This is a genomic window from Desulforhabdus amnigena (genome assembly GCF_027925305.1).
GTDB classification, from domain to species: domain Bacteria; phylum Desulfobacterota; class Syntrophobacteria; order Syntrophobacterales; family Syntrophobacteraceae; genus Desulforhabdus; species Desulforhabdus amnigena.
In genome coordinates this window covers 1,486,099-1,601,441 of the sequence record NZ_BSDR01000001.1, presented here as the reverse complement: position 1 = coordinate 1,601,441, position 115,343 = coordinate 1,486,099, and the positions used below count along the sequence as shown (strand labels likewise).

General features: G+C 52.7%; 105 protein-coding genes, 2 tRNA genes and 1 pseudogene (2 of these 108 only partly in view). 63 read left to right on the top strand and 45 right to left on the bottom strand.

Annotation, left to right across the window (positions count from 1 at the left end):
- A protein-coding gene (bioA, locus tag QMG16_RS06900) for an adenosylmethionine--8-amino-7-oxononanoate transaminase (protein WP_281793239.1) crosses the window boundary here: on the bottom strand, positions 1-1,248 show its 5' portion. Its footprint begins 102 nt before the window's first position; the window shows 1,248 of its 1,350 coding nt (coding positions 1-1,248); its start codon is at positions 1,246-1,248; the stop codon falls past the left edge of the window.
- Positions 1,249-1,420: 172 nt separating this feature from the next.
- Between bioA and bioD the strand changes: the two genes are divergently transcribed.
- Positions 1,421-2,122, top strand: a complete 702-nt coding sequence (gene bioD, locus QMG16_RS06895; RefSeq protein WP_281793238.1) for a dethiobiotin synthase — start codon at positions 1,421-1,423, stop codon at positions 2,120-2,122.
- Between the two features lie 89 nt (positions 2,123-2,211).
- On the top strand, positions 2,212-3,180 hold the full coding sequence (gene bioB / locus QMG16_RS06890; protein ID WP_281793237.1) for a biotin synthase BioB: 969 nt from the start codon (positions 2,212-2,214) through the stop codon (positions 3,178-3,180).
- A gap of 44 nt (positions 3,181-3,224) precedes the next feature.
- Here bioB and QMG16_RS06885 read toward each other — a convergent pair whose 3' ends face one another.
- Positions 3,225-4,127 carry a CBS domain-containing protein gene (locus QMG16_RS06885; protein WP_281793236.1) on the bottom strand — a complete coding sequence of 301 codons (903 nt, stop codon included), beginning with the start codon at positions 4,125-4,127 and terminating at the stop codon, positions 3,225-3,227.
- 25 nt (positions 4,128-4,152) lie between these two features.
- Entirely contained in the window at positions 4,153-4,623 is a 471-nt protein-coding gene (locus tag QMG16_RS06880; RefSeq protein ID WP_281793235.1) for a CBS domain-containing protein, read from the bottom strand.
- 241 nt (positions 4,624-4,864) lie between these two features.
- On the opposite strand from QMG16_RS06880, the gene QMG16_RS06875 reads away from it, so the two are divergent.
- The 3 genes from QMG16_RS06875 to tnpA all read left to right on the top strand — a co-directional run bounded on the left by QMG16_RS06875 (position 4,865) and on the right by tnpA (position 7,166).
- Complete coding sequence (locus QMG16_RS06875; RefSeq protein WP_281793234.1) at positions 4,865-6,073, top strand: YcaO-like family protein; 1,209 nt, start codon at positions 4,865-4,867, stop codon at positions 6,071-6,073.
- A gap of 7 nt (positions 6,074-6,080) precedes the next feature.
- Positions 6,081-6,431: a hypothetical protein gene (locus QMG16_RS06870; RefSeq protein ID WP_281793233.1), complete on the top strand. Its 351-nt coding sequence runs from the start codon at positions 6,081-6,083 to the stop codon at positions 6,429-6,431.
- 303 nt (positions 6,432-6,734) lie between these two features.
- Positions 6,735-7,166: an IS200/IS605 family transposase gene (gene tnpA, locus QMG16_RS06865; RefSeq protein WP_281791647.1), complete on the top strand. Its 432-nt coding sequence runs from the start codon at positions 6,735-6,737 to the stop codon at positions 7,164-7,166.
- A gap of 461 nt (positions 7,167-7,627) precedes the next feature.
- On the opposite strand, the gene QMG16_RS06860 is transcribed toward tnpA, so the two are convergent.
- The 7 genes from QMG16_RS06860 to QMG16_RS06830 all read right to left on the bottom strand — a co-directional run bounded on the left by QMG16_RS06860 (position 7,628) and on the right by QMG16_RS06830 (position 13,203).
- Positions 7,628-8,527, bottom strand: coding sequence for a CoA-transferase subunit beta (locus QMG16_RS06860; protein WP_281793232.1), 900 nt, complete (start codon positions 8,525-8,527; stop codon positions 7,628-7,630).
- Between the two features lie 17 nt (positions 8,528-8,544).
- Positions 8,545-9,600: a CoA transferase subunit A gene (locus tag QMG16_RS06855; RefSeq protein WP_281793231.1), complete on the bottom strand. Its 1,056-nt coding sequence runs from the start codon at positions 9,598-9,600 to the stop codon at positions 8,545-8,547.
- 166 nt (positions 9,601-9,766) lie between these two features.
- Positions 9,767-10,012 carry a hypothetical protein gene (locus tag QMG16_RS06850; protein ID WP_281793230.1) on the bottom strand — a complete coding sequence of 82 codons (246 nt, stop codon included), beginning with the start codon at positions 10,010-10,012 and terminating at the stop codon, positions 9,767-9,769.
- A gap of 591 nt (positions 10,013-10,603) precedes the next feature.
- Positions 10,604-11,140 (bottom strand): hypothetical protein, encoded by a 537-nt coding sequence (locus tag QMG16_RS06845; protein ID WP_281793229.1) that lies wholly within the window; start codon positions 11,138-11,140, stop codon positions 10,604-10,606.
- A complete protein-coding gene (locus QMG16_RS06840; protein ID WP_281793228.1) occupies positions 11,137-11,421 on the bottom strand; it encodes a DUF211 domain-containing protein in 285 nt (94 codons plus the stop codon). The genes QMG16_RS06845 and QMG16_RS06840 overlap by 4 nt, the downstream gene beginning before the upstream one ends.
- Before the next feature lie 334 nt (positions 11,422-11,755).
- Complete coding sequence (locus tag QMG16_RS06835) at positions 11,756-12,643, bottom strand: DUF3786 domain-containing protein (protein WP_281793227.1); 888 nt, start codon at positions 12,641-12,643, stop codon at positions 11,756-11,758.
- 83 nt (positions 12,644-12,726) lie between these two features.
- Positions 12,727-13,203, bottom strand: a complete 477-nt coding sequence (locus tag QMG16_RS06830) for a DnaJ domain-containing protein (RefSeq protein ID WP_281793226.1) — start codon at positions 13,201-13,203, stop codon at positions 12,727-12,729.
- A gap of 596 nt (positions 13,204-13,799) precedes the next feature.
- Here QMG16_RS06830 and galE point away from each other — a divergent pair.
- Positions 13,800-14,756 (top strand): UDP-glucose 4-epimerase GalE, encoded by a 957-nt coding sequence (gene galE / locus QMG16_RS06825; RefSeq protein ID WP_281793225.1) that lies wholly within the window; start codon positions 13,800-13,802, stop codon positions 14,754-14,756.
- 63 nt (positions 14,757-14,819) lie between these two features.
- On the opposite strand, the gene QMG16_RS06820 is transcribed toward galE, so the two are convergent.
- Positions 14,820-15,641, bottom strand: a complete 822-nt coding sequence (locus QMG16_RS06820) for a metallophosphoesterase family protein (protein WP_281793224.1) — start codon at positions 15,639-15,641, stop codon at positions 14,820-14,822.
- Positions 15,642-15,746: 105 nt separating this feature from the next.
- Positions 15,747-16,406 carry an isoprenoid biosynthesis glyoxalase ElbB gene (gene elbB / locus QMG16_RS06815; protein WP_281793223.1) on the bottom strand — a complete coding sequence of 220 codons (660 nt, stop codon included), beginning with the start codon at positions 16,404-16,406 and terminating at the stop codon, positions 15,747-15,749.
- A 496-nt stretch (positions 16,407-16,902) separates the two neighbouring features.
- Between elbB and hypA the strand changes: the two genes are divergently transcribed.
- The 6 genes from hypA to QMG16_RS06785 all read left to right on the top strand — a co-directional run bounded on the left by hypA (position 16,903) and on the right by QMG16_RS06785 (position 23,946).
- Positions 16,903-17,304 carry a hydrogenase maturation nickel metallochaperone HypA gene (gene hypA / locus QMG16_RS06810; protein ID WP_281793222.1) on the top strand — a complete coding sequence of 134 codons (402 nt, stop codon included), beginning with the start codon at positions 16,903-16,905 and terminating at the stop codon, positions 17,302-17,304.
- Complete coding sequence (gene hypB, locus QMG16_RS06805; RefSeq protein WP_281793221.1) at positions 17,255-17,929, top strand: hydrogenase nickel incorporation protein HypB; 675 nt, start codon at positions 17,255-17,257, stop codon at positions 17,927-17,929. Before hypA ends, hypB begins: the two co-directional genes overlap by 50 nt.
- Before the next feature lie 95 nt (positions 17,930-18,024).
- On the top strand, positions 18,025-20,304 hold the full coding sequence (gene hypF / locus QMG16_RS06800) for a carbamoyltransferase HypF (protein ID WP_281793220.1): 2,280 nt from the start codon (positions 18,025-18,027) through the stop codon (positions 20,302-20,304).
- 333 nt (positions 20,305-20,637) lie between these two features.
- Positions 20,638-21,726 (top strand): hydrogenase formation protein HypD, encoded by a 1,089-nt coding sequence (gene hypD / locus QMG16_RS06795; RefSeq protein ID WP_281793219.1) that lies wholly within the window; start codon positions 20,638-20,640, stop codon positions 21,724-21,726.
- Between the two features lie 61 nt (positions 21,727-21,787).
- The gene (gene hypE / locus QMG16_RS06790; protein WP_281793218.1) at positions 21,788-22,798 is read left to right on the top strand and encodes a hydrogenase expression/formation protein HypE; all 1,011 of its coding nucleotides are present in this window, start codon (positions 21,788-21,790) and stop codon (positions 22,796-22,798) included.
- 11 nt (positions 22,799-22,809) lie between these two features.
- Entirely contained in the window at positions 22,810-23,946 is a 1,137-nt protein-coding gene (locus QMG16_RS06785; protein WP_281793217.1) for a radical SAM protein, read from the top strand.
- Here QMG16_RS06785 and QMG16_RS06780 read toward each other — a convergent pair.
- The 3 genes from QMG16_RS06780 to QMG16_RS06770 all read right to left on the bottom strand — a co-directional run bounded on the left by QMG16_RS06780 (position 23,936) and on the right by QMG16_RS06770 (position 28,057).
- Positions 23,936-25,201 (bottom strand): AmpG family muropeptide MFS transporter, encoded by a 1,266-nt coding sequence (locus QMG16_RS06780; protein ID WP_281793216.1) that lies wholly within the window; start codon positions 25,199-25,201, stop codon positions 23,936-23,938. The genes QMG16_RS06785 and QMG16_RS06780 overlap by 11 nt on opposite strands.
- Positions 25,202-25,277: 76 nt before the next feature.
- Positions 25,278-27,629, bottom strand: a complete 2,352-nt coding sequence (locus QMG16_RS06775; RefSeq protein WP_281793215.1) for a TonB family protein — start codon at positions 27,627-27,629, stop codon at positions 25,278-25,280.
- A gap of 182 nt (positions 27,630-27,811) precedes the next feature.
- On the bottom strand, positions 27,812-28,057 hold the full coding sequence (locus tag QMG16_RS06770; RefSeq protein ID WP_281793214.1) for a hypothetical protein: 246 nt from the start codon (positions 28,055-28,057) through the stop codon (positions 27,812-27,814).
- A gap of 204 nt (positions 28,058-28,261) precedes the next feature.
- Here QMG16_RS06770 and QMG16_RS06765 point away from each other — a divergent pair, with 204 nt between their 5' ends.
- A complete protein-coding gene (locus QMG16_RS06765; protein WP_281793213.1) occupies positions 28,262-28,939 on the top strand; it encodes a thermonuclease family protein in 678 nt (225 codons plus the stop codon).
- Between the two features lie 132 nt (positions 28,940-29,071).
- Here QMG16_RS06765 and QMG16_RS06760 read toward each other — a convergent pair whose 3' ends face one another.
- A complete protein-coding gene (locus QMG16_RS06760; RefSeq protein WP_281793212.1) occupies positions 29,072-29,251 on the bottom strand; it encodes a hypothetical protein in 180 nt (59 codons plus the stop codon).
- Positions 29,252-29,480: 229 nt separating this feature from the next.
- On the opposite strand from QMG16_RS06760, the gene QMG16_RS06755 reads away from it, so the two are divergent.
- The 7 genes from QMG16_RS06755 to pcm all read left to right on the top strand — a co-directional run bounded on the left by QMG16_RS06755 (position 29,481) and on the right by pcm (position 34,784).
- On the top strand, positions 29,481-30,410 hold the full coding sequence (locus QMG16_RS06755; RefSeq protein ID WP_281793211.1) for a metallophosphoesterase family protein: 930 nt from the start codon (positions 29,481-29,483) through the stop codon (positions 30,408-30,410).
- Positions 30,411-30,825: 415 nt separating this feature from the next.
- Positions 30,826-31,158, top strand: a complete 333-nt coding sequence (locus tag QMG16_RS06750; protein WP_281793210.1) for an antibiotic biosynthesis monooxygenase — start codon at positions 30,826-30,828, stop codon at positions 31,156-31,158.
- A gap of 91 nt (positions 31,159-31,249) precedes the next feature.
- Positions 31,250-31,651, top strand: coding sequence for a CBS domain-containing protein (locus QMG16_RS06745; RefSeq protein WP_281793209.1), 402 nt, complete (start codon positions 31,250-31,252; stop codon positions 31,649-31,651).
- Positions 31,652-31,721: 70 nt separating this feature from the next.
- Positions 31,722-32,081, top strand: coding sequence for a hypothetical protein (locus QMG16_RS06740; protein WP_281793208.1), 360 nt, complete (start codon positions 31,722-31,724; stop codon positions 32,079-32,081).
- Between the two features lie 229 nt (positions 32,082-32,310).
- Positions 32,311-33,408 carry a radical SAM protein gene (locus tag QMG16_RS06735; protein ID WP_281793207.1) on the top strand — a complete coding sequence of 366 codons (1,098 nt, stop codon included), beginning with the start codon at positions 32,311-32,313 and terminating at the stop codon, positions 33,406-33,408.
- 16 nt (positions 33,409-33,424) lie between these two features.
- A complete protein-coding gene (locus tag QMG16_RS06730; protein WP_281793206.1) occupies positions 33,425-33,952 on the top strand; it encodes an archaemetzincin family Zn-dependent metalloprotease in 528 nt (175 codons plus the stop codon).
- A 124-nt stretch (positions 33,953-34,076) separates the two neighbouring features.
- Positions 34,077-34,784: a protein-L-isoaspartate O-methyltransferase gene (gene pcm, locus QMG16_RS06725; protein WP_281793205.1), complete on the top strand. Its 708-nt coding sequence runs from the start codon at positions 34,077-34,079 to the stop codon at positions 34,782-34,784.
- A gap of 31 nt (positions 34,785-34,815) precedes the next feature.
- Here pcm and QMG16_RS06720 read toward each other — a convergent pair whose 3' ends face one another.
- The 5 genes from QMG16_RS06720 to QMG16_RS06700 all read right to left on the bottom strand — a co-directional run bounded on the left by QMG16_RS06720 (position 34,816) and on the right by QMG16_RS06700 (position 40,022).
- Positions 34,816-35,619 (bottom strand): bifunctional DNA primase/polymerase, encoded by an 804-nt coding sequence (locus QMG16_RS06720; RefSeq protein ID WP_281793204.1) that lies wholly within the window; start codon positions 35,617-35,619, stop codon positions 34,816-34,818.
- A gap of 69 nt (positions 35,620-35,688) precedes the next feature.
- Positions 35,689-36,288 (bottom strand): HhH-GDP family DNA glycosylase, encoded by a 600-nt coding sequence (locus tag QMG16_RS06715; RefSeq protein WP_281793203.1) that lies wholly within the window; start codon positions 36,286-36,288, stop codon positions 35,689-35,691.
- A gap of 230 nt (positions 36,289-36,518) precedes the next feature.
- A complete protein-coding gene (locus QMG16_RS06710; protein ID WP_281793202.1) occupies positions 36,519-37,868 on the bottom strand; it encodes a hypothetical protein in 1,350 nt (449 codons plus the stop codon).
- A 647-nt stretch (positions 37,869-38,515) separates the two neighbouring features.
- Positions 38,516-38,959 carry a hypothetical protein gene (locus QMG16_RS06705; protein WP_281793200.1) on the bottom strand — a complete coding sequence of 148 codons (444 nt, stop codon included), beginning with the start codon at positions 38,957-38,959 and terminating at the stop codon, positions 38,516-38,518.
- 901 nt (positions 38,960-39,860) lie between these two features.
- A complete protein-coding gene (locus QMG16_RS06700) occupies positions 39,861-40,022 on the bottom strand; it encodes a hypothetical protein (protein ID WP_281793198.1) in 162 nt (53 codons plus the stop codon).
- Positions 40,023-40,094: 72 nt separating this feature from the next.
- Between QMG16_RS06700 and QMG16_RS06695 the strand changes: the two genes are divergently transcribed.
- From QMG16_RS06695 to QMG16_RS06675, 5 genes and pseudogenes are all read left to right on the top strand, one after another.
- Positions 40,095-40,820, top strand: a complete 726-nt coding sequence (locus QMG16_RS06695) for a DUF72 domain-containing protein (protein ID WP_281793196.1) — start codon at positions 40,095-40,097, stop codon at positions 40,818-40,820.
- Positions 40,821-40,859: 39 nt separating this feature from the next.
- Positions 40,860-41,477 (top strand): annotated as a pseudogene (locus QMG16_RS06690) (class I SAM-dependent methyltransferase).
- Between the two features lie 430 nt (positions 41,478-41,907).
- Positions 41,908-42,669, top strand: a complete 762-nt coding sequence (locus tag QMG16_RS06685) for a tRNA(His) guanylyltransferase Thg1 family protein (RefSeq protein ID WP_281793194.1) — start codon at positions 41,908-41,910, stop codon at positions 42,667-42,669.
- Positions 42,670-43,034: 365 nt separating this feature from the next.
- Positions 43,035-43,946 carry a Clp1/GlmU family protein gene (locus QMG16_RS06680; RefSeq protein WP_281793192.1) on the top strand — a complete coding sequence of 304 codons (912 nt, stop codon included), beginning with the start codon at positions 43,035-43,037 and terminating at the stop codon, positions 43,944-43,946.
- Entirely contained in the window at positions 43,943-44,488 is a 546-nt protein-coding gene (locus QMG16_RS06675) for a nucleoside-triphosphatase (RefSeq protein WP_281793190.1), read from the top strand. The genes QMG16_RS06680 and QMG16_RS06675 overlap by 4 nt, the downstream gene beginning before the upstream one ends.
- A gap of 93 nt (positions 44,489-44,581) precedes the next feature.
- Here the strand turns inward: QMG16_RS06675 and QMG16_RS06670 are convergent, their stop codons facing one another.
- Both QMG16_RS06670 and QMG16_RS06665 read right to left on the bottom strand, forming a co-directional pair.
- Entirely contained in the window at positions 44,582-45,739 is a 1,158-nt protein-coding gene (locus QMG16_RS06670) for a CapA family protein (protein ID WP_281793189.1), read from the bottom strand.
- A gap of 58 nt (positions 45,740-45,797) precedes the next feature.
- Entirely contained in the window at positions 45,798-46,796 is a 999-nt protein-coding gene (locus QMG16_RS06665; RefSeq protein ID WP_373878720.1) for a zinc-dependent alcohol dehydrogenase family protein, read from the bottom strand.
- A gap of 892 nt (positions 46,797-47,688) precedes the next feature.
- Here QMG16_RS06665 and QMG16_RS06660 point away from each other — a divergent pair.
- Positions 47,689-49,338, top strand: coding sequence for a cytochrome-c peroxidase (locus QMG16_RS06660; protein ID WP_281793188.1), 1,650 nt, complete (start codon positions 47,689-47,691; stop codon positions 49,336-49,338).
- A 266-nt stretch (positions 49,339-49,604) separates the two neighbouring features.
- Here the strand turns inward: QMG16_RS06660 and QMG16_RS06655 are convergent, their stop codons facing one another.
- Positions 49,605-52,352 (bottom strand): cation-transporting P-type ATPase, encoded by a 2,748-nt coding sequence (locus QMG16_RS06655; protein WP_281793186.1) that lies wholly within the window; start codon positions 52,350-52,352, stop codon positions 49,605-49,607.
- A 737-nt stretch (positions 52,353-53,089) separates the two neighbouring features.
- On the opposite strand from QMG16_RS06655, the gene QMG16_RS06650 reads away from it, so the two are divergent.
- Positions 53,090-54,484: an OprO/OprP family phosphate-selective porin gene (locus QMG16_RS06650; protein WP_281793184.1), complete on the top strand. Its 1,395-nt coding sequence runs from the start codon at positions 53,090-53,092 to the stop codon at positions 54,482-54,484.
- Positions 54,485-54,536: 52 nt separating this feature from the next.
- Here the strand turns inward: QMG16_RS06650 and QMG16_RS06645 are convergent, their stop codons facing one another.
- The 3 genes from QMG16_RS06645 to QMG16_RS06635 are packed head-to-tail and all read right to left on the bottom strand — an operon-like array spanning position 54,537 to position 58,140.
- On the bottom strand, positions 54,537-55,658 hold the full coding sequence (locus tag QMG16_RS06645) for a glycosyltransferase family 4 protein (RefSeq protein ID WP_281793182.1): 1,122 nt from the start codon (positions 55,656-55,658) through the stop codon (positions 54,537-54,539).
- Entirely contained in the window at positions 55,655-56,899 is a 1,245-nt protein-coding gene (locus tag QMG16_RS06640) for a glycosyltransferase family 4 protein (RefSeq protein ID WP_281793180.1), read from the bottom strand. The genes QMG16_RS06645 and QMG16_RS06640 overlap by 4 nt, the downstream gene beginning before the upstream one ends.
- Complete coding sequence (locus tag QMG16_RS06635; protein WP_281793178.1) at positions 56,896-58,140, bottom strand: glycosyltransferase family protein; 1,245 nt, start codon at positions 58,138-58,140, stop codon at positions 56,896-56,898. The genes QMG16_RS06640 and QMG16_RS06635 overlap by 4 nt, the downstream gene beginning before the upstream one ends.
- 232 nt (positions 58,141-58,372) lie before the next feature.
- Between QMG16_RS06635 and QMG16_RS06630 the strand changes: the two genes are divergently transcribed.
- From QMG16_RS06630 to QMG16_RS06570, 13 genes are all read left to right on the top strand, one after another.
- Complete coding sequence (locus tag QMG16_RS06630) at positions 58,373-58,627, top strand: hypothetical protein (protein ID WP_281793176.1); 255 nt, start codon at positions 58,373-58,375, stop codon at positions 58,625-58,627.
- Between the two features lie 111 nt (positions 58,628-58,738).
- Positions 58,739-59,125: a Rid family detoxifying hydrolase gene (locus tag QMG16_RS06625; protein ID WP_281793174.1), complete on the top strand. Its 387-nt coding sequence runs from the start codon at positions 58,739-58,741 to the stop codon at positions 59,123-59,125.
- A 390-nt stretch (positions 59,126-59,515) separates the two neighbouring features.
- A complete protein-coding gene (locus tag QMG16_RS06620; protein WP_373878719.1) occupies positions 59,516-60,232 on the top strand; it encodes an ABC transporter substrate-binding protein in 717 nt (238 codons plus the stop codon).
- A 140-nt stretch (positions 60,233-60,372) separates the two neighbouring features.
- On the top strand, positions 60,373-61,041 hold the full coding sequence (locus QMG16_RS06615; protein WP_281793170.1) for an amino acid ABC transporter permease: 669 nt from the start codon (positions 60,373-60,375) through the stop codon (positions 61,039-61,041).
- Positions 61,042-61,182: 141 nt separating this feature from the next.
- Entirely contained in the window at positions 61,183-61,944 is a 762-nt protein-coding gene (locus tag QMG16_RS06610) for an amino acid ABC transporter ATP-binding protein (protein WP_281793168.1), read from the top strand.
- A gap of 6 nt (positions 61,945-61,950) precedes the next feature.
- Positions 61,951-62,625, top strand: coding sequence for an amino acid ABC transporter permease (locus tag QMG16_RS06605; protein WP_281793167.1), 675 nt, complete (start codon positions 61,951-61,953; stop codon positions 62,623-62,625).
- 59 nt (positions 62,626-62,684) lie between these two features.
- A complete protein-coding gene (locus QMG16_RS06600; RefSeq protein WP_373878718.1) occupies positions 62,685-64,022 on the top strand; it encodes an FAD-binding oxidoreductase in 1,338 nt (445 codons plus the stop codon).
- A gap of 703 nt (positions 64,023-64,725) precedes the next feature.
- Positions 64,726-65,040: a YbjQ family protein gene (locus QMG16_RS19545; RefSeq protein WP_373878717.1), complete on the top strand. Its 315-nt coding sequence runs from the start codon at positions 64,726-64,728 to the stop codon at positions 65,038-65,040.
- 13 nt (positions 65,041-65,053) lie between these two features.
- The gene (locus QMG16_RS06590) at positions 65,054-65,497 is read left to right on the top strand and encodes a YbjQ family protein (protein ID WP_281793161.1); all 444 of its coding nucleotides are present in this window, start codon (positions 65,054-65,056) and stop codon (positions 65,495-65,497) included.
- A 375-nt stretch (positions 65,498-65,872) separates the two neighbouring features.
- Positions 65,873-67,102, top strand: a complete 1,230-nt coding sequence (locus QMG16_RS06585; protein ID WP_281793159.1) for a pyridoxal phosphate-dependent aminotransferase — start codon at positions 65,873-65,875, stop codon at positions 67,100-67,102.
- A 92-nt stretch (positions 67,103-67,194) separates the two neighbouring features.
- Entirely contained in the window at positions 67,195-68,061 is an 867-nt protein-coding gene (gene prmA / locus QMG16_RS06580; RefSeq protein WP_281793158.1) for a 50S ribosomal protein L11 methyltransferase, read from the top strand.
- 21 nt (positions 68,062-68,082) lie between these two features.
- Positions 68,083-69,321: an isocitrate dehydrogenase (NADP(+)) gene (gene icd / locus QMG16_RS06575; protein WP_281793156.1), complete on the top strand. Its 1,239-nt coding sequence runs from the start codon at positions 68,083-68,085 to the stop codon at positions 69,319-69,321.
- Between the two features lie 72 nt (positions 69,322-69,393).
- Positions 69,394-70,242, top strand: a complete 849-nt coding sequence (locus QMG16_RS06570) for a ComF family protein (RefSeq protein WP_281793155.1) — start codon at positions 69,394-69,396, stop codon at positions 70,240-70,242.
- On the opposite strand, the gene cysQ is transcribed toward QMG16_RS06570, so the two are convergent.
- Positions 70,203-71,021 carry a 3'(2'),5'-bisphosphate nucleotidase CysQ gene (gene cysQ, locus QMG16_RS06565; protein ID WP_281793154.1) on the bottom strand — a complete coding sequence of 273 codons (819 nt, stop codon included), beginning with the start codon at positions 71,019-71,021 and terminating at the stop codon, positions 70,203-70,205. The genes QMG16_RS06570 and cysQ overlap by 40 nt on opposite strands.
- Before the next feature lie 465 nt (positions 71,022-71,486).
- Here cysQ and yajC point away from each other — a divergent pair, with 465 nt between their 5' ends.
- The 3 genes from yajC (at position 71,487) to secF (ending at position 74,746) form a co-directional block, all read left to right on the top strand.
- Entirely contained in the window at positions 71,487-71,828 is a 342-nt protein-coding gene (gene yajC / locus QMG16_RS06560) for a preprotein translocase subunit YajC (protein WP_281793153.1), read from the top strand.
- Positions 71,829-72,056: 228 nt separating this feature from the next.
- Positions 72,057-73,655: a protein translocase subunit SecD gene (secD, locus tag QMG16_RS06555; protein ID WP_281793151.1), complete on the top strand. Its 1,599-nt coding sequence runs from the start codon at positions 72,057-72,059 to the stop codon at positions 73,653-73,655.
- Between the two features lie 26 nt (positions 73,656-73,681).
- Positions 73,682-74,746, top strand: coding sequence for a protein translocase subunit SecF (gene secF / locus QMG16_RS06550; protein ID WP_281793149.1), 1,065 nt, complete (start codon positions 73,682-73,684; stop codon positions 74,744-74,746).
- A 1-nt stretch (position 74,747) separates the two neighbouring features.
- On the opposite strand, the gene QMG16_RS06545 is transcribed toward secF, so the two are convergent.
- From QMG16_RS06545 to QMG16_RS06485, 14 genes are all read right to left on the bottom strand, one after another.
- Complete coding sequence (locus QMG16_RS06545) at positions 74,748-75,686, bottom strand: universal stress protein (RefSeq protein ID WP_281793147.1); 939 nt, start codon at positions 75,684-75,686, stop codon at positions 74,748-74,750.
- Between the two features lie 134 nt (positions 75,687-75,820).
- Entirely contained in the window at positions 75,821-76,603 is a 783-nt protein-coding gene (locus QMG16_RS06540) for an MBL fold metallo-hydrolase (RefSeq protein ID WP_281793145.1), read from the bottom strand.
- Between the two features lie 8 nt (positions 76,604-76,611).
- Positions 76,612-77,877 (bottom strand): M16 family metallopeptidase, encoded by a 1,266-nt coding sequence (locus QMG16_RS06535; RefSeq protein ID WP_281793144.1) that lies wholly within the window; start codon positions 77,875-77,877, stop codon positions 76,612-76,614.
- 409 nt (positions 77,878-78,286) lie between these two features.
- Positions 78,287-80,386 (bottom strand): polyribonucleotide nucleotidyltransferase, encoded by a 2,100-nt coding sequence (gene pnp, locus QMG16_RS06530; RefSeq protein ID WP_281793142.1) that lies wholly within the window; start codon positions 80,384-80,386, stop codon positions 78,287-78,289.
- A 72-nt stretch (positions 80,387-80,458) separates the two neighbouring features.
- Positions 80,459-80,722 carry a 30S ribosomal protein S15 gene (gene rpsO / locus QMG16_RS06525; RefSeq protein ID WP_373878716.1) on the bottom strand — a complete coding sequence of 88 codons (264 nt, stop codon included), beginning with the start codon at positions 80,720-80,722 and terminating at the stop codon, positions 80,459-80,461.
- Between the two features lie 123 nt (positions 80,723-80,845).
- Positions 80,846-81,829, bottom strand: coding sequence for a tRNA pseudouridine(55) synthase TruB (gene truB / locus QMG16_RS06520; RefSeq protein ID WP_281793140.1), 984 nt, complete (start codon positions 81,827-81,829; stop codon positions 80,846-80,848).
- 82 nt (positions 81,830-81,911) lie between these two features.
- Positions 81,912-82,916 (bottom strand): DHH family phosphoesterase, encoded by a 1,005-nt coding sequence (locus QMG16_RS06515; protein WP_281793139.1) that lies wholly within the window; start codon positions 82,914-82,916, stop codon positions 81,912-81,914.
- On the bottom strand, positions 82,909-83,262 hold the full coding sequence (rbfA, locus tag QMG16_RS06510) for a 30S ribosome-binding factor RbfA (protein WP_281793137.1): 354 nt from the start codon (positions 83,260-83,262) through the stop codon (positions 82,909-82,911). The genes QMG16_RS06515 and rbfA overlap by 8 nt, the downstream gene beginning before the upstream one ends.
- 90 nt (positions 83,263-83,352) lie before the next feature.
- Positions 83,353-83,646 carry a DUF503 domain-containing protein gene (locus tag QMG16_RS06505; RefSeq protein WP_281793135.1) on the bottom strand — a complete coding sequence of 98 codons (294 nt, stop codon included), beginning with the start codon at positions 83,644-83,646 and terminating at the stop codon, positions 83,353-83,355.
- A gap of 180 nt (positions 83,647-83,826) precedes the next feature.
- The gene (gene infB, locus QMG16_RS06500) at positions 83,827-86,778 is read right to left on the bottom strand and encodes a translation initiation factor IF-2 (protein WP_281797047.1); all 2,952 of its coding nucleotides are present in this window, start codon (positions 86,776-86,778) and stop codon (positions 83,827-83,829) included.
- Between the two features lie 297 nt (positions 86,779-87,075).
- Positions 87,076-87,333 (bottom strand): YlxR family protein, encoded by a 258-nt coding sequence (locus tag QMG16_RS19540; RefSeq protein WP_373878661.1) that lies wholly within the window; start codon positions 87,331-87,333, stop codon positions 87,076-87,078.
- Complete coding sequence (gene nusA / locus QMG16_RS06495) at positions 87,330-88,715, bottom strand: transcription termination factor NusA (protein ID WP_281793133.1); 1,386 nt, start codon at positions 88,713-88,715, stop codon at positions 87,330-87,332. Before nusA ends, QMG16_RS19540 begins: the two co-directional genes overlap by 4 nt.
- 67 nt (positions 88,716-88,782) lie before the next feature.
- Entirely contained in the window at positions 88,783-89,280 is a 498-nt protein-coding gene (gene rimP / locus QMG16_RS06490; protein ID WP_281793131.1) for a ribosome maturation factor RimP, read from the bottom strand.
- Between the two features lie 246 nt (positions 89,281-89,526).
- A tRNA-Gly gene (locus QMG16_RS06485) sits at positions 89,527-89,602 on the bottom strand.
- Positions 89,603-89,944: 342 nt separating this feature from the next.
- Here QMG16_RS06485 and dnaE point away from each other — a divergent pair.
- From dnaE to QMG16_RS06465, 4 genes are all read left to right on the top strand, one after another.
- Positions 89,945-93,439, top strand: coding sequence for a DNA polymerase III subunit alpha (gene dnaE, locus QMG16_RS06480; RefSeq protein ID WP_281793129.1), 3,495 nt, complete (start codon positions 89,945-89,947; stop codon positions 93,437-93,439).
- An 80-nt stretch (positions 93,440-93,519) separates the two neighbouring features.
- Positions 93,520-93,861 carry an Mth938-like domain-containing protein gene (locus QMG16_RS06475; RefSeq protein ID WP_281793127.1) on the top strand — a complete coding sequence of 114 codons (342 nt, stop codon included), beginning with the start codon at positions 93,520-93,522 and terminating at the stop codon, positions 93,859-93,861.
- A 229-nt stretch (positions 93,862-94,090) separates the two neighbouring features.
- Complete coding sequence (locus tag QMG16_RS06470; protein ID WP_281793126.1) at positions 94,091-94,576, top strand: DNA polymerase III subunit chi; 486 nt, start codon at positions 94,091-94,093, stop codon at positions 94,574-94,576.
- A 332-nt stretch (positions 94,577-94,908) separates the two neighbouring features.
- Positions 94,909-96,462 (top strand): acyl-CoA carboxylase subunit beta, encoded by a 1,554-nt coding sequence (locus QMG16_RS06465; RefSeq protein WP_281793124.1) that lies wholly within the window; start codon positions 94,909-94,911, stop codon positions 96,460-96,462.
- 249 nt (positions 96,463-96,711) lie between these two features.
- On the opposite strand, the gene QMG16_RS06460 is transcribed toward QMG16_RS06465, so the two are convergent.
- The 3 genes from QMG16_RS06460 to selB all read right to left on the bottom strand — a co-directional run bounded on the left by QMG16_RS06460 (position 96,712) and on the right by selB (position 99,580).
- The gene (locus QMG16_RS06460) at positions 96,712-97,203 is read right to left on the bottom strand and encodes a DUF1285 domain-containing protein (protein ID WP_281793123.1); all 492 of its coding nucleotides are present in this window, start codon (positions 97,201-97,203) and stop codon (positions 96,712-96,714) included.
- 103 nt (positions 97,204-97,306) lie between these two features.
- Positions 97,307-97,597: a Dabb family protein gene (locus tag QMG16_RS06455; protein ID WP_281793121.1), complete on the bottom strand. Its 291-nt coding sequence runs from the start codon at positions 97,595-97,597 to the stop codon at positions 97,307-97,309.
- Positions 97,598-97,645: 48 nt separating this feature from the next.
- Complete coding sequence (gene selB, locus QMG16_RS06450) at positions 97,646-99,580, bottom strand: selenocysteine-specific translation elongation factor (RefSeq protein ID WP_281793119.1); 1,935 nt, start codon at positions 99,578-99,580, stop codon at positions 97,646-97,648.
- A 237-nt stretch (positions 99,581-99,817) separates the two neighbouring features.
- On the opposite strand from selB, the gene QMG16_RS06445 reads away from it, so the two are divergent.
- From QMG16_RS06445 to QMG16_RS06370, 16 genes are all read left to right on the top strand, one after another.
- Entirely contained in the window at positions 99,818-101,002 is a 1,185-nt protein-coding gene (locus tag QMG16_RS06445) for an aminotransferase class I/II-fold pyridoxal phosphate-dependent enzyme (protein WP_281793118.1), read from the top strand.
- Positions 101,003-101,065: 63 nt separating this feature from the next.
- Positions 101,066-102,388: a homoserine dehydrogenase gene (locus QMG16_RS06440; RefSeq protein ID WP_281793117.1), complete on the top strand. Its 1,323-nt coding sequence runs from the start codon at positions 101,066-101,068 to the stop codon at positions 102,386-102,388.
- Between the two features lie 174 nt (positions 102,389-102,562).
- A complete protein-coding gene (locus QMG16_RS06435; RefSeq protein WP_281793116.1) occupies positions 102,563-103,795 on the top strand; it encodes a cofactor-independent phosphoglycerate mutase in 1,233 nt (410 codons plus the stop codon).
- Positions 103,796-103,867: 72 nt separating this feature from the next.
- On the top strand, positions 103,868-104,257 hold the full coding sequence (locus QMG16_RS06430; protein WP_281793115.1) for an acyl-CoA thioesterase: 390 nt from the start codon (positions 103,868-103,870) through the stop codon (positions 104,255-104,257).
- Positions 104,258-104,552: 295 nt separating this feature from the next.
- Positions 104,553-105,314: a 1-(5-phosphoribosyl)-5-[(5-phosphoribosylamino)methylideneamino]imidazole-4-carboxamide isomerase gene (gene hisA, locus QMG16_RS06425; protein WP_373878715.1), complete on the top strand. Its 762-nt coding sequence runs from the start codon at positions 104,553-104,555 to the stop codon at positions 105,312-105,314.
- A 9-nt stretch (positions 105,315-105,323) separates the two neighbouring features.
- On the top strand, positions 105,324-105,770 hold the full coding sequence (locus tag QMG16_RS06420; protein WP_281793111.1) for a GatB/YqeY domain-containing protein: 447 nt from the start codon (positions 105,324-105,326) through the stop codon (positions 105,768-105,770).
- Between the two features lie 328 nt (positions 105,771-106,098).
- A complete protein-coding gene (gene dnaG / locus QMG16_RS06415; RefSeq protein ID WP_309298877.1) occupies positions 106,099-107,898 on the top strand; it encodes a DNA primase in 1,800 nt (599 codons plus the stop codon).
- 36 nt (positions 107,899-107,934) lie between these two features.
- Positions 107,935-109,734, top strand: a complete 1,800-nt coding sequence (gene rpoD, locus QMG16_RS06410; protein WP_309298876.1) for an RNA polymerase sigma factor RpoD — start codon at positions 107,935-107,937, stop codon at positions 109,732-109,734.
- Between the two features lie 95 nt (positions 109,735-109,829).
- Positions 109,830-110,150 (top strand): phage integrase N-terminal SAM-like domain-containing protein, encoded by a 321-nt coding sequence (locus QMG16_RS06405; protein ID WP_373878660.1) that lies wholly within the window; start codon positions 109,830-109,832, stop codon positions 110,148-110,150.
- Between the two features lie 44 nt (positions 110,151-110,194).
- Entirely contained in the window at positions 110,195-110,500 is a 306-nt protein-coding gene (locus QMG16_RS06400) for a tyrosine-type recombinase/integrase (protein ID WP_281793108.1), read from the top strand.
- A 105-nt stretch (positions 110,501-110,605) separates the two neighbouring features.
- Positions 110,606-110,678 (top strand) — tRNA-Ile (locus QMG16_RS06395).
- A 211-nt stretch (positions 110,679-110,889) separates the two neighbouring features.
- Positions 110,890-111,705: a Nif3-like dinuclear metal center hexameric protein gene (locus QMG16_RS06390; protein WP_281793107.1), complete on the top strand. Its 816-nt coding sequence runs from the start codon at positions 110,890-110,892 to the stop codon at positions 111,703-111,705.
- A 76-nt stretch (positions 111,706-111,781) separates the two neighbouring features.
- Positions 111,782-112,528 carry a zinc ribbon domain-containing protein gene (locus QMG16_RS06385; RefSeq protein WP_281793105.1) on the top strand — a complete coding sequence of 249 codons (747 nt, stop codon included), beginning with the start codon at positions 111,782-111,784 and terminating at the stop codon, positions 112,526-112,528.
- A gap of 187 nt (positions 112,529-112,715) precedes the next feature.
- Positions 112,716-113,669, top strand: coding sequence for a ribose-phosphate diphosphokinase (locus tag QMG16_RS06380; protein WP_281793103.1), 954 nt, complete (start codon positions 112,716-112,718; stop codon positions 113,667-113,669).
- A gap of 21 nt (positions 113,670-113,690) precedes the next feature.
- A complete protein-coding gene (locus tag QMG16_RS06375) occupies positions 113,691-115,028 on the top strand; it encodes a uracil-xanthine permease family protein (RefSeq protein WP_281793101.1) in 1,338 nt (445 codons plus the stop codon).
- Between the two features lie 135 nt (positions 115,029-115,163).
- Positions 115,164-115,343: the start of an NUDIX domain-containing protein gene (locus QMG16_RS06370; RefSeq protein ID WP_281793099.1), read on the top strand. It continues 273 nt past the right edge of the window; only the first 180 of its 453 coding nucleotides appear in the window; it begins with the start codon at positions 115,164-115,166; its stop codon lies off the right edge, out of view.

Genomic DNA, 115,343 nt, shown 5'->3' with positions numbered 1-115,343 from the left:
TCCCAGTGGGCGCAGCAAAGCCCCTGCTTTCAGGGCCTCCTGGAAGACCCGATACCCTGTGCGTTCTTCCCAGGGAAAGCCTTCTCTGGTTTCCCTGTCCTTGACCAGTTCCACGGCTGCGATCATCCCCAGTTGCCGGAATTCCCCCACGCAGGGGAGGGCTTCGAACCGTTCCTTGAAGGAGGCCAGTTGGTCGATTTTGGGCTGCACCTCTTCGAGGATCTTTTCTTCCTCGAAAATGGTCAACACTTCCACGGCAACGGCGCAGGCGAGGGGATTGCCGGTGTAGCTGTGGGAATGGAGAAAGGCTTTGAGACTTGTGTATTCATCGTAAAAAGCGCGGTAAATCTCGTCATGAGTAACGACCACGGCAAGAGGGAGATAGCCTCCCGTGATGCCCTTGGAAAGGCACATGATGTCCGGGGCTACCCGGGCATGGTCGTTGGCGAACATCTTCCCCGTGCGTCCGAATCCAACAGCGATTTCGTCCGCTATGTAATGGATTTTATACGTGTCGCAAAGGGAGCGGAGCTTTTGCAGGTAGCGGGGGGAATAGATGCGCATGCCGGCGGCTCCTTGCACCAGCGGTTCCAGAATGATCCCCGCAATGGATTCGTGATGTTCCCGCACAATGGCTTCCACGTGAGCGAAACATTCGGCCTGGCAGGTATCCCGGTGTTTCCCTTCGGCACAGCGGTAGCAATCGGGCCCCTGGACCTGAAATCCTTGAAGAAGAATGGGCTGATAGATCTGCCGGTAAAGGTCGCAGCCTCCGACGCTCAGTGCCCCGATGGTTTCGCCGTGATACGCCCCTGTGAGGGAAAGGAATTTCGTCTTTCCTGGATGGCCGCACTGCTGCCAGTATTGGAAAGACATTTTCAGAGCCGCTTCCACGGCCGAAGATCCGTTGTCCGTGAAAAACACCTTGGAGAGATTGCCCGGCGTGACGGCCGCGAGTTTGGCCGAAAGCATGACGGCCGGTTCATTCGTGAAGTTTGCAAAAATATGGTGAGCAATCTTTCGGCTCTGTTCGATGAGCGCGGTGTTCAGGCGGGGATGATTGTGCCCCAGGAGATTCACCCACCAGGAGGAAACGCCGTCGATATAACATTTGCCGTTCTTATCCTGGAGGTAGACTCCGTCGCCCCGTTCAATGGGAATGGGGGGAAGTTCCTCGTGATCTTTCATTTGAGTGCACGGATGCCACACATGGTCGGCGTCCAGCTGGAGAAGCCGTTCGACATTCATTCTGTAACCCCTTTCGGATTGGGGGATACCATGAGTTTCTGGACTTCGTCAACCCAATTGTGCTCAACTGGTTAACCAACGCTTGACACGTGAGTGGGAATCTGAGTAAAGAGCCTTTCGAAAGTTGTTGTTTCGAGCACAAGGATTGATACCTGACAACGGGAGCGGGAAGATGGGGCAACAAAAGGGGCTTTTCGTTACGGGAACCGATACGGGGGTGGGGAAAACCTTTGTGACCTGCCTTTTGGCGTCTCATCTGAAGGATTACATGAAAGTCGGGGTGATGAAGCCGGCGGAAAGCGACTGCGAGGAGGTCGAAGGGCAATGGCTGCCGAAGGATGCACTCCGGCTGAAAGTTGCGGCCGGTTCGCATATGCCTCTGGATACGATTTGCCCCTATGCTCTTCCCCGGCCGCTGGCTCCGGCCGAGGCGGCACGGGAGGCGGGCATCACCATCGATCTTGAACACATCAAGGAAAAGTACCGGAATATCGCCGAGGCCTCGGATGTGGTGCTCGTGGAAGGGGCGGGGGGATTGCTGGTGCCCCTCTCCCATTCCTGTCTCTACGCGGATCTCGTCCGGGATCTAAAGCTTCCCCTTCTCATCGTCGCACGGGCAGGCCTTGGGACCGTGAACCATTCTCTTCTCACCGTGGAGTCGGCTCTTTCCAGAGGGATTCGCGTCATTGGGGTGCTCCTCAATGAAAATGAATCCTGCGAGCATGATGCCAGTTACTGGAGCAATCCCAGGGTATTGCAGGATTTGGCCTCCGTTCCCGTCCTGGGGCCGCTCCCCCATATGGAGTGTGACCCGGGGGCGAAGAATGCAGTCCAGGAAGTCTTGCGCGAGATTGAAAGGTTGGCGTTTTCATGACCTGGCTTTCCTTGTCATATAAACCACGGAGGCACAGAGGGCACGGAGAAAGACCTTCAAAATCGAGTTATTCTCGGGGAGAAATATAAATGAAAGAAATCCATCTGAAGGATATGCGGCACGCGGCGGAAGAAGGAAGGGCTGTTTCCCGGGATACCGCTTTGGAGATTTTGAAAAGTGATGCCGGAGAAATTCCCGAAATTCTCGCATGCGCCACTCAGCTTCGAAAGCGATATTTCGGAAACCGTATTCATTTGTGTTCCATCATGAATGCCAAGAGCGGCGGCTGTTCAGAAGACTGCGCCTTTTGTGCTCAATCGGCTCACCACAGGACTCAGGCGAAAGTCTTTCCCCTGGCAAGCACAGAGGAACTGGTGAGCACCTACCAGGCTGCATCCAAACTTCCCATCGACCATTTTGGAGTGGTTGCCAGCGGGAAGGCTCTGAAAGATGCGGAGGTTCTCCAGATCTGCGAGGCTCCCAAAAGCCATACGAATCCTCGCGTCTCCTGGTGCGCCTCCCTGGGATGCCTGGACAAGGAACGGCTCCGAATTCTCAAGAATGCCGGATTCAAACGTTTTCACCACAACCTGGAGACATCGGAAAGCTTTTTCCCGAGCATCTGCTCCACGCACAGTTATTCCATGCGGGTGGAAACGGTTCGGACAGCGAAGGAAGTGGGCATGGAAGTCTGCTGCGGCGGCATCCTGGGGCTGGGTGAAACCCTGGATCAGCGGGTGGAGTTTGCATCCTTTCTGGCCGGGGAAGAAGTGGATTCCATTCCTCTCAATTTCCTGATCCCCATTCCGGGTACAAAGCTCGAAGAGCAGACTGTCATGAAACCCATGGACATGCTTCGAAGCATCGCCATGTTTCGCATGATGAACCCCAAAGCGGAAGTCAAGGTCTGTGCGGGGCGGGTGCATTTGAGGGACCTGCAGTCCATGGTTTTCTACGCCGGGGCTACGGGAATCATGGCTGGACCGCTCCTGACGGTCGCGGGACGTGATCGGGATCAGGACCGTCAGATGTTGGAAGACCTTGAACTGCTGGTTTGAGAGACTTCATGGATAAATTTCTGTCGATCGACCTACGGGAGGAGTCAGGATTCGGTATCGATCAGGATGCGGCTGCTCATGCAGGCGCGGCAGGATCCTGAACGGATTCTCGCAGCGTCTGTAAGGGAGATGACTCCCACGATGTTTTCCGGATGGTTCCTGTGGACAAACAAACGGTAGATGTCTGAAAAGATCATCTTTTGAATGGCCAGGACCAATGGATCGTCATGATCGCAGGTCATGACGGGCGAGCGCATGATGGTTCGTGCTTCCGCACTGGTGGGGATCGCATGCTTGTAGGCCATGATGAGATCGGTCTTGGAAAGCACTCCCACCGGAAGGTCGTTTCCCCCCTTGATGAGGACGGCTCCAAGCCGATGCGCCGACAAGCTCTCCATCACTTCCAGCAGGGTTTCGTTCTCCCTCTGCGCATGCACCGACGGAGTCATGACTTCAGAGACCCTGAAGCGGTCTGCAAAGCTCAGGTCCGAATCGGGGCCTCGGGATCGGATGATGCTTCTCTCGCATTGGTGACAATACCTGTAGAGCAAGCCCACAATGTCCGGGTACGCGAGCACGCCGACCGCCTGGTCGGATTCGTCTCCCAGAACGAACAGCCGGTGGATTCTATTGGTTCGCATGGATTCGAGGGCGGATTCCAGAGAATCGTCCACGCGGCAGAAGAGGGGAGGACCTATCATGATGGCTTCCACGGGAGTTTCAATGGGAAGTTCCGCATAATAGGCTCCCATGAGATCCGTCTTGGAAACGACTCCTAAGGGTTCGAGATTTTCCGATGTCACGAGAATGGCGTTGACTTTATATTTGATAGTGAATCGGGCGGCGCGTTCCAAAGGGGCGCCACGAGGCACGTGAACGGCAAGCTTGCGCATGGCCTCCCGGACTTTCAAATGACTTAAAACATTCTTGCGATCAGTGGCTTGCATGGGAAACACTCAAACTGTCTCGTGTTCAACGCTTCATCTGCTTCATGAGATGATGAAAAACGGTTGAAATATAAACAATTCCTACGACCTTTCCGTTATCGATGACGGGGAGACGGCGGATATGTTTTTTGATCATGATATCCACGATGAGCATGAGGTGTGTGTCGGGTTCTATGGTGACCACTTCGGTGGTCATGATGTCCCCGACGAGGATCGGTTTGGCCCGTTCACAGGCTTCTCTTATGAATCCGCTGACGTCGATGTCTTTCATTTCCCCCCAGATGTGAATATGCTTGGGGCGCATGAGAAGAAGAATATCGTACATGGAAAGCATGCCTACCAATCGCCCTGCTTCGTCGGTTACCATCATCCCGAATACCCGCTGCCCTCGCTCCTCACTCGCTTTCTCAAAAATATCTATTGCTTCTGCAATAGGGGTCTGCGGCTGTAGCGTTCGATACCGGGTATCCATAACATCTCGTGCTGTCAGACTCATACTGTCTCCTCAGGGGGGTGTTGTGCATGCCGCAAAAAAGAAGTTCGAAGGTCTTTGGTGAGTAATATCTCTTCTCTCTTCTTCTATTGTTCGTTATCCTATGCTGCAATGGTTTGGTCAACGAGCTTTTTCGGCCGGAGAAAAAAGAAAGCGAACTTGAACCGCAGAGCAAGCGCACGCTTTTTCAAGCATTGCAATCGAATCAAAACATTGGATTAACAAAAAATCAAGGAGACTCAATGTGCCGGCTCTAACCCTTCACAAATGCCCTAAAGTCTATGTCCTGGAAACGCACCGCTCCAGGACGCCGGATTCAACCCTTCGATTCATAGATAGAATGAAAGAGATTCTAGGGATGAGTTCTTTTCAGGAGTCAACCAATTTGGATCGCATCGGAATTCCGGTTTTCACCTGTGAGCGGTTGAGGCCCGACAATTCCAGGACCAGTCATACCGGTAAAGGAGTTTCAAAAACGCAGGCACAGGTATCCTTGCTGATGGAATCGATTGAAAGATATTCTTCCGAATTCAGAAGTGAGTACCTGGAAAGACTCGTACAAGGACCCTACCAAAACCTGCGATCCAAATACAATGTACTGGATCCTGGCGAACTCATATTACCCCGGTTCACGAACTTCAGTGCGAACAAGGACTTATACTGGGTCTGGGGATACGATATCGTGAATGAAGAAGACATCCTGGTGCCGGCCTGTTCGGTGTATCATCCATTTCATATAGAAACTGAAAACTTAATCGACACGCATACCAACGGACTTGCCTCGGGCAATACCATGGAAGAGGCAATTTTTCACGGGCTTACCGAAATAATAGAAAGAGATGCCTGGAGTATAGCCAAATTCAACCACGAAATGGACAACGCCCTTGTAGTGGATGATCACCCCGGTCATCAATTTATCATTGATTTAATAGAGAAATTTGAAAAGGCCGAGATTCAGGTGACGGCCAAAGACATCACATCCGATATCGGAGTTCCTGTTATTGCTGCCTTCTCTGAAGACCTGGTTCACTCAAACATGATACCAATCGACGGTTTCGGCGCTCATTTGGACCCCCGGGTTGCCATGGCCCGCGCCTTGCTGGAAATGACGACAACCCGGGCTCTTTTCATTCAGAAATACGGGATCAAGGGATTACAGGAGACCGCTTCCCACTATTACCGGGAGTCATATGATGCCGATCCTCGTTTCTATGCTCACGAGAAAAAATATCTTGGCGAAATAAAATCGGAATACAGCGAAGACGTCCTTCAGGATATACAGATCATATTGAGGAAACTGAGAGAAAGAGGATTGAACAAGGTGATCGTTGTCGATCTGACCAGGTCGGACGTAGGAATTCCGACAGTCAGGGTCATTGTTCCAGGAATGGAAGTTTACTGTTTTGACAGGAAAAGAAAAGGCGAAAGACTCTACAACTCACAGGGAAAATAGGGAGAGTATGCTTTCTGAACAAGAAATAAGAGATAGAGCCCATTACTGTTACTGCGTTTTTCTACAGCTCAGCTGGCTTTATAGCAATGATCTGATTGAGCCTTCCCAATACCTGGAATACTTGAAAAAATCCTCCTTGGATTTAATAAGCGATCAGTTCATCACGATGACCATAGAAGAGGCGTTGATGCTGCGACAACCCAATGACGGCCTTACCTCTCTCATACACCTGTACGAAGGTTTTGTGCATGCCCTCTGCGAAGTCCTCGAGACAGACTTGGAAGAAATAAAAAAGGGAATATCTCGCGACTTCCTGCAAAAACTGGCCTCCGAGGTGGATGTGGACATCAGGCTTTAATCAAAAAACTGCTTTTAAGCACCTGATCACATATTTTTTGATATTTTCATACCGTCATACCGGCGTAAGCCGGTATCCAGAGAATTTGCCGTGGGGCTGGATTCCGGCTAAAAGCATGCCGGAATGACATAATCAATAAGGCTCGAGAATGTTAAATAACTTCTGATCAGGTGTTTAATTTTAATTAATTTTGGGTAAACCCCCGGCTCTGCCGGGCGACTCCCAGAGTTTGACATTTCCGGGAGTATACGAAAGCTTCCCTCCTGTGAACCGCTCAAAGTTTACAGAAAGGAAAGCTTTCGTATGGACGAATACCAAAGCCTAAGCCACACGGCGTGGGACTGCAAGTACCATGTGGTATGGATTCCCAAATACCGAAGGAAGACCCTCTATGAAGAGCTCCGAAAGCATTTGGGGCAGATATTCAGAGAGCTTGCGATGCAGCGTGAGAGCAAGATAGTGGAAGGTCATCTGCTGGTGGACCATGTCCACATGCTCATCAGCATTCCACCCAAGTACAGCGTTGCCCAAGTGGTGGGTTTCATCAAGGGCAAAAGTGCCATCCACATTGCAAGGAGCTTCCTTGGTCAGAGGAAGAATTTCACTGGCCACAATTTCTGGGCGCGCGGATACTTCGTGTCCACGGTGGGTAAAGATGAGAAGATGATCCGCGAATATATCAAAAAGCAGGAAACCGAGGATCGCAGACTCGATCAACTGCATAAGTTCAAGTAGCCGCCACCTTTAGGTGGCCAATGGTTTACAACCGCTTTGAGCGGTCCATATTTTCAAGCCTCCGGCTTTGCCGGAGGTATTTGACTTATTGTAAATAATTAGTTTTTCTCTCCGGCTCTTGCCGCATCTTATTATAGGAAGGGCTTAACTTGACATTGTCAGATTTCATCTGAACCACGGAGACACGGAGATTTCATTTGAAGGTCTTTCTCCGTGCCCTCCGTGTCTCCGTGGTTAATGTGACAATGTCGCATTAAGAGCCTATCCAAAAACCTACCTCGGCAGCGGACACCCCCCTTTAATTCCCCCCCCTCAAGGGGGGACCAAGGGGGGTGTCGCAAAGTCCACAGGTGGTTTCTGGATAGGTTCTAAGAGCAGTTTCTCGCCGGTTCGAGGCGAAGCAGCCGTTTTCTGCCCGTCCCAACGAGGGATCATGCACCGGAAATCTTTTTAATTCTTCATCACTCGCCGATAATCGATTTGATCTTCGCTGGGTATTCCATTTTCTGTGGCAAGAAAATCAATTCGGGATCAACGAATTCCCTGACGACAAAAAGTTCCCTGTAGGTCGGATGGGGAGTTTCCCCTTTCAATCTTGATATGTTCAGTTCGAAGCCGCAGTTTTCTTGAACCTGGGCCACGGTAACACCTGGGTGCACGGTTTCCAGATAGATGATACCCTCTTCATCAAACCTGTAAACTCCCATGTTCGTGACAACTGCCGTCGGGCCTGTTTCAGCGAAAGGAGTCCCTTTCCATACCTCTCTTTTGGGTTTCCATTCCTTGGTCTTGAAATCCCAGCACCACCAGCCGGGAGTCGTGGTGTAATCATTTCTCTCGAGGAATCTTCTTTTTTCCTGAAGAATGATAAAGACAGTCCTGTGCGCCATGGTGCCAATATCCGAATTCCCGCCGGAACCGGTGAAGCGATGGGTTGGGGCGAAGTAATCCCCAATGGAGGTAACATTGACTCCGCCGTACTTATCGATTGCCGCGCCGCCCAGAAACCCGAGGGTCACATAACCCCGTTGGAGGTAATATCCAAAGGTATCCACCAGGCCCCCCAAAGTGGAGCTCATGTTCGCAGCCCTCTGGTCGCACACGGACATGGGAACATGCATGGTTTTGCCGTCACATATTCCTGATTCGTAGATCAGAAGAGCCTGGGGGGCATTCAGGAGATTTGCGGCCATCATACCCACCATGGGGAGCCCCGTTCCAGCAAAAACGATATCATCGTTCCTGACTTCGTGAGCAACGGCGATAGCCATCAGTTCAGGCAAGATAAACTCGTTGGGCTTGGCGGGTTCATCGGGAATCTTGTCGATCATTTGTATCAATTCTTCCATTGATTTTGCCATAACGTTCTCCCCCTTATTTAGTAGCCACTTCTTTCAACGGACAAGGGCATCTTCATCCTGGGTGCAGGCTTTTTGCCCCTCATTATCCTGGTGCTGTAGCCGGTGACACTGTCTGCTCTAAGATCCAGGAGCTTTTTGGCGCCGAGTTTGGTCATAAAGTCTTCCCAAGATTTCGGTTCATAGACCCACTCGTCAAGCCATTTTTTGAGATCGTCCGGATTCCTGGATGCAGCATCCATGGTTCGCATAAAGGGTGCATCATAGTCATAATAAAAGGGGACGGAGCTCGGATAGGCGCCCCAGGGCTGTTCCACGATACAATCGACCGTAAAGTAGGGAATCTGGTTGGATTCCGGATGAACTCTCAACTCTGCCTCCGGTACGATTTCTTCACAAATAAGGACAACCTTGTCGCAGGCAAATGCGATTTCCTTATCGATCGTACCCACTCCCCGCCATCTCGCCGTTCCCTTGTCGCCTGCCTGGGAAACATGGATGATAGCAAGCTCTGGTCTCGCTGCTGGAAGAAGCACCACGTCTCCATCGCCGTAAAAGGGATCTTCCATCTGGATAAACTTTTTCTTGGGAATCCTGGGATTACTGTCGTTTCTGAGACCAGCCCTCCCCAAGGCATCGTATTCAGGGTTATAAAGATCGGATCCCAATGGAGCATGATAGGGAATGAAAGGGGCACCGACTGCACCCGCCAGAAATCTCATGGCCATAGCTCCGTGGGCGTAGTCTTCCAGGATCATTTTCCCTGCTTTGTAATTCCGATCAAGGTTAACATCGATCTTTCCAGCCATTTCTCCCCAGCCCATCCAGTCGGTCTCATAAATCTTTATGGCATTGACGGCATTGAGGAGCCAGGTGCAGATACTGCCATGTCTGTCCAACACGTGGATATCCTTGATGCCCTGCCTCACGGTCTCCCAGGCGAAGGCCACAGGATTCCTGTTGAAACCCGTGAATCCACTGAAGGCACATACAATACCATCGTGCATATATTTCTTGACCGCTTCTTCGAGGGTCAAGAATTCGGCTTTTTTGGTTTTTTGAAGACTTCGCGCCATCTTTACCTCCCTGGCTTAGGGTTTTCGTTTGCTTTCCATTTCGACTGCATCGATAAAAGAAAAACTCACTTCGCTGGATCCAATGTACCTGAGCATGTCACCCCCTTCCTGATTTATCAAGAAGACCTCTTGACGGGCGGTTGATCCCGCAATGGTCGGTCTCATCTCAAGACGCTGCAGGCGGATATTCGAGATTTGATATTACTTCACATGATTTTTGACAAGAGAAAACATATTTTGAATGTTGTAAAAATGCAAGTGGAAAAATAGTGGGGGTCAGCCCTTGACATGGGACAAAATTGCCGAAAGGATCACTGCCGATTCCCCGGAGAAGAGCGGAATTTCTGAAGAGTTGTACGATTTCTTCTTTGTTGAGTGCAACGCCATCCAGCGACTTACTGACGATTTCCACTCCCAGTTGCTTGTTCCTTTATTTTTCCCTGTACTCTAGTCAGAGCCGGAAAGCTGAACGATGGCTTTTCGAATTCTCATGCCTTCCTCCCGCCGGCATGTCATGAATATCCGGAAATGTTTACCCTCAGCCATGAAAACCGTAGGTCGGGTTTTCAAACCTGGTAGCCAACATCGGGAAAGGGATCCCGACCAGCACAGGGCACATTTTCACGGTAACTGTTATGTGAGTGAGAGGAGAGCTCAGTTTGAATCAACATGATGAGGGATACGCAGATGATGGAAATTTCGCTGGATATGTTGAGGGATAATGAGCCCTGAAAAGTGGCGCGCGATTTCTTCCTTTTTAGCACCGTACGCTTCCGTGTCAATGCGAATTTGTCTTTTTCGCAGAATCGGAATTGGAACTTTTTAGACCATAATACCAGGAATATCCAATCGATTGAAAACACGCCTAATCCGGCAAATATCAACAGAACCTGGCAGCGGCGGCTGTCTCCTCAGACAGCGAACTCCCAAAACCAAAGTAATGGCCTCCGTCTGCCGCAGCGCCAAGTTCGTCCCTCAAGTGGTCCAAGCAGGCAGGCCCGGCTCATACGATTCTCAGGTAGAAACCGACGCCTGTCAATGCTATCCCGCCTACGAACAAGCCGACTGCCCAGAAAAGTGGCCGACCATGAACCGTGTGGCCCAGGAAGGCCCCGAGCATGCCCAAGGCCACGAGCGCGACGATTATCGTGAGCATCGGCATCAATACGCCAACCAGCAAGGGGAGCAAGGCACCAGCGAAACTACACAGGCTTGTCACCAATGCCTGGCATACCGCCTCGGTCAAGATGGCCCGCCCGAGATGCGTTGTCGCCATGCGGCCGCTCTCTGTCAAATTGAGCTGCCGCTCGGCTTCGACGAGTTCGGCGCGGAGCACTGAGTAGTGAGCGACGAAAAAGATGAAGGCACCCGAGATGGCGGCAGCAACTGCCACACGCAACGCCAAACTTGCTGTGACACCCGCCTCCGGTCCGAGTAACTTTCCCGCGACGAGAGTCAAGGCCGTGAGTACCCCGTCGCAGATCCCTGCGACCATGTCCAGACGGTTCTTTGGATTTAGCAATGAACGAAGGATTTTCATCTAGCCCTGATGATGCGCTCTATGATTCGCTGGCCGCAGACGAGCTGGTCAATGCTGTGAACCACGGCTCCCGTCGACTCGATCGCTTTCGCGATCAGGTCATAGTTCAGGTCTTGGCCCTCGATGATCACATCCATGCCGATCGTTTCCACATCGATTTCCGTCACAGTGATGTTTACGGCCTCTACCCCAGGACAGGCGCTGATGGCCTGGGCAATATCGATAATAGGAGGCCGAGCCATCGCCTTGTCGACATCGAGAACGAGGCGCCGAATGTTCATACGATCCCTCCATCAAACCAAACATGAATTGGACACCAAATATTAAATCAAAAAATTCCGACACATATACTAAATCAAATGTCTAATCCGAGCGCTGAATTTTTGAAAGCTTAAACTTGCAATGGATTCTGAATCCGATTCAGGATTATGCACCTTTTATTTTTCCCTTTTGGAAAGAGATGAGGCACAGGAAGTGGTTTGACATTGAGCAGATGCAAAAATGATTTATGACTTCTCTGCAAGACGATAGACCATCAATCATCTGAAAAGGTCTCAATGGCGAAACCCGGACTTCTGCCGGAATATACCCGCGAAATGATACACAGGGGTTATTTCATGAAGGGGTTCCTTCAGAGAGTTGTTTTCCGGCGGTGCGCAGGCTCCTGCAGACTACATTCACCAATGCCCACAGGGTGTCCAGGGTTTTGAGATGGAGAAGGATGTTTTCATCGAAACGGACGTTCATGGCCGCCTCAAATTCATCATCGCCCTTCCAGAACACAAAGAGCAGCGGCACGCGCGGATAGATTTGCAAGCTGTAGGCCGCATCTCCCATGTCCACCCGGGTTCCCCCGAGGACTTGCGAGGCGGCGTCAAAGAGGTGGGGGTGAGGGTCGAAGAGCTTGAGAAGGGGAGAGAAGGGGAAAACGTGAGGACCCCGAAAGAAAAAGGCTCCTCCGGGGAGGTCTTTTTCACTGATCCAGTTTCCTGATGGTTCTCGGGGTTGAGCTTCCAGGAGATAATACAGGGTGGCGAGGTAAAATTCGAAGTCGAGTCTCACATATGGATTTTCTTCAATGGGTTCAATGGCTTCCTGATGGGGAAAGCAATGGAATCGAGTGTTCAGGAAAGGGAATTCATAGGCTTCGAGTGCGCCATTGTAGCGCACATTTGCGCTGTGGCAGACGGTTTGAGGATCGGCTGCGCGCAGTCTTTCCCAGAGGTGGGGATCGATCTCCGACGGGGCAACGTAGGGGCTTTCCGGCTGCACGGTTTTCAGAAGGGGTTCGATAACCTGGCGGGCCTGGCTGGTCAGGGCTTCTGGGACCATGATTTTCCCCCATCCTCTCTGGGAAACAAAGAGGCCATCATAGGGCGTCTCTTCAAAGGTTCGCAGCAGGGTGGGAATTCCTTCCTGCTCGAGCGCATCCAAAAGGAGGTCCGCTTCAAAACGGTTGGCGATGGTGTGGACGGATACAAATTGTGGGGATTCTTCTGTCATAATGTTTCATACCCCTTTGTCTGGAGTTTCCGGAGAAGGGTGCTGTATTTTTTTCTCTCTGCACTGAAACGCTGTTTCGAGTCTCAGCCCTTACGGCGCAGCAGTTCTTCATACGCCTGCTGGATTTCCTGGAATTTTTCCTTGGCCAACGCCTGAAATTCTTCTCCCAGATGAGCTACCTTATCGGGGTGGTAGCGGTTTGCCTGCTGGCGGTAGGCGCGCTTGATTTCCTCTATCGTGGCAGTGGGAGGGATTTCCAGAATACTGTAAGGGTCTTTCTTCCGTGTGGTTTGCCCCTGGGATGTACCCTGATATGTGGAGGATTGACGGTATTGCTGGTACTGCCGGTTGGAAGAGTTTTGTCCGCTGGATTGGGAACCGGGGTCGGCACCGGAACTTCCCGGAGCATATCTCCTATTTTTTCTAATAAAATTCCAATAGATAAAAAATAGCACCAGCAGGTCGTCGATGCGTCCCAGAAGGGGTATGAAATCCGGGATCAGGTCGAAAGGGGAGAGAAAGTAAAGGATCCCAAAAAGAATGAGGAACAATTGGAGCATATTCATAGTCGCCTTTGCATGTCGGTTGTTTCCCGGCAATGTTTGAACCGGAAAAGGTTCCCGGATAGGTCCTTGAGGCGTAGAGCCCACAGGGTGAGACTATCTCATCGAGGGCTATCGGGCAAATAACAAAAGTTTAGGGCATGAAAAATCCTTCTCAGCCTCCTGTAGGGCAATATTATCGCACGGTGCTTTAAAGACAAGCCCCAGGGGGAAAGAACGGGGATGTGACCTCCCCCGTGCGCATCGAAAGGGAGTCTCGATGTTCTCGCGCCCAAATTCCGATGCCCTTCCCGAACGAAATAACACTTGCTCCAGGCAGTATGAAAATGTGTTAGAATCCCTTCTCTTTTTGTCGCATAATGCATGCTGTTTGGAGTTGCGATGTCATGAAAAGAGGTTCCGTGCCGGGAGCGGGGAATCAAAGGCTGAAGATGCAGTGGAACACAGCTGTCATGCGCTTATACATAGGTTGATATTGTCGGATTTCATTTGAACTACGGAGACACGGAAAACACAGAGATTTCATTTGAAGGTTTTTCTCTGTGTCTCCGTGGCTAATGTGGCAATATCGCAATAGGAACGAGGAGAAATGAATGAATATTTTAGTCACCGGAGGAGCGGGCTACATCGGTTCTCATACGTCCAAGCTGCTGAAAAAGGCCGGCCATACACCAATCGTTTTCGACAATCTCTCTAACGGTTGGGCTGAATGGGTCAAATTCGGTCCTTTCGTTTTTGGAGACATTAGAAACGAGGAGGCGCTCTACCAGGCCCTGAAGGGATTCAATGTCGATGCGGTCATCCATTTTGCGGCCAACGCCTACGTGGAGGAATCCACACGCCTTCCCGAGATGTATTTCGACAATAACGTGGGAGGCACGGTGGCCCTGCTCAAAGCCATGAAGCGGGCGGGCACGAAACGGCTGGTCTTTTCCAGTTCCTGCGCCACTTACGGCAATGCCAGAACACCTACCATTCGTGAAGACCATCCTCAGGAACCGACCAATCCCTACGGTCTTTCCAAGCTCATGTGCGAGCAGGTCATCAAGACGGTCGCTCCGGTGGTGGGAATCCGCTTTGCGGCCCTGCGTTACTTCAACGTCGTGGGAAACGATCCCGAAGGCGAAATCTACGAAAGGCACGAACCGGAGACCCACGTGTTGCCGAACCTCATGAAGGCGGCGCTGACGGGAGCGCCCTTCTATCTTTTCGGGACGGACCATCCCACAGCCGATGGGACCGCCGTTCGCGATTATGTGTATGTGATGGACCTCGGCGCCGCTCACATCAAGGCTTTGGATGTTCTGGAATCCCGGGAACGGCTCATTTCCAACGTGGGGCGGGGGAAGGGAACCTCTGTGCGCGAACTGGTGAGAGCGGTGGAGGAGGCGCTTCAAGTTAAAGTGAATGTGACGGAAAAACCCATCCGCCCCGGCGATCCTCCCGAATTAGTGGCAGACAATGAATACCTCAAGACCTGGTTCCCTCACGATTTCAAGAGTACCGGCGATGTGGTTCGCGATCTCGCCCAAACCATGAAGAATCGCTGAAAATCTCGGAGACGGAGCGGGGAGTCGGGATAAATTTGGTTTGGAAACGGACATCATTGCAGTTCACAGCTCCCGGTTCAATAAATCCATAAAGCGGCGGATTGTGGGCAGATTGCCGCAGAAATGATGTGATGCCAGTTCTTCGTAAAGCCTGGCCTGCGGATAGGGAATGCGATAAAGAGTGACCGTTTTCCGGTCGGTATCGTAGAGGACCGTATTGGCCAGGGGAATGCCGTCTCTGTAGGGGCCTCCCACACTTCCCGCTTTGATCCAGTACCTGGAACGAGGGTTCAGATGGATTGTGAGGGGGCCATCTGCCGGGGGCAGGTGGACATGCACGTCTTCGAACCTTAGATGGGCGGTGGTTTCAGGAAGCTCGTATACGGCTGGAATATGGTCGTGGCCGCTGAAGATGAGGCGAAAGGGGAACGCCTTCCATGTGCCGAGACATTCCCTGAGGGCCGCTTCATCCAAATAGTGGAAATGTTCAATGGATGGTTTGCCGCCGTGGGCGGGCAGATGGAATGGGCTGTGATGAATGACGGTGAAATCGTCCCGTTCAAGGATCAGGGGGAAACCTGCCAGGTAATCGATGGCGCCGGGGATTGTGGAAAGCAGCCCCGAGTTGTAAGCAGTCGCCTGCATACGGTCCAGTTGATGGGGGAAATCCGTAAACCGCCCTGCCACAAGCAGATCATGATTTCCGGCGACGGTTGGAAAGTCGAGGGATCTCATGCGGGTCAGGGTGCGGTCTCCAAATGGGAGCCATCCCACCAAGTCTCCCAGGCAATAGACCGCATCGACCTGGAGAGTGTCCAGATGCTTCAGACATGCCTCCAGGGCATAATTGTTTCCGTGAATGTCTCCCAAAAAATAGATACGCATCGATGCTCCGCAAATGCTTTCATGAATTGAATTCTTGAAAGCACTCTTTTGGCCCCCGATCCTCTCCCGAAAAGATAGAGGGCAATGAAAAGATGCTTGCCGGTGCTAACCCGCCAGTTCCACCACTTTGGCCACCAGTTTCTCGATTCCCCGGGCCACGTCTTTGATTCCCGGACCGAGCATGTAGGCGGGAGTTGTCACGATTTTGTTATTCTTATCCACGTGGATCATGTCCACGGTGCAAGTATGGTGACGCCCCCCCATGGCTTCGATGCCCTGGGCGGTTCCCACATCGTTCCCGATGGTCACTTCGGGTTTTTTGTCCGAAAGCGCCTTCGTCAGAGTGGCCGGAGCGATGCAAATGGCTCCGATGGGCTTTTTCGCGGCAACCATCTCCTCGAGCAATCGTTTCACTTCAGGATTCACCGTGGCATCGGGGCCCTTGAATGCAAAATCGCTCAAGTTCTTGGCGGCCCCGAATCCCCCGGGAAGAATGAGTCCATCGATGTCTGATGCCTTCACGTCTTTGATGTCCTTGATGTCCCCGCGGGCAATGCGGGCGGATTCCACGAGGACGTTTCTCTTTTCATTGGTTTCCTGCTGCGTCAAGTGGTTGATCACGTGATATTGCTCTATATTGGGGGCCATGCAGACGGCTTTTGCACCCGCCCGGCCAAGAGCGAGCAGGGTCAGAACGGCCTCATGGATTTCCGATCCATCAAAAACACCGCATCCCGACAGAATCACTCCTATTCTTTTTGCCATCGGTTCCTCCTTATTTGGGATTATGCAAATTTCTTCCAGGTTTCACACACATTTTTATAAAATCACAGAGGGCTTCCATAATCAACGGAACAATTGATACGACAATGAGACTTCTATCGTAGAGGAGAAAAGAAGACTTTGCCAGCTCTACGATGGAGCCATGCTGCTCTTACATTCTCACTGTAGTATTGATTGAAAACCTTACTATAAAAAAGTACATAGCACCTCTTCATCGACCGCCGAACGGGATGTATGAGGAACAAATACAGCCGCACATCTTGACCCATTCATTGGCTCATGTTAATTCCCAACGTCTCGTTTGAATTTCGGGCTTCGGTCTCTTTTGGGATCGAGAACGGAGATGTTAAATAAGGCCCGGGGAGCGGAAACGGCAATCCCTTTTTTACGGGTAGGATAAATCCTTCGCTCCGAAATGATAACCCTTCCCGGGTTTTTGCACCCGATGATACCCATTTCAATGAATGAGGAGAAAGCTGTGCACGAGCTGTCGATCGCACAGAGTCTCTTGGAAATCGTGCAGGAAGAGGGGCAAAAGCATTCCCTGGAGTGCGTGAAGGTGATCAGGATCCAGGTGGGAGCTCTGGCTGCTGTTGTCCCTGAATCCCTGACATTTTGTTTCGAGTTGGTGAGCAAAGATACCCTGGCGGCAGGGGCTTCACTGGAAATCGAGACGGTTCCGGTGATTGCGAGATGTTCCAGATGCGATATTCTTTTTGAAGTGGAAAACCAGATGTTCTTGTGCCCTCAATGTGGTGATCCCACCCTGGAATTGGTGAGCGGGAGGGATCTTTCCATTGTCAGCATAGAGGGGGAAACGGGGGAGGATAATGGCGCAGATCAATGTTCCCGTAGTTCGCAACATACTCCAGGCCAATGAACGGCTGGCGGCCGCAAACCGCAAGCGTTTCGACGATGCGGGCATATACGTGATCAACCTCATGAGTTCGCCGGGGGCGGGTAAGACGTCCCTCCTTGAAAAGACCATCGACGGTCTGGCGGGGCGGCTGAAGATGGCGGTGATCGAAGGGGACCTTCAGTCTTCCTACGATGCCGAACGCATTCAGCAAAAAGGGGTCCAGGCCGTTCAGATCAATACCGAGGGTGGATGCCACCTGGATGGCAACATGATTCAGATCGCACTGGAATCCATCGATCTCAAAGACCTGGATCTTCTCATCATCGAAAATGTGGGGAACCTGGTCTGTCCGGCCGAGTTCAACCTGGGGGAACACGATAAGGTCATGATCCTGAGCGTAACCGAAGGGGATGACAAACCCCTGAAGTATCCCCTGATGTTCCAGCTGAGTTCAGTCCTTCTCATCAATAAAATCGATCTGCTTCCCTATATCGATTGCGATGTCAAAAAAATTCACGAACGGACCCGCCAGCTCAACGGAAATCAGCAGGTTTTTGAAGTATCCTGCCGTACGGGCGAAGGCCTGACCCCCTGGCTTTCCTGGCTGGAAGGTAAAGTGCGGGAACAGAAAAAGGGGCGGTTTTAGGATGAAACCCCCTTTGAAGGGGGATTGTGGGGATGTCGGAAATGCCGATATTGTGAGAGACATCCAAAATGAGAATGGCTGAGGAAAATCGGCGGGTGTTTGTTCGGGTTCGTGGCATTGTCCAGGGGGTTGGATTCCGCCCCTTCATCTATCAACTGGCCCACCGGTACCAGCTCGGGGGCTGGGTTCGAAACGACTCCAATGGAGTTGAAATCGATGCTGCGGGCCATGCCGAACAAATCGATCGTTTCCTGCGGGATATCTCTGCCAAAGCCCCCCCTCTCGCCCGCATCGATGAAATGGACGTTCTCGATAGGAAATTTTCCCCGGTAGAGTGCTTCACCATTGTCAAAAGCGACGGGGAACAGTCGAGATCCACCCTCATTGCACCCGATGTCTGTACGTGTGACGACTGCTTCCGGGAATTGAACGACCCTTTGAACCGCCGTTACCGTTATCCTTTCATCAACTGCACCCATTGCGGTCCCCGCTATACCATCATAAAAGACATTCCTTACGATCGTGACAAAACCACCATGGGTTCCTTCGCCATGTGCCCCGCCTGTCGGAAGGAATATGAAGATCCCATGGACCGCCGGTTTCATGCTCAACCCAATGCGTGCTGGGAATGCGGCCCGCGGGTCTGGCTGGAAACTCCCGCCGGGCGGAAGGTGGCCGAAGGGGACGATGCCGTTCTTCGGTCGGTTCGGCATCTGGAAACGGGTTCCATCTTGGCCGTCAAGGGGCTGGGAGGATTTCACCTGGCGGTCCATGCAGGCGATGAAGGGGCGGTGAATCGCCTGCGCAGTCGAAAGGTCAGGGAGGAAAAACCCTTTGCCGTCATGTTTTGTAGTGTGGATGCGGTCAAAGAGGTCTGTCTGGTGAATGCGGAAGAGGAAGTGCTCCTGACGGGCTTGCAGCGTCCCATCGTACTTCTGAAAATTCGTGCCGACAAAGCCGGTTCGGTCATCGCTCCCAGCGTTGCGCCCCACAACCGTTTTCTGGGGGCCTTTCTCCCTTATACACCGCTCCATTTTCTGCTTTTCGAGGGTTGCTCCTACGATGCTCTCGTCATGACCAGCGGCAATCGAAGTGATGAGCCCATAGTCATGACCAATGAGGACGCCCGCGAGCGGCTGAAGGACATCGCCGATTATTTTCTCTTTCACGACCGTGACATCCACATGCGGTGCGATGATTCCGTGACGCGGGTGCTTCACGGCAAGCCCCGTCCCATGCGCAGGGCGCGCGGCTATGTCCCCCTGCCGGTTTTTTTGCGTGAACCGGTGCCGCCGGTTCTGGGCGTAGGGGCGGAACTGAAAAACACCATCTGCCTCACACGGGGCCGGGAAGCGTTTCTCAGCCAGCATATCGGGGACCTCGAGAACCTGGAAACCCTCAATTCGTTTGAACACGTCATCTCTCACCTGGAGCGCATCCTGGAAATTCAGCCGGAATGCGTTGTCCACGATCTTCATCCGGATTACCTCAGTACGCAGTGGGCTCTGGGACAAAAGGGCCTTCAACGTCTTGCCGTGCAGCATCATCATGCGCATATCGCCTCCGTTGCGGCGGAACAAAAGCTGACAGGCCCTCTGCTCGGGTTGGCTCTCGATGGGACCGGCTTCGGAACCGACGGTACCCTATGGGGAGGCGAAATCCTTCGGGTGGATGGACACCGGTTTGAACGCCTGGGGCATTTGCGCCATGTTCCTCTTCCGGGAGGAAGCAAGGCCATCAAGGAACCATGGCGCATGGCTCTGGCTTATTTGTGGAGCATAGACCCCCGGAATTGCGAAGAGACTTTCGCGCATGTCGTGGAGCGATGGTCCGTGCAAAACCGAAGGATTCTGGTGCAGATGTTGGAACGGCGGGTCAACTCCCCCCTCACGTCTTCCTGCGGCAGATTGTTCGACGCCGTTTCCGCTCTCATTGGCCTGAGAGATTCCGTCACTTACGAAGGGCAGGCGGCCATTGAACTAGAACAGGTGATGGAAGCCGACGATGGGAGTTACGAGGGGATTGTGACGAGAGAGCAAGAGACATTGATTTTGGATCCTTATCCGATGGTGGCGGAGGTGGCTGGCGAAGTAAAACGCAAACAAGGAGTCGGCATCATTTCCGCGCGATTCCACAATGGCCTCGTGAATCTGCTGAGCGAAGGAATTCGGCGTGCGAGGGAAGATACGGGTTTGAATCGTGTCGCCATGAGCGGCGGCGTCTTCCAGAATGCCTATCTCTTCGATAAACTGCATTCAGAGCTTATGCAGCAGGGTTTTCAGGTGTACAGCCACATGGAAGTGCCGACAAATGACGCCTGTATTGCTCTCGGCCAGGCGTATATTGGAGCGGATTGGCTCATGCTTCGCAGCTGATGGCTCGTAGCTCATGGCTCATGGTTCATGGTTCATGGTTCATGGCTCATGGGGCATGGCTCATGGGGCATGGGGCATGGGGCATGGGGCATGGGGCATGGGGCATGGTTGGGGCGAAGTGCTGGATTCAGAGACTTCAGCGTACTTATGCCCTTCGGGCCATGAACTATGGACCATCAACTATGGACCATCAACTATGGACCATCAACTATGGACCATCAACTATGAGCCATCAACTATGAGCCATCAACTATGAGCCATGAACTATGAGCCATGAACGGCGAAGCATGAGCCATCAGCTGCGAAGCATGAGCCACATAAGGAGGTGTTGTCTTGAAGTATCTGGATGAATACAGGGACCCTCAGCTGGCTAAAAGCTTATTGAACGGATTGCAGCGCAGAGGTCGTGACGGGCGAACCATGAAATTCATGGAGATTTGCGGAACTCACACGGTGTCCATTTTCCGGTTGGGGCTGAGGCAGCTGCTCCCGGCGAACATTCAGTTGATCAGCGGTCCGGGGTGTCCCGTTTGCGTCACGGCAAACGAGGATATCGACCGGGCCGTCTGGTTGGCTCAACAGCCGGGGGTCATCATAGCGACCTTCGGTGACCTTCTACGTGTTCCCGGGTCCTCGTCTTCCCTTCATGTGGAACGCAGCAGGGGGGCCGATGTGCGTATGGTCTACGCCTCGTTTGATGCCCTTCAAATCGCGCGGGAAAATCCCGGTCGTCAGGTCGTATTTCTGGGCATCGGGTTTGAAACGACAGCCCCCACCGTGGCTGCGGCGGTACGCCGGGCGGCTTCTGAAGGACTTCGGAATTTCTCGGTTTTTTCCGCACACAAGCTGCTCCCACCAGCCATGCGGGCTCTTTTGGAAGCGAAAGATCAGCAACTGGACGGCTTTCTCTGCCCCGGCCATGTGAGCACCGTCATCGGCGCCGCAGCCTACGAAGAAGTGGTGACCCGCTACCATGTCCCCTGTGTGGTCACAGGTTTTGAAGCGCTCGATCTGCTGCAGGGCATCACCATGCTTGCGGACCAGGTGGAAAAGGGGGAAGCCCATGTGATGAACCCGTATCGGCGAGCTGTCAGCTGGGAGGGAAATCTTGCGGCCAGACGTCTCCTGGATGAAATCTTTGAACCGGTCGATTCCACATGGCGCGGCCTGGGGGAAATTCCCCGGAGTGGTCTGAAAATACGTTGCCGATGGAAGGACTACGATGCGGTGAACCGATTTTTCATGCCAAGGATAGAAGTGAAGGAACATCCGGGATGCCGCTGCGGAGACGTTCTGAGGGGGATGATGACTCCCCTTCAATGCGGCCTTTTCCGTAAAGTGTGTACTCCTCAAAATCCCAAGGGGCCGTGCATGGTTTCCAGTGAAGGGACTTGCGGGGCGTATTATCGCTATGAACATTGATGTTCTGACGGATGGTTTGCATGCGCCGATTTTTTCTTCGGCGCAGTGAGGAAGAAAGAGAATGGAATCCATGACCGTGCAGTTGGATCAGGGAAGTGGAGGAAGGGCGACCCATGAGCTGGTCCAAGACCTTTTTATCCAATCCTTTCGGAATGAATATCTGCTTGAAATGAACGACAGCGCTCTGGTGAATGTGGGGAACGGGCAGATTGCCATGACCACCGATTCGTATGTGGTGGACCCCGTGATTTTTCCGGGGGGCAATATCGGAAGCCTTGCAGTGCATGGGACCGTGAACGATCTGGCCATGCGCGGGGCGAGACCCCTCTATATGACGGCCGGTTTTATCCTGGAGGAAGGGCTTTCTCTGGAAACACTGGGGGAAATCGTGTCGTCCATGGCGGCTGCCGCCCGTGAAGCCAATGTTTTCATTGTGGCTGGAGACACGAAGGTGGTCCCTCGGGGCAAAGCGGACAAAATCTTTATCAATACCTCGGGAGTGGGTGTTGTTCCTCCTGGAGTCCGGGTGGGCGGGCAGTATGCCGAACCCGGAGATGCCGTTTTGATCAACGGCACCATTGGGGACCATGGCATGGCTGTGCTCTGTAAACGGGAAGGCCTGGCATTTGAAAATGAAATCAGGAGCGATTCGGCTTCCCTGAACGGTCTGGTGGAAAAAATGCTCGAGGTCTGTCCGCAGATCCATGTGCTGCGTGATCCGACTCGAGGAGGAGTGGCGACCACGTTGAACGAGATCGCTGAGCAGTCTCATGTGGGCATTCGTCTGGAAGAGGAAGCCCTGCCGGTGCGTGAGGATGTGGCCGGAGCCTGTGAAATCCTGGGGTTGGACCCATTGTATGTGGCCAACGAGGGAAAGGTGCTTGTTTTCGTGCCCGCCCGATGCATGAAAAGTGTGCTTCGAGTCATGCGGGATCATCCTCTGGGCAGAAACGCCTGCAAGATAGGGGAAACGGTTTCAAACGACGCCGGGCGTGTGTTCCTGAGAACGCGCATCGGGGGCCATCGCCTTTTGGACATGCTGCGCGGGGAACAGCTCCCCAGGATTTGTTGAGGTAAGAATCCATGCTCATCAAGGGATGCGGTAGGTCCAGGAATAGAACATTTGTTTGCCTCATTTGCGGAGCACGGCTTTCCGGGATCGGGCACAGCCTTGAGGTCTGTCCCGATTGTATAAAGAACCGGTGGGAAGAGAGCCGTGAGCGGATCGCCGCCATCCATTCACGCTCGAGGCAGGTATTCGACCTTCCCAGGAACCCGCCACGAAATCTCCGGGGGATATCCTGCCGCCTCTGTCCGCACGAGTGCCTCATGGGGGAGAAGGATTCGGGGTACTGCGGCATTCGTACGGGGGATAAAAACAGCCTGCGCCTGGACGGACGTTCCAGGGCGCGTGTCTCCTGCTACTACGATCCTCTTCCCACCAACTGTGTGGCCGACTGGGTGTGCCCTGGGGGAACAGGAGCCGGCTACCCAGTGTATGCCAATGATTGTGGAACGGAGGTTGGATTCTATAATCTGGCCGTGTTTTTTGAAGGGTGTAACTTCAACTGCCTCTACTGCCAGAACTGGTCTTTCAAGAGAAGCGGCCTCTCAAAGGGAACCTGGCGTTCCGTCGATTCCCTGGTCGATGAAGTCAACGATGAAACCAGTTGCGTCTGCTTCTTCGGTGGAGACCCCACACCTCAGCTTCCCTATGCGCTGCGTGTTTCGGAGGAGATGCGGCGAAGGCATCCGGATCGGATTCTGCGCATCTGTTGGGAAACCAATCTGAGCATGAACCCTGCCTGGCTCAAACCCATGGCGCGTCTTTCCCTGGAATCCGGAGGGTGTGTGAAAGCGGATTTAAAAGCGTGGGACCCTCATATCCACGAGGCCCTGTGCGGATGCGACAACCGGCAGGTGCTGGAAAATTTTGCTTGCCTGGCCGAGTGGGTTCCTTTGCGGCCGGAACCGCCGCTTTTGGTGGCGAGCACGCTCCTGGTGCCGGGTTATGTGGGAGAAGAAGAGGTCTACAAAATCGCTTCTTTCATCGCGAGTCTCAATCCGGATATTCCCTATGCCTTGCTTGCTTTTACCCCTCAGTTTTGCTTGGAAGATTTTCCCACGACTTCGCGGGATCAGGCCGCAGCCTGCCTGAAGGTGGCCAAAGAAGCCGGTTTGCGGCGGGTGCGGCTGGGAAATCGTCATTTCATTCACTGATCACCAGTTCCACCTCTTTTGCTCCATAGCCTCTTCCCTCTCCTCCATTCCACGGAGCGAAGCGGGGAAGAAGCAGAATACCGGGAAGCGCTCCCAACACACTCACGGAATAGAACATGGCCCACCCCAGGGAATTCACCATGAATCCCGTGGGGACTCCAGCCAAAACGCGGGTGACAGCCATAAAGCTGGTGAGGAGGGCATACTGCGTGGCAGTGAACCGCTTGTCGCAAAGGCTCATCATGAAAGCCACGAATGCCGCCGTGCCCATGCCGCCGCAAATGTTCTCAAGGCCGATCGCGGTTACCATCACGGCATAGCTTTTTCCCACCAAGGCCAGTCCCGTGAAGGCCAGGTTCGAAAAAGCCTGGAGAAAGGCAAAAAGCCAGAGGGATCGGTTGATTCCCATCTTTGCAATGATGCTTCCACCCGCAAGCGTTCCGAGGATCGTGCTGATCAACCCGAAGGCTTTGTTTACCGTGCCCACATCCGTTCGAGTGAATCCGAGATCCAGGAGGAACGGGGTGGTCATGGCTCCCGCAACGGCGTCTCCCAGTTTATAGAGCATGATGAAGCAGAGCATTTCCACGGCGCCGGAGCGGCGAAAATAGGAAGCCAGCGGCCCCCACACGGCTTCTTTGATGGTTTTGGGTGGTACGACCCTTTCGGCGGGTTCCGGAGCCGCCAGGGTAAAGGCGACGTTCAGGAGCATGAGGACAGCCATGAGACCATACACCGCCCGCCAGGGAAGATGATCGGAAAGGATCATGGCGACGGCTCCCGAGACGATGAGGGCGATGCGGTATCCGACAACCGTTGTCGCGGCCCCTGCGCCCAATTCACGTTCCTGGAGGACATCTGCACGGTACGCATCCACGACGATGTCCTGGCTCGAGCTGAAAAAGGCGATCATGACAGCCAGAAAAGCCACAAGCCAGGGCATGGAAGCCGGCGAAGCAAGGCTGAGGGCAAGGATAGCCAGGGCAAGGAGGACTTGTGTGATAACGATCCAGCCCCGGCGACGGCCGAGGAAAGGGGGAGTGAAGCGGTCCATGACGGGTGCCCAGAGGACCTTCAAGGTATACGGCAACCCCACCAGGGAAAAAATGCCGATGAGGGCAAGGTCCACTTTTTCGGTCGCCATCCAGGCCTGTAGCGTGGATGCCGTGAGGGCGAGTGGGAGTCCAGAAGAGAAGCCGAGGCCCAGCAGGCTGAGCACTCGCCGATTGCCGTATACCTTGAGCCAGTTTTGCATTTGAAAAATCTTCCTGTCAGTTTGGAAAAAAAGGTGCGGTGTTTTTGTTCATGCCAGACTCCAGACGGTCATAGTCTTATCGGACACCGAAGGTGAACGGATAAATGATTTCCACTTTGCTTACTGAAGAGGGAGCAGGGAATCGCCACTGCCTCAGCAGGTTCTCGATGCAGGTCTGAAACTCCCTCGAAACCCATCCGCTGGAAACGATCCGGACCTTTCTCACCCTTCCCCTGGAATCCACCACGAATTTCAGGGTCATTTTTCCTTGAAGTCCAGGCTGTTTTGCCAACGCACTCCTGTAACAACCCTCCATCTCAGGGAGATGTTTCTCGATCACCTTTTCAACGGATTCTTTGGACAATCCCTTCGTTGCGGTCATCTCTTCGCTGTGGGCTTGAACGTAAATGCGGGCTTCCCCGGTTTTCTCGCCACTTTTATCCACATCCGATGTGGGAGGGGGAAGCGGACGGATGGGATATTGCTCACGAAGGGCCATGCTTCTCGGGGCGCCGCCTGGACCCTCATTGCCGACCGCGTAGTCCGAAACTCCTTCGGGCAGGGGGAGCGGTTGCTGGACGGTCGTCACTTCGCCGTCTTTACGGCGAACCAGGGTGTCCACTGCGACAAAGGAAGTGTAGGGGGTGAGCAGGTGATATTTCAGACCCAGTTCTTTGACTTCCGCTATACGGTCATCGTCCGGCTGAAGGTGATTGTAGTCCGATAGCGTGGCGATCCGCTCTCTGGCCCAGAGGTAACGCAGTGGTGCATTGACTTCCAAGGGATTGACCGCACCGACATCCACTTTCTGCCGAAATTCCTCCCGGCCCGCCCTGCCTTCCAGAACAACCTCTCCGCGGGGCAGACCCCGCCATTTGCCGAAAACCGTCACCGGGCGCTCAGCGAGCACATCGGGGATGTTCGAAGGTTCTGTGTCATACACATTGAAGCCGCCGAAATCCAGACGAATTCCCGTCAGCAACGGCGATTCGATATACTTGCGGAATTTTTCGGCCTGGCTGGAGGCCTCATCCGGCCTGGTCACGATGAAGGGTTCTCCCATCCCTGCCCGAGCCATCCCTTCAATGATGAAACGGTTGACACTGGAACCGATTCCAAAGGCGAACAGATTGGCTTTTCCCAGGTTGTTTCGAATCAAATCGAAGCTTTGTGTTTCAACGTTTACGTATCCATCCGTGACGACGACGACGGAACGCGCGGAGCCTTCCGCTTTGGGCAGGGCCAGAGCGCGCTGAAGGGCGGGAAGAAGTTCGGTTCCACCCCCGCCCCGTTCTTCGTCGAGGATACGGATGGCGCGCTCGATGTTTTCAGGAGTCGCAGGCAGTGACCCATCCGCCATGACCCTGGAACCGCCGGAGAAGAGCAGCACATTGAACCTGTCTGTGGGGCGGAGGTGTCCGAGAAGGTCCTTCATGAGCTTTTTGGAGATGTCCAGGGGGAACCCATGCATGGAGCCCGATACATCGACGATGAAAATGAACTCGCGGGGTGGGATCTCTTCGGTCTTGATGCGTTGGGGCGGCTGCAGCATGAGCAGGAAAAAATTCTCCGTTTCGCCCTTGTAGAGAAGAAGACCCGAAGCAATCTTTTCCCCGGCCAGCTTGTACTTCAAAATGAAATCCCGGTTCCCGGAAGATGACATGTTTTCAGCCAGTTTGACGGTGGCCAGAGCCGGGCCGTCAAACTGGGTCGTGACCTTGTGGGAAGGGCAGGTGACATCCTGGAGGGGCATTCCTGTGGAGAGGTTCACCTGGATGTCGAAAGAATAGGTGGGCGGTTCTCCCTGGTGGAGATAGGGGGTTTTTACCCACTTTTCCGAGGATGGGGCTGTGGCTTCCGGCTGATTGGCATAGCGGGGACCGACCACGGTGGGATAGATGAATTCATAGACTCCATCAGTGGGATTGAGGAATTCGGTGTAGCTCATTTCCACCTTGATGACATCTCCGGGCAAAATATTGGCGACATTCATCTGGAAGACGTTGGGCCGCTGCTCCTCCAGAAGCGAGGCGCTCTTGCCCGCCTGTTTGGCTTCCTCATACTCCCGGCGCGCCGCTTCACGCTCTCTGATTTGTGCCGTGATGGTACGCTCCCCGAGGGTCATTTTCATGCCGTAGACGGCAGCCTTCGTGGAAGCCGGAAAAACGTACAGGGCTTCGAGAGCCTTTTTCCCTTCGTTCTTATAAACCTGAGTCACTTTGACGTCGGCGATGACACCGGCGATGTCCACCTGAACGGATGTGGATTGAAGGGGCAGCTGGTCCGCTGTGGGATCTTCGCTTTTGACGAAAAAATAGGGTGAGAGGGTTTTATCTGCGGGGTTTTGCGCTTCACCCGCATCGGCGTTTGTCGGAAATGCCAGGAATCCAAGGACAATCAGCGCAAATTTCATGCAAATTCGTTTCATCGGTTTTTCCTTCCAATGGATGTTCTGCACCGGATGTATCCCCCTCATGACCATGCGCCATGGAGCCTTGAAAGAGCGTTCAAAGAGGGGCAGTCGTCCTGCCGGTTTTCAGGAGATCTTTGCAATAAACCTTCCAGGCAGCAGAGCCATTGCTTTCCGAAAGTCATGCGAGAGAAACGCTTTCAGCTGAAACTCACCAGTTTACTGATCACCGCCGGACGATCCAGGTCGAAAACCATGGGTTCGATCCTTTGCAGTTCATCGATGTTCCAGCGGTCGTCGCTTTTCAGCATTTCCAGCGCTTCCTCCTTGGACGTGGCCAGAATGACCACTTCCGCCTGCATGTAATTGTCCTTGAAGATGTGAGGTTCATCGAACATCGACCAACTGGAGAACTTCTTGCTGTGCCGCCAAACATAGATTTTCATTTCTCTGCCAACCTTTTCAGAATGTGAGCTCTTCGGGCAATTATCAGAAAAATATCCTATTGTCATAAAAACCCCTGCTTTCCGTTTTCCGAAGCGAGGCTTAAAATAGACGCTATCCGTATTTTCTAACCTTTGAGAGGATTCTTGTCATTCTCAAACTGCGGTGGAACGTTTTCGCCGGCGAACAAAAGGATAGTTGAAGATATGAAGATTCAAACAAGGATAGGTCTCCTGATTTTCCTTCTTTTTCTTATCCCTTCTCTTTGCCGGGGCTGGGGAGAAAAGGGCAGAGTCGAAGTGAAGGATGGCGATTCTTTCATACTGCATTATCAATTCGGGGAAATAGGGGTCAGACTTTATGGCATCGATGCTCCCGAATGGAAGCAGGATTTTCATGACGAGGCGAAAGAGTTTACTACGAGTTTCCTGTCGGGAAAGGAATTGAAAATCGAGCCCGTGGATAGGGATCAATATGGGCGCACCGTGGGGATGGTGTCGGTAGGGGGACGGCTCCTCAACGAAGAACTGGTCAAAGCGGGTCTTGCGTGGGTTTATCCTCAGTATTGCAGGAAGCCCTTTTGCGAAAAGTGGTTCGATCTTCAGGAAGAAGCCAGGCGCAACAAACGGGGGCTTTGGGCATCAAAGAATCCCATTCCTCCCTGGGAATACAGGCATGAGGAAAAACCGGCTGCGTCCAATCCTGAATCCGATCATAAGAGTTTATTGGGGGCGTTTGCGCCTTACCATGGAAACACCTCGACTCGTATTTTCCATAAGCGGGGCTGCCCACACTACAATTGCAAGCAATGCACCGCTCGGTTCTGGAGCCGCAATGCGGCCTTGCGGGAAGGTTACAGCCCCTGTAAGATTTGCAAGCCGTAGATTGCATAGGTTCTGAAGCTGGTGCGTTTTCTTGCCTCCAGACGGAACGCGAAGGGAATAAAACGAGAGAACACCTGAAAAGGATCTTCCAGGTGTTCTTGAAGGCGTCTTATATTGTATGGAATTCTGTCGTTATTGCTCAAAGTCGATGATCATGTCGGCTTCATTGCCGCAAACGCTACAGGTTCTGGTTTCTTTTTGTTTCTTTTTGATTTTGCCTTCTTCTTCCACTTCTATCAACTGGCAGGTTATCGTCATTTCAGCTTCGTTGCCGCATTTCGTACAGGTACATACCTCTTTTTTTTCCGCCATCTTGCTTTCTCCTCTCGACTTAGAATTCAGCTCTCCAAAGGACATTGCGACGATATTTATTTCAAAGGTAATATAATAATAATCATTCAAACCCAAATGTGAACTTCAAAATGCAATGAATCCAAGAATCCACCAATGGATCGGATGGGAACCGATGTTTTCGCAGAGTTTGGAGAAAAAGAGATTTTATGATTTTTGCTGGTATGTTCGATGTGAAAGAAAGGAATCAATGATGAGAAGAAGTCTTTCGATTGTCTTGGCACTTTTGTTTTTCTCTGTTCCGGCTTTTGCCGAGAAATGGAGTTTTGCCGTCGTTGCCGATAACCGATCGGCTTTCGCCTCTTATCGCAATGTGTTGGAGGAAATTCAAAACATGACGGTCAATCCGGATCATGCGTTTTCTCCCATAGACTTTGTGCTCGCTGTCGGCGATCTGAGTCCCGTCGCCAAGAATGATGAGATCTACCGGCAGGTCTTCAAAGAAAAAGCCCCCCCATTCTTTCCCGTTCGAGGAAACCACGAAAATGCCGATGATGTGGAGTATTTGCTGAAAAAAATGATTCCGGCCCTCGGCAAAAGTGTCAAAATGTATGATTCCAAAAGCATCAATTATTACGCGGATTGGAAAAATGTGCGGTTGATCGTGCTGGACCAGTATTCCCGCTTTGCCCGATCTTTCAATAATATCGAAATGATTCGCTGGGTCGAAGATTCCATCGCATCCGCTCAAAATGCCGAACACATCTTTGTGACCTATCACGAACCCTATATTCCCGACGATCCCGAAACAGACCCCTTCTGGAGCATGCTGCTCAAGCATAGAGACAAGGTCAAAGCGGTCTTTGTCGGGCATACCCATGTGTACCACTGGCGGCGCATTCCCAATGATCTGGGAGGGATTTATCTGATCAATGCGGGCAATGCGGGAAGGGTGTCGCACAGCGATCACCGTCAGACCATCGTGGAAGTATCGGTCGACGGCAAAAATCTGACTTTTCGCGCAGTACAGGCCCCCAATGGAACCAGCGATTTCAAACTGCGGGATGAGTGGCGAATTTCCCAGGCGGTAAGCGGCTGCACCCGTCGACCTGCCCTGGGAGTAGAAAACCTGGGGCTTGTCAAGAATCAACTTCCCGGACTTGCCCCTCTTTTATCCTGAACTATCTGCAGGTTGAGCCGCATCACAAAAATCTTGCAATGACTGTTTGTCTGTGGCCTTCCCAATTGACAATACCCATTGACCACATTAACTGATGAGATAGATACTTGAGTAGAAACTCTACGATATTTCAGACCGCATGCAAGACATGGGAAACGGAAATGTTAAGAAATCACTACTCATTTGTTTATCTTTTCATGAGATTTCCCTTGACGATCACACTCCCTTTGAATTTCTGCAATGAGCGACTCGATTCCATTCTTCAAACGGATTGGCAGGGTTTTTTTATGTAGCCCTTTGCTTTTATTGGAGATCGTTGCTTCACCGAAGCTCTTTCCGTTTTGGCAGGGAAAAAGATTTGGGTCGGTGGGATAATACAAGGAGGAGTTAACAATTCTATGAAAAGGAGGACGTCATGAATGTCCACGTACTGATCGAGAGGAAATTCAAAGGATCTCCCTATCCAGAACATTTGCAGGCGATTCTCAACTTCAGAATCAAGGCTATGCAGCAGAGGGGGTATGTACGGGGAGAAACTTTCGTCAACAAGGAAGATCCTCGTGAGGTAGTGGTGCTTTCGGTTTGGTCTTCTGTAAAAGATTGGGAAAAATGGGCAAATAGCGAGGAGCGGCGCAAGCTGGAAGATGAAATGGCATCCTACCTGGAGGGGGCTCCCAAAATCAAAGTCCTCGTGGCGGGAGCAGATTATATGAAAGAAGCTTACTCCGCGGCTGCGGGTGGAGAGTAGCTTTACGAAAATATATCACATCTTGCAGACCAGAAAAGATACCAGGGGAAGTGCCGTCATCATTGCACCCATTAAAAAAGGAGGGACAGTCATGAAAGACTTGAAGGTATCCGATGTCATGGTAAGACCGGTAATATCCGCCAGAAAAAATGCCTCGGCTCGGGATATTGCCATGCAGCTCCTTACGGGCCTTTACAGTGGCATGCCCGTGACTGACGATGAAGGAAAAGTGATAGGGTTGATTACAGAGCTCGATCTGTTGGAGGCTGTCTTAGAGGATAAGGAGCTTGCGAAAACTACGGCGGAGGACATCATGAGCCGAGACCCTCTCACAGTCGATGCCGATACCCCTATCACAGAAGCCATTAAGATTTTGAAGGAAAAGAATGTCATCCGTCTCCCTGTTACCAGAAATGACAAGCTGGTGGGAGTTGTGGCCCGGTGCGATATCCTGAAGGGTCTCCTGGAACCCGAGTTCGTGGCCTACATGTAAAGTGGAACCCGCGTTCGCGGTTCACATGCTGGAAGCGGTCAGAGGAAAAAACCGCAGGAGGTTTCTTAAGATGGCAGAAGTTATTGAAAAAACAGGTTTTCAGCGCTTAGAGGATTTTATTCTCGTTTCCAAGGAAGGCAAAAAAGTTCAGGCTGACATCGAATTACGCAAGGTGACTGTCAAGCAGAAGGTACATCCGGAAACGACGGAAGATACCAGCACTGAAATCGATGCATACATGTTGATAGGTGATTATGTCTTCAGGGTCGGGGAAGACGTGTACAAAGTTTCAAAACCCTATTTGCTCGGCTTCCTGGGAGAACCTCTGGATACAATCAAATTGGAGAAAAACATTGCCAATGAAAGGTTGAAGCTGGATTACGGTCGATTGAGAGAAGCGAAAATCGAAATCGAGGAAAAGTATTTTTAGGGATTTTTAAAGTCCGGCCGGTGATCATTCAATCATTCTCTGCGCCAGCCTGAGAATCAGGGGTTCGTCGCGGATTATGCTCTGAACGGATGAAACTGAAACCCTGGGAGCACGGCCATCTTGGCCGCTTTCTGTGGGCGGGACATCCGGGTTCCCAGGAATCCTTGAAACGATTAAAAACGGCAAGTGCCCGCAATGCGGCACGGCGATCCCCGGGAGGTTTTGAAACGTGGGGTGGTGCGAGATCTGTGAAAAGAGTTCAAAGGAGATCGCGAGGGAGCTCGGTGTCTGCCGAAGCTGTATTCTGGACAAACCCGACAAGGCCCTTGCGCTGGCCCTAAAGATCCACCGCAGAAGCAGGGCTTCCTTCGGCCTTCCGGAAACCGAGCCCAGAGCGCCGGAGGGGATTCCCTGCCGACTCTGCGTGCACGAATGCCGTATCCCCGAGGGTGGGGTGGGCTATTGTGGACTGCGCAGAAACGAAAAAGGGAAAATCAAGGACGTCACCGCCGAGCGAGGAAAGCTCTCCTGGTATCACGACCCTTTGCCGACCAATTGCGTGGGGGACTGGGTCTGTCCCGGCGGTACCGGGGCCGGCTATCCCAGGTATGCCCACCGTCAGGGACCGGAACGCGGCTACAAAAACCTGGCGGTCTTTTTTCACGCCTGCTCCTTCAACTGCCTCTTTTGTCAGAACTGGTCCTTCATGGAACTGACCACAAGACCCCAAACCCGAACCGTTGAAGAACTGGCCGCCGCGGTCGATGACTGCACGTCATGCATCTGCTTTTTCGGCGGCGACCCGACGCCACAAGCCCCTTTTTCCCTCAATGCCGCCAGGCTCGCGCGGGAAAAGGCCAAAGGAAAAATTCTGCGCATCTGCTGGGAAACCAACGGTTCCATGCATCCGGCCGTTCTCGACAAGATGGTGGAGGTGGCGCTCGAATCAGGCGGCAACATCAAGTTCGACCTCAAGGCCTGGGATGAGAACCTGCACATCGCTCTGACCGGAGTGAGCAACCGAAGGACCCTGGAAAATTTCGCCCGTGCGGGCAAGCTGGTTCGGGAGCGGCCGGAGCCACCCCTGTTGATCGCAAACACGCTGCTTGTCCCAGGCTACATCGACGCGGAGGAAGTGCGTCTCCTGGCGCGCTGCATCGCCTCGATCGACAGAAACATCCCTTACAGCCTGCTGGCCTTTCACCCCCAATTCCACATGGCTGACCTGCCCGTGACCTCACGGGAACTGGCCGAAAGATGCCTGGATGCAGCCCGGGAGGAGGGACTGAGCAGAGTGCGCCTGGGAAATGTCCACCTTCTGGTCTAGGTCGATTTTCGCAACCATGCAAGGAACCATTTGGCTCTATTTCACGGCGGATGTTGAACACCCGGTCGTCGAGTTGCTGGAGAGCCGGCTTGCCGGGTTTTTCCCCTGCACCGTTCGACTGGGAGAACAGATCGGTCTTCCAAAGAACGCATTCGTCCCTTCCCGCGGCCAGTACCGCGCTTCCCTGGTTCTGCAGCGACTGCGCGAACTGGGGCCCTCAGGGGATTTTCGCCTGGCAATCATCGGTGCCGACCTGTTCGAAGCAGGGCTCAACTTCGTTTTCGGCCAGGCCGATGTTCTGCACCGCTGTGCCGTTATTTCCCTGAAACGGCTGCATATGGAATACCCCGGGCGCCCCTTAACCCGGGGTGTCTTTTGCCACCGGGTGCTGACCGAGGCGGTGCATGAAATCGGCCACCTGGCAGGTCTGGGGCATTGTCCCGATCCAACCTGCGTGATGCATTTCTCCAACAGCCTGATCGATACGGACCGCAAGGGACCTGGCTTTTGCAAAAATTGCAGGAGCTTGTTTTATAAACCTTAAGGTCGGTTGCTGCGGGTTTACCGGGAGGCGGGGGGATGCGCTGAGATTCATCGCCTGCCTGCACCGTGAGGGGAAGTTCTTCTGAGGACTTGAACAACAACCAACCATCGCAAAGGGAAAATATATGCCGGGCTGGATCATTCCTCCGCCCAAAGAGCCGGTTAAAAGCAGGGAAGAATTCCGCAGGGAAAGGGAGCAGAAAGTGGTCTGGCTCACCCGGAAAGGCTATTTGCGCTCAGAGCGCATCAAAGCAGCGATGCTGAAGGTTCCCAGGGAAGACTTCATTCCCTTTTTCTATAAAGACTACGCCTATGAGGAAGTCCCTCTCCCACTGCCCGGGGAAGAGGCCACCATTTCCTGCCCACACAGTTATCCCCTTTTTTATGAACCCCTGGGACTCGACAGAGGACACAGGTTTCTCGAAGTCGGGCTTGGGTCGGGCTACGGTACGGCTCTGGCCCGGGAAATCGTCGGGGAGAAGGGCCTGGTCGTTTCCATTGAGATCGATTCATTAACCCTGGCCTTTGCAGAAAATAATCTAAAGAATACGGGCTACAGTGACATTGTCCTGGTACACGGGGACGGCGGGCTTGGGTACCAGGAAAAAGCCCCCTATGACCGCATTTGCATGACGGCGGCCTGCCTCGAAATTCCTCCTCCCTTGCTGGACCAGCTCAAAATGGGAGGAAGGCTCATCGCGCCGGTTAAGGAGGGAGGTGTTCAGAACCTGGTACTTGTGAAGAAAGAACCCGGGGGGACAGCCAGAGAAGTGATTTGCCAGGTTTTGTATGTTTCCCTGCGCGGAAAGTACGCTCAAGCTTCGTTACGCTGATTTTGAAAACCATGATTGCACCCCGACTCCGTCACATCTTTTCATTCACCGGCATCGTCTCTTCGCCATGCCTTTCGTGCAGGTGCGTGATACTCTCGACGGTGCGCACCACCTCACCATCGGAGAGCGGCGGGCGACACCGTATCCGGTTCCAGCACAACAACAACTCCTGTACCACGTGAGGGTCCACACCATGCCAGAGCAGGTGGCCCGCCAGTGAGGCGATAGTATTGTTGCGTTCCCCCTCCGGCACACCTTCCCTGAGCAGATTGCGCCAATATTCCAGGGGGTGGCCGCGCCGTTCGTATTCACCGGCCGCCTCCTGCAAAAGCCAGCCAGGCATCGGCGCCAATGCATGCTGATGGGGGGCATGCCCTTTCCGCCAGCTGTAGACCCTACCGGAGGGGTGCAGCGAAGGGGGGGCCACCACGCAGCCGCCGTCGCCGCGCAGATCGATCCCAGTCGCCAAACCCACTCTGTTGCGCACCATGCCGCCGGGATGGGCGAAATAGATGTGGCGACCGCCACCGCCGGTGATTGCTTCCACGCTTTGCGGCAAAGGGCCATGATGCCGGATCAGCTCGGCCAGGCCGGCGTCTCCGCCGTGTTTGGGATCGATATCGAGTACGACCAGACCCGAGATTGCACCGGTCACGATCCCCACATTGCTCGCCGGCCAGCGTGAAAACCACTCGTTCACCTCTTCTTTGGTGGCATGGCGATGCTGATATTCCTGCCAGCGGATAGCAGGACGCTTGTCATGAGATCTGATGGGGATGACCGACCAGTGCCGTTTCAGGTATTCAAGCGCGGCCTCTTCAATCGATGATGGCATGATCGAGTGCTCCTATACTCCGGTTGATGGTTCCAAAAAATATGGAGATCATCTTTTCATCATCCCGGATCATCCCTGCCGTTCTTTTCTACGATGTCGTATCAGCCCGGCTTCGATACGGCAGAAGGTGAGCGTCTTGGGGCTGTAGCGATCCAGGTCGATGCCAAGCGCAGCGGCCAGTTCACGCACGATGGGGAGCGGAGCCGGGTTGGCCTTGTGCCAGAACGGTCTCAGTTCGCGCAGAAAGATATTTACCGTCACAGGGCCGACGCCATAAAAATCGAGCAATTGCTCTTCAAGATCGCCGGCATCGGCCGCCGCCTCATGCAGTCGTTTCAGGCTGCCGTTGTATTCACACAGCAGTTTTTCGCAGTCGCGCAGAATCTGAGTCGATTTCCGTTCATCGTAACGCACGTAGCCGCCTTCGCGCATGATAGGATAGACAAGATAATCCCAACCAGCCTTCAGGATCTTCTCCGGCGTGAGCAGATCGTGTCTGGCAAAGGCCTGGTAGGTATGTTTGGCAATGGTCTCCGAGATGCGGCCGCCAAAGAGCAGGCTGGCGAGAAACCACTTGAAATACTCCTTGTCATCATTTTCTGAAAGCACGATACCCAGCTCTTCGGAATAGAGCGGGCTCAGCTTGAGTTTCGCAAGGTCATTTTCCATAGCATATTCCGGTGATATCTCGACAGCGGTTATAGATGCATGTTACTGCCGTCTCAAATGGTGTGAGAAACTTCAGCCATGAGATGAATTCCCGGTACTCTGAACCTGGTCGGACGGGCATGGGATTCTTCAGACGCGGTGGAGCAGGAGTCAAAAAGCCGGCCTTTCAGCCCCGGAATGTCGATTCTGTACGAATTCGTAATGCTCCGAGCTGAACTCGAACTCAGTAGTTACAAATCTTCATATGAAATCCCGTTTTTCAGACAGGAAATGATCGTGTTGGTTCGTCTCTCGATTTCGGGAATAATCTTTATGAGGGCCTTCAGACAAGTGAAAATCTTTTGGGTGTGCTGTTTATGAGGGATATTGAGCGCAGGATGCTGGAGTAGTTCTAGAATTTCATCCAGTAGAGAGAGATTTTCTGCACAAAATCGCGTATAGGCAAGTTCAGGCCATTTGATTCTCAGATCTTCAGGAAGATGATTCATCTTTCGGACAAGATCTTTATCTGTTCCAATCCAAAAGGCCTTTCTCAGACGCTCCAAAAGCTGCTGGATCTCTTCCTTATCCGCGTCCCATGCCTGGCTCTCCAATAATAAACGATCCCACTTCGGCTTTATCTTCTCATTGAGCCATTGCTCTGCCTGACGAGGTATGAGGGAAATGTCGCTCAATTCTTTCTCCTCCGTCAGCAACTCATTAGCCAAACGTATCAATTCTTTTGATCCGTTCATCCTGGGAATTCGCAAACGAATCAAATGATTCAGTCGTTCAAGAATCACCCGTTTGTCTTCCAGTTCCGGGAAAACCTTTCTCAGCTCAATTTCCCACTGTTCCCTGAGAAAGCTAATTTCCGCATTAATGGCCCCAAATGCGAAGCTCAGCTTCATCAGGGTATTGCGCAATTCATGTGCCAGGATATTGCAGCTTTGAAGCCTTTGGCGGGCCAGTTCCTTTTGACCTTTCAATAGGCTTTCCCGCAATTGGAGCGATAGCATTTGCGTACCTAGAGTTCGAGAAAGCTTTTTAATGATTTTAGTAGAACGATCACCTCGCGTAATGGTGAGGGGGAGGAAATGGATTTTGATAACTGCTACAACGACGTAATCGGTATCTTGCCAAATAGGATTCCCTTGCCAATCCAGAGGATAATCCAGCATATGGAGCCGATTTCCATAAAGATCCTTTTTACTGACCAGGACAGGTTCCATATGATAGGTATCTTCCAATTCTCCAGAGACCTGTTTTCGAACACTTCGGCTGTTTTCACTCGGGTTGTCCGCAGTCCAACTTTTTTGCTTTTCTACGCACCACCCCATCGCCTCCAAAGGACGACCAGGCTTGTCCCGGTATTCTTCCCAACTCTTACCGGGATCATTGTAATCGGAAACTCCGGGCAAGCCCCACTTAATTTGCCCTCTTCTTTCTTCACGAATCCCTGATGCGATCCGCACTGCCTGGAGTTCCGGCATGGGACCAATGTGATAGATGGTTCCTTTTGTAGCGTGTTCCAAACATAGAAGTATGGTTTCGATTGTATTTTTACACGTATTCTCAAGAAGATCAGAGCTAATGATCATATCTCACCCCTATGAAGAGTGTAAAATATTTTATTTGGGCATTTCAAACCTAAAGACTCGGGAGATCTATCTTCATAAAAATAGCGTGTCAGGAGATATTATTTCCATAAATAAAAGTAAGTTACGTATTTTGATGGTATCTTTCAACCCTTTTGCGCTGCTGCCGGTACAATAGCAAAAGGAGAATAAGTCGGGCAGTACTTATTTCACATGACTTCAGAAGGTACACCCAACTCAAATCTGACAATCCGTAATTCAGGTTGAAATATTGGTACACCGCGGCAGAAGTCGTCATCCTGTCTGGAAGATTTTGAAGTCCCCCTTTGAAGGGGGATTCAGGGGGATGTGTACTTGCCGGCACCCCCATCGAGGGGGAATTGAATCGTTCAATGAGGTGAGAACTTTCGCCACCGTGTAACGTCGCTTGGGCTAAAATTTACATACAGCCCCAATTCCACAACCGATCATTTCCAACAGGGTATTATCCTCCGTTTTCTCATGACCCATCAGATAGATTTTTCCAAAATTTCCGCATTGTTTGGGACATCCTTCATCGGCGATGGAATTTAGAGCCGAAATCATGGATTCACAATAGACGGACCACTTCCAACCACAAACGTCACATTTGAAATGAAGCAAGTATTTCATCAGTTCATCTTTCCTATTTCCGGGATAGCGGGATAAATTTCCAGTCTCCAGTGATTAAAGCAACTGAGGTGGCATATTACCTTAGCCGTTACAAACTTACCCTTGCACGGGATCCATATTTCTGTACTGGCACACGGATGACCGCATTTCCTGCAGAACCACTGGTAACCCGCAGCATATTTTTGGTGCCGCTCGTCGATCGCGAGGCGAAATTTTTCAAAAAGAGATTGCCGATTGTCGTTGTAATAGCTGTTCTTATAATGTTCGTGCGCGTGCAAATGCCCCGAACTGTCCTCAGTATGCTCGGAACAATCCCCTCCGGAACACCCTTTAGAAGAACAATCTTCTGAATCACGGGCGAAACCATCGAGAATATAACTCTCCACAATTAGGTTTTCTGTCTGGATCCATGAGTAAGATCCACATCTTTCGTTTTCGTTCATTTCAAAGATTCCTTTCAGTTTATCTATGTCCAAACATCAATGGCATTTTCCCATGCATCTCTCACGGTTTTTAGACGTCAAGCGAGTTGCCGGAAACAGATAGCAAATATGGAAATATGTGGAGGTTTATGAACTTGGTGAAAACGAGCGCTGGCTTGATTTACAATGAGCTAAACGTCTAAAGACATGTCTTGCTCGTCAAGTCTGGAAACAAAGTGACAGAATGAAAGATAGGGCAGGTAAGCGGTGGGGGAAGAACTTAACCCCCATGACCCGGTGGGTCACAACAAAAAATGAAAAATGGGCAAAGGGATGCAAGGCAATAAGGAGGAAAGCGGGAAACGCTCTTGAAAAGCGATGTCAGCATGAGCTATGAACCATGAGCCTTTTTTTCATATAAACTACTGCACATTGAGGCACGAAGATCCATGAGCCTTTTTCATATAAATTGTCATTCCGGGGCGGCACTCTCAAACGATGAAAACGGCACATCGGTGAACGATTTTGCCGATTCACCTATTTTCTAACTAATGCCGGATTGCGATTTTACCGTGCTGCTACTTTTTACTACTCCGTCAATGTCTTGGGAATTCGGATGATTCATAGATCCATCCATATTACCCTTTAGGTTTGTTCCAATTTTACCAGGAAAATTCCTTCGTACATTCCGACACCACCTCTGATGAATAATCGCTAGAAGTATTGGATTATTATATAACTTTCAAACTATAAAAAGTAAACAGGTGATAAGAAATCGTTTTCTGAGAGTTTTCGGATAGTACCTGCTGTCAGTAATGATGATCAGGAGTGAAGATTTGGAAGTTTTTCTTATTCTTCCCATGGGTTATGCCGGACCGATAGAGGACCCTTGCCGGTATCCTGGATAGAGGTGATTTAATGTCTAGAGAAAGCGTTTCGCATGATATATTGTGTTAGAGCCTGCTTGCCCGTCCAGGTCGTCTCTGGCGATGCGGTTGCAGGCATGGGTACTGAACCCGTCGTGTCGCCGGTTCATCAGCTTTTCTATGAGCTCTGCGCCTATTTTCTTTTCGCGTTTCAGCATGGCCAGGGCCTTGTGAAGCGGAAGATCTCTTCAAGGGACCCGGCTTTTGCAAAAATTGCAGGAGCTTGCTTTATGAACCTTAAGGTCGGTTGCTGTGGGTTTGCCGGAAGGCGGGCACTCTATTTCAAGCACTTCCCGACGGTGGAGATCCAGAAGACCTTTTATCAGCCGCCCCGTATAGAGACCGCCCTGCGCTGGCGGCGGGAGGCTCCGCCAGGTTTTTGTTTCACCCTCAAGGCCTGGCAGCTCATCACCCACCAGCCCTCCAGCCCCACCTACCGACGCCTTGCCCATCCCGTTTCGCCGGAGGTTTCGAAGCGCTTGGGAGGCTTCCGTCCTTCGCGGGAGGTTCAGGATGCCTGGCGGGTCACCAGGGAGATTGCCGAGGTCTTGCAGGCCTCTGTGGTAGTCTTTCAGTGCCCGGCCGGTTTCACTCCAACGGAGGAAAATATCCGCAATTTTTCGGCGTTTTTCTCTTCCCTGGTGCGAGGGGCTTTCCGAATCGCCTGGGAGCCCCGGGGCCCCTGGCCGCCTGAGCTGGTCCAGGAGCTTTGCGGCAGTCTCGATCTCATTCACTGTGTCGACCCTTTCAAGGACAAGTGCCTGAGTGAAGGAGCTGTTTACTATCGTCTGCACGGTATCGGTGGTTATCGCTACCGCTACGGCGACATGGACCTTCAAAGGCTTCTCTCCCTGTGCGAAGGAAGGGAAGGGTACGTCATGTTCAACAATATGACGATGAAAGAGGATGCGCTGAGATTCATCGCCTGTTTGCACCGTGAGGGGGAGTCCTTCTGAGGATTTGGACAACAATCGACCATCGCAAAGGGAAAATATATGCCGGGCTGGATCATTCCTCCGCCCAAAGAGCCGGTTAAAAGCAGGGAAGAATTTCGCAGGGAAAAGGAGCAGAAAGTGGTCTGGCTCACCCGGAAAGGCTATTTGTGCTCAGAGCGCATCAAAGCAGCGATGCTGAAGGTTCCCAGGGAAGAGTTTATTCCCTTTTTCTATAAGGACTACGCCTATGAGGAAGTCCCTCTCCCACTGCCCGGGGAAGAGGCCACCATTTCCTGCCCACACAGTTATCCCCTTTTTTATGAACCCCTGGGACTCGACAGAGGACACAGGTTTCTCGAAGTCGGGCTCGGGTCGGGCTAGGGTACGGCTCTGGCCCGGGAAATCGTCGGGGAGAAGGGCCTGGTCGTTTCCATTGAGATCGATCCATTAACCCTGGCCTTTGCAGAAAATAATCTAAAGAATACGGGCTACAGTGACATTGTCCTGGTACACGGGGACGGCGGGCTTGGGTACCAGGAAAAAGCCCCCTATGACCGCATTTGCATGACGGCGGCCTGCCTCGAAATTCCTCCTCCCTTGCTGGACCAGCTCAAAATGGGAGGAAGGCTCATCGCGCCGGTCACAAGGAGGGGGGTGTTCAGAACCTGGTACTTGTGAAGAAAGAACCCGGGGGGACAGCCAGAGAAGTGATTTGCCAGGTTTTGTATGTTTCCCTGCGCGGAAAGTACGCTCAAGCTTCGTTACGCCGATTTTGAAAACCATGATTGCACCCCGGGCAGTCTCACCGATGACCCGGCGATCTCCACCAAACGGCGCCGGGCGCCGTTTGGCCAGTTTCCCCTGGAGAAAAGAGTGCGGCTGATAGGGGGTGCGGGTAAGCGGCTTGGTTTTCATGATCGCAATTACGCACCCGTTTACCCGTGCGTTTCTGTAAGAGTGGCATCCTGCCGCGACAAGGTGTACGGTTGCCGTTTCTGTCACGGCCGGAAGCCGTTCCTGCAAGGAAATGGCCGCATACTTACAATTTTCGGTACTTGGCCCGGATCTCGCGTCGAGATAATAACCGAGATGATAAAGGAGACTGCTGATGGAACTGAAGGATCTCGAAAAGCGGATGCGCTCTCTGGAATATTTCAGTTCTTTGCGCATGCTGCCGGCCTGTTGGCCGATCATTCGCCTGGACGGGCGGGGCTTTTCCCGTAAGACCTCGGACCGTTTCAGCAAACCTTTTGATCCGCAGTTTCGAGACCTCATGGTTTCAGCTGCCAGCGCCCTTTTGACAGAGTTGCAGGGTGTTTATGCATACACCATGAGTGACGAGATTTCCCTGCTCCTTCCCAGGGATTGGGTCCTCTTTGACCGCCGGCTGGAAAAGGTTGTGTCCGTTTCTGCAGGGATTGTCAGCGCGGCATTTAGCCTTGCCCTGGGTGAGGCGGCCCATTTCGACAGCCGTATCTGGATGGGGCCGGATGCCATGCTGGTGCTCGATTATTTTCGTTGGCGTCAGGCCGAGGCGGCAAACAATGCTCTACACAGCTGGTGCTATTGGACTTTACGCAAGATGGGCAAAAGCGTTGCAGAAGCAACGCAGTTGCTGAAAAGCGAGTCGGCCTCTTATCAGAACGAATTTCTTTTTCGGCATGGAATCAACTTCAACAATTTACCACGCTGGCAGCGGCGTGGTGTAGGGCTTTACTGGGAGTGTTTTAAGAAGGAGGGAACCGACCCGAGAACGGGGAAAACCACACTGGCCACCAGACGTCGAATCAAAATAGACCGGGAACTCCCCATGAAAGACGAATACGGTCAGATGCTGTTCGAGATTATGGCGGCTTATTCAGATGTCTGAGTTAAGAGCCTATCCAAAAACCTACCTCGGCAGCGGACCCCCCCCTTTAATTCCCCCCTCAAGGGGGGACCAAGGGGGTGCCGCAAAGTCCACATGTAGTTTCTGGATAGGTTCTAAGCACCCGATCACGAGTTCTTTAACATTTTGCATATGGGCACTTCCGTCATTCCCGCAATCTTTAAGCGGGAATCCAGAAATGAAGTGCTTGGCTGGATTCCTGCCCAAATACAGCTTTCTCGTCATCGGCATCGTCTCTTCGCTATGCCTTTCGTGCAGTGCGTAAGTTGACATTGTCGGATATGAAGGCGCAGTCTTTTTCCTCTTTTGAACCGGGGTTGAATCGGGTGAAAAAAGGAGATTGAAAAATGGATAAATTGCCCCCTTTGCCGGTTGATTTGGACGTTCCGGAAGAGTGGCAGGGGTTCGACCGGAGTGCGCTCAGCGGTACTGTCATGCTCGTGGGAGCCACGGACTCGGGTAAAAGCACCCTGGCCCGCTGGCTGCTTGAAAAGGCCTGCAGGCGGGGACAAAACGCGGCCTGGCTGGATGGGGATCTGGGCCAGTCGAGTTTGGGAATTCCCGGAACGCTGAATCTGGTCACAAGGGCAGGGGAGTCTTCAGAAGTGGTGGAACGGGCGTCCTTTTTCGTCGGCAGCAGTTCGCCGCGGGGACATATGCTTCAGGTCCTTACAGGATTGTGCAGGTTGCGCGATTTTGCGCGGGCCAAAGGGGCTGATCCGGTATTTATCGACACTTCGGGACTGGTTGCGCAGGAATACGGGGGTGGCGCCCTCAAGGAATGGGAAGTCGAGCTCCTGACGCCGACTGCGGTTATCGCGCTGCAGCAGGGGCGGGAGCTTGAGCATCTCCTGCTGCCGTGGCGGCATGATCCGCGGTTGAAACTCCATGTTCTGCCGGTTTCCGTCGGAGTGCGCCGGAGATCCCCCCAGGAACGGGCCGAGCGGCGGCGAATCCTCTTTCGTCGCTTTTTCGACGGGGCCGGGACTCTTCGCATCTACAAGGGGCAAAAACCGGTTTACGGATTGAAGAACGCGGAACCGGGCTGCCTGGCCGGCCTGATCGACCGGGAGGGATTTCTTGTTGGGGCCGGTGTGGTGAGTCAGGTTTTATCCAACGGGCTGGAGTTGGTCAGCCCAATCCGCTCACCTGAGCAGGTGGCCCTTGTGCGCCTGGGAAAGCTGCGCATCGATCCTCTCACCGGGACGGAACTGCAGCGCGTCACAACCCCTCTTTTCGGGAAGGAGGTCGAAGAATGAACCGGGATTCACACCTGCGCCGACATGTCCTGATGACCGGAATGCCGGGTTGTGGCAAAACCACTTTGCTCAAGAGTCTGGCTCATGAATTGCGTGGGCTTCGGCCGGCCGGCTTTTACACCGAGGAGATCCGTCTGCAGGGGCAACGCAAGGGCTTTCGTCTCGTGGGGCTGAACGGGGCGACGGGCCTTCTGGCCCATGTCGATATTCACGGCGGGCCGCGAGTGGGCAAGTATGGGGTCGATGTCCATGGATTCGAGGAGTTCCTGGACGCCCAGAAGCTGGACCAGATCGCTACCCCGCTGGTGTTCATCGACGAAATCGGCAAAATGGAATGCCTGTCCGCGCGGTTTGTGGATTTGGTGCGGCATCTTCTCGATTCGTCTAAAACCGTCGTCGCCACTGTTGCCCTCAAGGGAGGTGGCCTGATCGCCGAGGTCAAACAGCGGCCCGATGTGGTACTGGTCGAGGTCAACCCCGGCAACCGCGACCGGTTGGTTGAGGACCTGGCAAGCCGGGTGGCGGCGTTCACGGGAAGATAAATTTTCGGTTAAAATTTCAAGATCCAGACAGCTGAACGCTCGATCGGGGATACCCTGCAGTACGAAAGTGTTCTCTGCCTCCACGATCTGTATTCAATGTTCCTTTTGGCTCCCGCCTCCATTCCAGCGCAGCTGCAGGGTCAGGTCCTCCGCCATTTCGACCCGGGTTCCCAGAGCCTTTCCCTCCCGGTTGAGGGTGTTCCAAAGCCAGCGGGCTTCCTCGGTGGAGGCGCGTTGAATCCGAAAGTTCCGGACCCGGGTGGGGATCATTCGAAGCGTTTCCAGGGTTCCGGTTGCCGGGTCCATGCTCACGAAGTACATCAGTCCCAGGTCCCCACGGAATTCCTCGTAGCCGCCGATTCCCTCGTAATCGGTCAAAAAATCCCCGCAGCCATACAGGACCGGTTTTCCCCGGTATATCTCGATCCCCTTGACATGGTGGGAGGAGTGGCCGTGGATTACATCCACCCCGGCTTCGTCGATCAATTGGTGGGCAAATTCCCGCTGCCTCTTTGGTATTGCAAAGCCCCAGTTCCCTCCCCAGTGCAGGGAGGCCACCGCGATGTCGCCGGTGCGCTTCACCGCCCGGATTCTTTCCCTTATAGCCTGAACGGTCTTGGGCGTTAGGTCGGGCAGGAGGTTGATTCCAGGTTTTTGGGCAGTGGCGACCCAGTTGAGGGGGATACCGCTGGAAGGGGAGCCGAAGGCGAACACCAGCACCCGACCCTTCCCTGCAACCTGGATCACCGCCGGGGCCTGGGCCTCGGCCGGCGTGTGCCCTGCCCCCGCGTAGGCGATCCGCGCATTTTTCAGGGTTTTCAGCGTCTCCTCGAGTCCGGTATATCCCCAGTCGAGAACGTGATTGTTGGCCAGGGTGCAGACGTCGATGCCTGCGGCCGTAAGAACGGGGATATTGGCGGGATGCATACGGTAGTTGATTCCCTTGCCCAGCCAGTAGTCCGGACTGCTGGTGACGGCGGTCTCCAGGTTGATGAGGCGCACATCAGGCGCCGCCCGTTCCAGTTCGGTGAGGGCATCTCCCCAGATGTAGGAGAAACCGACGGGGCGGGGGATCGGGCCGTGAACGCTTTCGGCCAGATCCACATAACGCCGGGCATCCTTCACCCAGGGTTCATACAGCCTGGGATCGTTCGGGTGCGGGAGCACCTGATCGATCCCCCGCCCGGTCATCACGTCGCCGCATAGAAACAGGGTGATGATGATATGGGAAATCGGATTTAGACCGAACATCTACGATACACTCCTTTTCCAGCAAATGTAACCTCTTCACCGCAGTCAGCCGGCAGGATCAGCCGGCATTCGGCATCCGCAGGACCGCCGCCCCTTCGATGCGCCCGGAACGCAGCCGATCCAGGGCTTCATTGGCCTGCACGAGAGGGAAAGTTTGCACTTCGGTTCGGACTGGAACCTTCGGGGCGATGGCGAGCAGTTCTTCCCCGTCGCGCCGGGTCAGGTTCGCCACCGAACGGATACTCCGCTCCTCCCAAAGCAAGCGGTAGGGAAAGGTTGGGATATCGCTCATGTGAATGCCCCCGCTGACCACCACGCCTCCCTTGTCGGTGGCTTGCAGCGCCGCCGGGATCAGCGAACCGACCGGCGCGAAGATCAGGGCGGCGTCCAGAGGCTCGGGAGGAAGGGCATTGGAGTCACCGGCCCACACGGCCCCCAGACGGCGGGCAAAGGCCTGGGCCTCAAGGTCTCCGGGGCGAGTGAAGGCGTAGAGTTTTTTCCCCTGGTAAACGGCGATCTGGGCGACGATGTGAGCGGCGGCGCCGAACCCGTAGATCCCCAGCCGCTCGATCCCTTCTCCGGCCATCCGGTAGGTACGGTAGCCGATCAGGCCGGCACACAAAAGCGGGGCGGCCTCCGCATCGCTGTAATCTGCCGGAAGAAAAAAGGCGTACTGCTCGTCGACCAGAGTGTATTCGGCATAGCCCCCATCGAGGGTGTAGCCGGTAAAACGGGCCTGCTCGCAGAGATTCTCCCGCCCCTTGCGGCAATACCGGCAACGGCCGCATGTGGAGCCGAGCCAGGGGATGCCGACCCGGTCGCCGACATGGAAATGCGTGACCTGTTGGCCGGTTTCCACCACAGTCCCGACGATTTCGTGTCCGGGGATCAGGGGAAGTTTCGGCTCGGTGAGTTCTCCGTCCACAATATGGAGGTCGGTCCGACACACTCCGCATGCTGCTACTTTAACCAGCACCTGTCCCGGTTGGGGCCGGGGAACCTGCACCCGCCGCAGTTGCAGGGGCCGACCCGCTTTTTCCAGTACCATGGCCTGCATAGTTTCGGGAATCGACATGGAAATCACCTCCTGTTGGGAATGATTGGTTCAGCGGCCGCCCTCCTCGGGCCGGTTTCGCTGATTCTCGTATTTGCCGGACAATTGCCGCCACTGAGGGGCTATCCGAAAACCTCTCTCGCCCTTTTTAGCCGAGATCCCTCTTCGAATCTACTTTTCAAATTCGACGAGGAAGTGCCCAGCCAGGCCGATCCCCGCAATTTTTCTCCGGACCTCCGCTTCTATGGGGTACTGGATCGGTGCAGCCTATGGATATTATCTTCACGGCTCGCTCACATTTTATTTGATTTTTGTTCCTGACGAAGTTATTTTAATTCTACCTATATATAATCTTTATCCTTCCAGACTCGAAACGGACCGTGATTTTGCTAAGCGGTTCGGAGAGAGCTTCTCCGGTTCACATTCAGAATTCAAGCTAACCAAACATCTCATGAACATCTAGGAATGTTTGTCCCCGGCATGAGTAGGTCGGGTTTCAAAAATCGATATCCAGCGTCAGAAAAGGAGTCCCCTACCTACCAGACGGTGTATTTTCACGGTAGAATGAATGCCTTTGGGGTGGGTAGTTTTCTGGTGCCGTGGACACTTTCCCAGGAATCTATAGGGTGAATATTATCTGATTCATCCCCTCTCATTCTCCAGTACTTTCGTTAAGAGACCTTCGAAACCAAGGCGAACGGTTATTTTTTCCAGAGTCCCTAAAGCCTGGCCAAAGGAAAGGTAGTATGCAGTCTGTCCGACTAAAAAGGCGAGTCGCCAATTGTTATGATTTGGCTTTCTTGCTTGCGGGAAGGAGGTGGTCGTTGTGAGGGTACAGGTTTTCGGAACTGGCTGATCTATTTCATTTACCTATCTTTTTAAAGGAGATGATAAAATGAAAGAAAATCAAATAATGAATAACTCGAAAAAAGTCAATTTCTCGGAACGGGGGAGATCGAAAAATGCTGTTTCTTCCTTCTTTTCCGTGAAGGGGTATGGTCTTCTGGCTGGTATCGTTGCCGTAATGCTTGTGGTGGGCATGATAATGGGATATGCCTCTGCAAAATCAAAGACCGACAGCAACAAGGACCCGGAGCTCTCGAACATAGAACTGTTGGGCAAGTATGTTTTTTTCGATAAGATATCCTCACCGAGCCGCATGGCGTGTGTTACCTGCCACGATCCAGCCACTGGCGGGACGGGAGGCGTTTCCGGTGTCAACCTGCATCAGGTGGCGATCACTGGCGCAAACCCGCACACGGTAGGCAACCTCAAGCCTCCCACCAACGCCTATGCGAGCTTGATCGTACCGCTCTTCAGACCTTGCCCCTTTGGTGTCCCCGGTATCTGTGGCGGGAACTTCTGGAACGGGCGTGCCGAAGGGAATGCAGTTGCATTATTCCCAGCAGGGGCCACAAAACATATTGGTGAGGAGATCTTTTACGATACCGGCGGCACGAAATTTACAAATTCAGAAATCCTAGGATACTCTATTTATTTCGGCCCGACGGCCGATCAGGCGTTGAATCCCATGCCGAACCCTGTCGAGCAGAATATCGACAGACAGGCCGTTTGTAACCATGTTGCGAACGCAAAATATGCTAAACTTTACAAGGATGTCTGGGGAGTTAAAATCGATTGCAGTAGCGATGTGGTCGCTATTAAAGCTGATGATGTGACCGAGGAGAAGGCGTTCGACATCAGTTTCAAAAGAATCATGCTGGCGGTCTGTGCCTGGCAGGCCTCCGCCGACCTCAACTCGTTCAGCTCCAAGCGCGATAAAGCCCTTGCGGAGGAGGCTGACGGGAAATTCCCTCTGGGCGGCCTTACGGATCAGGAAAATCTGGGGCACGATTTGTTCTATGGAGTGACAAGTTTGTTAAATCCTACCGGCAAGTCCGCAGGGTGCGCAGGTTGTCATAGTGACAATCCTGGTACTGATACGGGAGAGGAGCCCAAGCAGCTTTACGCCGACGACGGTTACCATAACATCGGTGTGCCACGCAATCCTGAGATTCCCCCAACATTCAAAGATGATGGAACATTTATAGATCCAGACCTGGGGCTGGCGGGCCTCACAGGCGTGAATGGGGATAATTCGAATGGTGGATGTAGCGCCCCCGGATTTCGAAGAAATTGTGACCACCGGGGGTTCCAGAAGACTGCGACCCTGCGGAATGTAGACAAGCGGCCCGGCCAAGGCTTCACCAAGGCCTATACCCACAACGGTTGGTTCAAGAGCCTTGAGAGCATCGTGCACTTCTACAATACGGGTTTCATAGGGCAATCGACGGCGAACTCATTCGGCATTACGCGGTGCCCGGATGGTATCGAGACGGAAAAGGACGCATTGGCAAACAACTGCTGGCCGGCTCCGGCATTTGCCAACCCCAACCAACCTGGAAGTCCCACGTTTGGCGCCGTTTTGGGAGGTGGCCGTTTTGGAGACCTTGGACTGACCCTAGATGAAGAGGCTGCGATCGTCGCGTACCTGAAAACATTGACAGATACCTACACCCCCAAGGCGCCGAAACCCTATAAGTAAACACGAATCAACTCACTAACTCATGCGGAGAAGTGAAGAAGGAGTGTTTTCCGGTAAAAGAGGAAGGGGCTTGGTTGAGCGCGTAAGCCTGCGTGGAGTAGATTGTTACGTATATAGGCAGGCAAACTGAAATCGTTAAGGCATATTGGGCAGAGTTCATAAAAAGGACTCTGCCCAGGAACAAGCTTGCTCGTGAACCAAACACTTCGCGAGCAAGCTCGTTCCTGCAGGAAAACGCATTGGGCTGCGTCAGGCCCCCTCCTCTATCAGGATGCTTGTCGCCACTTTTCTCTCCTTTTCGAAATCCTTCTTCGAATCCACTTTTCAAACTCCACGATGAGATAGCCCGCCAGGCCAACCCCTCCAATTCTCAACCAATCCTCCGCCTGTATGGGAGCACTGGACATGACGTAGTTCATGAACGGCAGGTAGGTGAAGGACATCTGCAGCAGGATCATGCCCAAAATGCCGACGTGCACCCATGGGTTGGAGAAAAATCCAAGCTGAAAAATAGACCTTGTCATGGATCGACAGTTGAGTAGATAGAAGCTTCCCACAACAGCGACGGTATTCACCGCAACCGTTCGGGCCTCAGCCGTTGAGGTTCCTGACAGTTTCTCCCATTCAAAAAGCCCGAAGGCCCCGATGAGGATCACCAGTCCCATGATCAAGATACGCCCGAGAAGATCTCCCGTAAGGATTGGAGAACCGGGGTCGCGGGGAGGCCTGTTCATGATATTCTCTTCCCTGGGTTCGAGAGCGAGTGCGATACCCAGAATGCCGGCAGTGGTCATGTTGATCCACAGGACCTGTACGGGAAGCATGGGCAGTTCAACACCCGCAAGAACGGAAGCGAGGAGAACCAACCCCTGCCCCACATTGGTAGGAAGTGCCCACGCAATGAACTTGATCAGGTTGTCGTACACTCCACGGCCTTCTTCCACGGCCGCTTCTATGGACGCGAAATTGTCGTCCGTGAGCACCATGTCTGCGGCCTCTTTGGATACATCCGTGCCGGTGATCCCCATGGCGATTCCAATGTCGGCCTGTTTAAGGGCCGGAGCGTCGTTCACCCCGTCACCGGTCATGGCGACCACCTCTCCACGCGCCTGAAGCGCTTCTACCAGCCGCAGCTTTTGTTCCGGGGAGACACGGGCGAAGACAGCGGCCTCCCGGGCAGCCTCGATAAGCTCCTCGTCGGAAAATCCGGCCATCTCCCGGCCACTGAAGGCCAGGAGTCCATTCCCCTCTTCATTCATCCTGCCCTTCAAACCCAGCTGCAAAGCGATGGCCGATGCAGTCAGGGCATGATCCCCTGTGATCATTTTTATGTTTATACCGGCATCCTGACAGGCCTTGACTGCAGCTATGGCTTCAGGCCTCGGGGGATCGATCATGGCCTGCATGCCTAAAAAAACGAGTCCATGAGAAATGTCCTCATGGCTGAGGGACTCTTTTTCGGCGGGAATCTCTTTAAAGGCAAACGCCAGAATTCGCAATCCCTTGCGGGCCATTTCCTCCACTTTTCGAAAGGCGGCCGAGATATCGAAAGGGACGAAGACTCCTTCCCCGGTTGAAGCGTGCCCACATTTGGCCAGAATCACCTCCGCCGCTCCCTTCACATAGGCAATTTTAGCCTGATCGGGTCCTGCGGAATGCAGGGTGGCCATGTACTGGTACGCGGATTCGAAGGGGATGACGTCCAAACGTGGATATTGTTGATTCAATTCATTGCGGTGAATACCACTTTTCATGGCTGAAACGATGAGAGCCACTTCCGTTGGGTCTCCTTCGGCAATCCATTCACCATTGGGATCTTCCCTCAGTTCGCTGTCGTTGCACAGCATGCCTGCTTCCAGAGTCTGTTTGAGAGCCCTATGATGGTCCGGGGAGAAGCTCTCGTCCGGGGAGAAGATTTCACCCTTGGGCGTGTATCCTGTTCCCCTTACATCGAAGCAGGTATCCACAGTACAAATATGTTGGACCGTCATTTGATTTTGAGTCAAGGTACCGGTCTTGTCGGAACAAATGACAGTGGTGCTTCCCAGGGTCTCCACCGCGGGGAGTTTCCTGATGATGGCTCGCCTGCGGGCCATCCTGGAAACACCAATGGCCAGAGTGATGGTCACGGCTGCAGGCAATCCCTCGGGAATCGCACTGACGGCCAGGGCGATGGCGGCCATGAAGGTATCGATGATCGGCTGGCCACGGACGGTCCCGATGAAGAAAGTAGCGGCAGCAAGGAGCAGGATGGCGACGAGCAGAAAATGGCTGAAACGGGTGATCTTTCGGGTAAGCGGGGTCTCAAGGGATTGCGCTTCGGAGATGAGCTCAGAGATGCGGCCGACTTCCGTCTTGTCTCCCGTCGCGGTAACCACACCGAGACCCTGGCCGTAGGTGACGAGCGTGGACGCATAAACCATGTTCTGCCGGTCTGCCAGGACCGTCTCTTCGGGAAGGAGCAGAGATGCATCCTTATTCACGGGGGCCGACTCTCCAGTGAGGGCGGCCTCCGCCACCTGTAAGTCGCGGGATCGTATGAGACGCAAGTCCGCGGGAACCTTGCTCCCCGACTGAATGGAAACTACGTCACCGGGAACCAGTTCGGATGACGGAACATGCAGTGTCTTGCCCCCTCGAACCACCACGGCTTCCGTGTTGAGGGTTCCCTCGAGTGCTTCGATGGCCCTTTCGGCCTTGGATTCCTGGATGTAGCCCACGACGGCATTGATCAAAACGACGCCAAAGATCGTGGCGGCATCGACCATATCTTTGATCCAGGCGGTCACCGAACCGGCTAATATGAGAATGTAAACAAGCGGATTGTGGAATTGAAGGAGGAACCGCCGGATCGGTCCCTTCTTCTTCTTGGGTGTGAGTATGTTGAGTCCAAAACGATCCTGGCGGTGCTTGACCTCGAAAAGATCGAGACCCTTTTCCGGGTGGGATCCCAGGATTTTCACCACCTCTTCCGATGGAACGTGATGCCAGTGTTTGGATAACAATATTTCCATGGACACCTCCTGCCTGTAGATCATGTTCAAGAGTACCGACGGCTGCAAATGCAATCAATACGTAAGCATAAAACTTAACCATTCCATGCCCGCATCCGTCATGCCGGCGAAGGTGGAAATCCGGTTTTAGAGTTATTTTTCTGGATTCCTGCTTACGCGAGAATGACGGTAAAATGTTTGGAGGATCTCTGCTGATACACCTGAGGGAGTTGGCAGATTCCAATATCCCATTATTCACCACGGAGACACGAAGGGCACGGAGAAGATTTTGGAATTCTTATGGAATTCCTCTGTGATCGCTGTGGCTCCGTGGTATGGGGATTTCAAGAGCAACCCACTCCCTAAGATAAAGATTATCGATTCTTTGTCGAGCAGGCCGTCGGATAAGACTGCATTTGAGGCAAAATGTCCCCCCTTGTACTTCGGGCACGAAGTGGGGTGATGAAAACAATTGAAATATACACTGTGAATGGATAAAAGTTGGACATTGCGATGTCCTGGGAAAGGTATTGGCAGGTTCCTGCGCAAGAAATGCCTCTACTCCCGGTATTACCCGGATTAGAGTATAAAAAAACAGCCTCTCATTTTTTGTAAGTCAGCCTAAACGTGTTCGATTCACACAGGAAAATCGGTTTTTTCAGCGTGCCGGGGAGATTGCCTGCGGCATGGTGTGAGACGTACCGATTTGTTGGGCGTCGAGTTTCTTCAATGATAACAATGGATGAGGAGGAGAAGAGATGATGGAGAGTTCCGAAGGACTGCCGCAAAGGTGGAGGGCACCGAGATTCGCTGTATCGTTCATAATGTTCACATTATGGATCCTGTGGGCGGGGCTGGCATTGGCCGACGAAAAGAGTGTCGCGGAGAAAATCATCGAAATTTTGAGGGCAAATGGGCAGATTAGCGAGGAACAATACAAGGAACTGGTGAAGGAGGCCGGTAAAGAAGAGAGTAAGCCGAATGATTTCCGTGTTTATTGGAAGGAAGGAATCCGGTTCGAAAGCGAGGACAGGAAGACCGAAATCAAGGCCGGTGGAGTAATCCAGACCGATTGGGCGGCCTTTGACCCCGACGAAGAGGTAGATGCTGCCTTTTCCGACGACGATATCGATGGGCATGGTGTTGAATTCCGCAGGGCCCGGCTTTTTGTGGAGGGAACCATCTACGAAAATTATGAATTTAAATCGGAATTCGAATTTGCGGAAGGGGATGTGGATTTTACCGATGTCTGGCTGGGCATGAAAAATATCCCCTATGTCGGCCGCATCAGAGTGGGACACCAGAAGGAGCCTTTTTCTCTCGAGGAACTGACCAGCAGCAAATTCATCACCTTTATGGAACGTGGGCTCCCCAACGCCTTTTCACCCGGCCGTAATACGGGGTTAACCCTTTCCAATCAGGAACTGAACGGTCTCATGACTTGGGCTATGGGAGCCTTTTATGAAACGGATGATTTCGGTGATTCTTTTGCGGACTTTTCGGACTATCAGGCCACTGCACGCATTACCGGCCTTCCCTGGTATTGTGAGGATGGAAGAGAACTGGTTCATCTCGGCCTCTCGTACAGTCACAAATTCAGGGACAGCGACGAGACGACGGTTCGATTCTCGGCGCGGCCCGAGGCTCACCTCACTGATGCAAGGCTGGCCGATACCGGAAGTATTGCCACAGACGGCGTAGATCTCTTCAATCCGGAATTTGCCATGGTATATGGGCCATTTTCTCTGCAGGGGGAATATTTTCAGGCGCTGGTGGATAGCGAGGCGGATGATTATACCGATTTCTATGGATTTTACGTTTTCGCGAGTTACTTCCTTACCGGGGAGCATCGTCCGTACAAGACCTCCAGTGGAGCATTCGACCGCGTCAAGCCCAGGCAGAATTTCAATCCGGTCAAAGGAGGATGGGGCGCTTGGGAACTGGGAGTCCGGTATTCCCGGTTGGATTTGAACGATGCTGGAATTACGGGGGGTAGGGAACAAAACTACACCTTTGGCCTCAACTGGTATCCGAATCCGAACATGCGCGTCATGTTCAACTATGTGTTGGCTCAAATCGAAGACCGGGAGGATCTCGGCATCGATGATGCCGATGTGAATATTTTTGAGTCCCGTTTTCAAGTCGATTTCTGATGCCTGGACTGTCTGCCTGTCCTTCGATACATCGAGGCTGGGAGTGTTTTTCTTATAGGGCTATTGTTCTGATTTTTTCCAGTTGCCGGGCAAGTTCAAGATAGTTCCACCTGAGATTGCGTTCATTCCGGATAAAACGTGGACCGTTAGCTGCGAGGGCCTTCAGATGTTCCGGGTCCCGCAGCAGTTGATCGATGGTCCGGGCCATTGCTTCGCCTCCGTCTTCGGGAACGAGGATGCCCGTCCGGTTCTGCTTCACCACCTGGGCAATTCCTCCCGTCTTCAGAGCGACGACGGGCAAGGCGCAGGCCTGGGCTTCCAGGAAAACCATCCCCAGGGATTCTCCGATACCCGGGAAGACAAAAAGATCCGCCGCAGAATAGAATCGGAACAACTCATGGCGGGGAATCCTCCCCGCAAAAATCACTCGACCGGGCAGCAGTGCGTCCGCCATCCTCCGAAGCGCTTCCTCCATGGGGCCGTCGCCCGCCACCAGGCAGACAAAATCCTTTCGAAATCTTCCGAGTAAGGCCAGGGATTTGAAAAGGTAGACCAGACTTTCAAACTTGACGTCGTTCCTGAAACGGGCCGCAGTCAAAATCAGAGGAGTATCCGGGGAAATGCCGTAATGCAATCGGACAGCTTTCCCAGCCTCGTCGTCATGCTGGAAATCCTCGGGGAAAATACCCGGAGGAAGGTGGGTGATTCTTCGGGGTGGAAGAATTCTTCCCAGGGCTTCCAGGTCGTTTAAATTGTTGGTGAATGCGTGGTGGGATGCCTTGATGGCCAGCCGGTTCAGATAAAAACCGATGCGGGTTTCAGGGTCCTTCCGCCATTTGGTGGCATACATGGGTTGAAAGAGGACATAGGGGATACCCATAAGGCGGCTTATGGCCGGGCCGAGCACGTCGGGGGATTTGTAGTAGGAATGGTAGGTGAGCCAGATATGAGGGTGAAAGTCATGTGCCGCCCTGTAAGCCGCCCGCAGGGCGATGAGGGCTTCTCTCCACCCCCGTGAAGTTTTCCAGAACCATCGGGACCGGAATGCCGCTATTTCTTTACAGGTGTGTCCTGCGCGGTTCAATTCCCTTGAGATTCCCTGGGCGATGATGAGATCTCCCGAGGGATGGGGGTGGGCGAGGGGTTTGTTGGGGCAGTAGAAAGCTATCTTCACGCGTCGCCGAGGGCTTCCTTGAAAAGAGAATGGAGCTGCATCACGCAGCGGCGGTTGTCGAAGAGCTCTTCCACCCGCTCCCTCGCCCGGGGAATGAGAGCGTCACACTTCTCGGGATGAAGCAGGTTCCGTCGAATGGCTTCAGCCATGGCCTTCGGATTGTTGGATTCCACCAGGGTGCCGGTGACCCCGTTTTCCACCAGTTCGGGGATGGCCGAGACCCGGGTCGTGACCACGGGAAGACCGACAGCCATGGCTTCCACCAGCACATTGGGTATTCCGTCGCGGTCTCCGTTTTCGGCCACTTTGCACGCAAGGGCGAAAAGATGAGCTTTTTTGTAATGAGCGAGCACAAGGTCGTGGGGGAGTGTTCCCAGGAGCTGTACCCTGTGGCTCAATCCCAGCTCCCGAATGGTCTTCCGGATGTTGGGTTCGATATCTCCGCTGCCGATGTGCACAAACTGGAAATCGAGCCCTTCCTCTTCGAGGATTTTCAGTGCCTTGAGCAGGTCATCGTAGCCTTTTTTTGCGACCAGCCGTCCGACGGAAAGAATCCGGTAGGGGGGAGCGGGGCGTGTGCGGGAGGAAAACTCGAAAAATTCCAGGTCGATCCCATGATAAATGGTATGAATGGGAGTTTCGGTTCCGTTCATCAGCCCTTTCAAATAACGGGCATTGTACTGTGTGCAGGTGACGACGAACTTGGCTTTCTGAATTTTTCTGGCGAGTTGTTCGGGTTCCGAAGTGTAGATGTCTTTGGCGTGAGCCGTGAAACTGAAGGGCAGTCCTGTGAGTTCCGACGCAAAGAGAGCCACGGATGTCGGAGTGTGGCAGAAGTGGGCATGAAGATGCGCCACGGAGGAATCCAGAAGTTGCGTGGCCGCAAGATGCCCAGCCTGCAGGAAGTGGCGCAGGGTCGCAGGCTTGCGCCTCTCGAAGGCTCTCAGGATTGCACTGCCCAAACATCGTGTGTAGTGCTTTCCCAGCCGCATCCATGCCATTCCATTGCTTTTCAGGAGCGTTTTCCAGTGAGGAAACACGTATTCCGGCATATAACTCACCGGGGCTTTGATTTCCCTGACATGATCGTGTGAAAAAGTTTCCCTTGGTTGCCTCAGGGAGAATATTTTTATGGGGATGCCCAGGGATTCCAGGAGGAGGATTTCCCTGCTGATGAAAGTCTCGGAGATGCGGGGATAACCTTTGAGGATCATCCCCAGGGGTTTCACGTCCGTTTTCAAACCTGCCGACCTCCCTTGTGCTGAAGAATGCGCTTGCGAATGACTTCAAGAGCCGTGAAGGGGAAGTGTCCCATCTTCTCCCGGCACGAGGAACCATTGTGCAGAAGAGCCAGGACCCTTTGACGAAGAGCTGCGGGGGTCAATTCCGCGGGGTGCAGATAGTCGCAAAAACCTTTGGTGCACAAAACCTGGGCACGGATGAGCTGTTCTTCACGTGGAACGGTCCTTGGAACGATGAGAAAAGGTTTTCTTTGACTCGCAATTTCGCACACCGTGTTGTATCCGCCCATGCTGACCACTACCTGAGCGGCACCGATCAGCCGTTCCATGAAACGGTAGAACTTGAGGGTGATAAACCCGAGTGATTCACATCGCTTCACCACTTCCTTGTAATCCTTGGGGGAAATGAATGGACCCGTCACGATGACGACTCGAGTGCGTTCCGGAATTCCGCCATGAGCGGAATCGAAGGCTTTGAGAAATGTGTTTACGACCGGTTGACCGTCGCCGCCGCCGCCGGTCGTGACGATGATGAGTTTCTCATTGTCGGATATGCCCAGTGACCTGCGTGTGATCTGAATGTCCTCCCGGCATGGAACGTGCCTGGGGATATAGCCCGTAAAATAAATTTTTTCGGCCACATGGGGCGGAATGGCATATTCTTGGATGGGATCGTAAAAATTTCTGCAGCCATAGACCCATATTTCATCGTAGAGCTGGTCCATGGCTTCGTAGATGTCTTTGCTCTTCCAGTCTTCTATGGTGGATTCGGCGCTGTCCATAATATCTCTGAGGCCCAGGATGGACCTGCAGGATGGAAAATCGGTTTTGAGCCAGCGCAGAGTATCCACCACTTCCCGTTTCAAGCCCAGCGGCGCTTTGTCCACGATGAAGAAATCCGGTCGGAAAGCCTTGGCCGTGGCGAGAATAATGCTTTTTCGAATCTCCAGGACTTCCGCGGCGTCCAGCTTCATGGAAAGAGGAAGATATTGCTCGTTGGTGACTTTGATCATTCCGGGGATGCGGACAAAATCGATGTGCCCGGGGATCTTGAATCGGCCTGCCAGGGGGGAGCCCGTCAGAAGAAGAATGTTGGCCGGAGTTTTACTCAGGCTGCGGGCTATGGCCAGGCATCTTCTGATATGGCCCAGACCGTAGGTATCGTGCGAATACATGAGAATTTTGTATGATGCCGAAGAATTCAAATCCGCTTCTTTCGGATGAGTAAAAAAGCTCAGCATAAAAAGACATCCGCAAGGAGCGGATACAAATGATCAGGGTCGGAACGACCGCATAATAGAATCTTGAGGAATTCATGGCAATAAAGATTTCTTCCAACAACCGCTGAAGAAATGGAATGGCGTTACTTTTACCTCTGGTATTTCACAAGATGCTGATTATCGTATGTGAGTGTAAAAGAGGACATGAGTTTTGGACACTTGCATGAGTTCACTGTAGAAAAAGGAGAATTTCATGAGCGTCGATAAAAAAACATTGGATGGAAAATTGCGGGAGATGTATTCAGAGATTGACAAACATGGTCTGGATCTCTCGCTCGACTTTGATGACCGGAAAGATGCCTGGATTGTGAAGTTGTCCAAAGGCCGGCATGAATTGACCACTCACCTTGAAAAAAAGGATGCAGAGGATTGCCTCGATGGAATAGAGTGCGTTTATCTGGGAGTTCAGATCGGACAGTTCATCAAGAACTTTGAGGCTGAATCGTAATCTTTATGAGTATCATTTCAAAAGGCCCTGAGGGTGCGGGGACGGTCGAATGATTGCCGAGTTGACGTGAGGGTGGAAAAGGATTTTTCGTATGTGGGAGGATTTTATCCAATGAGTTGCGAAGTCATTCAAACGGATCAGGCTCCAGCTGCCATCGGGCCTTATTCTCAGGGGATTAAAGCGGGCGGTTGGCTTTTCGTGAGTGGACAGATAGCGTTGAAGCCCGGAAGCGTGGAACTGGTGAGCGAGGACTTTGCCGACCAGGCAAGACAGGCCTTGAATAATATGCAGAATATACTCAAGGCGGCGGGATACGGATTGTCCGACGTGGCGGCCGTTGATGTTTTTGTGACGGATATGGGTCAGTTTTCGGTATTCAACACCATCTACGAAGAATATTTTTCGAACCACAAACCCGCCCGCGCAGTGGTGGAAGTGCGAGGACTGCCGAAAGGCGCAAAGGTGGAGGTCAAGTGCACGGCGTTTCGGTCCTTCTAGCCGATTGTGAACGCAACGACTTTGCAAATATCGCATCGTATAGGGACTGACCGCAGATACTGCCCTTATGATTTAAACCGAAGGCCATGAGATGAGAGCACTTTGCAGCCTTTATCTCATGGCCATCCAATGATTCCAAGGATTCTTCCCCCTTACAGCCTTCCCTTCGCGGCAGATTTCTTCTTGATCCCATTCTAACCATTTGTTATTTTTCTCGCGATCTCGATTCGATCGTCTTTTCGGAATCTTGACCGTGCAAAATGATCCTGCTGTCAGGTTCCAGTCGGGTGAAGGCGGGAGGGGGCTTTGGTTCTTTCAACTCAACGAAAGGAGAGGGAAGTGAAGACAAAGAAATTTTTTGCGGTTTTTACACTGATTTTTTCATTGCTTATGGCTGTGAATGTGATGTCTTGCCTGGCTGAGGAAAAAACCTACATCAATGGGATCGACGCGAATTTTCCCCCGTTTGCATTCGTGGACAAAGAGGGAAATCCTGACGGGTTCGATGTGGCTGTCATCAATTGGATCGCCAAGGACATGGGATTCAAAGTCAAGCATCAGCCCATGGACTGGGACGGGATCATTCCAAGTCTCAAAGCCAAGAAGATCGATATGATCGCCTCCGGCATGAGCATCACCGAAGCGCGCAAGAAAGAAGTCAATTTCACTCTTCCTTATTGGAAGATCTCTCAGGTGCTGGTCGCCAAGGCGGATTCCGATCTGACACCTGAAACCGCCATGAGTGAAGGAAAAAAGATCGGCGTTCAGCGAGGGACTACGGAAGCCAAGTGGATTGAAGAAAACCTGATCAAGGGTCAGGGAAAGAAATTTGAGCTGGTCTATTATGATTCTGCTCCTCTTGCCATTGAAGACGTGATCAACGGCCGTATCGTTGCCGCCGCCATGGACGATGCTCCGGCGCAGGATGCTGTCAAGAAGAAACCTGTGAAGATCCTCGGCGGTTTCGGCATGCCGGAGGAGGAATTCGGATATGCCGTGCGCAAGGAAGATACCGAACTGCTGAATACCCTCAATGAGGGGCTGAAAAAGATCATGGCTTCTCCCGAGTGGGAAAGCCTGCAGGTAAAATATGAATTGAAGAAGTAGCCGTCATTGCTGTTTTTAAATCATCGTACCGAAGATTTGATCCCGGCAAGAATCAGGGATTTTCCTGAAACTTGCCGGTTTTTTTGACTTCAGGGAAGTAATTCGTCCCGCCGGCAAACTCGAAGGAAAGCCTCGTTAGCATGTCTGAAGGACTGAGCGCCGTTATCCATGCCTTGCCCTATATGTTGCAAGGCTCATTTGTGACCGTAGGCATCGTGGTGGGAGCCATGCTGTTCGGCCTTGCCCTGGGAGTGCCGCTCGCCGTAGGGCATGTTTACGGCTCTTTCCTGGTGAAAGCCGGAGTCAGGATCTATGTCTGGTTTTTCCGCGGAGTGCCCCTTCTCGTCCTTCTGTTTCTTTTTTATTTTGGTTTTTGCTCACTCCTGAATATCAATCTTTCCGCCTTTACCGTTGCGGTCATCGTTCTCGGACTGATCAGTGCAGCATATCAGTCTCAAATTTTTCGCGGAGCCATTGCTTCCATGCCGGCAGGCCAGTTGAAGGCTGCGCAGGCCCTCGGCATGAGTGATACCCAGGCGGTCCTGTTCATTATTTTGCCGCAGGCTTTACGCCTTTCCATTCCGGCATGGTCCAACGAATATTCCATTGTTCTGAAGGATTCAGCGGTCGCTTATGCTCTGGGAGTCGCCGAAATCATGGCCCGCACCCATTTTGTGGCTACCAGAACGTATCAGCACCTTCCTCTCTACATTGCCGCGGGAATGATCTATCTCATATTGACTTATGCAGGGACGAAGGGACTTCGGTTTTTGGAAAGCAAAACAAGAATCCATGGCTATTCGCATTGATCCTCCTGACCCGACGGGACAAAGTCGAGGATAAATTCTTATTTTGAAGGATTCGATTGTCTTGCAGGAGCAATTCCCGGCATTGCAGCGCTCAACGAAGTCTCCTGAAGACGATTTCACATAAAGGATTTCAATGAAACAATGGAAAACGAACCCATTCTGCGACTTGAAAATATAAGAAAAACTTTCGGTCACCGGGAAATTCTGAAGGGGATTTCCCTTTCCATCTCCAAGGGAGAACTCAAGGTCCTCATCGGACCTTCCGGGGGAGGAAAAAGCACCCTCCTGCAGTGCATCAATTTCCTCGTCATGCCTGAGGAAGGCGAAATTTGGCTGGAAGGGAGAAAGGTGAACCGGCACCGGAAGCGCGAACTTTACGCCTACAGGCAGCAGGTGGGGATGATTTTTCAGGACTTCAATCTCTTCGATCATCTCACGGCGCTGCAGAACGTGCAGATCGCCCTGGTGCGCGTGAAGGGGATGGACAAAAAATCGGCCCGGGAACGGGCTGTCGCGGAATTGGAAAGAGTCGGCCTCGGAGGACACATCGATCATTACCCCGCTCAGCTTTCAGGTGGGCAGAAGCAGCGCGTTTCCATTGCACGGGCTCTTGCCATGGACCCCAAGGTGATGCTTCTCGATGAACCGACCTCCGCTCTCGACCCCGAGTTGATCGGGGAAGTGCTCTCGGTGATCAGGGATCTGGTGGCGAACGGCATGACCATGATCATGGCCACCCATCAGATCGGGTTTTCCAGCGCTCTGGCCACTGAGATCATCTTCATGGAAGATGGCCTCATCGTGGAACAGGGGCCTCCATCAAAGATTCTCTTTTCTGCCGAATGCGCCAGGACCAAAGAATTTTGTTCAAAAATCAATGAACTCTATGGAGAGGCCGGTTAGATACACATGGAAGAACTGCAGTTTCTTCAATCCGAAGTTTTGCCATCCCTGCTGAGAGGGCTCAAGGTCAGCATTGCGCTGATCCTTCCCTCGGCTTTCTTTGGGGTTTGCATCGGCGTTTGGGCCGGTGCGACGCGAGTCTATGGGAATCGCCTTTTCAAAACACTGGCCAATGCCTATGTGGCTCTCTTCCGCGGGACCCCTTTGGTCGTTCAGCTTTTCTTCTGGTATTTCGGTCTTCCGCACGTGGGAATCTATCTTTCGCCCTTTGTCGCTTCAGTGGTTGGCTTTTCTCTGTGCAGCGGCGCCTATCAATCCGAGTATGTTCGGGGGGCATTGCTTTCCATCAAGAGAGGCCAGCTGCTTGCAGCGCAGGCGCTCGGCTTTACAAAGTGGAAGATGCTGAAGTCCATCATTTTGCCTCAGGCGCTTCGTAGGGCCCTTCCCGGGTGCGGGAACGAAATCATTTATCTCATCAAGTATTCCTCTTTGGCCTATATGGTGACCTGTATCGAAATGACCGGCGAGGCAAAGATCCTTGCTTCCCATTACTTCAAGTACACCGAAGTTTTTCTGACGGTGGGAGCCTTCTATCTCGCCCTCGTTTCCTTGGCGAGCTGGTTGCTGCACCGGCTGGAAGGCCACCTGAGTCTTCCCGGTTTTGAACATCACAGGAATTGATTTTGAAGACCATCGACAACCCTTATCTGCCTTTGACACCTGAAATAGCCGCCCGCATCATGGATGCAGTGGGGAAAGATGCCTGTATTACCGATCCCCGTAAACTGGAGAGCTTTTCGCAGGACGCCTCGGAGTTTCGCTGTACCCCCGATCTTGTCGTGGAAGCGGTCTCTGCGGATCAGGTGCAGGCTCTTTTGCGGTTGGCCAATGAATATCGTTTTCCGGTCGTTCCGAGAGGCGCCGGCACGGGACTCACGGGAGGTGCTCTGCCTTTTTGGGGTGGAGTGGTGCTCTCTCTTGCCAGAATGAACCGTATCCTCTCCATCGACAGGGAGAATTTGATCGCCGTGGTACAGCCGGGTGTGATCAATATGGATTTGAAGAGGGCGGCACAGAATGTGGGGCTTTATTATCCACCCGATCCCGCAAGCCTGGATACCTGTTCTCTCGGTGGAAACGCCGCCACCAATGCGGCCGGCCCTTCCTGTGTTAAATACGGGACCACCCGGGACTATGTGCTGGGACTGGAAGCGGTACTGCCTTCCGGGGAGAAAATCAAGGCGGGAGTGCAGACTCGCAAAGGGGTGGTGGGCTACGATCTGGCACATCTTCTGGTGGGGTCGGAAGGAACGTTGTGTGTGATCACCGAACTCACCCTGAAGCTGATTCCCAATCCACCGGCAATCATGACCCTGGTGGCGCTTTTTCCTCGTCTTGCCGAGGCCATGCGTGCGGTTACCGCCATTCTTGGCCGGGGGCACATTCCCTGTGCCATGGAATTCATGGACCGGCGTTGCCTGGAACTCGTAGGTGACTACATGCCTTTTGACGGCGTTCAGGAGTCCGGTGCTTTTCTCCTCGTTGAAGTCGACGGGGTACCCGAGGTCATTCAGAGAGAAATCGAAATCATCGGTGAAATCTGTCTCGAATTTGAAGCCGTCAATGTGCTCCTCGCACCCGATTCTCACAAAAGGGCGCAAATGTGGGCTGTCCGAAAAGAGGTCTCTTTGCGGATCGAACATCATTTTCCACTCTACATTCCGGAAGACATTGTGGTTCCCATGGGGCGCATCGCCGAATTTGTCGAGGGATTGCCCCGTTTTGAAGAGCTTTACGGCATGAAAATTTATTCTTTCGGCCATGCGGGGGACGGCAATATTCATTTGAACATTACCGGCGAAAGTCGGGATATTGCCAGGAGAGTGGAGGAGGGGATCGCCGATATTCTGCAAAGAGTGCTCGCCATGGGGGGGACGATTTCCGGGGAACATGGCATCGGCATGGCGAAGAATCGTTTTCTGCACATGGAACTTTCCAAGGAAAGTATTCGAATCCAAAGAGAAATCAAGAAAGTCTTCGATCCCGCAATGATTTTGAATCCCGGAAAGATTTTCTGAAATAAATTCCTACCCTTTTCCACCTTCCCCATCCTTCCATGAAGGATTCCTTTTGTCAGGATTTCCCAGTGATTCACCGATAGGTCACCCAATTTCATCGCTGCAATTAAGTGTAAAGTTTGCTTTGCAAAAAGCCGATTTTGAAGCGTGGTGAGGATCGCAGCCTTTCATCGGAGAGGGCACGGAGAGCACGGGAGGAAGGAAAATTCAAAAACCGGCTGTTTTCCCTCTCACTGCCCGGCGCCCTCCTGGCTTGGTATACCTCCTGAAGAGGGGGAGTCTACCGGTCTTTCAAGGGTGAGGTCCTGACGGGTTTTGCTTTTTGCTGACAGCTATTTGGAAGGGGTTCACTATGGCGACGCATTATAATGTGATCTTTGAGGGAAAAACATTACCTGGAATGGATGCCGAGCAGGTTCGTGGGATTCTGATGAATGCGCTCAAACTGGATGCCAAAGGTATTGAAAGACTTTTTTCCGGTGAGCGGATAGTGATCAAAAAGAGGGCCAATGCGGCGACGGCTGAAAAATTCAAGAAGGTTTTCGCAGCAGCAGGGGCCGTTTGCACGCTCGATCCCCTTGAAGACTTTACCGGGCTGGAACAGAACTCCGACTTGCAGATGGAAGAGGCGGAGCCACTCAAGGCTATGGAGGGGACGGCTTTCAAATCGAACAGATCCCTGGATGCGTCCAATGGCCGTAAGATCATAGTGACGAATATCGAAACCGTTCCCGGCAAGACCATTGTGGAACACTTTGGGCTGGTTTCGGGCAGCACGATTCGAGCAAAGCACCTGGGGAAAGACATAATGGCAAGCCTGAAAAATCTGGTGGGTGGGGAGCTCAAGGGATATACAAAGTTGTTGAACGAATCCCGCCAACAAGCTCTGGAACGGATGATCGAACAGGCCGCTCAACTGGGGGCGAACGCCGTCGTGAACGTCCGGTTTTCCACTTCTTCCGTAGCTCAGGGTGCTGCCGAGTTGTACGCCTACGGGACTGCTGTATTCGTGGAATGAGAGGAGTCCGATCATGTTCGATCTTATAATCTTTTTGTCTCTGGTTGCGCTGGGTTATTTTGTCGGGAGCCAGATTGAGAAGCGACATTACCGTTCCATCAACGAAAGGGAAATGATGCTTCTTTACCTGCCGGCGGTGACTATGAAACATGTGGATGATCCATCAAGGCGGGTGCAGGCTGCTGAACTGGTTTGCGGTAGTGCCGTGATTTCCGTGGATTACTTCAAAAGAATACTCGCCGGGCTTCGCAACATATTCGGAGGAACAGTCCGTTCTTATGAGAGTCTCATCGATCGTGCCCGCAGAGAGGCTATGCTGCGAATGAAAGAGGCGGCAACAGGGGCAACCGTCATCATCAACGTACGCATCGAAACATCGACAATTGGCCGCAATGCAGGCAAAGGAGTGGGGTGCGTTGAAGCTTTTGCCTATGGGACGGCCGTGAAATTGGAGTAGGGGGTGAGTAAAGCGTTCACCGCAGAAGGTGCGGAGGATGCAGAGAATAAGAAAAGTTTAAAAATTGGCTTTTTCCCTTTCTGGGGCATCCGCATAATCTGCGGATGTGCAAGGGCAGTGAACGGTTACCTTTGAAACATTGCTGAAGAAGCATCCATCCCTGGACGAAACCCGGCCTCGATCGGTTTAAAAACATACCCTCGTAATTTCCTCTGTACGGGAAATATCTCTCACAGCCTTTGACCGGTTGTGCTCCGGCTGCCGAAGATCTATACTGTCCGGCGGTCGCGCAGGTACTGTGCCGAGCGCACCATGTTACAACCATTGATCCATCGATTCGTGAATCCTGTCATTACTGAATCCAAAGGAGTTTGCATGACGTTTCTACGTTCTGCATTGGTGGCTTCCGGAAAGACATACCGGACACGCGGCATCAGTCACAGAGTCAGTCAGATCAATATATCGGCCATCAAGGAAATGCCTCTCATCGCCGCCAAGGTGGGCGGGTGCGTTTCCCTGGGACAGGGCATTCCTTCTTTCCCCACGCCGCCCCATATTGTAGAAGCTGTCTGCCGGACCATGAAAGAAAACCCTCAATCGGGCAAGTACACCCTGGGGCCCGGGTTACCGGAGCTGAGGGAGGCTGTGGCTCGGCATCTGAGAGTACAATGCGGTATCGAGGCCGACCCGGAGAGGGAAATCTGCATCACTGTCGGAGCCATGGAAGCCCTGTCCGCTGCCATTCTGACGGTCGTCGAACGTGGGGACGAAGTGATTCTTCCCTCGCCCAACTATGCGTCGCATATCGAGCAGGTTTTATTGGCTGAAGGTGTGCCGGTTTTCGTTCCTCTTGATGAATCCAGCTGGCGGTTGGACGTGGAAGGCATTCGTCGTGCGATCACTCCAAGAACGAAAGCCATTGTGCTCTGTAATCCTCACAATCCCACGGGAGCCAATTTCCCGGAGGAAGACCTTCGTAAGGTGGCAGAGCTTGCGGTGGAACACGACTTTTTCGTCATATCGGATGAAACCTATGATTTTCTGGTCTACGACAATGAATCTCATTTCAGTGTGACATCCCTGCCCGAGCTTCGGGACCGGTTGATCGCCACCTACAGTTTTTCCAAGAAATACGCCATGACGGGTTGGCGTGTGGGGTATGTTTACTGTTCGGAAGGGCTTCTGGACCAGATCATGAAAGTCCATGATGCCATGGCCATCTGCGCGCCGACCCTTTCACAATTTGCCGCCCTGGCAGCTCTTGAAGGCCCTCAGGAATGTGTGTCCGAGATACGGACCGCGCTCCAGGGCCGGCGGGATATGGTTTGTGAACGGCTCGATCGGCTGGAAGATTATTTCGATTACATCAAACCCCGAGGGGCCTATTACCTCATGATGCGTTACAAGATACCCGGAGTGGACTCCATGACCTTTGCTCTGCGACTGCTGCACGATGCCCGCGTGATTACCATTCCGGGGGCCGCCTTCGGTCCTACGGGTGAAAATCTCATTCGCATTTCGTTTGGAGGCAATGAAGCGGAGATCCATGAAGCTTTCGATCGAATGGAGCGGTGGTTGAGCGGGCATCCCTTTGAATCCCCCTGATTCTTTGCTTGCCTCAAGATCGACCTTGTTTTGGAATAACCCATTGGTGTTATCAGGGGATGCGGGTTCAATCGTTACGATGAAGGACGGTGATGGAAAAAAAGTGGATTTGTATTGAAATTTTTTGTGGGATGGATGTTTTGGATGATCTGGCCGCGGAACTGGTTGAAGCCTTTGGCGTGAGTGTGGAATTGATAGAAAAGGGAGTGCGTTTTTATCTGGCGGGGGAAGACTTTCAGAAGGCGAGTGAGGAGAAGCTTCGGAGCCTGTTGAAGATTGTAAAGGAGTCCCATTCCCTGCCTATGCTGCCGACATATCGTACTTCGTTGCTGCTTGACGACGATTGGGCGGACCGGTGGAAGGAGCATTTCAAACCGCTTCGAGTGGGAAAACATTTTCTCATCTGCCCCACATGGGAGCAGCCGCATGCAGCCGCCGGCGATCGGGTGATCCTGATAGACCCGGGACGGGCTTTTGGGACGGGACACCACGAAACGACCCGGCTCTGCCTGGAGTGGCTTGAAGAAAGCGTTCATGAATTCAAAAACATGGAAAGGAAATCGCTCCTGGATGTGGGGACGGGGTCGGGGATTCTCGCTATGGCTTCCGCTCTTCTGGGATTTGAGCCGGTGTTGGGGATCGACAATGACCCTGAGGCCATTGAAGTGGCTGCCGAAAACCTCGAGTTGAACCATCTGTCTCATAAGATTCAACTTGAGGTGACTACGGTCGCAGACGTCAAAGAACGATACAGTGTTGTCATTTCCAACATCCAATCCATTCCCTTGATTGAAATGGCTTCCGCCATGGTACGGCGGGTGGAGCCTTCCGGGCGATTGGTATTGAGCGGCATTTTGGTTGAACAAAAAGCGGATGTTCAAGCGGCCTATGAACAGGCGGGCATGAAACTCACTCGGTCCAGGACCGATGGGGAGTGGTGCCTTTTGGCCTTTGAGTGATACAGAAAGGATGTGAATGCCATGGTAGATCAAAGAGCGACGGGAACATGGATAACGGTGGAAAAGGATTTGAGTCTGAACGTGCCTTCAGATCCAAATATCGGGTTCATCGAGGGCGATGGCGTAGGACCGGACATTTGGGCCGCTTCTCAAGCCGTCATGGACGCAGCCGTCACAAAAGCCTACGGTGGTAAAAGAAAAATTCACTGGTACGAGCTCCTTGCGGGCGAAAAAGCCAAACGGGAAACGGGGGAATGGCTTCCGGAAAGGACCTTTGAGGCTATCCGCCAATGCGTGATAGCCATAAAGGGGCCTTTGACGACACCGGTGGGTGAAGGCATTCGAAGTCTCAATGTGACCCTGAGGCAGGTGCTGGATCTCTATGCCTGTGTCCGTCCCGTGCGATACTTTTCGGGCGTGCCCTCCCCGATGAAGGATCCTCAGAAAGTCAATATGGTCGTGTTTCGTGAAAACACCGAAGATGTCTATGCGGGGATTGAATGGCCGGCCGGGTCTGAGGAAGCGGAACGACTGAGTGCGATCCTGGAGAAGGAATTTGGGGTCAAACTTCCCAAGAACCCGGGCATCGGAATCAAGCCCATGAGCCGTTTCGGAACTCACCGGTTGGTACGGCGGGCCATCCGCTATGCTCTCGACCGGAAGCTGAATTCCGTCACTCTGGTGCACAAGGGAAATATCATGAAGTATACCGAAGGGGCCTTCAGGAACTGGGGGTATGAACTGGCTGCGGCGGAATTTGCTTCAGAGACGGTGACGGAGTCGGAATTGTGGGAAAAATATGATGGGAAGAACCCCAGCGGTCGTGTGGTCATCAAGGACCGCATCGCCGATTCCATGTTCCAGCAGGCCTTGCTGAGACCTGAAGAATACCAGGTGCTGGCCACCCCAAATTTGAACGGCGATTACCTGTCGGATGCGCTCGCGGCGCAAGTGGGCGGCCTCGGGATGGCGCCTGGAGCAAATATCGGGGATGGATGCGCCATTTTTGAGGCGACCCACGGAACGGCTCCCAAGTATGCGGGAATGGACAAGGTGAATCCGGGCTCCCTGATTCTGTCGGGAGTCATGATGCTGGAGCACCTCGGCTGGGTGGAAGCCGCTCATTTGATTGAAAAAGCCCTGGAAAAAACGATTCAATCCAGAGTCGTGACTTATGACCTGGCGCGGCAGATGGAAGGGGCTAGGGAGGTTAAATGTTCTGAATTTGGCCAGGCGATCATCAGCCACCTGGGCGAATGATTTCGTCATGCTTTCAGAAACCTCCTCTAAATCGGGAATCCCATCAAATCCTCCTTTCATGTGGAGGATTTGATGGCACCGCCGGTGGAACTGAAATCGTCGGTACTCCGTCCAAAATGGAGCTTCGAAAAGGCGTTGAGACACCTCAAAGGGCTGGGAAGGTCCTTTCTGGATCTTTGCTTTCCAATTCCTTGTGCCGGGTGCGGGAGAAAGTGGCTTCTACATCATGAGGGATTCTGGTGTGAATCCTGCCTGGAAAAAATCCCCTGGATCTCGTCCCCCATCTGCCCGCAATGCGGCCGGCCTTTTCCCAAAAGCCCTTCCTCTCCCGATCACCTCTGCGGGGATTGCCTTCTGTCCACTTTTTCCTTCGACTATGCCCGCTCGGCGGTTCAACACGCGGGGATCGTTCGGGAACACATCCATGAACTGAAATTCGGAGGGCATCTGCACTGGGTTCCCGCACTTGCCGAGCTTCTGCTCAGGACCATCGAACGGGAACAGGCGCCTCGAGCTCAGATCATCGTGCCGGTTCCCCTGCATGTCAAACGGGTACGTGAGCGAGGGTTCAATCAGGCAGCGCTCATTGCCGGCGTGATGGCCCGACGTCTTGGTGTGCCTGTCCGTTTCGACGTTCTGGTCCGCAGATTTTGGACGGCACCTCAGACTCGGTTGAACCGCAGCCAAAGGCTGGAGAATGTCAAAGGGGCTTTTCAAGTTTCCCTGTCCTCGGAAATAAGGGGACGAATCGTCTTGATGATCGACGATGTTTTCACCACGGGCACCACTCTCAATGAATGTGCCAAGGTTCTCAAAGAGAGTGGAGCCGCTGAAATTCATGCGCTGACCGTCTCCAGGGCCCTGCCCGACTGGAAAAAGAGTTATGACGATTCGTCGAGTTTCATGGATGACGCCCTTTGAAGAACGCCTGTTTCCTGGAGCCATTCCAGGCTGGGGGCGGCAAGAAAAGGGCCGTTGGTCAGGCTTTCCTTGTTGTATGTGAAGGGTTTTCCCTGGAGATTCACCATCACTCCCCCCGCTGCGGCGACAATCGCATGCCCTGCTGCGGTATCCCATTCCGAGGTAGGTCCGGTGCGCGGATAGAAATCGGCTTCCCCCTTTGCCAGCGCACAGAACTTGAGGGCGCTTCCACGCTTGATGGGTTCATAAGCGGGCAGGGCATCGAGGATTTCGTCCAGGTGAGGTGATGGATGGTGGCGGCTCATGAGTACCCGTACCGGCGCGTTCGTGCGGGGGCGTTGGACATGCAGCTTCCTGCGTTCCCCTTTTGTGGTTTCCCAGCAGCCGCTTCCCATCTTCCCCATGTAAAGACATTGAGCGACGGGAATGTATATGATTCCCAACACGGGGGTCGTTCCCTCTATCAAAGCGATATTGACGGTGAATTCTCCGTCCCGTTTGACGAATTCCTTGGTCCCGTCCAGAGGATCCACGCACCAGAACCGGGCCCATTTTCTTCGTGTACTATAGGGGATCGCTCTGCCTTCTTCCGAAAGAACGGGAATATCGGGGTAGTGGGACTGAAGGCCTGAAACGATCACCTCATGGGAACGTAAGTCTGCCAGAGTGAGAGGGGATTTGTCCTCCTTCTGCTGCACACTGAAGTCCGTCTCATAGACTTGCATGATGGATTCGCCGGCCTTGCGGGCCAGATTTTCTAAAAAATCAAGGTCGATCACACTTGCTCCTTCTGTGTTTTTTGAAATCTCCCGGGTCATCTTGTATTTTGATGACATCGTTTATATGCTCCTCCTCCACTTTGTGCAAGTCGACCGGAAACGAGGAGGCTGAAGTGTTTTTTTTAAGCCCACGATTTAACTGTCTGCTATTTCAAATGTATCGGCAACCGAAGCGCGGCAAAAGGGATTTAATGATTTTGGCCCGTTGACAAAACTCATAAAATGTCGTTTATATGAGCCTTTCTTTTTATATGAAATGGTAGCTTGGGTTTTCCTACCCGATGCTTTCATGTTGGGAATGAAACAAGATCTACCTTTTCATGCTTCGCTATGACCCATCGGGTCATGGGGGAGTGAAGGAAATATTTCACTATGGTTGCGTAAATCACCCTTGAGGGTGATTGCCGGGTGAGTTGGAAACCGAATTTTAGTTCTCGTTCAGTTCAACTATTCATGGAGGAACGCATGGAGTGGGCTAGTATAGCGTACGCGATGGGTGTTGGAGGGCAAGGTGGCGCAGGAGGACAGGCTGGAGGTGGTTTGGCCGCTTTTGCCCCTCTGCTTTTAATGGTTGTGATCTTCTACTTTCTCCTCATAAGACCCCAGCAGAAAAAGCAGAAGGAACACCGGAACATGCTCTCCAATTTGCAAAAAGGGGACCGGGTGCTCACCCAGGGGGGGCTCCAGGGAACGATTACGGGCATGACCGATACTGTCGTAACGTTGGAAATCGCCGATAAGGTTCGAGTGAAGGTGCAGCGGGGCTATATTGCGGCAGTACTTGGCAAAGGCGAGACTGCCGAGTAAATTTCATTCCTGTCATTGCATATCGTCAAAGGACATGGGGGGCACATTTCAGTTGTCAGGGAGGTGTCCCTTTCTGTCGAATCAGGACTCATAGAAGAGTCTGCCTGAGAATACCAAGTGCCTTCATCAATTCAATACACGACAGAATTTTATAATGAAGGGAAGACGTTTGCCGCTTTCAAAAACGGCTTTTCGGTCAGGCTCTAAAAGCTTTTGGGGGGAATCGGTTTGAAAAATCTTCAATGGCGTACACTGATGGTAGTTGCGATCCTGATCGCAGGGATCGTTTATCTGGTGCCAACCTTGAGCTCGTCTTTACCTTCATGGTGGACCAAGATCTTTCCCACGGAAAAAATCCATCTCGGTCTCGACCTCCAGGGCGGTATGCATCTGGTGCTGGAGGTCGAGTCGGATAAGGCGGTGGAGAGTACGCTGGAGCGTCTCGCTGAAGACCTCAAAGAGACTCTCCGTGAACAGCATGTTGCCTTCACTCAGATTACCAGGGCAAAGGATCTGAACATTGAAATCCAATTGCCTGGTGTTGACCAGCAGAATCAGCTCAAGGATATCCTGGATAAAGACTTTCCCACCCTGGAATGGAAAAGTGGAGAAACCGGCGCTGAGGGCATGAAAGTGACTTTGGCCATGAAGCCGACTGAAGTGGAGCGTACCAAAAAGATGGCGGTCGCTCAGGGTTTGGAAACGATCCGGAACCGTATCGATCAATTTGGCGTGAGTGAACCCGATATTCGCCCTGAAGGGGAAGATCGAATTCTCATCCAGCTTCCCGGTGTGAAAGAGCCTCAGCGTGCGGTCGCTCTCATCGGTAAAACGGCGCTGTTGGAATTCAAACTGGTGGCGGAAGGTGTGACGCCGCAGGATATAAAGGACGGCAAGATTCCAGCCGGAGTAAAAGTCTACACCATGAAGCGTGAAGACAAGACGACCGGGCAGACCTATCAGAGTCAGATCGCCCTGAAAGACCGCACCCTCATGACGGGCGAATACATCACCAATGCTCAGGTCCAGATCGATACTCAATACAATACGCCTTACGTTTCTCTGACTTTCGATCAGCAGGGAGGACGGATCTTCGAACGTGTCACCGAAGCCAATGTGAAAAAGCAGCTTGCCATCGTACTGGACGGTGTCGTTTACTCCGCTCCCGTCATTCAGGAAAAGATCAGCGGGGGACGCGCCAGTATCACCGGGTCCTTTTCCATGGAAGAGGCCCGGGACCTGGCCATTGTGCTGCGAGCCGGCGCGCTGCCCGCGCCCGTTAAAATTCTAGAGCAGCGGACGGTGGGTCCCGCTCTTGGAAAAGACTCCATTCAGAAAGGGTTGCTTGCCTGCTTGGTGGGGGGTATTTCCATCATCTTTTTCATGGTCATTTATTACAAGCTGTCGGGTGTCGTGGCGGATGTGGCCCTCGTCATGAATATTATTCTGATTCTCGCCGGACTTGCCGCATTCGGAGCAACGCTGACGCTTCCGGGTATTGCAGGTATTGCTCTCACCATCGGTATGGCCGTCGATGCCAACGTGCTCATCTATGAACGCATACGCGAAGAAATGAGACTGGGCAAAACACCCCGGGCGGCCCTTGACGCCGGGTACAGCAAGGCTACGGTCACCATTATCGACGCCAATATCACGACCCTGATCGCCGCCTTGGTTCTCTTTCAGTTCGGGACCGGCCCTATCCGGGGGTTTGCGGTTACCCTCTCCATCGGTCTTGTCGCAAACTTGTTTACCGCAATCGTCGTAACACGCATTATCTTCGATTACTTGTTGAGTGAACGTCGCATGCGTACGCTGAGCATCTAGCTTTCTAGAACCAAGGAGTAGACGGAATGGAATGGATCAGACCCGATATCAATCTGAATTTCGTAGGAAATCGCTATAAGGCATTTGTGCTTTCCAGTATATTGATTTTACTTGGTTTGTGTGCGCTCATTTATCGAGGGGGCCTCAATCTCGGTGTGGATTTTTCCGGCGGCACCTTGATTCAGGTTCAGTTCAAGAAGACAACCAGTCCCGATGAGATCCGTTCAGCACTGAAGGACCTGATTTCTCAAAGTACTGTACAGCAGATCGGTGCTGCCAAGGACAATGAATACCTCATTCGTGCGGGGATGATGAGCTCCGAGGTTCAGAGTCTTTCCGAAACGGTCCAGTCCGCCCTGGAAAAGGCCTACGGCGAAGGGCAGGTGACTGTAATGCGTGTCGAAATGGTAGGGCCCAAGGTGGGACACGATTTGCGGCAAAAGGCCCTCTTTGCCATCTACTATGCGTTGCTTTTCATTGCCATTTACATATCCGGACGATTTGAGTTCAAATGGGCCAGCAGCGGAATCATGGTGGCCGTACTCATCGTGGGGGTCTACCTGCTGGAAGCGCTCGGCGTGGGGGTCGTTTACCTCATTGTGGGTGCCTTGCTGGTGACCCTTGTCCTCTGCTGGTTTCTCAAGTTGCCTTATGCCTTGGGAGCGGTGCTCTCCCTCATCCATGATGTACTCATTACCGTGGGGGTCTTCGCTCTGACCAACAAGGAATTTACCCTGGAAGTGCTTGCGGCCATTTTGACCCTCGTGGGTTTTTCCCTCAACGACACAATCATCGTCTACGACCGTATTCGTGAGAATTACAGGAAAAGCCGGAAAGAAGACTTCAAGGATATCATCAATATGAGTATCAACCAGACCCTGAGCCGGACCATCCTGACTTCGGGTACAGTGCTCCTCGTCGCGGGATGCCTGTTCGTACTGGGGGGTACGGTCATTCACGACTTCTCCTTCGCCCTTCTCATCGGCATCATCACGGGAACCTATTCTTCCATTTATGTGGCCAGTCCTCTGCTGATTCTGTATGAAGATCTCAAGAAGCGAAGTCCTGCGGCAAAACATGCCAAAGCATAGATCATTGGTTGATCCATAAGGCCATATCGTGGAGCTCGGTCAGCATTTTTTGAGTGACCGAGCTCTTGAGAAAACTCCATATTCCGGTGGGATGTGAATGGCCCAGGACGACAATGCCGATGCCCGCCTCCCTGCAATAAGATGTGACCTCGGAAGCTTTGTTTCCCCTCCCAGGCAGCACCGTCAGATCCAGGCGTTCTTCAGAAACGCCCCCCTCTTTCAAAATTGCTTTTGCTTCCATTACAATCGGCAATACATCCTTTCCCGCGCTCGATTTCAGCCATTCTCCCATTTCCGCATCAAGAGAAAAAGCCGGGCATTTCAAAGCCGCCTTGACGGATTTAGCAAGGTAGAGAAGAGTGATGTGCGTATCGGTTTCCTCCAGCATGAACGCCGCATGGTCCACGGCTCTAAAGGATGTATGCTCATCTTCCAGGAGTATCACCGCCCGGCTTGGGTCGACGTTGCCGTCTATCAACCATATGGGACTCGTCAGACAATGCTGCAGCAGAGCGGAGGAAATGTCTGAGGACAGAAAATCTTCCAGACTTCTGACGACTTGCTTTTGAACAAGAACGGCGTCCACCTTTTTGCGCTCCGCCAATATGCAGGTTTGCCTGCCCACGCTGAGGGCCTTCTCTTCGACATGCTCCTGAATATGCTCCCCGGAAAACCCGATGCTTATGAGAAATTCCCTGGCACGGTCCAGAATGGACCGCTTATTTTTATCACGCACTGTTTGCATCGCTTTCAATTTTGCATACATCTCGGGGGAATCGGGTCTTTGCCGATAAATAGGGGGAAGGGGTGGCAGGAAATAGCAAAGGATGATGTCGATCGTATCCCGTTGGGGATAGAGGTCTGCCAGAAACTGGGCGGGCCTGAGAGATTCCTGACTGCCGTCGACGGGGAGCAGCAAACATTTGGGCAATGTTTCCATAGAATTCTCCTTAAGGCGGGATCTTCTTGTATTTTCAGATGAGCATCATTTTTCCATCTTGGAGTCTACCCGAAACCTCGTATGGACTTTCACCCCCCTTAGTCCCCATCGAAGAGGCAATGGAAGGGGAGCGGTCAGGCGAGTTCAATCCCTGTTGAGACTTCGTTTTGCTTCCCGATTTCAAATCGCACCCCTTCCCATTCCTGGCAGAGGCTTAATTTCTGAAAGCCACGGCGCACGAGGTCCGGATGATTGTTGGTTTCACTCAGGTGTGCAAACAGAACCGATTTCAGACCCTCATGGTGCAAGTCCTTGAGGAGTTCAATGGCTTCCTCATTGGAGAGGTGACCATGGCGGCTTCGGATGCGCTGTTTCAAATGAAGCGGGTAGGGACCTTCCATGAGGCGGGTGACATCGTGATTGGATTCGATTACGAGCGCCTGACATTGCTGAAGGCGAATTTTGACCAATTGTGTCACCATGCCGAGATCTGTACAGATTCCCATGCGGATGCTTCCCTGCTCAATGACGAAGGCGGAGGGTTCTCCGGCGTCATGGGAAACGGCAAAAGGATGAATCTTCAAATCGCCGATGGTGAATGAAGCCCCCGTTTGAAAAACTTGAGAATATGCCAGTTGTCCCACCTGAGGCGGCAGGTTCTCGAGAGTTCCCCGCGTGAGGTAAACGGGCAGATCGAAACGGCGGCTGATAACCCCGCAGCCTCGGCTGTGGTCCTGGTGTTCGTGGCTGATGACCAGGGCGTCCAGATCCTTGCCATTCACAGGAGTCTTTTCGAGGCGGCGGACGATTTCCTTGCAGCTCAATCCGGAATCGAAGAGCACCCGGGTTTTGGAACTGCACACGACGATGGAGTTCCCTTTGGATCCGCTGGCGAGTACCTGGAAAAACAATGACATGGCTCACCTTATTCTTTTTCGAGCAAGATGTTTTCCAGATGTGCCTCTTTGAGACCCGCCGGACCGAGAAGGAGAAGGCCCATGCGTTGGGGGTGGTACACCGATTGAAACCACTCTTGAATGGAACCGGCATCCACCGCCATAATTTTTTCTTCTACCTCCTCAAAGGGAATGAAACGATCGAAAAGGAACTCATTCTTGGCCAACCGGTTCATACGGGAGTCGGTGCTTTCTGCGTTGAGGTACATACTGCCGCGAAGGTATTCCTTAGCCGCAGCGAGTTCTGTTTCCGGGATGGGTTCAGTCGCCAAAAGATCGAGTTGCTGCCGAATGAGCTTGAGGGTTTCTTCGATATTTTCCGGAGCGATTCCGGCGTATACCCCGAGCATTCCCGTGTCCGCATGGCTGTTCAGAAAGGAGTATACAGAATAGGCGAGTCCCCTTTTTTCTCGAATTTCCTGAAAGAGACGACTGCTCATACTGTTACCCAGAATGACATTGAGGATATGGCAGGGGAAACGGTTTTCATCGGTCTGTGCGACGCCTTTCAGGCCCAGGCATAGATGTACCTGCTCCAGTTCCTTTTCTATCACCTGAATAGCCGGATGAATGGAAGGTTTTTTGCGGTCTGCGCGGCGTTCGCGATGGTTCAGGGTTTCGAGCGATGGGGCGACCAGATCGACAAAGCGGTCGTGTTCCAGATTGCCGGCTGCTGCCACTACGATTTGTTCTGGATGAAACGTGCGATCGAGGTAACGGAGAATGCTCTCGCGGTCTGTACGGGCTACCGTTTCGGCCGTACCATAGATGGGTAATCCCAATGGGTTGTTTTTCCAAAACATTTCTTGAAAGAGAACGTGGACGAACTCGTCCGGGGTGTCTTCGATCATCCGGATTTCCTGTAGAACGACCTGCTGTTCCCTTTCGATTTCTTGAGGCGCAAACACGGAATTGAGAAAGATGTCTGTCAAAACATCTACAACGAGGGGAAGGTGAGTGTCCAGAACTTTTGCATGGAAGCAAACATGTTCTTTGGAGGTGAAAGCGTTGGCGAAGCCTCCCACCGCATCGAGTTCCTTGGCGATATCCAGTGCGGTGCGACGCTGAGTCCCCTTGAAGAGCATATGCTCGATAAAATGAGTGATTCCCCGTTCGCTCTCCTGTTCGTCCCGGGACCCGACGCCCACCCATATGCCGGTAGATACGGAGTAAACGTAAGGTATCTTTTCTGTGACCACACGAATCCCATTGCGAAGAACTGTCTTCTGGTACAAGCTTTCCCCTTCTATTATCTGAAAGGCGCCGTCTCAACATGATGGGTTGCGGCAAGCCTGTCCCATTACGAGGAACATGCCGCATCATGCGCAGGGGCGCTCATTTCAATGTCTGTTTTATTTCACTAGATCAAGATGGTGTAGGTGGATGAATAAACAAGCGCATCTGAAAAAAACGCCTGTCGGATGACAACAAAGATCCGCACAGGCTGGACTTCTACAGATGGAACTGCCTATTGGGACCCATCATAGGGCGGTTTGTTTATGGGTCATGAAAACGGGATGAGTATCAAGCGCAAGATTCCAGAGCTTTTTGAAGGAGAGGCGAGAAAACACCCGCCCCGCAATGGAATCTTTTTGCTCGTTACCCATCATCGGCTTATGGAACTCGGAAGAGTCTCCATTGCAGCTATTCTTTATCCGTCGAGGGCTTCTCCAGGGCTGCCTTGCGGCTCAACCGGATACGTCCGTCCTTATCGATTTCGATTACCTTGACAAGCACCTCTTCGCCTTCCTGAACCACATCGGTTACCTTGCGGACTCGTGTGTGGTCCAGCTGCGAGATATGGATCAGTCCATCGATTCCGGGCAGGATTTCCGCAAATGCTCCAAAGTCTGTAATGCGGACAATGCGCGCCATGTAAAGCTGTCCCACCTCGGGTTCCTGAGTTAAGCTCTTGATTTTGTCGATGGCCTTGTTGCATGCGGTTGCGTCCGGACTCATGACAACGACACGACCTGAATCGTCGATGTCGATTTTAGCACCGGTTTCAGCCACAATAGCGCGAATCACCTTCCCGCCGGGGCCGATCACATCGCGGATTTTTTCGGGGTTAATGTTGATGGTAACAACCCGGGGAGCGTAGGGAGAGAGTTCCTCCCTGGGTGCGGGCATGACTTCCCGCATCTTGCCTACGATATGGATACGCCCCTGGCGAGCCTGTTCCAAAGCGCGTTGCATGATGCTGCGGTCGATTCCGGCAATCTTCACGTCCATCTGGATAGCTGTAATGCCGCGTTCGTTTCCCGTAACCTTGAAGTCCATGTCTCCAAGATGATCTTCATCCCCCAGGATGTCTGAAAGGATAATCACATCGTCGCCTTCTTTGATGAGACCCATGGCGATTCCGCTTACTGAATCCAAAAGGGGAACCCCTGCGTCCATGAGGGCCAGGCAGGAGCCACAGACCGTAGCCATGGAACTCGATCCGTTGGAAGCCAGAACTTCGGAAACGAGCCGAATGGTGTAAGGGAACTCTCCATCTTTGGGTAGAACGGGTCTAACGGCTCTTTCCGCAAGAGCGCCATGTCCGATCTCCCTGCGACCGGGGCCGCGGAGGGGCTTTGCTTCTCCCACCGAAAAGGGTGGAAAGTTGTAATGGAGCATGAAGGATCTGAACATTTCACCAGCCAGAGTTTCTATCTTCTGTTCATCGGAGGAGGACCCCAAAGTGGCTATGGCAAGGGCCTGAGTCTCTCCACGGGTGAAGATGGCGGATCCATGAGTCCTGGGGAGAATACCCGTTTGGATGGAAATGGGCCGGATTTCGTCAAACTTGCGGCCATCGATCCTTCGACCCTCTTCGACCATCATGCGTCTGACCACACGTTTTTCCAAGTCCTCAAGCGCGTCCTCGATTTCCTTCTGCCGCTCGGGGTAATCCTCCGCCATTTTTTCCTTGATGCGCTCCTTGAGGGCTTTCTTTTTGGTGCGTCGCAGGAGTTTATCCGCAGTGGTCATCACTTCCCGCATTTCCAGGGAGGCAAGCTCATTGACGGCCTGGATCAAGGCCGGGTCTTGGACCACTTCGGGTAGAACCTCCTTTTCCTTGCCCACCATTTTACGCAATGCTTCCTGAGCGTCCAAAATGGGACGAATGGCTGCATGCCCGCAATCAATGGCTTCAATGAGGACTTCTTCGGAAACAAAGTTCGCTCCACCTTCCACCATGACCACCGCATCATAGTTTCCGGCCACCACCACGTTCAGGTCACTCTCTTCCAACTGCAGTGCGCTCGGGTTGATGAGAAATTCCCCATTCACACGGCCGACGCGTACAGCGGCCACCGGACCATGAAAAGGAATTGGAGAAATGTGCAACGCTGCAGATGCACCGGTCATGGCAATGACATCGGGTTCGTTTTCCATGTCCACAGAGAGAACCGTGGCAATGACCTGCGTTTCGTAGGTGTAGCCCTTGGGAAACAGTGGACGGATAGGGCGGTCGATAAGGCGTGAAGTCAAGGTTTCTTTTTCACTGGGACGGCCCATTTCACGCCGGAAAAAACCACCCGGAATGCGACCTGCCGCGTAACTCATTTCCTGATAGTCGACCATGAGAGGCAAGAAATCGATGCCTTCCCTGACTCGGTCTTCTTTGGTCGCCGTCACGAGCACGACAGTGTCTCCATAACGCACCATTACAGACCCACTGGCCTGTGCGGCTACGTGACCACATTCGATGGTAAGCGGACGTCCGCCCACCTCGACTTGAACTGAATGTTTCATAAATAATTTCCTTATGTTATATAATACTTCCGCCTCCTGTGAAAATCGGGTCGGGAGGCGGATTGAGGAAAACTAGCGCCGTAATCCAAGCCGTTCGATAACGGTGTTGTAACGGTCGATGTTTTTCTTCTTCAAATAATTGAGCAACTGCCTGCGCTGTCCGACAAGCTTCAGCAGCCCGCGTCTTGAATGATGATCTTTCTTGTGGACTTTGAAATGCTCCGTCAGATAGGTGATTCTTTCACTGAGAAGTGCGATCTGAACTTCGGGCGAACCCGTATCGGATGGATGCATTTTGAAGTCATCTATGATCGATTGCTTTTTTTCAGGGGTCATTACCACGGCGTTTCTCCTTTGTTTCACTATTGTGAACATGATGTTGATGATCCTGGTTCCAATGGCTCCGCCCTGGTGGAACCACGGTCCACAGACCACTTGTGCTCATCGCCCCGTGAGAATTCACCGGACCGATTGAAACACGCGCAAACGACGCTGTTCCCGGCCATCTGCATGAGGCCACCACAGCGCTACCAAATGATTATCGGGAGCTAAAACCTTGACTGGAACATTCGAGACCGCGAAATGGTCTCTGTGTTCATTTTCCCAATCAGAATCGAGGGTCCCCTCCTGGATTCGTTTCACTATCCGTTTGTTTGTGACGACAATCCCAGGTAAATGAGGCAATGCCTCGTTCATGGTGATGAGTTTTTTCTCCCAGAAACTGCATGGCGATCTTTCCGGAAATGCATCCAGGGATATGGCGCATTCTATACCAAACGACCCGCTCCTCAAACGTCGTAATTGGGTCACATGGGCTCCACACCCCAATTGAGTGCCAAGATCGCTTGCCAGTTGCCGAATATAGGTCCCTTTAGAGCACTCCGCCTCCAGAACGGCTTCAGGCCACCTGTAACTGATGAGTTCCAGGCGTTGAATCTGAACTTCGCGTGATGGCAGATCGACTTCTATTCCCTTGCGGCTCAGTTCATAAAGCCTCTTGCCCTGGATCTTCACAGCGGCGTAGCGGGGAACCCGCTGCTGATGAGTTCCCAGAAACCCCTTCACCCTCATCATCAACTCGTCTTCCGATGGTGGAGGACCTTCATAAACGCGGATCACCTGGCCGGTTCTGTCCAGAGTGTCCGTTTCCACTCCGAAGCGTAAGGTGAAACGGTAGGCCTTATCCTGCACCAGCAACTGATCCACAATGCGCGTAGCCTGGTTGAGGCAGAGGATCATCACGCCGGTGGCGAATGGATCCAGAGTGCCACAATGCCCCACCTTCTTTATGTTCAGCAGCTTTTTGACCTTCGCTACCAGCCCAAAAGACGTTATACCCTCCGGCTTGTCAAGGACTAAAACGCCATGAACAGGAGAACCGGGATTTGAAGTTACTTCGGGCTTTTCAGGGAAAGCGGCATTTTTTGCATATTCACAATTCATGTCTACCACAAAATTTTGCTGCCGGATGCGGACAAACAACATTGGATGTGCCAGGTTGAACGCATCCCGGGAAGTGGATTTTTCATACTGTTGAGCCCTTCGAGTTTACCATCAGGTAATTCCGCGCTTCCTCCGTGAACTTTGCACGAACTGTCTGCAAATCACCGGAGGAACGAAAAGCGGCAGCCTGCCGATGTCCTCCTCCTCCATAGGTCTGAGCGAAGGTGGCCACATCCACTTTTCCCTTGGATCGCATGCTGATATGTACAAGTCCTTCGGCACTCTCTCTGAAAACCATGGCCATCTCGACGGATTTTACTGAACGGAGCTGATTGATGAAACCGTCGCTGTCCATGGAGGAGGTTCCCGTTTCGTCGAACATCTTCAAGCTGAGTTCCGCCGTTGCCAGACGCGCATCTGCGTGGAATGCAACCGAGGACAATACCCGGGCCAGCAGTTTGAGCCTTTGGGGAGACGCGGAGTCGAAAATCTGCTGAGCGATGTGAGCCGGTTCAGCGCCGGCGCCCACAAGGTCGGCGGCTATCTCCAGGACCTTCTGATTCGTGTTCCCAAAACGGAAAGAGCCTGTGTCCGTTAACAGTCCCGTGTAGAGATGAGTGGCGATCTCCCTGTCCAGGGGAACCGAGAGCGCGGAGCTCAGGTGGTAAAGCATTTCGCAGGTGCTGCTTGCCGACGCATTGACCCAGCAGATGTCTCCGAAAGGAACATTCCCGTAATGGTGATCGATGTTGATAAGGAAAGGGACCCTGCCGACGGCTTCGGCAAATGAAGAACCTACGCGGGGAAAATCCCCGCAATCCACCAGAATGGCGACATCGTAAAGGTAAGGTTGAGGTACCTCATGGCTGATGCTTTCCGAACCGGCAAGAAATTCCAAGGTGGTGGGTATGGGATCTTGAGTGCATGCAGTGACTGATTTCCCCAGGCGGCGGAGAAGAAAGGAGAGACCAAGCAAGGACCCCACGGCATCCCCATCCGGTTTGATGTGCGTGACGATGAGGAACCGATGGTGCTCGCGGATTGCTTCCACGATCTTGTCGATAGTCTCCCGGTAGATCTCATTCATTTTCGTGCAAACCTTTCAGTATGCGCTCGATTTTGTCCCCGTACTCAAACGATTGGTCGTAACAAAACGTTATCTGGGGTACATATCGTATGTACAACCGCTTTCCCAGTTCTTGACGTATGAACCCCTTGGCCTTGTTGAGGCCTTGAGCCACGGATTGTTTTTCCTCTTCTGTGGGCGAGCCCATGACGCAGTAATAGACGCGGGCGTGTTTGAGATCAGCCGTCACATCCACCCCGCTGATGGTCACGGAAGTGACGCGGGGATCTTTTACTCTGCGGAAGACCAGGTCTGCAATCTCCTTTTGAAGGAGATCGGCTATCCGGTCGGAGCGCTTATATTCCATAGTCTTTATCCTCGCCATGGGGACGAAATTGAATCGAGTGGCAAAAAACAACCGCCCGATGAAAATAAAGACCCTCGCAAGGGTCCATGGTCAATCCCCCAGCGCAATCAGTTCGAATTCCCGTTCCACCATGTCTGCCAGGCTGAGGGAATCCATGAAATCGATGATGCGATCCAGAAGAGAATTGATAACGCGCCCGTCGCTTCCGATCACCGCCACACCGATGGTGGTGCGCTGATGTACATCCTGGTCCGCAACTTCCGCGACGGAAACATTGAACCGGTGGCGGCTCTTCTCGATGAGGCTCTTGACGACTTTGCGCTTTTCTTTGAGAGACTGATTGCCGTGGAGCCTGAACGTTACGCGTGCAATTCCGACTGTCATATGAACAGATCCATAGGGGTGAAACCAGATCCAAACCGTGCGTCGGACCTGAGATGACCCGCCCAGCGATTATGGGCATAACTTGACGTTGTCAGATTTCATCTGAACCACGGAGAGCACGGAAATTTCATTTGAAGGTCTTTCTCTGAGCCCTCTGTGCCTCCGTGGCTAATATGAGAGTTACGATTTTTTGTCGCTGTCACCTTCCAACGTGGGTTTGACTTCCTTGAGTTCGTAAACCTCGAGGATATCGTTTACTTTGATATCGTTGAAATTCTCGATGCCGATACCGCATTCAAATCCGGCTTTGACCTCTTTTGCATCTTCCTTGAACCGTCTCAAAGAACCGATTTTCCCGTCGTAAACAACAACCTGGTCCCTGAGGACTCTCACCTTTGCGCCGCGTTCCACCTTGCCGTCCAGCACGTATGAACCGGCGATCATGCCGATCTTGGGTACCTGGAAGGTCTGCCGCACTTCGGCACGGCCTAGTACATTTTCTTGAAAAACGGGTTCGAGCATACCCACCATGGCGTCCCGGATATCGCTCAGGAGCTGGTAGATGATGTCGTAATATCGCACATCCACATTTTCCTGTTCCGCCAGTTCCAAAACTTTCGAGTCCCCGCGCACATTGAACCCTATCACGATGGCATTGGATGCGGCAGCCAGCATGATGTCCGTTTCCGTGATGGCGCCGGTGGCATTATGAATGATGTTGACCTTCACTTCAGGTGTCGAGAGCTTCAAGAGCGAGTCGCTGATGGCTTCCTGGGACCCATGCACGTCTGTTTTCAGGATGACATTGAGTTCCTTGATTTCGCCCTCGCGGATCTGATCGAACAGGCTCTCCAGGGTGACCTTGGAAGTCCGGGTGAGCTCTTTTTCCCGCAGTTTGAGGGAACGATGTTCCGCAACGAGTTTGGCCTGTTTCTCGTCCGTCAGGACAATGAATTGATCCCCCGCGTTGGGGACTCCTGAAAAGCCGAGAACTTCAACAGGCATGGAAGGCCCGGCCGACATCAACCGTTTTCCCCTGTCATTGAACATGTTTCGAACGCGTCCGGAATTCACTCCACAGACGTAAATGTCGCCCGCCTTCAGAGTTCCTTCCTGGATCAGGATAGTAGCCACGGGACCCCGCCCCTTGTCCAGCTTGGATTCGATGACACGCCCGCGGGCAGGCTTGTTTGGATTGGCCTTCAATTCCAATAGTTCTGCCTGCAGAAGAACCATCTCCAGAAGCTCATCTATGCCGATTTGCTTTTTGGCGGAAATTTCCACCATGGTTGTATCTCCGCCCCATTCACTGGGGATGAGACCCTGTTCCGCCAGTTGCCGTTTGGTCTTCTCCACGTTTGCATTGGGCTTATCTATTTTATTGATGGCCACGATGATGGGGACTTCAGCCGCTTTGGCGTGGTTGATGGCTTCGATCGTCTGCTGCATGACACCGTCGTCCGCCGCTACCAGCAGGATGACGATGTCCGTCACCTTGGCTCCACGGGCACGCATGGCGGTGAAGGCTTCATGGCCCGGAGTATCCAGAAAGACCACGTGTCCGTTTTCCAGCTTGACGTCATAAGCACCGATGTGCTGGGTGATGCCTCCCGCCTCCCCGCTGATGACGTTGGTTTTCCGTATGGCGTCGAGAAGGGATGTCTTACCGTGGTCGACGTGTCCCATAACCGTGATGACGGGAGGTCTCGGGACGAGATCTTCCTCGCGGTCCTGCTGTGTTTGAAGCACTTCTTCCTCTTCGAATCCGACCTTTTCCACTTCGAAGTCGAATTCACTGGCAACCAGCGCTGCCGTATCAAAATCCAGAGCCTGGTTGATACTGGCGGGGAGCCCGAGGAGCAACAGTTTCTTGATGACTTCACCCGCCTTCTGCCCCATTTGCTTGGCCAGATTCGCGACAGTAATCGCTTCGTCGATTTTGATTTTCTTTCTCCCTATCTTGGCCACTGCAGGCTCGGCTTTGGCTTCCTCTACAGAGGGCCTTTCCCTGTCTTTCGGACGGCCGCGATCCGCCTGAGCCGCAAGCTCCTTTTTGGAATAGAGGTCTTCGCGTACAAAAACTTCTTTGCGTTGCCCGCCCTTGCGTTTCCGGTCGGGAGCCTCCTTGACCACCTCGTCGACGGCTTTGACCCTCTTCTTGCGGGGAGCTTCTTTGACTTCCTTTTCCTCTGTAACCGCTTTTGCCTGGAGACGAGGCGCCAGATGCGGCAGCTCCGGTTCTTCCTCGGGTTCAGGTGGAATGATATCGGGCAGTTTGATGATGCGTGCCGGTTCGTCTTTGCGGGATTTTTTACGGCGCCTCTTCTTGGCCTTCTTGGCCTTGGACTCCTCTTCTTCTGCAGCGACCTCGCCGGCTACGGTCTCAGCAGCCGGTTCTTCACCTGGCTCGGGGGTAGGGATAGCTTGTACTTCAAGCTGCTCTTGAGGCATCTGTTCTTCCAGTTCCTTTCTCGCAACTTCCGCTTCCAAGGGTTCCTGGCTCGCTTCTCTCTTTACCTCTTCCACTTCCGATGGAGGAACTTGCGCTTCAGGCTCAGGGGAGATGGCTTTCACTTCGGCCGGTGAAGGGGTTTCTTCCTCTGTAGGGGGAGCAGAGGAAATTTCCCGAGGGAGCTCTTCAGGGGGAATTGAAGGCTCGGGTGTAACCTCCACGTGTACCGGCTCTTCTACTGCTTCTACTTTTTCGACCTTTTCCAGGGGCGTTTCAACTGGGTGCACGGGGGCGGGCGAGGGCGCCTCTTCCCCGGGCTCTTCTTGCGTGGGCTCCACTTCCGCCACTGGTGTTGCTGTCGCTTCGGGTGGAGCGGGAACCATTGGGGCTATTTCTTCCTGAACGGACGGGACCGCCATTGCTGCCTCTATTGGTACGGCCTCGACAGCAGGACCTTCTTCTTCAAAGGTCTTTTTCCGTCTCCTGATGACGGCTCTCCCGATTCGCTTCTCTTCAACCGTTTCCGTCTTGTCCTCTGTAAACTGCTGACGGATCTTTTCCACTGTGGATTCAGTCAAAGTGCTCATGTGGTTTTTGACCTGAATCCCCAACTTGAGAATTCGATCAATCAGATCTTTGTTATTCATATTGAGCTCTTTCGCAAGTTCATGCACCCTCATTCGCGTCATGAAAACTTCCCCCTTATCTAACTTGGCTTATTTCTATTATCTATTTTAAACCTTCACCCCTTAGCTCCCATTGTCACGGTGAACGTACAAGTCGAAAAACAGCCTTACATTCCGAATAGAACAAAAACGATATATAAGTCGATCACTGCTTCAATCAGAACTTTCATTGGAGGTTCTTAAAGAAACCGGAAAATGTGCGTTATCCATTTTCATGTTCCGCCCCCCACGGAAAAGGGATGAAATGATTTCGTACTTCTTCGCACTCGAACCCTTATAAAATGCCGAGCTTCATTGACGGATGTCTTGGGCCAACCCTTTCGCCTTGTTCCGAAAAGCCTTTTGGACCCGTTTAGTAAAACGTAATCGGGGCAAGCAACCCGGGCAGACATAAGCTCCGCGTCCTTCCAGGCATTGATCGCGATCCAACACAATGAACTTCTTTTCTTCGAAGTCGAGGGCCATTCGTAAGAGAGCAAATTTTGGCTCCTTCCGGCCACATACGACGCATGTTCTGATCGGCAGATGGCCTCTACGCAACAAAATCACTCCCCTGTCACATTCTCACTGGAAGTTCCCGCCGTGGACCTTTCGTCCATAGAAACCTCAGAAACCTGGGGTGCTTCTTCCTCCGAACCACCTTTTGACTCCGACATTTTCACGGAGTCTTCCGAATCCGTGACCGTTCCGGCAACCCTGGTCGATAAAAGAATTTTCGCTTCCTCTTTCATTTCTGAGACGGCCGCTTCCGAGAGCCGTGTCAGATCCTCCAGTTCAGTGGTGCCGGCTTCCAAGAAATCCTGCAACGACGTAATACCTGCCTCGTAGAGACGGTCGGCCATTTCAGTCGTCAGGCCCTTGATCTGCAGGAGCGCCTGATAACCCGCTTGTTTCTTTCGCCCATAACGGCTTTCGCTGTTCACGTCGATGCGCCAGTTGGTGAGTCTCGAAGCCAGGCGAACGTTCTGCCCCCTCTTGCCAATGGCGAGGGAAAGCTGATCATCAGGCACAATGACTTCCATGCTCCTGTTGTTCTGATCGATAATGACCTTTGAAATGATGGCGGGAGCGAGCGCATTGACGACGAACTTCGCAGGGTCCATATTCCATGGAACGATGTCGATTTTTTCGCCTCGAAGTTCCTGGACCACATTCTGCACGCGTGACCCCTTCATGCCCACGCAGGCGCCTACCGGATCGACATCGGGGTTTTTGGAAACGACGGCGATCTTGGCGCGTGAGCCCGGTTCCCGGTTGGCGCTGATGATGCTGACAATTCCTTCCGCGATTTCCGGAACTTCCGAGTGAAACAACTGAATGAGGAAATGAGGATGCGTACGGCTCAAGATGATCTGAGGGCCTTTGCTGATTTTCTTGACCTCCAGCACATAGGCGCGGATACGATCCCCCTGCCGGAATACCTCCCGGGGGATTTGTTCCTTGGCGGGAAGAAGCGCTTCGGCCTGTCCCAGGTTTACGGTGATACCGTTCTTGTCCACGCGTTGTACAATGCCGTGGACGATTTCACCCTTTCGGCCCTTGAATTCGTCGTAAACAACCTCCCTTTCAGCATCCTTCATCTTCTGGATAATGACCTGCTTGGCGGATTGAGCAGCAATGCGCCCCAGTGCATCCGTATTCATGCGGATGCCAAGTTCGTCTCCCAACTCCACCTCGGGGTCGAGCGCCAAAGCCTCTTCAAGAGAGACTTCCTTTTCGTGATCCGTCACCTGTTCCACAACTTCCTTGAACTGAAAGGCTTCGATTTCTCCAAACTCTTCGTTGAAGGTCACGTCCAGATCGAACCGGTTGCCGTACTTTTTCTTGATCGCTGATTTAATGGCTTCTTCCAGTGTGTTGATCAATGTCTGGCGGTCAATACCTTTTTCCCTGCTGACCTGATCGATCAACCGCTTGAGTTCACTGGCCATGGTTTTTTTGTCTCCTTACAACGTCTTCGAATGGACAAAATATTTTATTTTTAAACATCACGTGGGACTATTGCTTCGAAGATTCGAAATAGCAAAAACGAGCCCGTTCTACGAGATTCATTGGAATCTCAAAAAGTTGACCATCGCAATCCATGGTAATTTCTTCAGAGTTGGCTGCCGTGAGTCTTCCTTTGAAATTGCGTCGGTTCAAAATGGGCGTCAAAGGGGATGCTGTCCGCACTTCGATGATCTTTCCCACGTGTTCCTGGAAATGATCCAACTTGCGCAAGGGACGGTTCAACCCGGGCGAAGAGACTTCAAGATGGTAGGCAACGGGAATGGGGTCCGCGACATCCAGCAAGTCACTGACAATCCGGCTTATTTTGGCACAGTCGTCAACGGATATCCCTCTTTCCTGATCGATAAAAAAGCGTAATACCCACCCAATGGATTCTCTGCGATATTCCACCTCTATGAGTTCCATGCCTTCGGCCTGGACCAGGGGTTCCACCAGATTCCATACCTGGGTGATGATCTCTTGTGTTTTATCTCCCGTTTCCGACATGAACGCCGTCTTTCCCTCTCGCACTCGATACATCGTTACAAAATAAAAAAAGTGGGTAAAAATACCCACTTCTCTCAGTAGACCCGACAATAATCTAAATATAGCCAAAAAAAGGCTTCTCTGCTATGAGAATCCAGAAGTCTTGTCATCCACTAATCGAAGTAAGCAATCATTATCCCCAAACAAGGGGATTGCTGCCACCTCAAAAAGGGAAGCCTTCCTTGTGAGAAGGAGCAAATGTCTGACTGGAGCGGGCGACGGGATTCGAACCCGCGACCCCAAGCTTGGGAAGCTTGTGCTCTACCAACTGAGCTACACCCGCTAAAGCCTTGTGACACAGCAAATCTTAGACGATGAATGGGGAGGAAGTCAAGTGTAAATTGTCGAGGTTTCGAGTGTTGTAAAACGGTCTGTGCGTATGGATATTCAACGACACTCTTGGGTGTGTGAGCTATCTCTTACGAGACCTGCGAACATTCCTCTCTTGTTCTTTCATCTCTCAGGGGGTATGAAATAGGCGGCTGAATTACTCATGGAGGATGAATCCCGTCGGTCCAACGCATATCTTCATCGGAATGAAATCAAGAAAGTTAGATTCCTATTTCGCACCATTTCGCCATACAAATCTGGATTGAAATATATCACTTAGCTGGGAGTTTTGTCTATGACCTCTTTTGTGCATCTTCATGTCCATTCCCAATACAGCTTGCTGGATGGAGCGATTCGGTTGCAGGATCTGCTCGATACGGCTCGAAGCTACAACATGCCTGCAGTGACCGTGACGGATCACGGGAACATGTTCGGAGCTCTCGAGTTTTATGAAAAGGCCCATAAAGCGGGTTTGAAGCCCATCATCGGCTGTGAGGTCTATCTGGCTCCCAGGAGTCGCTTCGATCGTCAAGGACGTGGAGACAACGGAGGGGGTGGCGACGAAGACCGAAGCTATCACCTTGTCCTCCTCGCAAAAGACGTTACAGGGTATCAGAATTTAATGAAGCTCGTCTCCTCCGCCTATCTGGAGGGATTTTACTACAAGCCGCGCATTGACAAGGAAATCCTCAGAAAATGGAATGAGGGCCTCATTGGGCTTTCTGCGTGCCTCAAAGGGGAGGTAGCTTGGAACCTGCTGCGCAACCAGGAGGAAAATGCTCGAAAGGCGGCGCAGGAATATGCGGAAATCTTTGGCCCCGGCAATTTTTACCTGGAACTTCAGGCCAACGGCATTCCGGAGCAGGCCATTGTCAATGAAGGGTTGATTCGGCTGGGACGGGATCTGGGGCTCCCCCTTGTCGCTACGAACGATTGTCACTATCTGCGCCGCAGTGATGCCCGCGCCCATGAAATTCTGCTTGGCATCCAGACGGGAAAAACCATTCTGGATGAGAAGCGCATGAAATTCTCCACGGACCAGCTTTACTTCAAATCCCCCGAAGAAATGGCACAGGAATTCGCTCACGTGCCCGAAGCCCTGGAGAACACCGTGGCCATTGCCGAACGGTGCAATTTGAAGCTTGAACTGGGGGCATATCACTTTCCCGTTTTTCCCCTGGAAAAAGGGGAAAGTATTGAAGACCGGTTCGAAAAGACGGTTTGGGAAGGCTTCGAAAAACGACTCCCTTTGATCCGGAAGAAACGCTCTAGTTTCAGTGAGAAAGATCTGAAGGAATACGAGGAAAGGCTCCGGTACGAACTGGACGTGATCCGGCAGATGGGGTTTCCCGCCTACTTTCTCATCGTCGCAGATTTCATCAACTACGCCAAAAGCCATGGAATCCCGGTGGGGCCGGGGCGAGGGTCCGCTGCGGGGAGCCTTGTGGCCTATGTCATGAGCATCACGGACCTCGATCCCATTGAACACGGTCTCATTTTCGAGCGTTTTCTCAATCTCGAACGCATCAGCATGCCGGATATCGACGTCGACTTCTGTATCCACGGCCGCGAAGAGGTCTTTAAATACGTAACGGAAAAATACGGCAAAGACAGGGTGGCGCAGATTGCGACCTTTGGAACCATGCAGGCCCGTGCCGTCATTCGGGATGTAGGGCGCGCCCTGGCCATGCCCTACAACGAAGTGGACCGCATCGCCAAGCTCATCCCCTCTTCTCCGGGCATGACGCTTCAAAAGGCTTTTCAGCTTGAACCCCGCCTTGCCGAACTTCAGCGGGAAGATCCGCAACTGCGCGAGCTTTTTGAAATCGCGTTCGCCCTTGAAGGTCTGACGCGCCACGCATCCACTCATGCGGCTGGCGTCGTGATGGCCGATAAGCCCATCGTTGAGTACATGCCGCTCTACAAGGGACAGGAAGACGAAGTGGTGAGCCAGTATTCCATGAAATACGTGGAAAAGGCAGGGCTCATCAAGTTTGACTTTTTGGGCTTACGGAACCTGACGGTCATCAACAATGCCGTTCAGCTCATTCGTGAAAACCACGGTATCGATTTGAGGATCGAAGAGTTGCCCCTAGACGACCGGGATACCTATGAGCTCCTCAGCCGCGCGGATACGACGGGCGTATTTCAGCTCGAAAGCTCGGGAATGAGGGATATCCTCGTTCGTTTGAGGCCGGAGAATTTTGCGGACATTGTGGCCCTGGTGGCTCTCTACCGTCCCGGCCCCCTCGAGAGCGGCATGGTGGAGACATATATTCAGGGAAAACACGGGCAGATAGAGGTAAGCTACGAACTGGAGGAGCTTCGGCCGATCCTCCAACCCACCTACGGGGTGATTCTCTACCAGGAACAGGTCATGAAAATCGCCAGTGTTCTGGCCAATTACACACTGGGCGAAGCCGACATTCTGCGCCGGGCCATGGGAAAGAAAAATCCGGAAGTCATGGCTGCCCAGCGGGACAGATTCCTCGCCGGAGCCAAAGAAAACAGGATCGACCTGGCCAAGGCCAACCATATCTTTGACTTGATGGAGAAATTCGCCGGCTATGGGTTCAATAAGTCTCACAGCGCGGCTTACGCGCTCATCGCTTACCAGACGGCCTATCTCAAGACTCACTATTCAACAGAATTCATGGCGGCCCTCCTCAACAGCTTCCTGAGCAATACCGATCAGGTGGTAAAACTCATCAACGAATGCAAGGAAAAGGGGATTGAAATCCTTCCGCCCGATGTCAATGCCAGCAGCAAGGACTTCACGGTGGTGGAGGGTAAGATCCGCTTTGGCCTGGGCGCCGTCAAAAATGTGGGGGAGGCGGCCATTGAAGTGATTCTTGAAACGCGGCATGAAAAAGGGAGTTTTTTGTCTCTGACCGACTTTTGTCAAAGGGTGGACACTGCAAAGGTCAATCGCCGTGTCCTGGAACAGCTCATCAAGTGCGGAGCGTTCGATTCCATTCACGGAAGCCGGGCACGGGTTATGGCGGGTTTGGACAGCGCCCTGGAGAAGGCTCAGGCGATGCAGAGGGACCGTCAGTCCGGGCAGATCAATATGTTCGATCTGCTCAGGTCTCAGCAGAAAACTCCCCCGCAGCCTCTCCCCGATGTGCCCGATTGGGATACGCGCCTTACCCTTCAGTTCGAAAAGGAAGCTCTGGGCTTTTACATTTCGGGGCATCCGCTGGATTTTTACGCGGACCGGTTGGCCGTTTTTTGTTCTGCTGATACTCAAAAGGTAAGGGAAAAAGCTGAGGGGACCGAAGCGGTGCTGTGCGGAATGGTGAGCATCACCAAGGAACTCACCACCAAGAAGGGGGATCGCATGGCTTTTCTCGCTCTAGAGGATAAGGAGGGCGTTGTGGAGGTGGTGGCTTTCTCCGAAGCATTTTCTCAGGCGAGGGGCCTCCTGGAGGGAGACGAACCCCTCGTGGTGATCGGGAAAGTGCAGCATGATGAAAAGGGATCAAAAATCATTGCCAACAGCATTCTCACTCTGGACGATGCTCAGGTGCAGGCGGTAGATTCCGTGAGGATCCATCTGCGTGCGGAACGGTTGGACCGGGATGGTCTGACGCGGTTGCGCCATCTTCTCATGAACCATCCCGGGGATTGCAAAACATTCCTTCATCTGCTAGTAGAGTCGCAAGGCGAGGCCGTGATTGCACTGAATTCGAAGCTTCAGGTCAATCCGACGCGCGCTTTTTTTGAGGAAATGGACCAGTATTTCGGACCCCACAGTGTTGAGGCTGTGCATCGGGTTTGCCGCCAGTAGGCGCTAAAAGTGGCTGCAAAGGCGATGCAGGGGGAATACGAACCGGAAGAACAAAAAATGGACAGCCGGAGCGAAGAGTCATGATCGGTCATTATCAATTTGGCGCCATGACTGTCGGAGGAAAGATATACCGGAATGATCTCAAGATCATCGACGATGAGGTGATTTCCCGCTGGTGGCGAAGAGAAGGCCACACCTGTGACATTGAGGATGTTCAGGATATTTTGGCCTCTGGTCCCGAAACTCTGGTCGTGGGAATGGGACAGCCCGGAAGAATGCATGTGACGGACAGTCTTCGAAAGGTTTTGAAAGACGCTCGAATCGAACTGATTGAGCAACCGACGGCGGAAGCTGTTCAAACCTTCAATCGCCTTCATGGCCGGGGGAAAAGGGTTGCGGGAGCTTTTCACCTGACATGTTAGTTCATCTCGGCAAAAGTTCTCAACCTCTTGAACGGTTCTATCCCCTCTTGAGGCGACAGAGGGTGAAGTAAGAACCTATCCAGAAACCACCTGTGGACTTTGCGACACCCCCCTTGGTCCCCCCTTGAGGGGGGAATTAAAGGGAGGGTGTCCGCTGCCGAGGTAGGTTTTTGGATAGGCTCTAAGGGGCGCACTCCCTTGAATCCCCTTCAAAGGGGGACTTCAAAACATGCCGGACCAGCTGAGGATTTACGCCGAACTATACTGGGAAAAGATGCCTCCGAGCCAGATATATTTTGTGGAGACTCCATCGGAAGGGCAAAGACGCCTCTTGTGTCAATGGGTGGAGCGTTTTTATGAAGAGGGAAAAAGGGTGCAGGTGGTGGTTGATTCCACCATGGCGGCCCAGCACCTGGATCAGATGCTTTGGACTTTTTCTCAGGAAAGTTTTGTCCCCCATTCCATTTTTGCTTTCAATAAATCTTCTGATCTTATAGAACCGGTGGTGATCACCGTGGGAGAAGTTTTATTGGAGGGATTTGAAGTCCTCGTTTGCGATGCGGGCGTCACGCTGGACTTCATGCGAAATTACAGTGAAGTGGTTCATTTCGTTTTGCGGGATGATCCCGAGAAAAAGCAGGAAAGCCGCCTTTTGTGGCAGTCGGCGCGGGAATTGGGATTGGTTTTGCGGCATGTTCCTTATGCGTCCCGTTGAAATGTCGGCTCCTGGCATGAATCTTCTTTTTTGTACAAAGGAAAGGGTGTTTTTGAATAGTAAAGATCTCTGAATTTTTTGCGACAGCGGGATAATGACTTTGACAGATATTGTAGAGTAATGCATGGGATAATCGAGTCTGGTTTTAGATGGGGAATGGTTTGCTTTTGGATTCTTTCTTTTCCACGCGGAAGCAATAGATAATAGTGCGCTTCATGCGAAAGGAGGGGAAAGCGCTTGACAAGCCTTTTTGAACCGTTAGAATGGCGCAAATTTGGTAAAGTGGGAGCAAACCAGGATTCTTTCAATGTTGAAACGGAGGAGAAGCGGATATGGGAAGGGTTGCTGATAAACTGAACGAGCTGCGTGAGCGTGAAGCTAAAGTTAGGGAAATGGGCGGCGAAAAAGCCGTAGCTAAAGTGCACAGCCAGGGCAAGATGACGGCCCGCGAGCGTTTGAACTACTTTTTCGATCCTGGGACCTTCCAAGAACTCGATATGTTTATGAAGCACAGAGGCACTCTGTTTGGAATCGATAAGGTCGAGATCCCCGCGGAAGGTGTCATCACGGGATATGGCTTCGTAAACGGTCGTCAGGTTTTTGCTTTCGCACAGGATTTCACTGCACGCGCCGGAAGCCTCGGTGAAATGCATGCCAAGAAAATCTGCAAGGTCATGGACCTCGCTCTTAAAACCGGTAAACCCTTTGTTGGTTTCAACGACTCGGGCGGAGCACGCATTCAGGAAGGTGTTGATGCACTTGCCGGATACGGCAACATCTTCTACCGCAATGCTATCGCTTCAGGTGTTATTCCCCAGATTTCCGCCATCATGGGCCCCTGCGCCGGTGGTGCGGTTTATTCTCCCGCAATGACCGACTTCATCTTCATGACCAAAAATACCGGCCTCATGTTCATTACCGGTCCCGACGTCATTCGGGCGGTTCTGGGTGAAATCATCACCCAGGAAGAGCTCGGTGGCGCCATGACTCACAACACCAAGAGCGGTGTGGCTCATTTCGCATGCGAGAGCGATGCCGACAATATCGATAAGATCAAACGCCTGTTGAGCTTTTTCCCCGACAACAACATGGAAGATCCTCCGGTTGTGGACATGGGAGACAGCCCGGCTCGCGCCTGTCCCGAGCTGGATAGCATCATTCCTGACAACCCCATGGGCGGCTACGATGTTAAGGATGTTATCCGCTCTATCGTGGATGCCGGCGACTTCATGGAAGTCCATGAGCATTATGCCTTGAACATGGTTGTGGGTTTTGCCCGCTTTAACGGCAGGAGCGTTGGAATCATCGCCAACCAGCCCAAGGTCCTCGCCGGCTGTCTGGATGTGGATTCCTCCGACAAGGCTACCCGCTTCATTCGCTTCTGTGACGCCTTCAATATTCCTATGCTGACCATCGCCGATGTTCCCGGTTACCTGCCCGGCAAGAACCAGGAATGGGGCGGAATCATCCGTCACGGTGCCAAGCTGCTGTGGTGCTACTCTGAAGCCACGGTACCCAAAATCACCCTGGTCCTTCGTAAGGACTACGGCGGATCTTATCTCGCCATGTGCTCCAAGGAACTCGGCGGCGACATCACCTTTGCCTGGCCGACGGCTGAAATCGCGGTTATGGGTGCCGAGGGTGCCGCGAACGTTATCTTCCGTAAGGAAATCGCCGAGGCTGACGATCCTGCCGCCAAGCGCCAGGAGATCATCGAAGATTACAAGAAAGCTCTCTGCAATCCTTACATTGCTGCGTCGCGCGGTTACATTGATGCGGTCATCATGCCTTCCGAAACCCGTACCCGCCTGATCGAAGCCTTTGAAATGCTGGCCACGAAGCGCGTAGCTCTGCCGCCCAAAAAACATGGAAATATCCCCATGTAATTCGGCAGCATGAAGCCGGGCGAGGGGAAACCGGTTTCCCTGCCCCGGAGCAGGTTCGGATAATCATGATGTAATCAGGTGTTGAAAAAGCCCGTTTTCCTTTCCGGGGAAAACGGGCTTTTGTTCTTCAGAGAGGACAACCTGCTTCGATTTCGATGAAAATGTGATGGATGTGAATCTTTTTGTAGGTGTCTTGACCGGTTATGGCTGTGGGGGAAATTCTTGAGAAAGAGAAGGGCGCAGGGGAAGTCAGGCGGGGGCTCCCTTTTCTGATTCCTTCTCGATGTTGTAACGGCGGCCGGCGATGACAAAGTAGAATTCTTCCCCGTTTTCGTCCATCTGCAAGTATTGCGTCAATTCGTAATAAGCCAGCTTTCCGAAGCGTGCTTTCAACCGCCGGGGAGTGGCGAGGCAGTAGAGCGCCTGGTTTTGTACGACCGTTAGGGTTTCTCCGTCCAGAAGTTCCCGTCGCCCGTCTTCCAGTTCTATTTCCACGTGCTGAAGATCACCCTTCGAGTTCGTTTTCACGTGGACGCAATGCACCCAGAGCGGTGCATCCGCCACCTGGACCGGATGCACCTCGCCTTCGCAGCGAATGAAATAGTTGCCTCCTTCCATAAAAATAGAACGGCTCAATATGCGAACGAGTTCCTGCTCGGTAACCGGGTTTCCTTCGCAGGTCCAGTTTCCAAAAGCGTCGATGGCATAGTGATAGATGTGTTGCGGATCCTGGTTGCTCATGTGGATTGAGGCTGCTCCTTGCTGTGCATGGGGGGAATCCCTCTCCTCCTGGAAGGGAGAGGGATTTTGTGGACGCAACACCCCCGAAGGGAAAAGAGTTTGACTAGTATTCGAAATCCACGGCCAGGATGCTGTCGCAGAGCGCTTTCACTTTACCGATGACTGCAACGTGCTCGGGGTGTACCTGGTAGCGTTTCATGGATTCTAAATCATCGAAGGCCGACACCAATGCAAAATCGTAAGACCTTTCAGAATGAACGATGTCCCGCCCAAATTCATATCCCTTTATTTCCGAAATCATTCCAGGAAGTTTGCTCAGGCCCTTTTCCAGGTCGACAATGTCTGCATCTGCGGCATCTTTCTTGAACTTCATAAAAACGACGTGTTTGAGCATTGCTGTTGTCTCCTTATTCTCTTGAAGAGTGACATGGCGTGGTTCATTCTACGACCCGGACCCTGCCTTGCTTTCGCGAAGTTTTCGCACGTCACCGATACGGATGGTCACTTTTTGCGTGTCGAAATATTCCAATAAAGGAATCGTGTATTTTCGGCTGACCTGGGTCATCTCCTTGAATTGGGGAGTCGAAATTTCCCCCTTTTCCTTGAGGAAAGCTGTAAGACGGCTCTGGAGATCATTCAGTGCAGCGATATGAAAATACAGATCCTCTTTGGTCTTTACAAGGATCCCCTGCGAAAGCATCCACTGAAGGACATCCTGGTGCTGACGCGGGGTGCCGGGCAGTTTTTCTGCAACATCTTTAAAGAAAGGCGGTTGGAGCCCACCGTCGAGAAAGGCTTTTTCGATCTTTTCCCGTATGACTTTTTCTTCTTTGGTCAAATCGACTTTGTGCGAAGTCAACCGGACCCATTCCATTTCCTGTGTCACCAGTCCCTGCTCCGCCAGATGCCGCAGCACGAAATTGTAGAGTTTTACATCCACGGGTCTTGGGAGTTGCGCCGAAAGCTCCTCTTTGGGCATCCCGTTTTTCAAGGGGAACCGCCGGTGATATTCCGCTAAATGTTCCAAAATGGCCTGCTTGAGCTGATCCAGAGAATCGGGATGGAGCAGTCTTCGGTTCTCCTTGTCATAAAGGATGACCTGCTTCTGGCTGATAAACCGTTGGAGTGTCTTTTCCAGGAATTTCGGAGAGACATTTGCCCGCACCTGGAGTTCGCTCTCGCTCAGCCCGGTCCAACCGGAATCGAAAATATGCCAGAGGATGATGTCGGTTTCCTCGCCGGCCAGAAGAGTCTTGAGTGCAACAGCCGCTTCACGCTTTTCCTGACCTTTGTGTTTGCGGGGGAGGGGATGCAGGATCGTTCCGCCGCCGATGGTCTGGACGGGTGAGTACGACCTCAACACGAAGCGGTCTCCTCGGAGAGCAGCCACGGCCTGATCCAGGCGGATCTGGATGAATGCGCTTTCCCCTGCCGGCAATTCTTCCCTGTCCAGGAGAATCACCGTGCCGAGATGCTCGGCGGTTCCCGTGTGAAAACGCACTTTGGCTCTGTGCTTGAGGGGACGGGGTGCGCTCCTGAGAAGTTCCAGATAGACGTCGATCATGTGTGTGGCCACAAGTGATCCCGGTGTTGCCACAACGTCACCGCGCTGAATGATGGCGCGCTCTATGCCCTGAAGATTGATGGCGGTTCGCTGGCCGGGCAAGACTTCCTCCACCTCGAGGCTGTGCACCTGGAGGCCTCTTACCTTGGTCTTGTGACCCGGTGGGTAGATCATGACCGGATCTCCGATGTGGAGCTTTCCGGATGTGCTCGTGCCCGTGACGACGGTCCCGAAGCCCCGCATGGTAAAAACGCGGTCCACGGAAAGGCGGAAGGGTCCATCGGAGCTTCTCGGTTCGACCGTGGCGACGAGTTTTGTCAACTCTTGCTTGAGTTCTTCTATTCCTTCTCCCTTGACGGCCGAAACGCGAACGATTGGAGCCCCCTCGAGAAAAGTGCCCTTGAGAAACTGGGCCACATCCTCCTGGACCATTTCGATCCAGTCGGGGTCATCCACCAGGTCGGTTTTTGTGAGTACGACCAGGCCCTTCTTGACTCGAAGCAGTTGGCAGATTTCCATGTGTTCGCGCGTCTGAGGCATGACGCCTTCATCGGCTGCAATGACGAGGGCTACCAGATCCATGCCCGTGGCGCCGGCCACCATATGTTTTACGAAACGTTCGTGCCCGGGCACATCAACAATCCCCAGCCGATCTCCATTGGGCAGTTCCAGATGGGCGAAGCCCAGTTCAATGGTGATGCCTCTCAGTTTTTCTTCCTTGAGGCGATCCGTATCGATTCCCGTCAGAGCCTTGATGAGAGAGGTCTTTCCGTGGTCGATGTGACCTGCAGTGCCCAAGATTACTTGTTTCATCAGCTTGCCTTTTCACCTCTTGCTCTCGAATGAAAGTCGGTTGTCAGAACTGTACCAACTTAACAGAACGCTCCATATCAATTCAAGGCCTTTGCATGTACGGGGATTCCTTCCACCTGCTCAATTCATTATCCCTTTTTCTCCGGTTTGGGATATGCTTGTGCCAGAGTAAAATACTTTGACATCCACAGGTCTCTAATATACTTTTCTGAAGTTTAAATACAAGGGAGAGACGCTATGAGTTTCAATATCGCTCAGCACAGCAGAATGTATCGATTGCCGCCATATGTTTTTGCACAAGTCAACGCCCTCAAGATGGAACGCCGGAGAGCCGGCGAGGACATCATAGATCTGGGAATGGGGAACCCTGATCTGCCGACGCCGAAGCACATCATCGACAAGCTTGTGGAAGCGGCCCAAAAGCCCCACAATCACCGTTATTCCGCATCGCGTGGGATCACCAAGCTCCGTGAAGGGGTTTCCGAGTGGTACAAACGGCGCTATGACGTGGACATTGACCCTGAGAACGAGGCGGTGGTGACCATCGGGGCAAAAGAGGGATTATCCCACCTGGTCCTGGTCCTGGTGACTCCGGGGGACGTCGTCTTTTCGCCCAGTCCCACTTATCCCATTCATCCTTATTCTGCGATCATTGCGGGTGGGGATGTACGCTCGATTCCCATCGGTCCCGGCCGGAATTTTCTGGAAGACCTGCAGAACGCCATCAAACAGACCTGGCCGAAACCGAAGCTGCTCATCATTTCCTTTCCCCACAATCCGACAACCACTGTGGTGGACCTGGATTTTTTCCAAAAAATTGTCGATTTCGCCAAAGAAAACAACCTAATGGTAATCCACGACCTTGCCTATGCCGACCTCACATTTGACGGCTACAAGGCGCCCAGTTTCCTCCAGGTGCCTGGAGCGAAGGATGTGGGGGTGGAATTTTTCTCCATGTCCAAGAGCTACAGCATGGCGGGCTGGAGGGTCGGTTTCTGTGTGGGGAATGCCGAGATGGTTTCTGCACTCACCCGCATCAAGAGTTATCTCGACTACGGAGTGTTTCAGCCCATTCAGATTGCGGCCACGGTCGCTCTCAAGGGAGACCAATCCTGTGTCGACGAGATCGTTTCCATCTACAAGGCCCGGCGGGATGTGCTGGTCGATGGTTTAAACCGCATCGGCTGGCAGGTAGAAAAGCCCAAGGGAACTATGTTCTTGTGGGCTCGGATTCCCGAGGCGTTTCGTCACATGGGTTCTGTCGAATTTTCCAAGTATCTGATTGAAGAGGGAAAAGTGGCCGTTTCTCCCGGCCTCGGTTTTGGGGAATACGGGGACGAGTATGTGCGGTTTGCTCTGGTTGAAAATGAAATGCGAACCAAGCAGGCCATTCGAGGCCTTCGTCGGGCATTGCAGAAGTAACAGGCGGACATCGCTCTCTTCTGACATAACAATACAACAACTAACCATGGATTCGAGGGTGAGATGCGTGCCATTGGAATTGGATTGATTGGCTGGGGAACGGTAGGTTGCGGAGTCATCCAGACGCTTCGCGATAATGCGGAAGCGATAGAAAACCGCTTGGGCATCCCTCTCAAGCTCCTGAAGGTGGCGGATTTGGACCTGGATCGCCCCAGGCCGGTGGATGTTCCTCGTGAGTTGCTCACTACTCGGGTCGAAGACATCATGAACGACCCCGATATCCATATCGTGGTGGAGTTGATGGGCGGGCTTGGGGCCGCCAAGACCTTTATAAAGCAGGCTTTGGAGAACAAGAAGTACGTGGTGACTGCCAATAAGGCGCTTCTAGCCCACGATGGAAACGAGCTTTTCGAAGTGGCTCGCAGGAACGGACGTTCCATCGGTTTTGAAGCATCGGTGGGAGGGGGTATTCCCATCATCAAGTCTTTGCGGGAAGGCCTTGCGGGGAATCGCATCGATACGCTTTTCGGTATTCTAAACGGGACGGCCAACTATATCCTGACCCGCATGACGGAAGGTGGCCTCTCTTTTGGCGATGCCCTGAGAGAAGCTCAGGCCAAAGGGTATGCCGAAGCAGATCCGGCTCTGGATATCGAAGGGACGGATACCGCTCATAAATTGGCCATTGCCAGTGCCATTTCTTTTGGAACTCCCATTCAGTTCGATTCCGTTTACACGGAAGGGATCAGCGGCATTGCCCCCCTGGACGTACAGTTTGGTGAGGAATTCGGCTACTGCCTGAAGCTGCTCGCCATCGCTCGAAACACCGACGGCCGCATCGAAATGCGCGTTCATCCGACATTCATACCCAGGGACCACATACTGGCGGGGGTCAGTGGCGCATACAATGCCGTACATATCCATGGCAACTCTGTAGGAAACATCATGCTCTACGGCATGGGGGCCGGCATGCTGCCCACGGGCAGTGCGGTAGTTGCCGATCTCATGGACATTGCGCGGGATATTCTGGCAAACACTCCGGAACGGATTGCGCCGCTTGCTTTCCTGCCCGAGCGGTTGAGCTTGATTCCCATAAAGCCCATATCCGATATATCCACTTGCTACTACTTCCGTTTTTCAGCAGTGGATCGCCCGGGAGTTCTTTCGAAGATTTCCGGCATACTGGGGGCCAATGAGATCAGTATTTCCGCTGTTATCCAGAAGGGGCGGCAGACGGAAGGGTCGGTTCCCATCGTCATGGTGACTCATGAGGCGGTCGAGGCTAATGTTCGCAAGGCCTTGAAGGAAATCGACGAACTCAATGTCGTTCTGGCGCCGACTCAGACTATTCGTATCGAAAACCAGGAAACAACTCATCGGGACTAAAAGCCTATCCAAAAACCTTCTTCGCCAGCGGAAAATCCCCTCCCATCCCCCCTCCTCGAGGGGGGGTAAGCGGGGAGCAAAGCCCACAGGAGGTTTCCGGATAGGTTCTAAAAACAAACATGAATCCTCAGTGCGCGGGTATGCAACAATACGATGGAGTCGTTTGGAAGAAAAATGGATTGTAAATACATCATTCTGGTGGGTGACGGGATGGGGGACTACCCTCTCGATGAACTGGGAGGCAAGACCCCGTTGGAGGTGGCCCGGACTCCCAATATGGACCGGCTCATGCTGAAAGGGCGGGTGGGAATGGCTCAGACCGTGCCCGAGGGCATGGAACCGGGAAGCGACGTTGCCAATATGAGCCTGCTCGGTTATGATCCGAGCGTATACCATACGGGCCGTGCCCCTTTGGAAGCCGCCAGCATGGGCATTCATCTGGCCCCTCTCGATGTGGCGTTTCGTTGTAACCTGGTAACGCTTGAAAATGACGGAACCGGGATTTATAGAATGCTGGATTATTCCGCCGGCCATATTACTACGGAAGAGGCGCGCCAGCTCATCGCAGCTTTGCAAAAGGTGGTTGCCTCCGGTCCTCTGCATCTTTATCCCGGAGTGAGCTACCGCCATCTCCTGGTATGGCCGGGCGGTCGTGAGGATCTGGCCACGACTCCTCCTCACGATATTTCCGGTGAGCCCATCGCTGCATATCGGAAGGCGTATCTTTCTGAACCGGTTCTCCTGGAATTCATCGAGCAGGCGGCGGGCATACTGGTCGATCACCCGGTGAATCGCAAACGGGTGGCTGAAGGGAAGCGACCCGCCAATGCGGTGTGGCTGTGGGGACAGGGCAAGGCGCCATCCATGCCGAGCCTCAAAGAGAAGGCGGGACTTACCGGTGCAATGATTTCAGCCGTTGATCTTCTCAAGGGACTGGGCGTTTACGCCGGATTGGATCCCATTGCCGTTCCTGGAGCGACGGGATACCTGGACACCAATTACGCCGGTAAGGTGGATGCGGCTTTGAAGTCGCTCGAAACCGGTCAGTATGTCTATGTACATATTGAAGCTCCGGATGAAGCAAGCCACGAAGGAAGTCTTGCCAAAAAAATAGAAGCCATCGAGGCTTTCGACAAGAATGTGGTGGGACCAATAGTGGAAGGGGCCAGGGCATTTTCGAAGGTCAACCTTCTCGTCGTGACGGATCATCTCACTCCCATTTGCAAACGGACCCATGTGGCGGATCCCGTGCCGTTTTTGTTCGTGGAAGACTTGAACCATGCTGCGATTCAGAGCGGAACCGCCGATACGTTTTGTGAACGCACGGCCGAAGCGGCCGGCTGGCGCCTTTCGAGTGGCGTGGAACTTTTTGCACATTTTGTGGGTTTGGATTCGAAAAAATCATAGACCCGCAAGACACGGCAGTTGCATAAACCCGTGAAGCTGCTGTTTTCTCTTTTCATTTTGTCAAGGGCAGGAATGGTAAAAGCTCAGATCAGAGTCATCTATGGAGATACGGATGCCATGGGGCAGGCCTACTACGGCAACTATTTGAAGTGGTTTGAAGTGGGCCGTGCCGAGTGGTTTCGGGCGAGCGGCAAAAGCTACCGGGAGCTGGAAAGCGGCGGTGTTTATCTTCCCGTCGTGGAAGCCCACTGTTCCTATTTGAAACCTGCCTTTTATGACGATGTGATCACCATTGCCACGCGTTTTTCCTTTGCGGGTCCGGCGCGCCTGAAATTTGATTATGAAATTTCGAGAGACGGCGATGTGCTGACCCGTGGTTACACCGTGCATGTTTGTGTCAACAAGGACCGGAAGGTCCTGAAGCCTCCTGATTATCTAAAAATGCTGATTGAATCCGAGTAAAAGGCTCCTTGACGAAAGCGAATTCACGGGACTGCGGGCTGAAATCTTTGACCTTCGATGCCTGCGGGTTGCATGAACTGGGCTTTCCTCCGTCATCCGACTTTTTAACCTCTGGTACACCGCGGCAGAAGTCATCGTTTTGCCCGGCATGTTTTGGAGTTTCCCCTTTGAAGAGGGATAAAGGGGGATGTATGTTTGCATGCCCACTCCCCACGCCCCCCCTCGAGGGAGGAATGAAATCGTTCAAAGGGGTGAGAACTTCCGCCGCGGCGTATTGGTCTCCTACGGGTATGAAATGATTATATTTCCTGCAATCGACTTGAAGGACGGTCTCTGCGTTCGCCTCATGCAGGGTGATCCGGATCGTGCAACCGTATATGGACGTGATCCCGTTGCCGTTGCCCGCCGATGGGAAAGCGAAGGAGCCGAGTGGCTTCATGTGGTGGACCTGGACGGCGCTTTTTCCAAAACGCCCAAAAACCGCCAGATCATCGCCTCCATCGTAGGGTCGGTTTCCATCCCTGTTCAGGTGGGGGGAGGCATACGCAACCTGGAAACCATCAAGGAATATTTTTCTCTGGGTGTGGAAAGGGTGATCCTGGGGACAGCTGCTCTGCGGCAGCCCGAAATCCTCGAGAAGGCCTGCGGGCTCTATCCACACCGCATTGCTTTGGGAATCGACGCTCGCAACGGGCAGGTGGCAGTCGAAGGCTGGAAGGAAACGACGGGTACTGATGCCATTGCATTCGTTCAGCATTTTTCGAACCTGGATCTTGCGGCCGTTATCTATACGGACATTCACCGGGATGGAATGCAGTCCGGGGTCAATGTTGAGGCCACACGCCGCCTGTTGGAAGCGTCTCATGTGCCCGTCATTGCATCCGGGGGGGTGGCTACCCTGGCCGACGTGGAAGCCCTCTTCCCTTTGATTCCCCTGGGACTCATCGGCGTCATAACCGGGAGAGCCATTTACAATGGGACCCTCCAGTTGTCCGAGGCCATCTCCCGCGTTCGATCTCACATGGAACAGAGCGGTTCCAATACAAAAGGAAAATGAGGGGAGACCATGGAACTTTTGCAACGTATTGAACAGGGGCTCAAAGATGCGATGCGTGAAAAGGACGAGAACAAGCGCAATGCCATCCGCCTGTTGCTGACTGCCATCAAGAACAAGGAAAAGGAACTCAGACGTTCACCCGACGAAGGTGAGATTCAACAGCTCATCGTTTCTCAGATCAAGCAAAGGCGGGATTCCATAGAACAGTACGTCAAAGCGGGCCGGCAGGAACTGGCTGCCAGGGAAGAGGCGGAAATCGGGATTCTGCAGACCTTTCTTCCTGAAGCCCTATCGCCTGAGGAATTATCGAAACTCATCGATGAAGCCCTGGCTGAGGCAGGGGCTCAATCTGTAAAGGAAATGGGGAAGGTTATGAAGATACTGATGCCCAAGGTGGCGGGGCGCGCTGAGGGCAAACAGGTAAACGAGCTGGTGCGTCAGAAACTGCAGGGATGAACGGCGTCCGGCCTGCAAGGTTCATGGAAGCCGGAAAAACTGAGTGATGTCGTGAGCAGTGATCGCTCTGCAAACGTGCACGATAATGATTTTTGAGAATAAGGGCGGCGGGCTGTTTTTTCTCAAACGTTGGAAGAATACTTCAAAGAATATCGATGAAACACAAAGATCTCATTTTGTTTCTATTGATGCGCAGAATGAGTCCCTCCAAGGAAGTTAAAAAAAATCGCTTGATTTAAATGAGATGACCGGATAAAAATCAAAAGTTTGGCGTCGGCATTTTTGGGAATTCGATCATCTATTTTCCTTCAGGGAGTAGCCGTCTCAGGTGAATGTCTCGGATGTAGCCTCCTTGGTGAAACAAACTGTGGATATAGTTGATGTGGTCGGTCAGGTGGTTCCCTTGCGCCGAGTGGGTAACCGCCATGTGGGCCTTTGCCCTTTTCACAGGGAAAAGACCGCTTCATTCCATGTCGATGCGGAAAACCAACTCTACTATTGCTTCGGGTGCGGCAGTGGCGGAGATGTTTTGAGCTTTGTGATGCGGTATCAGAACATTCCTTTCGGTGATGCCCTCAAGTATCTCGCAGATCGATACAACATAACGCTTCCGGAAAAAGACGGCTCTTATGGCGCCTCCGGAGCGGCAATGGAAGCGGCGCGCAAGGAGCGGGAAAAACTCTATAAAATTTTGCGCATGGCTGCAGATTTTTTTTATCGACAACTGCACCACAGTTCTGCCGGAAAAGTAGCGAGAGACTATCTTCGAAAGCGGGCCTTGCCCGACGAGGTAGTGGAGGCCGAAAGGCTGGGTTATGCCGGTCCTGAGTGGGATGGGTTGCTGAGCCATTTGAAAAGTCTGGAAATGGATCCAGAAGCGGGGGTTGCGGCGGGACTCCTCGGAAGAAGCTCTAAAGATCCCAGTAGATTGTATGATCGATTCAGAAATCGTCTGATTTTTCCCATCGTGGATGATCAGGAGCGTGTAGTGGGGTTCGGGGGCAGGACGCTCTCAACGGATGTCGAAGGGGAACCCAAGTATCTGAACAGTCCCGAGACTGCCGTGTATCACAAAGGGCGCATGCTTTACCAGATTTCCAAAGCGCGCCAGGCATGCCGGCAGGTCAGGCAGGTGGTCCTGGTGGAAGGTTATATGGATTTGCTGGCCTTTCACGCTCAAGGCTTTTACCGGGTGGTGGCGACTCTCGGAACTGCCCTCACACCCCAACAGGTGCGCATTCTCGGGCGTCTTGCCGATGAAGTGATTCTAGCCTACGACGGAGATGAAGCCGGTGAGAGGGCCATGATGCGTGCGTTGCCCCTCTTCCTTCAGGAGGAGGTTTCTGTAAGTTGCATTCGCTTTCCCAATGGCATGGACCCGGACGATTTCCTCAAAAAAGAGGGGCTCGGCGGATTCGAAGCACTGGTTCGAGGCAGAAAAGATCTCGGCAGTTACACCATCCACAAAACCCTGGACATCTGGGATGGAAGCACGGCGGGAAAAACACGCATCGTATCGGAATTGCAACCCCTGTTTGCTGCGGTTCGCCAACCCATAATACGATCCGAATATTTGCGCCTCGTTGCGGACCGTCTATCTCTTTCGGAGGAAGTGATTCAGAGACAATGGATGCACAGTGCCCGGAATATGGTCAAACACCCTCGCACACCTCACAAAAAGGCCCCAATGCCAAACCTTCCTCAAACACAGTCTGTGGAAGAGAATATTCTACGTGTGATGATCCATCATCCCCATTTAATACAAGAGGTAGCAGCTTCGGATAGTGTTGCTTACTTTCAGGAAGGCAAACTGAAAGCCATCGCAGAGACTCTGATACAGTCCCCTTACCCTCCGCGGGGCGATTTCAACGCCGTGGGGATCTACGATGCATTGGCCGATTCCGAATCGAAGGAACTTTTCACGCGCCTTCTCCTTGAAGGGGGGGACATGAAGGAACCTCGTGTTCACTTGCAGGATTGGTTGGGGGCCATTTCTGAACGCAGGACGAAACAAGAGAGCCAGGACTTGAATGAAGCCCTTCGTCAGGCGGTTCAGGAGGGGGACGTATCCCGGATGAATGATATTTTAATGAGAATTCAAAATCTTAAATCGCCCAGGAAGGGTTAGAGATACATTCGATAACGTTTAGGGAGAGAGAAGCCGATGACGGAGAAGGAAATGAAGCAGAGACGCGATCCTGCTCTATCCAAGCCTGAGATGGATGATATCAAGCGTCTTATCACTGTGGGCAAGGAAAAAGGCTATTTGACATACGATGAAGTCAATGAAGCCTTGCCTGAAGAGCTGGTGTCTGCCGAAAAACTGGACGACATGATGATGATTTTCGATGAAATGGACATCGAAATTGTCGATTCGGAACAGCAGGTGCAGGTGGTGCGTGAAAATGCCGGAGCGGATTCGGATTCCCTCATGGATGGGGACGATGAGGAACTGCAGTTGGAGGCCGATGCAACGGCCCGGGTTACCGATCCTGTAAAGATGTATCTTCGGGAAATGGGGCAGGTCTGTTTGCTGACGCGTGAAGGGGAAGTGGAGATTGCAAAACGCATTGAAGCGGGCGAACGGGCCATCTTTAACGCCATCATGGAGTCTTCCATCGGCATCAAGGAGATCATGCGCCTGAAGACAAAACTCGAAGAAGACAGTATGCGCCTTCATGACGTGCTCCGTGAGGTGGATGAAGAAATTACGGAGGAGGAAGAGGCTACCCAGAAGGCGCGGGTCATCGGTATGCTGGAAGAAGTGCAGAGACTGGACGAAGCCAATAAGATCATGCAAACTAAGCTACTGAGCCAGAACCTCAGTGCGGAAGAAGATCTGGTCTTAAAGGAACAACTCCAGGTAAACAAAGAGAAAATTGTCAGCCTTCTCAAGGGACTCCAGCTCAGTAGACGCCATATAGATAGTATTATTAATAAGTTACATCAATGTTTGCACGATATCGATAAATCCGAAAAGGAATTGCAGGATTGTCTCCTGCGGTGTGGAAAACCGTTCCAGGAACTGAAGCCTCTCTACGATGCCGCGATGGAAAGCAGGGAGCAGTGTGCTCTTTGTGCCAGTTCCCTAGGGCTGTCGGCGGATGAATTCATGCGCCTGGCCTCTCGAGCGGTTACCGCAAAAGAGCGCATTACAGCGCGGGAAATGGAAGCCAAGCTCGATTCCAAATCCCTGCGGCAAATCCTTCGAAGGGTGGATGATGGGACGGTTCGGGCTAAGGTGGCCAAGAGCGAGCTCATTGAAGCCAACCTGCGCCTCGTGGTGAGCATTGCAAAAAAATATACCAATCGTGGTTTGCAATTCCTGGATCTTATTCAGGAGGGCAATATCGGCCTCATGAAAGCGGTGGACAAGTTCGAATATCAAAGGGGTTATAAATTCAGCACCTATGCCACCTGGTGGATTCGGCAGGCCATCACTCGCGCCATCGCAGATCAGGCCCGAACCATTCGCATTCCCGTGCACATGATCGAAACCATCAACAAACTCATTCGAACATCCCGCTACCTGGTGCAGGAGCTGGGACGGGAACCCACCCCTGAAGAAATAGCCGAAAAAATGGAATTCCCCGTGGACAAAGTCCGCAAGGTCCTGAAGATCGCCAAGGAACCCATCAGTCTTGAGACCCCCATTGGTGAAGAGGAAGACAGTCATTTGGGAGATTTCATCGAAGACAAGCGCGTAGCTTCACCGGTGGATGCGGTCATCAACCTGAACCTCAGTGAGCAGACGCGGAAAGCTCTGGCAACCCTCACTCCGCGAGAAGAAAAAGTTCTGCGTATGCGTTTCGGCATCGGGGAAAAAGCGGATCATACTCTGGAAGAAGTGGGGCAGGATTTTGCAGTCACCCGTGAGCGTATTCGCCAGATTGAAGCCAAGGCATTGAGGAAGTTGCGCCATCCGAGCCGCCGCAAAGAGCTCAAGAGCTTTATCGAAACCTGAGAGTACTTCTCTCTGGAATGCTTTCTCTCTCAATCCTTGTGAAGGAAGTGTGTCGGATTCTAAAACGGAAATTACTTGATGAAGTGCGGGAAATCATGCGTCTTCGCCATTACTCTATTCATACCGAGTGCGCATACTGCGATTGGATCAAGAGGTATGTGAAATATCACGGGATGACTTCCAGGAATGATCTGGAGGGAGGAGAGGCCAAAATCGAAGCCTTTCTGACTCATTTTGCAGTAAATACCCATGTTGCCCTGTCGACACAAAATCAGGCTGTGAACGCTCTGGGCTTTTTGTATAAGCAAGTGCTCAAGCAGATCACCATCGGTTCGGGCAAGGGCGGAAAGGACCGCATGACGACCTTTCCCGCTTCAATGGTTCCTTTGCTGGAAAATCACCTGTGGAGGGTATGAACACTGCACGAGCAGGATCTTTCACGGGGCTGCGGTAGGTGTATATGCCGTACATTTTGGCACGCAAGTACTCAAATGCAGCGAAGGAATGGGGCTGGCAATATGTATTTCCCGCCCGCGATCTCTCCACCGATCTGCGAACCGGTGTGGTACGACGGCACCATATCGATTTAAGCATCGTCAAAAAATCCATCAAGGTCGCGGCACACAGGGCAGGGCTGACCAGGCGGATCAGCGCGTACACCTCCCGGCACAGTTTTGCCACCCACTTGCTGCAGCGCGGCATCGATATGCGCATCATCCAAGCCCTATTGGACCAACAGGATGTATCGACGACGATGGCGCGATGAGTGAATTGTTTTCGGGCAGGCCGGTGGATGACCGTCATAAAATTAGCTTGACAAGGATCTGATGCTCTCTTTATATAAGGTTCGTTTAATGGATTGATTTTTTGAGGGCCCATAGCTCAGTTGGTAGAGCCACCGGCTCATAACCGGTAGGTCCCTGGTTCGAGGCCAGGTGGGCCCATATCGTGAAATAATGATGCTCATGATACACGTTAAATTCATTTTATCGAAAACATGTCAAATACCTTCGGCGGTTGAGAAAGGAAGGCCATCTCAAAGGGTGGCCAGGGGACGGAAAGCCTCAACTTTCGGAAGATACAGATGCTGAAAAAGATTATGGGGGTACTCCAGAAAAGGAGTACCCCCATAATCTTTTTGGGAGCAGGGTGATCATGGTGCAAGTGAAGGATGTCCTGAAATGGATCGATGCCCGAGCCCCTTTCCGCTATGCGGAATCGTGGGACAATTGCGGTCTGCAGGTGGGGGACCCTGAAGCTTCCGTGAAGCGGGTGCTCGTAGCATTGGACCCGAGTTCTCAGAGCTTTCAGGAGGCAGAGAATCTGGGTTGTCAATGCCTGGTGACCCACCATCCACTCCTTTTTCGCCCTCTGAGTGCCGTTCGTATGGACAGGTTTCCCGGTAATCTGGTGATAAGAGCATTGCAGAAAGGGATTCACGTCATTTCGGCCCACACGAACCTGGATTCGGCCCGGGAAGGAACAAATGAGCAGTGGGTAAGGCTTCTGTCGCTGAGATCTGTCGTGCCTCTCGAGAGTCAGTCCTCCTGGAGTGAAGAACCAACCTACGGCGGCATGGGGCGGGTGGGGAACCTGCCCGGGCCGGTTTCTCTCAAAACTTTTGCAGAGCAAATCCGGAATGCCCTGGGAGGGATCCCTATCAGGGTCGTTGGGGACCAAGGCACGCAGATACGGCGTGTTGCCCTTTGCACCGGCAGCGGCGGCAGCTTCATAGAGAAAGTGATTTCTGAAGGGGTGGAAGCGTATGTGACGGGGGACGTCAAGTATCATGAAGCTCAAAGAGCCGTAGAGAGCGGTTTGAACGTAATAGATGTGGGACATTTTGCATCGGAGCGACTGGTGGTCGGTCCCCTTGCGGATTACCTGAAGTTACAGGCAGACCGTGAAGGGACTCCGGTGGAAGTCCTCACGGCCTTTGCAGAGAGTGATCCTTTCTGGATACTCCAATAATCTTAGACAATGTTTCAGTGCCTGTGTCGGCCGACACTGTCATGTACGGTCGTCCCTGCCTGAGAGGAGGTTCCACTTGCTTGAACAACTCAAGTTTTTGATTGAATATCAGATCCTGGAAAACAAAAAGGCGCTGCTGATCCGGAATGGAGAAGAGACTCCCAAACGCATTGCCGAACTCGAGAAGGAATTCGGACAGTACGAAGCGGAGTATCTAGCCAAAAAGGCGGACCATGAACATGCCAAAGAGATGCATCGGTCTCTGGAACAGGCGATTTCAGACCTGGAGGCTAAAATTGCACGCAGCAAACGGCGCATGAGCGAGGTCAAAACCAACAAGGAATACCAGGCGATAAACAAAGAGATCGAAGAATACAAGAAAGAGATCTCGGCCAGGGAATCTGAAATTCTCGAGGTCATGCAAAACATTGAATCCTTGAGCAACGAAGTTCTCGAACTGGAAAAGGCCCTGGAGAAGCGCAAGGAAAAGCTTCAGGAAGATCTCAAAGTACTACAGGCCGAAATGGACCATCTGAAGGAACGACTCGACCGTCTGGAAGCCTCACAAAAAGAAGTCGAGGCCAAACTGCAGCCGGACCTCCTTCGGCGTTCTCATTTTCTTTTCAAAAAACAGGCAGGCATTGCAGTCGCTCCCGTGGAAAACGGTGTCTGTCAGGTATGCCATCTCAATATTCCCCCACAGAAATTCATCGAACTCCAGCGTGATGAGACCATCATGAGCTGTCCTCATTGTCATCGCTTCGTTTACTGGCCCGGTCACGAATGCTATTGCCTGTCCGAAGATGATTATGGTGATGTGTGAAGGCGTTTGAAAGTCGCTCCTCAAAGAACATTTTTCCAGTTTTTTCAGTGTAATGTGTCCGTGAATCAGAAAGTGAAAAAACTATCAAGGAAAAGGGTTGCCATTTGAGGTGGGCTGTAATATGAAGATTGCGCCTTAGGGAACACTTTCCCTTTTGAGTTCGATTAGAGAGAGAGGATCTGGGTTCATGGCCACATACGGTTTAAAAATTTTTGCGGGAAACAGTAATCCCGACCTTGCGTTGCAGATTTGCGAGTCACTGGAAATCCCTCTGGGAAGGGCTCTTGTCACTACCTTCAGTGACGGTGAGATACGCGTTGAAATAGGAGAAAATGTTCGAGGGGCGGATGTGTTTGTGGTGCAATCCGGGGCCCCGCCGGTGAATGATCACCTGATGGAGTTGCTGGTGATGATCGATGCGCTCAAACGCGCTTCAGCCCGAAGAATCACCGCTGTTATGCCCTACTACAGCTATTCGCGACAGGATCGAAAGAACAAGCCCCGTGTTCCCATCACCGCGCGTCTGGTGGCGGACCTCATCACCCGTGTGGGAACACATCGAATTCTCACGCTGGACCTGCATGCCGGCCAGATTCAGGGGTTCTTCGACATCCCTGTGGACAACCTGTATGCTTCCCCCATTCTGCTTCCCTATATAAAGGAACATTTCAATGGGAATCTGGTTATCGTTTCTCCCGATGCCGGCGGTGTTCCCAGGGCCCGTGCCTATGCGAGTCAACTCAAAGCGGGGCTGGCTCTCATCGATAAACGCCGCTCCGATGTAAATCAGGCGGAGGCTCTGAATATCATTGGTGAAGTAGCAGGTAAAACGGCTGTAGTGCTGGACGATATGGTGGACACGGCGGGAACGCTGGTGGAGGCCACCAAGTCCCTTCTGGAAAAAGGCGCTCAGGAAGTCCATGCCTGTGTGACCCATCCCATTCTTTCAGGGCCTGCAGTGGGCCGCATCGAAAACAGCCCGCTAAAGAGTCTTGTTGTCACCGACACGGTGCCTTTGAGCCCTCAGGCAGCTCATTGCGAAAAGATCATATGCGTGCCCGCATGCAGACTTTTTTCCACCGCCATCAGAAATATCCACAACGAAGATTCCATCAGTACCCTTTTTGAAATTCTCCATTAGCCCGTGATGAGTCGTCAGTGAATGCGATGTGCGCGTTCGCTGACGACTCGTCACTGTTTCGCCATGGAAAAACCCAAATACATCTATGACATCGACGATCATCCTCCCCTGAGGTACGGGCTTGTCTATGGTCTGCAGTGGGCCGTCATCATGTTTCCCGTGCTTATCATTGTGGCAAAGTTTGCCGGCCAGGCTCTGCACATGGACGCGGCGGGAGAAATCCGTTTTTTCCAGCTCACCTTGATGGTTTCGGGTTTTTTTAGTGCCGTCCAGAGTCTCTGGGGACACCGGTACCCGGTTTTGGACGGACCGGCGTCAGCGCTGCTTTTGACCTTTATCGTGCTGGCGCCCTTCGGCATCGGGGCCATACAGGGGGGAACGCTTCTTGGCGGAGCGCTCCTCATTGGCCTGGTGCTCGTAGGAAAATTGAAGAAAATCATGGATTATACCACTCCCAACGTGGTGGGAGTCATCCTCATGTTGATCTCCTTTACCCTCCTTCCCTATGTGACTCGATCCATGATCGGCCTCGATGCAATGCACCGCAATGGCCAACTGAGCACCTTCCTGGTCAGTCTATCCCTCGTCGTCCTTATGGCCGCTTTCTCCCACTGGTTCAAAGGGTTCTGGAAGACCATCGCCCTGCTTCTGGGAATGCTTTTGGGCACACTCGTTTTTTCTCTTATCGGTTTTGCTCATTGGGGCAATGTCCTCACGGCCCCCTGGATTTCCGTCCCCCCCGACTGGATTCCGGCCCAGCCCCGCTTCTACTGGCCGGCAGTGCTGGCATGCGCATCTTCCTATATCGCAGTGATTGTCAACAGCCTGGGGAGCCTTCATGGCATAGCCAACCTGACGGATACGGAACGGCTCCCCCGAGCCATGTCGCGGTGCATTCTTCTCAACGGCATCGGGGGCATTGTCTGCGGTTTTTTGGGGATCGTCGGGACGGTCAGTTACAGTCTGAGTCCCGGAGTGGTCCTGGCAAACCGTGTGGCCAGCCGCTATACTACGGCCTATTGTGGAGTCATTTTTCTTTTCGCGGCCTTCGTTCCCAAGCTGGCGACGCTTTTGGCTTCGGTCCCTGCACCCGTCGTCGGGGCGGCGCTCTGTGCGGCCATGGGAGCCCAGGTTGGAGCAGGGCTTGCCATCGTTTCGTCGGACAAGCTGACGGGCCGTGATTATTTTGTAGTGGGCCTTCCCGTCGTTGTGGGCACCTTGATCGGTTTTCTGCCCGACCCTTTTCTGGATGCCGTGCCGGCAGGCCTCAGAATCTTCCTGGGAAACGGGCTCATTGTGGGGATCGCCATGGTCCTCCTTCTGGAACATGTTCTCATGAGAAATGGAAATGGCTCGTAGCTCATGGGCAACCGTTTACCCCTTTTGCATGATTACGCGGACGTCGCAGAGAGGGGAAAACAACCGGTTTTTGAAGTCACGATGAAGTATCTGTCTGGAACCCGGTATGCACATATCTAAAAAGGGAATGAAGCAATGGCTGATCCGACACTCAAATCCTGTCCCAAGTGTGGGACTACGGTTCATGTTTACCGAAACCCCTTCCTTACTGTAGACATTATCATTCGGATTCCTGAAAAGGGCATTGTGCTCATCGAGCGCAAGAATCCCCCTTACGGCTGGGCGCTGCCGGGAGGGTTTGTGGATTACGGGGAA

Bases quoted from the DNA above. Each gene is read 5' to 3' on its own strand.
- bioD (WP_281793238.1), top strand. From the start codon at position 1,421: ATGGGGCAACAAAAGGGGCTTTTCGTTACGGGAACCGATACGGGGGTG.
- QMG16_RS06660 (WP_281793188.1), top strand. From the start codon at position 47,689: ATGAAAGAAAATCAAATAATGAATAACTCGAAAAAAGTCAATTTCTCG.
- QMG16_RS06775 (WP_281793215.1), bottom strand. From the start codon at position 27,629: ATGAAACGAATTTGCATGAAATTTGCGCTGATTGTCCTTGGATTCCTG.
- hypB (WP_281793221.1), top strand. From the start codon at position 17,255: ATGGCGCAGATCAATGTTCCCGTAGTTCGCAACATACTCCAGGCCAAT.
- QMG16_RS06390 (WP_281793107.1), top strand. From the start codon at position 110,890: ATGGTGCAAGTGAAGGATGTCCTGAAATGGATCGATGCCCGAGCCCCT.
- QMG16_RS06755 (WP_281793211.1), top strand. From the start codon at position 29,481: ATGATGAGAAGAAGTCTTTCGATTGTCTTGGCACTTTTGTTTTTCTCT.
- rbfA (WP_281793137.1), bottom strand. From the start codon at position 83,262: ATGGAATATAAGCGCTCCGACCGGATAGCCGATCTCCTTCAAAAGGAG.
- QMG16_RS06835 (WP_281793227.1), bottom strand. From the start codon at position 12,643: ATGACAGAAGAATCCCCACAATTTGTATCCGTCCACACCATCGCCAAC.
- dnaE (WP_281793129.1), top strand. From the start codon at position 89,945: ATGACCTCTTTTGTGCATCTTCATGTCCATTCCCAATACAGCTTGCTG.
- QMG16_RS06625 (WP_281793174.1), top strand. From the start codon at position 58,739: ATGAGTTGCGAAGTCATTCAAACGGATCAGGCTCCAGCTGCCATCGGG.
- bioB (WP_281793237.1), top strand. From the start codon at position 2,212: ATGAAAGAAATCCATCTGAAGGATATGCGGCACGCGGCGGAAGAAGGA.
- QMG16_RS06455 (WP_281793121.1), bottom strand. From the start codon at position 97,597: ATGCTCAAACACGTCGTTTTTATGAAGTTCAAGAAAGATGCCGCAGAT.
- QMG16_RS06870 (WP_281793233.1), top strand. From the start codon at position 6,081: ATGCTTTCTGAACAAGAAATAAGAGATAGAGCCCATTACTGTTACTGC.
- QMG16_RS06845 (WP_281793229.1), bottom strand. From the start codon at position 11,140: ATGAAAATCCTTCGTTCATTGCTAAATCCAAAGAACCGTCTGGACATG.
- QMG16_RS06605 (WP_281793167.1), top strand. From the start codon at position 61,951: ATGGAAGAACTGCAGTTTCTTCAATCCGAAGTTTTGCCATCCCTGCTG.
- pcm (WP_281793205.1), top strand. From the start codon at position 34,077: ATGCCGGGCTGGATCATTCCTCCGCCCAAAGAGCCGGTTAAAAGCAGG.
- QMG16_RS06695 (WP_281793196.1), top strand. From the start codon at position 40,095: ATGAACCTTAAGGTCGGTTGCTGTGGGTTTGCCGGAAGGCGGGCACTC.
- QMG16_RS06440 (WP_281793117.1), top strand. From the start codon at position 101,066: ATGCGTGCCATTGGAATTGGATTGATTGGCTGGGGAACGGTAGGTTGC.
- QMG16_RS06505 (WP_281793135.1), bottom strand. From the start codon at position 83,646: ATGACAGTCGGAATTGCACGCGTAACGTTCAGGCTCCACGGCAATCAG.
- QMG16_RS06460 (WP_281793123.1), bottom strand. From the start codon at position 97,203: ATGAGCAACCAGGATCCGCAACACATCTATCACTATGCCATCGACGCT.
- QMG16_RS06570 (WP_281793155.1), top strand. From the start codon at position 69,394: ATGGCACCGCCGGTGGAACTGAAATCGTCGGTACTCCGTCCAAAATGG.
- QMG16_RS06445 (WP_281793118.1), top strand. From the start codon at position 99,818: ATGAGTTTCAATATCGCTCAGCACAGCAGAATGTATCGATTGCCGCCA.
- hypE (WP_281793218.1), top strand. From the start codon at position 21,788: ATGGAATCCATGACCGTGCAGTTGGATCAGGGAAGTGGAGGAAGGGCG.
- QMG16_RS06585 (WP_281793159.1), top strand. From the start codon at position 65,873: ATGACGTTTCTACGTTCTGCATTGGTGGCTTCCGGAAAGACATACCGG.
- infB (WP_281797047.1), bottom strand. From the start codon at position 86,778: ATGAGGGTGCATGAACTTGCGAAAGAGCTCAATATGAATAACAAAGAT.
- elbB (WP_281793223.1), bottom strand. From the start codon at position 16,406: ATGGCAAAAAGAATAGGAGTGATTCTGTCGGGATGCGGTGTTTTTGAT.
- QMG16_RS06880 (WP_281793235.1), bottom strand. From the start codon at position 4,623: ATGAGTCTGACAGCACGAGATGTTATGGATACCCGGTATCGAACGCTA.
- QMG16_RS06670 (WP_281793189.1), bottom strand. From the start codon at position 45,739: ATGTTCGGTCTAAATCCGATTTCCCATATCATCATCACCCTGTTTCTA.
- QMG16_RS06420 (WP_281793111.1), top strand. From the start codon at position 105,324: ATGGAACTTTTGCAACGTATTGAACAGGGGCTCAAAGATGCGATGCGT.
- QMG16_RS06665 (WP_373878720.1), bottom strand. From the start codon at position 46,796: ATGCAGGCCATGGTACTGGAAAAAGCGGGTCGGCCCCTGCAACTGCGG.
- QMG16_RS06465 (WP_281793124.1), top strand. From the start codon at position 94,909: ATGGGAAGGGTTGCTGATAAACTGAACGAGCTGCGTGAGCGTGAAGCT.
- yajC (WP_281793153.1), top strand. From the start codon at position 71,487: ATGGAGTGGGCTAGTATAGCGTACGCGATGGGTGTTGGAGGGCAAGGT.
- hisA (WP_373878715.1), top strand. From the start codon at position 104,553: ATGATTATATTTCCTGCAATCGACTTGAAGGACGGTCTCTGCGTTCGC.
- QMG16_RS06470 (WP_281793126.1), top strand. From the start codon at position 94,091: ATGCCGGACCAGCTGAGGATTTACGCCGAACTATACTGGGAAAAGATG.
- galE (WP_281793225.1), top strand. From the start codon at position 13,800: ATGAATATTTTAGTCACCGGAGGAGCGGGCTACATCGGTTCTCATACG.
- rpoD (WP_309298876.1), top strand. From the start codon at position 107,935: ATGACGGAGAAGGAAATGAAGCAGAGACGCGATCCTGCTCTATCCAAG.
- QMG16_RS06375 (WP_281793101.1), top strand. From the start codon at position 113,691: ATGCGATGTGCGCGTTCGCTGACGACTCGTCACTGTTTCGCCATGGAA.
- QMG16_RS06785 (WP_281793217.1), top strand. From the start codon at position 22,810: ATGCTCATCAAGGGATGCGGTAGGTCCAGGAATAGAACATTTGTTTGC.
- rimP (WP_281793131.1), bottom strand. From the start codon at position 89,280: ATGTCGGAAACGGGAGATAAAACACAAGAGATCATCACCCAGGTATGG.
- QMG16_RS06590 (WP_281793161.1), top strand. From the start codon at position 65,054: ATGTTCGATCTTATAATCTTTTTGTCTCTGGTTGCGCTGGGTTATTTT.
- QMG16_RS06650 (WP_281793184.1), top strand. From the start codon at position 53,090: ATGATGGAGAGTTCCGAAGGACTGCCGCAAAGGTGGAGGGCACCGAGA.
- QMG16_RS06820 (WP_281793224.1), bottom strand. From the start codon at position 15,641: ATGCGTATCTATTTTTTGGGAGACATTCACGGAAACAATTATGCCCTG.
- QMG16_RS06475 (WP_281793127.1), top strand. From the start codon at position 93,520: ATGATCGGTCATTATCAATTTGGCGCCATGACTGTCGGAGGAAAGATA.
- QMG16_RS06700 (WP_281793198.1), bottom strand. From the start codon at position 40,022: ATGCTGAAACGCGAAAAGAAAATAGGCGCAGAGCTCATAGAAAAGCTG.
- QMG16_RS06760 (WP_281793212.1), bottom strand. From the start codon at position 29,251: ATGGCGGAAAAAAAAGAGGTATGTACCTGTACGAAATGCGGCAACGAA.
- QMG16_RS06635 (WP_281793178.1), bottom strand. From the start codon at position 58,140: ATGCTGAGCTTTTTTACTCATCCGAAAGAAGCGGATTTGAATTCTTCG.
- QMG16_RS06540 (WP_281793145.1), bottom strand. From the start codon at position 76,603: ATGTCATTGTTTTTCCAGGTACTCGCCAGCGGATCCAAAGGGAACTCC.
- QMG16_RS06610 (WP_281793168.1), top strand. From the start codon at position 61,183: ATGGAAAACGAACCCATTCTGCGACTTGAAAATATAAGAAAAACTTTC.
- QMG16_RS06885 (WP_281793236.1), bottom strand. From the start codon at position 4,127: ATGCAAGCCACTGATCGCAAGAATGTTTTAAGTCATTTGAAAGTCCGG.
- QMG16_RS06515 (WP_281793139.1), bottom strand. From the start codon at position 82,916: ATGAATGAGATCTACCGGGAGACTATCGACAAGATCGTGGAAGCAATC.
- QMG16_RS06400 (WP_281793108.1), top strand. From the start codon at position 110,195: ATGCCGTACATTTTGGCACGCAAGTACTCAAATGCAGCGAAGGAATGG.
- QMG16_RS06770 (WP_281793214.1), bottom strand. From the start codon at position 28,057: ATGAAAATCTATGTTTGGCGGCACAGCAAGAAGTTCTCCAGTTGGTCG.
- QMG16_RS06435 (WP_281793116.1), top strand. From the start codon at position 102,563: ATGGATTGTAAATACATCATTCTGGTGGGTGACGGGATGGGGGACTAC.
- QMG16_RS06720 (WP_281793204.1), bottom strand. From the start codon at position 35,619: ATGCCATCATCGATTGAAGAGGCCGCGCTTGAATACCTGAAACGGCAC.
- QMG16_RS06685 (WP_281793194.1), top strand. From the start codon at position 41,908: ATGGAACTGAAGGATCTCGAAAAGCGGATGCGCTCTCTGGAATATTTC.
- pnp (WP_281793142.1), bottom strand. From the start codon at position 80,386: ATGAAACATTCAGTTCAAGTCGAGGTGGGCGGACGTCCGCTTACCATC.
- icd (WP_281793156.1), top strand. From the start codon at position 68,083: ATGGTAGATCAAAGAGCGACGGGAACATGGATAACGGTGGAAAAGGAT.
- QMG16_RS06745 (WP_281793209.1), top strand. From the start codon at position 31,250: ATGAAAGACTTGAAGGTATCCGATGTCATGGTAAGACCGGTAATATCC.
- QMG16_RS06675 (WP_281793190.1), top strand. From the start codon at position 43,943: ATGAACCGGGATTCACACCTGCGCCGACATGTCCTGATGACCGGAATG.
- QMG16_RS06405 (WP_373878660.1), top strand. From the start codon at position 109,830: ATGCGTCTTCGCCATTACTCTATTCATACCGAGTGCGCATACTGCGAT.
- QMG16_RS06630 (WP_281793176.1), top strand. From the start codon at position 58,373: ATGAGCGTCGATAAAAAAACATTGGATGGAAAATTGCGGGAGATGTAT.
- tnpA (WP_281791647.1), top strand. From the start codon at position 6,735: ATGGACGAATACCAAAGCCTAAGCCACACGGCGTGGGACTGCAAGTAC.
- QMG16_RS06765 (WP_281793213.1), top strand. From the start codon at position 28,262: ATGAAGATTCAAACAAGGATAGGTCTCCTGATTTTCCTTCTTTTTCTT.
- QMG16_RS06600 (WP_373878718.1), top strand. From the start codon at position 62,685: ATGGATGCAGTGGGGAAAGATGCCTGTATTACCGATCCCCGTAAACTG.
- QMG16_RS06830 (WP_281793226.1), bottom strand. From the start codon at position 13,203: ATGCTCCAATTGTTCCTCATTCTTTTTGGGATCCTTTACTTTCTCTCC.
- QMG16_RS06750 (WP_281793210.1), top strand. From the start codon at position 30,826: ATGAATGTCCACGTACTGATCGAGAGGAAATTCAAAGGATCTCCCTAT.
- QMG16_RS06715 (WP_281793203.1), bottom strand. From the start codon at position 36,288: ATGGAAAATGACCTTGCGAAACTCAAGCTGAGCCCGCTCTATTCCGAA.
- QMG16_RS06380 (WP_281793103.1), top strand. From the start codon at position 112,716: ATGGCCACATACGGTTTAAAAATTTTTGCGGGAAACAGTAATCCCGAC.
- QMG16_RS06545 (WP_281793147.1), bottom strand. From the start codon at position 75,686: ATGGAAACATTGCCCAAATGTTTGCTGCTCCCCGTCGACGGCAGTCAG.
- QMG16_RS06680 (WP_281793192.1), top strand. From the start codon at position 43,035: ATGGATAAATTGCCCCCTTTGCCGGTTGATTTGGACGTTCCGGAAGAG.
- selB (WP_281793119.1), bottom strand. From the start codon at position 99,580: ATGAAACAAGTAATCTTGGGCACTGCAGGTCACATCGACCACGGAAAG.
- QMG16_RS06710 (WP_281793202.1), bottom strand. From the start codon at position 37,868: ATGATCATTAGCTCTGATCTTCTTGAGAATACGTGTAAAAATACAATC.
- QMG16_RS06730 (WP_281793206.1), top strand. From the start codon at position 33,425: ATGCAAGGAACCATTTGGCTCTATTTCACGGCGGATGTTGAACACCCG.
- QMG16_RS06705 (WP_281793200.1), bottom strand. From the start codon at position 38,959: ATGAACGAAAACGAAAGATGTGGATCTTACTCATGGATCCAGACAGAA.
- QMG16_RS06840 (WP_281793228.1), bottom strand. From the start codon at position 11,421: ATGAACATTCGGCGCCTCGTTCTCGATGTCGACAAGGCGATGGCTCGG.
- secF (WP_281793149.1), top strand. From the start codon at position 73,682: ATGGAATGGATCAGACCCGATATCAATCTGAATTTCGTAGGAAATCGC.
- prmA (WP_281793158.1), top strand. From the start codon at position 67,195: ATGGAAAAAAAGTGGATTTGTATTGAAATTTTTTGTGGGATGGATGTT.
- QMG16_RS06855 (WP_281793231.1), bottom strand. From the start codon at position 9,600: ATGGCGCGAAGTCTTCAAAAAACCAAAAAAGCCGAATTCTTGACCCTC.
- truB (WP_281793140.1), bottom strand. From the start codon at position 81,829: ATGAATTGTGAATATGCAAAAAATGCCGCTTTCCCTGAAAAGCCCGAA.
- QMG16_RS06860 (WP_281793232.1), bottom strand. From the start codon at position 8,527: ATGGCAAAATCAATGGAAGAATTGATACAAATGATCGACAAGATTCCC.
- QMG16_RS06655 (WP_281793186.1), bottom strand. From the start codon at position 52,352: ATGGAAATATTGTTATCCAAACACTGGCATCACGTTCCATCGGAAGAG.
- QMG16_RS06430 (WP_281793115.1), top strand. From the start codon at position 103,868: ATGGTAAAAGCTCAGATCAGAGTCATCTATGGAGATACGGATGCCATG.
- QMG16_RS06615 (WP_281793170.1), top strand. From the start codon at position 60,373: ATGTCTGAAGGACTGAGCGCCGTTATCCATGCCTTGCCCTATATGTTG.
- nusA (WP_281793133.1), bottom strand. From the start codon at position 88,715: ATGGCCAGTGAACTCAAGCGGTTGATCGATCAGGTCAGCAGGGAAAAA.
- QMG16_RS06780 (WP_281793216.1), bottom strand. From the start codon at position 25,201: ATGCAAAACTGGCTCAAGGTATACGGCAATCGGCGAGTGCTCAGCCTG.
- QMG16_RS06620 (WP_373878719.1), top strand. From the start codon at position 59,516: ATGGCTGTGAATGTGATGTCTTGCCTGGCTGAGGAAAAAACCTACATC.
- QMG16_RS06740 (WP_281793208.1), top strand. From the start codon at position 31,722: ATGGCAGAAGTTATTGAAAAAACAGGTTTTCAGCGCTTAGAGGATTTT.
- rpsO (WP_373878716.1), bottom strand. From the start codon at position 80,722: ATGACCCCTGAAAAAAAGCAATCGATCATAGATGACTTCAAAATGCAT.